We start from the raw sequence: 115,343 nt of genomic DNA, 5'->3' as shown, positions 1-115,343 counted from the left end.
TATCAATGCCATCCTGACCCATCCACGGCTGAAACTCCTGCTGGCCCTTTCCCGTACGCCCCACGGCATCATCGACATCGCCACCCCGGCCCTGGCCGCCCTGTTGTGCCTGGGGCATTTCCCGTCCCTATCTGTCCTCTTGCTCGGGCTGTTGACGGTTTTTTCCGGATATACGGCTGTCTATGCCCTCAACGACATCGTGGACTACCGCACGGACAAAGAGAAAGTCCGTTATGGCGGCTACAGCGATGGGGAGGACTTTCTCGACGGGGTGCTGGTGCGTCATCCTCTGGCCAAGGGTGTGCTCGGGCTCACCGACGGTATCCTGTGGGCAGTCGGATGGGCGCTGGTGACCATGCTGGGGGCATGGTTGCTCAACCCGGTCTGTTTGTTTATTTTTCTGGCCGGCGGCATTTTGGAAGTGATCTATTGCCGATTGTGGCGGGTCACCCCGGCAAGGGCCCTGATCAACGGCATTGTCAAATCCCTGGGGGCCGTGGCGGCGGTTTTCGCCGTGGATCCGCAGCCGTCCGCTGTTTTTTTGATCGTTTTGTTGGGGCTGATTTTTTTCTGGGAAATTGGCGGGCAGAATATTCCCAACGACTGGACGGACATCGAGGAAGACCGACGCTTCAAAGCCAAGACCATTCCGGTAAAGTTGGGATTGGTCCGGGCCGGTCTGCTTTCCATTGCCTGCCTGACGGTGGCCTACCTGTTGACCTTTATGCTGATGTGGGTATCACCGCTGAGGTTCAACCCCCTCTATTTGCTGGCCGTCGCCGGTCTGGGCGCCTGGCTGCTGTTGTTTCCGGCCCTGCGGCTGGTGGAGGAAAACGACCGCAGCCAGGCCATGGCGCTGTTCAACAAGGCCAGCCACTATCCCCTGAGCCTGCTGGCGGTGGTGCTGGTCAGGATAATCATCGGGTAGGATTACCCAAACGCCTATCTTTTACTCCCCACATGGGCCACGCTGATGCCGTTGGTCATGGCTTCCCAGTTCACGTTGCGCAGGCCGAGGTCGGTCAGCATGGCGGCCAGCTCACCTGGCAGGGGAAACATGCGGATGGTTTCGGGAAGGCAGGCATAGGATTCGGCTGATCCGGCCAACAACTGCCCCAGGGCCGGCATGATGTTGAACGAGTAAAAATCGTAAAGGCTGCGAAACACCGGGTTGAGCGGCCGTGAGAACTCCAGGCAGAGCAGTCTGCCGCCCGGTTTGAGGACCCGGATCATTTCGGAGAAACCGGTTTTCAGGTGGGTGACGTTGCGGATGCCGAATCCCACCATGGCACAGTCGAAAGTGTTGTCGGGAAACGTGATCGCCTCGGCATTGCCCTGGACATAGCTGATATGCGACAGGTCGGGATAGGGATCGATTTTGTGGCGGCCGGCCTGGATCATGGCGAGGTTGATGTCGAAGATCACCACCTGGCCCGCCGGACCGGAACGCCGGGCCGCCAGGATGGCAAGATCCCCGGTGCCGCCGCACACGTCCAGCACCCGATCTCCGGGCTTCACCCCGAGCATGCGCACGGCAGCGCGTTTCCAGGCATGCTGGATGCCGAAGCTGAGCAGCGAATTCATAAAATCGTACTTGGGTGCCACCCGGTCAAAGTGGATCCGCACGGCCTCGGCCTTGTTTTCCTCGGCAAATTCGCGGATGCCGAAACGGGCCTTGCCGGTGGCACGGATGTAATCGTCGAGTTGCTCCTGTCGTTTATTACCGTCGAACCAGCGGGGATTCTGCCAGAGGGCCATGGGGTTCCTTTCCACTCTTTTCGTTAGATTTCATCGGCATCACCGCCGGAAGTGCATCATATAGTTCATTGCCGTGCTGCGGCAAAGGGCGGCATACCCGCCAAGGGGGATGTAACGCAGACCGGACAGGTCGATGCATGACAGCCCGGCCTCGGTGCCCCATTTTTTCAGCTCGTCCGGTTTCACCAGCTTATCGAAGGTATGGGTGCCTTTGCGCACGATCCCCAGCAGGTATTCGGAGGCGCCGATGACCAGCAGATGCGCCAGCCAGGTGCGGTTGACGGTTGCGAAAAAAACGTCGCCGCCGGGTTTCACCAGCCGCCCGCAGGCGTTCAGGATCGAGGCCGGACGGGGCACATGTTCCAAAAGTTCCATGCAGACCACCACATCAAAGGTTGCCGGCGCCGCATCGGCCATGGTTTCGGCCGTGGTCTGGCGGTAGTCGATGGCAAATCCGCTTTCGCGCATGTGAGCGCGGGCCACCCCCAAGGAGGCCTCGGCCATGTCGATGCCCGTCACCCGGGCGCCGCGCGATGCCATGGCCTCGCTGAGCAGGCCGCCCCCGCAGCCCACGTCCAGTACGCGTTTGCCGGCAATGACGGCCCGGTCGTCAACGTAGTTGAGCCGCACGGGATTGATGTCGTGCAGGGCCTTGAGTTCCCCCTTTGGATCCCACCAGATGGCGGCCATGGTGGAAAAACGGGAAATTTCGCCGATGTCGATGTTGTCGTCTGGATTCATTGGCCGTTGCTGGTGCGGGTTGATGGGAAGTGCTGGTCGGTTCCGGCCGGAGAAATAGCAGATGGCGGCGGCAGGATCAAGGGTGATGGGAGGCGGGGTGGTTGCATTTGAAATCCGATTGTTTTACCTGTTGGTGATTCTTTTTACCCCATGGGCACACTTTAATGCATATACCGCAAATAAGGGGTGCAATATTTGGAATTTCGCCGAATACGTCACGCACTTGATGTACGCATTTTTGGAGGTTAATAGCCTCTGACCTGCTTGAATAATGGCTGTTGGTATTGACGCCAAGGATTGCGTTAGCTGGGCAATGGTCTTTGCATTGTTGACATTTTCCGCATCTGTTTTTTATAGGTGAATCCGGCAAGAGATCAGCGTCAGTAAGAACTGTTGCAAGCCTAATTCTAGGGCCAAAATCAGGATTTACAACCAACAGACTTTTACCCTGCCAGCCTATACCCGCAGCTATTGCAACTGCTTTGTGTGATATATACGATGTCCATTTTTTTGAATCGAGTATTTGGCTAGCAGGGATAGGAACTGCTTGAGCTCCGTTTGATTGTAAGAGATTTGTTGCTTTTATGGCAAGGTCGTCCAGTAGCGCATTTACTCGACTGTAATGAGATGAATATAGAGGAGTGGGCTGTTTGTCAATCATGTCTATTGCTGGATCAGAAAGACGTACTGCAATACTCACTGCTCTGGAAAACCCATTTAAAAGGTCATTTGGTTCTGTATCGATTCCAGATAGTTTGGCAATATCCGCCACTCGGACAATGCTTGCTCCACAACTCTCTAATTTTTCAATAAACGCTGTTTTATCAATTAATGATTTCATCGAGCTTTTCCCTCATGGATAGCCGTAATAGCCAAATCATAATTGTCACGGACATTGGAAATCAGATATGGCAGTTTTTGTGTAATCAGTTGATTCTTGAATGAACCTCATTTTCCATTATATCCACTTAGGATATACCCACAATGGAAAGCAAGCCCAAGTTCATGCCGGATCCGAACTTGAAGCTGATCGATCAGATTCGCCAAAACACAGACCACGACCTCCCGTTGTCATGTCCCAGGAAGAAACTCAGGACGCTTTGAGCCAAATGAAGCGGTTCTGAAACAAGGAGCCCTAATTTTTATATTCGATTTTCCCCCCAGTCACCACCAGTTCTGGCGAAAGCAGGCCCGACAGATAACAGAGATCGGACGGAGCCTCCATATCCCAGAGGGTGATGTCCGCGTCCTTGCCCGGCTCAAGACTGCCCTTGGTTCCATTGATGCCCAGGGCCCGGGCACCGTGCAGGGTGGCGCCGGCAATAGCCTCTTCGCAGGTCATGCCGAAGAGAATACAGGCGAGGTTGAGAACCAGGGTCATGTTGAACACCGGGCTGGTGCCGGGATTGAGGTCCGTGGCCAGGGCCATGGGCATGTCAAGGGACCGGAACAGCTCCATGGGCGGGATCTTGATCTCTTTGAGATAATGAAAGGCGCCGGGAAGAAGTACGGGGATTACGCCGTTTTCCGCCATGGCCTTGGCACCAGTAGGGGAGAGATATTCCAGGTGATCGCAGGATAGGGCCTTGAAGTCCGCAGCAAGCGCCGCACCGTCACAGTCGGAGAGCTGTTCGGCGTGCAGTTTGAGACCAAATCCCATATCGGTGGCGGTCTTGAATATCCTGCGGGTCTCTTCTCTGGAAAAGGCGATTTTCTCGCAGAAAACGTCTACGGCCGAGGCGACGCCCTGGGCCTTCACCGCCGGTAGCATCTCTTCAACCACCAGATCCGTGTAGGCGCCTTGGCGGCCTTTGTATTCCGGGGGCAGGGCATGGGCGCCCAAAAAAGTAGCATGGATATCCTGAGGACAGGTTCGATCCATTTCTCTAACCACGGAAAGCATTTTCAGCTCTGAATCCATGTCCAGGCCGTAGCCGGATTTTACTTCAAAACAGGTGATGCCCTGGGTCAGAAAATGATGCGCTCGTTTGAGGCCGATGGCCAGGAGCGCTTCGGCCGATGCCGCGCGGGTGGCGCTGACCGTTGAGGCGATCCCACCGCCCTGGGCCGCGATCTCCCCATAGGAGGCGCCCTTGAGGCGCATCTCGAACTCATTGGAACGGGAACCGCCCCAAACCATGTGGGTGTGGCAGTCCACGAATCCGGGCAGTAGCCATTTCCCTTCGCAGTCGATGACCGTCTTGGCCAGGCTGGCCGCCTCTTCGGGTAGGTTCGCCATGGCGCCGATCCAGGCAATGGTTTTTCCCGATACGGCCAGGGCCGCATCTTTCTTAATATGGTACTTGCCCGCGGCCATGGTGGCCAGGTTGGCATGGGTAAAGAGCAGGTCACAAAGGGAGGGGAAGCGGTCGGGCATTTTCTTCTCCTAAAATTCGGCTGCATGGTGTGTTGGTATTATGTTGTTGACAATTCTACCCCTACTTGTATATACAAGTATAGAGGTGAAGTCAAGATCAATCATTGCCTGTATTCTAATTAAGGAAACACGATGGAAAACGGTGGCGCGCCCTATGCCCTCTATCAGAAAATAAAACAGAGCATCATCCGCGACATTGACTCCGGAACCCTGAAGCCCGATGACAGGGTTCCGTCCGAAACCCAACTGGCCAAGTCTTTTAGCTCCTCGCGAATGACGGCCAACCGTGCGCTGAAGGAGCTGACCGAGGAAAAACGAATCGTTCGGATTCAGGGTGTGGGCACCTTCGTGGCCCGGCCCAAGCCTGAAGCGGCCCTGCTTGAGATCAAGAGCATCGCAGAGGAAATCCGGGCCTGGGGCGGGGAGCACATTTCGGATGTCATTTGCATGAAAGCCGAGGTTTCCCCTTCCGATGTCAGTTTGAAGCTGGAATTGCCTTTGGGATCGGAAGTGTTCCACACCGTGATGGTGCATCGGGACAGAAAGGTGCCGGTGCAATATTCCGAACGATGGGTCAACCCGGCCGTGGCGCCCGAATTTCTTGAACAAGATTATTCCGTGACCACCCCCAGCGATTATCTGCTGGAAGTGGCCCCGCTGCAGGAGGCGGAGCACGAGATCGAGGCCATTCTTCCGGACCGGACCGTGGCCTCGTTTTTGGCCATCGATCCCGGCACGCCCTGTCTGCGGTTGACCCGTAGAACCTGGGCACTGGATCAGGTGGCCACCTTCAGCCATATTATTTCTCCGGGAGACCGTTATACGCTCAAGGGACGCTTTCAACGGCAGTAAAGGAAAAAAACCATGGGCAAAACAAAGAGGCTCGCACCCCTGATTCTGGAATCCTGCGAGGGGTTGGCCCCGATCCTTAACGGCACCCAGTTCATGTAGAGTTTTAAGGAAAAGAGATATGAAGAAAATAATCGAATGCGTTCCCAATTTCAGCGAGGGACGGGACGAGAAAGTGATAGGCGCCATTGCCGAGGCCATCCGGAACACCCAAGGGGTGACCCTTGTGGACGTGGATCCCGGCAAATCCACCAATCGGACTGTTTACACCTTTGTCGGGGATGAAACGGCCATTGTGGAAGGGGCGTTAGCCGGGGCCAGGGTGGCCAGGGAGATGATCGATATGCGCCATCACAAGGGAGAACACCCAAGGTTCGGCGCCATGGATGTCTGCCCGTTCGTTCCCGTGGCGGGCGTTACCATGCAGGAGTGCGCCGAGATTGCCAAGGCCTTTGCCAAAAGAGCGGCGGATGAACTTAAGGTGCCATTCTTCCTGTACGAAGAGGCCTCGGACCGCGATTACCGCAAAAAACTGCCCGACGTGAGAAGGGGAGAATACGAGGGGCTAGATGAGAAGCTCAAGGATCCCAAATGGGCACCGGACTTCGGACCTGCGGAATTCGTTCCCGCCTGGGGCGCGACCGCCACCGGCGCCAGGATGTTTCTCATTGCCTACAACGTCAACCTTCTGGCCACTTCCAACCAGGCCCACCGCATCGCCCTGGATCTTCGGGAGGCGGGCAGGGGACCCCGCCAGCCCGGCAAGCTCAAGGATGTCAAAGGCATGGGATGGTACATGGACGAATACAATCTGGCCCAGGTCACGGTGAATCTCAACAACTACAAGGTCACCCCCCTCCATGTGCTTTTCGAGGAGGTTAAAGAAAAAGCCCGGGAACTCAACATTGCCGTGGCCGGTTCCGAAGTTGTGGGCGTGGTGCCCCTGGCGTCCCTGCTCATGGCCGCGGATTACTACATCGAAAAGGAAGGGCTGTTCATCTACCAGGAGGAGCAGAAGATTCGGCTGGCCGTGGAGCGTTTGGGGCTTAACTCGGTTGCCCCGTTCAATCCCAAGGAGAAGATCATCGAATACATCGTGGCCGAGGCGCCTGACGAGCCTCTGGCCAGCCTGAGCGTGCGGGAATTCATCCAGGAGGTGGCGGCACGCACTTCCGCGCCCGGCGGCGGGTCGGCATCGGCCCTCATGGCGGCCATGGGCGCAGGGCTTGGTGCCATGGTGGCCAAGCTCACCCAGGGGGTCAGGAAATTCGAGGATCGCGAAGCCCACATGCAGGCCGCCATTCCGGTTCTTCACGATCTGACCCAGTCCCTGATTCCCATGATCGACAAGGACACCCATGCCTTCAACGAGTACATGGATGGCTTGCGGATGCCCAAGTCCACGGAAAAGGAAAAAACGGCCCGCAAGGCCAAGATGCAGGCCGGCCTGAAAACGGCGGTCCAGGTGCCCCTGAACACCATGCGCCTGGGGGAGAAGGCCTGGAATGCCCTGTGCGAGACAGCGAAATACGGCAATCCCGCCTCCAAGTCCGATGTGCAGGTCGGGGCAAGGGCCCTTGAAACCGGCATCTGGGGCGCCTTTCAAAACGTGTTGATCAATATCGCGGGCATCGAGGACGAGGTATTCAAGGAAAAAACCATGGCCGAAGCAAAGGCCATCGAAACCCGGTCCAGGGAAAAATGCGCCGAGGTGTTGGCGATTTTGGAAAAAAATTAGAGGGATAGATATGAATTCAAATCAACAAGAATCGATGAGCATTTGTCTGCCTGACGAACTGCCCCCAAAAAAAGTGTTTAAACCCGGGATCAGGCGCGCGCCATCGCGGGGGTATTGTCTCACGTCCTCCCAGACCGCGGTGGCCCTGAAAAACGCCTTGCGGTATATCCCCGCCTCTCTACACGAGACCCTGGCCCCCGAATTTCTTGAGGAGTTGAAAACCCGGGGACGCATTTACGGCTACCGGTTTCGCCCGGAGGGGGCCATCAAGGCCAAACCGATTGACGAGTACAAGGGAAAGTGCCTGGCCGGTAAGGCCATCCAGGCCATGATCGACAACAACCTGGACTTTGATGTGGCCCTCTATCCCTATGAACTGGTGACCTACGGGGAGACCGGCGCGGTATGCCAGAACTGGATGCAGTACCTTCTCATCAAAAAATATCTCGAAAACCTCACCGAGAGCCAGACCCTGGTCATGCAGTCGGGGCATCCCCTGGGGCTTTTCAAATCCTTTCCGGACAACCCCCGGGTGATCATTACCAACGGCCTTCTGGTTGGCCTTTACGACAATCCCGAGGATTGGGAAGTGGCCGTTCAGATGGGCGTGAGCTCGTATGGTCAGATGACCGCCGGCGGCTGGATGTATATCGGCCCCCAGGGGATTGTCCACGGCACTTACAACACCTTGCTCAACGCGGGACGGAAGATGTGCGGGGTGCCGGCGGACAGCGACCTCAAAGGTCTTCTTTTTGTTTCCTCGGGTCTGGGCGGCATGAGCGGGGCGCAGCCCAGGGCAGCCAAGATCGCCGGCGCCGTCTCCGTCATTGCCGAGGTGGATTATTCCAGGATCGAGACCCGGCTCTCCCAGGGGTGGGTGGATGTGGCCTCGGATGATCTTGAAAAGGTTTGCCAAAAGGCCGTGGCTGCGGCAAAGGCGGGAGAAAACACCTCCATTGCCTATCACGGCAACGTGGTGGATCTCATTGAATATCTCATCGACAAGGACATCAAGGTGGATCTCATGTCCGATCAGACCTCCTGCCACGTGGTCTATGACGGTGGATACTGTCCGGTGGGCGTCAGCTTCGAGGAGCGGACCCGGCTTTTGTCCGAGGACAGGAAAAAGTTCAAATCCTTAGTTAACCAAAGTCTCAAGAAACATTATCAGCTGATCAAAACCATCACCGCCAAAGGTACCTATTTCTTCGATTACGGCAATGCCTTCCTCAAGGCCGTGTTTGACGCCGGGGTTACGGAAATCGCCAAGAACGGCCACGACGCCAAGGACGGATTTATCTTCCCCTCCTATTTCGAAGACATCATGGGCCCCATTTTCGATTACGGCTACGGTCCCTTCAGATGGGTTTGTCTCAGCCAGAAACCCGATGACCTGGACAAGACCGATGCGGCGGCCATGGCCTGCATCGATCCGGACAGACGGCCCTATGATCGGGACAACTACGTCTGGATCCGGGATGCCAAGAAGAACAAAATGGTGGTGGGCTCCCAGGCGAGAATTCTCTATCAGGATGCCAAGGGCCGGGTGGATATTGCGCTCAGGTTCAATGAAATGGTGCGCAATGGCGAGGTGTCGGCTCCGATCATGCTCGGCCGGGATCACCATGACCCCGGTGGCACGGATTCTCCTTTCCGGGAAACCGCCAACATCTATGACGGTTCCAACGTCTGCGCCGACATGGCCACCCATTGCTTTGCCGGCAACGCCGCAAGGGGCATGAGCATGGTGGCCCTGCACAACGGCGGCGGCACCGGCATCGGAAAGGCCATCAACGGCGGGTTTGGCCTGGTGCTTGACGGCAGCGCGCTGGTGGACGACATCATCCGCTCTGCCATGCTCTGGGATGTCATGGGCGGCGTTGCCCGCCGCAACTGGGCCGGCAACCCCAACGCCCGCGAAGTGGCCATGGCCTACAACCGGGAGAACCCCAACGGCGATCAGATTACGGTTCCCCATCTGGCCGATGACGCCCTGATCGAGAAGGTTCTTAAATCTTGGCTTGAGATCCATACTTGTATAGATAAATAAAGAAAACCAGTTATGGAAAACAAAGGAGGAAGTCATGAAAAGAGCATTGTTGATTTTGGTCACTGTCGCCGTCGCCATGTGCTGGAACACAGGTTGGGCGTCGGATTCCATCAAAATCGGGTTTAACGCACCGTTGACCGGTTTTGCCGCCTCGGACGGCGAATCCGCCAAATTCGGGGCCGAACTGGCCGTCAAGCAGATCAACGACACCGGCGGTGTGCTTGGCAAAAAACTGGAATTGGTGGTCTACGATGACCAGGCCAATGCGGCCCAGGTCATCCCCATCGCCAACAAGCTCATCGGCCAGGACAAGGTTACCGTTTGCGTGTCGGGCAGTTACTCGGCCCCCACGCGGTCTGCCGCCGGTATTTTCCAGGAAGCGAAAATTCCCTTTATCTCTGCCTACGGCATTCATCCCGACATCACCAGGGCTGGGGATTATGTCTTCCGGACCTCTTTTCTCGGAGAAGTTCAGGGCCGGGCCGGCGCCAAACTGGTCGGAGAACTTCTCGGCAGGAAAAAGGTGGTGATGATCACCCTGAAAAACGATTTCGGTAAATCCCTGGCCGCCGGGTTCAAGGAAAAAGCCGCCGATTTCGGTATCACCATTGTCAATGAATACGAATATGCCATCAAGGACCGCCAGTTCGGCGCCATTGTGGCCAAGGTCAAGGCGGACGCCCCGGATGCCATCTATGCTTCCGGTTACTTTTTCACCGCCGGTCCCCTGGTCACCCAGCTTCGTGCGGCGGGCGTGACCGTTCCGGTTATCGGGCAGGAGGGATACGACTCCCAGAAATTCATCGAGATCGCCGGCAAGGCTGCAGAGGGCGTTATTATCACGACTTCTCTGGACCGCGATTCGGACGTTCCCGAAACTCGCGACTTCATCAAGGCCTTTGAAGACCTGGCCGGCTATCCCGCCGACATGGTGGCGGCCTCCGCGCACACCGCCGTCCGGGCTGCTGCCCTGGCCATTCAAAGCGCCGGCAGCGCCGATCCCGCCAAGATCCGGGATGCCCTGGCCGCCATTCATATGAAGGCCTCCACCGGGACCATTCATTTCAACGCCCTGGGCGAGGTGATGAAGGCGGTCCAGAACCAGGTGGTTAAAGAGGGCAACTGGCATCGCCATTCCGTGATTGACGATCCCGTGCTGCTTGCCCCGCCGGAAAAATAGGAACAAGAAAACGATTGGCTGGCGAAAGCTAACAGTTAATTGTTCAACCCAGAAGGAGCTGTGACGTGCTGTTCCTTGAACTTGTCGTCCAGGGACTGATCCAGGGTTCGACCTACGCCATCATTGCCGTGGGTCTGACCCTGGTCTACGGGCTGCTGCGGGTTCTGCATGTGGCGCATGCCGGTTTGTTCACCCTCGGGGCCTATCTCGGGGTGCTGGTGACCAACCACACCGGCAGCCTCGGCATTGGCGTAACCGTGGCGGCCACGGGCGCGGCGCTGGCCGGAATTTTGATCTACCGCCTGGTGTACGAACCTATTTTGGACCGCCCGCCCTACGTGGCGCTGATTGCATCCATCGGGTTGTACATGGGTATGGAGGAGCTTTTTCGCCTGGTTTTCGGTCCTTTCGGTATGAGTTTCGTCACCCCGCCGCTTCAGGATGTGGTCCAGGTGGCCGGCATCTATTTAAGGACCTGCCAGATCGCCACGGTGGTCATCAATCTTGTGCTGCTGGGCATCCTTGCCTGGGTGGCCCAGGGCACGAAGGTGGGCACGGGATGGCGGGCCACGGTGGACGATCCCAAGATGGCCGCCTGTTTCGGTATCGATCCCATCCGGGTGCGCTATCTGGTGTTCGGCATGGGATCGGCGTTGGCTGCCGTGGCCGGGGTTTTGGTGGCGCTCTTAAGCAACCTGGTGGAACCCACCATGGGGGCGGTGCCTTCGTACAAATCCCTTGCCATTATTGTTCTAGGAGGGCTCGGCAATGTGGGCGGTACCCTCATCGCCTCCCTTGTCCTCGGCGTGGTGGAGGCTTTCGGGACCATCTACCTTGGCAGTCTTCTCGACCGGGATGCCATTGCCTTCGCATTCCTGATCATAGTTCTCATGATCCGGCCCACCGGGCTTTTTACATCGAGGTGAAACGATGGGGCTTTATGAAATCAGCCTGGCGATGAACGTTGGCATCTATATTATCCTGGCCGTGGGACTGAACCTGATCACGGGTTACTGCGGCCAGATCTCCTTGGGACATGCCGCCTTTTTCGGCATCGGGGCCTACTGCGCCGCCTTGCTCGCCAAGGCCGGGTTCCCATTGTTTGCCACCCTTGGCGCCGGATGCATCCTGGCCGGTATCGTGGGGGCGGTGATCGGGCTCACCAGTCTGCGGGTCCGTGAGGATTTTCTTGCCATCGTCACCATGGGCGTTGCCTTTTTATTTGTGGGTATTGTCCGCCAGCAGGAGGTGTTGGGCGGCGAGATGGGTATTTCCGGTATTCCTTCCCACGGCCTTGGCCAATGGGGTTTCCTGGGCCTGATCTGGGGCTCGGCCATCTTCTGTGTCCTTTTTGCCTGGCATGTGAAGCGCTCCTGGATGGGCTTTGCCTTCGAGGCCGTGGCCAATGACGAGGAAACCGCCAAAGTTCTCGGCCTGGATGTAAAATCCTACAAGATTGCCGCTTTTGCCATGGGAACGGCCATGGCCGGCATTGCCGGCGGGCTTTACACCTACTACACCCGCTTCATCATTCCGGACACCTTCGGGTTCATTCAGTCGGTGACCATTCTCTCCATAGTAGCGGTGGGGGGCATCGGCTCCATTGCCGGCTGCGTTGTTTCGGCCGTGATCCTGGTGCTCATGCCCGAGTTTTTCCGATTTATCAACGACTATAAACTACTGCTTTACGGAGTGCTGTTGTTCTCGGTGATGCGCTTTGCTCCTGAGGGCCTTGCCGGTGTTTTCAGGATGATTTTCGGTGGGAAGGAGGCGAAAAGCGCATGACAAGCATACTCTCCGTCTCCTCGGTAACCGTTAAATTCGGCGGCCTGCTGGCCTTGGACGACGTAACGCTGGAAGTCGAAAAAGGCGAACTGCTCAGCCTGATCGGCCCCAACGGGGCAGGCAAGACCACACTTCTCAAGGTGATCATCGGCACGGTGACGCCGGTTTCGGCCCGCCTGACCCTGGGGGACGCAGACATCACGGCACTGCCCACCCACAAACGGGCCCGGCTGGGCCTTGCCTTGACCCATCAGATCGTGCGTCCTTTTTCAAACATGAACGTTCTTGAGAACGTCATGTTTGCCGCTGGCCATGAGAAGGTGAGCAGGACCCTGAAGGCTCTGGTCACCCTGGACCGCAAACCGGAAAGGACCCTGGCCATGGCCTGCCTTGAACGGGTGGGTATCGAGTCTTTTGCCGGCCAGGAGGTTTCGAGCCAGCCGCTGGGCGTGATCAAGCGCATGGAAGTGGCAAGGGCGCTTTCCCAGTCTCCCCGGGTATTGCTTTTGGACGAACCCTTGGCGGGTCTCAACAGCCGGGAGGCAGCCATGTTGGCCGATACCATCCGGGAGATCGCCAACCAGGGCATTACCATTGTCATGATCGAACACAATCTGAGCGAGGTGCTGCGCATCAGCGACCGGCTGCACGTACTGGACAACGGTCGCAATCTTGCCCAGGGGGCGCCCATGGAGGTCATGAAACAGCCCGATGTGCGGGCTGCCTACCTTGGAGGCTAAAGGATGTTATTAACGCTGGAACAGGTGTGCTGCGCTTACGGCAACATGCAGGTGGTCAACCAGATGGACCTGTCGGTGGAAAAAGGTTCCGTTACCGCCTTGCTGGGGGCCAACGGCGCGGGAAAATCCTCCTTGATCATGGCCTTGGCCGGGCATGTCACGGTAACCTCGGGCCGGGTTCTCTACGACGATCAAAATATCACTCACCTTTCTCCCATGGAACGCGTCAAGCGGGGTATCGCCCTTTGCCCGGAAGGTCGCAGACTATTCAAGGATTTGAGCGTCAAGGAAAACCTGGTGACGGGCGGCTATACCCGGTCCAAGGAGCAATGCGAAAAAAACATGACCCGGGTGATCGAGATGTTTCCCCGGTTGGGAGAACGACTGCGCCAGAAGGCCGGTTCCCTCTCCGGCGGCGAACAGCAGATGCTGGCCATTGGCCGGGCGCTGATGGCCGATCCCCGACTTCTCATGGTGGACGAACTCTCCCTGGGACTCATGCCCAAGGCCATCGATATTTGCTACGCCGCCATTCGCGAACTGAACCGCGAAGGCATGACCATTCTTCTCGTGGAGCAAAGTACCCAGCGCGCCCTGGAAGCGGCCGACGCCGTGCTGGTTTTGGAGTCCGGCAATACCGTTTGGCAGGGTAGCGCAGAAGAGGCGGCCCAGTCTTCGGAGATGATCGATTCTATTTTGGGCCTTCATGGTGATGAAAAAAAGTGAGGTGGTCCATGGCCGGCTCGGTTTATTACGATGAAAAACTATCCGGCAAGAGGCTGGAACGGTGCTATCGAATCGCATCCCCGCGCGTCGAGCAGTACTTGAAAGCGGAAATCCGCCATGTGCTGGATCGTATTCGGCCCACCGATGCCGTGCTTGAACTCGGCTGTGGGTACGGCCGGGTCACGACCCGGCTGGCCAAGGCCGCCAGACGGACCGTCGGCATAGACAGCGCCGCCGGGAACATCGCCTATGCCCGCAGCCTCGACAGCGAAGAATCGTGCGAATTTCTGATCATGGACGCACTGGCGCTCGGCTTCCCGGACAAGGCCTTCGATGTCGTGGTCTGCATCCAGAACGGCATCTGTGCCTTCAACGTCGACCGACAGGCCCTTGTTCTCGAAGCACTGCGGGTGGCTCGCAGGGGCGGCATCGTGTTGTTCTCATCCTACTCGGACCGTTTCTGGCCGCACCGCCTGGCCTGGTTCGAAGCCCAGTCTGCCGAGGGCCTTGTGGGCCCAATCGATTATGCGGCCAGCAAGAACGGGTCCATCGTCTGTACGGATGGGTTTCGCGCAGGAAGAATGACGCCCGGAGATTTCAGCGAACTGTGCGCGGCGCTCGGAGTCAGGTTCACGACCTGTGAAATAGATGATTCCGCCGTTTTTTGTGAGATTGCCAATTAATTCCGGGTGCATTTTTCGTCTCGCCAATATATCGGATACCGAGTACTCAACCTAACTTATAAGCCTTCCTCACCGCAGCCACCGTTCGATTCGGTCAAAGGCTTCATCGATCACCTTTTCCTCACCACCAAACGACAAGCGCAGGTGCCCCTCGCCGCCTAATCCAAAAGCGCCGCCGGGGATGGTGATCACTTTGGCCTCCTCCAGTAGACGGATGGCCACCTCCTTGGAATTGTCATCGGTAAAGCGGTATTTGGACATGACATAGAAAGCCCCCCTGGGCGGCACGTAGGAGAAATAGTCGCTCAGGCGGTCAAGGCGCTTGCAGCAAAGCGCCCTTCGTTTGGTCAGCTCGATGCACATATCCCGCACGCATTGCTGATCGCCTTCCATGGCCGCCAGGGCCGCGATCTGGGAAGGGGTAGGCGCGCAGATGGTTGCTGCGTCGTGAACCTTCATGATCTGTTCCATCCACCGGGCCGCAGCGATCACCCAGCCCACACGCCATCCGGTAAGGGCGTATTTCTTAGAGAGCGAAGAGATGGAGATGACGTTGTCGCGAAACCGTTCAACCGAGAGGGGGTTGACCGGCATGCCACCGCCATAGACCATGTAGTCGTACGCTTCGTCGATGATGACCACAAAACCGTGGGCGACTGCCAGTTCGCAGATTGCCAGGACCTGCTCGTCGGAAAAAACCGTTCCTGTTGGATTGCCCGGGTTGCAAAGCATCAGGGCCTTTGTTCTCGGGGTAATGGCTTCTGTAATGGCCTTAAGACCCAGTTCCCACTTGTCGGTCAGCGGAACATACACGGGCGTGCCGCCGGCGAGCACAACCTGTTCGGTGTAGGAGGCGTAGGTGGGAGAGGGAAGAATAACTTGGTTGCCCTCATCCACCACGGTCATGACCGTGGCCAACAGCGCCTCCATGCCGCCAACTGTCACGCAGATTTCGCTTTCGGGGTCGACGCTTACTTTTTTCTCCTCAAGAAAACGGCGAGCAATGCACTGGCGCAGAGCCGTCATCCCGGTTTGCAGGGAGTATTGCCCGCTACCCACATCGTTTTTCAAGGCATGGGTAACCGCCTCGATGATGTGCGGTGGGGTGATGAATGAAGGAACACCCTGGCCGAGAGAGACGCAGCCTCCGACGCGTGCGGCGATGATCGCCATCTGTTTGGTGGCCGAAGGCGAGATGGCTCGCACCCGGCGGCTGGAGGAAAGCAGGTTCTGTGGTGTAAGGTGTTCTTGCATGAGGCGTTCTCGTTGTTTCACGGAAAGATTTTCCCTGGGTTGAGCACCTGGTTGGGATCGAACGATGTTTTTAAGTTCTTCGGTGATGGGAGTGTAAGTTGCCATGGCAGTTGGATTACAGGTTGAAGGGTGTTTTTAGTGATGGCCGAAGCCGGGAATATAAAGCCATTCTTCAATTTTTTTCAGGATCAGCATAGCCAGGGAGACCAGCACGAGATAGTAAATCCCGATGATGGTGAATACTTCTGTAAAGCGAAAATACTCGGTGGCGATGGTTTTGCCTTCGCCGGTCAACTCGATGCAGGTGACAATGAACGCCAGGGATGAGTATTTGATCAGATAGATGATCTCGTTGCCGCACCCGTGAATGGCCCGTCGTATGGCCTGGGGGACGATGATCCAGAAGATGGTTTGAAAAGTGGTGAACCCCAGAGCCTGGGCACCGAAATACTGGCCGTTTTTAATGGAGAGCAGTGCTCCGCGGATATATTCCGACTGATAGGCGCCGCTGCATAGGGTAAAGCCGGTGACCGCGGCGGCATAGGGCGTGAAGTAGATGCCCAGGTTGGGCAGACCGAAATAGATGACGAACAGTTGTACGACCAACGGAGTGCCGCGAAAAACGGCGGCATAGCCATCGCCGATGGCCCTGCCGATTCTGCTGCCGAAGGTGCGCACGGTGCCGGCGAGGATGCCGATCAACACACCACCCACCGCCGAGGGCACGATCAGCGCCACCGACATGATCACGCCCCGGTTGAGGCTGGTGAAAAGTTCCTGATAAAAAGGCGACAGTTCCATGGCTACCCCTCCACGGCGGCCAGATCATTCAGTTTGTCGCAAAACCCCTGGGACCTGCTTTCATTGCCCTTGCCAAGGAGTACGGACGGCGCGCCCTGTTCCACGATGCGCCCCTTTTCCATGAACAGAATTTCGTCGGCGATGTTGTTGATCAGGCTGATTTGATGGGTGGCCATGATCATGGTCATCCCCTTGTCCGCCAGCCCCTTGATGACCGAGATCACCTCTCCGATAAGCGTGGGGTCCAGGGCGGAGGTCGGCTCGTCAAGCAGCAGAATCTTGGGATCCATGGCCAGTGCCCGGGCAATGGCCACCCGTTGTTTTTGTCCGCCGGATAACTGGGCCGGGTAGAGGGTCGCCTTGTCGGCCAGCCCCACCTGTTCCAGCTCGATCTGCGCCCGTTTTCTGGCTGCCGGTTTGTCCAGTTTCTTGACCTTGCACAGAGCGATGGTGATGTTTTCCAGCGCCGTGAGATGATCGAATAAATTGAAATCCTGAAAAATCATGCCGACCTGTTGTCGCAGACGGTATAGGTCCGGTTTGCGAGTCAGATGGATGGGGTGGTCTTCGATAACGATTTTTCCGGAATCCGGAATTACCAAACAATTGATGCACTGCAAGAGCGTGCTTTTCCCGCCTCCGGAAGGGCCGATGAGCACTTTGATCTCGCCTTTGGTCAGCTCTACGCTGACATTGCTTAAAATGAGTTGATCGTCATACGATTTGGAGATGTTCGTGCACTTCAAAATAGAATGTTTATCGTTCATCGGCTTCCGTTATATGAATAGCCTGGTATGCGTACATGCTGCTCAAGCTTTCTTAGCGCCATCACGCCGGCCCAGGTGAGAAAAAAGTAAATGACTCCGGCCGTGATGTACATGGCCAGGTGCTGGTAGGTGCGGGAAGCCACGAACTGGGTCCGGGCCATGATTTCCGGCGCGCCGATCACAAAGGCCAGGGCTGAATCCTTGAGGATGATCGAAAACTCGTTGGACCAGGCCGGGATGGAAATGCGCAAAATTTGCGGCAGGATGATGCAGCGTATGGCCTGGCTGTCGGTCATGCCCAGGCCGCTGGCCGCCTTGAATTGGCCCTGGGGCAGCGAGAGGATGGCGCCCCTGAAAATATTGGCCTGATAAGCGCCGGTGGTCATTCCCAGGACGATGGTCACGGCAGTGAAGGCGCTGAACGGTAAGCCGAAAAAATTAAAAATTCCGAAGTAGAACAAAAAGAGCAGTACGACCACCGGCACCCCTCTGAAAATCCACAGATAGAGCGTCAGCAGATAGCGGACGACCTTGTTGCCGTAAACCAGCCCGACGGCCATGAAGGTTCCGATGACCAGACCGAGCAGCATGGCAGCGACCACAATGCTTGCCGTCAGAAGGGAGCCTTGCAGTAGATAAGGTAGGGCGTCGATGACGACTGATAGTGCGGTTGGCATTGGCAATAATTAGGGTCCCGAAACGGTGCGTCGCGGAACCCGTTCAGTCGAGAAATTACTTATTCAACTCATACTTCTCAATCAAGGCAGTCCATTCGGGGGTGCCCATCAGCTTCTCAAGCGCGGCGTTGACTTTTTTCAGAAGCTCCGTGTCTTCCTTGCGGACCGCATAGCCGAACTCTTCGTCGTGCATGCCGAAGGTGCCGACGATCTTGACGGCCTTCTTACCCATGGCATCCTTTGCCGGGGCGTCGTCCATGGCGGCCGCGTCGATCCTGCCATTGAGCACGTCTTCAACGGCCAGCGGGGCGGAGCTGTAGTAATGCAGTTTCAGGTTCCAACCTTTTTTGGCGGCCTCTTGCTTGATCCATTTGGCTTCCGAGGTACCCTGCTGAACACCAACAGCCTTCTTGCCGTTGAGAATGTCATCGATGGTAAGAGATGAATCTTTCTTGGCGACCATGACCTGCTTGATGACCCAGTAGGGAATGGAAAAATTGACTTTCTTGGCCCGTTCTTCGGTTATACTCATGCCGGAGGCGATGATATCGATTTTCTTGGTCAGCAGGCTGGTGATGATGCCGTCCCACTCGATGGGCTGGTGGGAAACCTCCATGCCGATCTCTTTTGCCACCCAGTCCATGGCCTCGACATCGAAGCCGCTTGGCTGGCCGGTCTTGTCGATGAAGGCGAACGGCGGAAAGTTGGCGTCAATACCGTTGACCAGTTTGCCGGCGCCAAAGGCCTGGCCACAAAATACCAGCATCAGGATACCGCAGATAATAAGTAATTTTTTTCTCAGCATATTTTTCCCCTTTCTCCTTGGTTTGAAAACCGATTTCAGCATCCAGGCTTGTATAGTATATTTATCCAAGATTGGGCAAGGTATTTAGCAAGAGGAGGCAGGGCAATCGCATGTAGATTTCCGGGTTGCTTTTCTTCCCAAAATTAGAGCGTCCATGAATGTCAAAGACCAAATGAAAAATTCCAAATGGTGGTATTTTATCTATTTTAAAATCGATTTCATCCTTCACCTGAAGGCGCGCTTTTCCTGGCTGCCACACTTGCTTGACGTTTATTCCAAGCAACTCGGCAACTCGCAGGGCCAAATGGTCTACATCGATTCCTCGGGCCTTGAGTGCGTGTTGAGATTCAAAGCGTTCCTTGGGTACCGCACCAGCTCAAGAAAGCAGGGATCTTCCTGGCACAAGATCGATTTATAGCGGTTCTGAAACAAGTGACCAGAACGACGGTGGCGTTTGTTAAAGCCTACGGCATGGCCGGTCAGAAGACGGCGCATCACAGTAGCGATTGGCGCCTGGCCGGTACGCAGCAAAAGATGAGGATGGTTTGGGATGAGCGCCCATGCGTAACACATGGTTCCCGTATGCTCAACGATGTGCCCCAGCCGTTCGATAAAGCTGTTTCGATCCTGGTCATCAAGGAATATTTTCCGCCGTTCAATTCCCCGCACAATTATATGGTGAAGGGCGCCGGGGGCATCTATTTGGGATTGTCTGGGCATATGAATTTCATATCAATTCGGTTTAGAAAAAGTAATTTTATATGTTAAGGGCGTCCCTATCCCACACTCTTGTTGAACTCACGCCCCTTAAGGTCGGTGTAAAAGAGCCGTATGAGGCCCTTGTGGATGAAATAGATCCGGGACCATTTTTCACCGGCATGGACCAATATCTCTTTCCGGGAGCAGCGCTTTTGGACAAACATACGCGATAGTTCGGCCAGCGCATCGCCTGGGTTGGGGCTGTTTTGGAAGACTTTTTCCCTCAAGATCCTGCTGAGGAATTCTGTTGGTGCAGGTCTCAACGCGTTCGCTCCTGTGTCAGAATTTAGGAACTTGCACGGTCCGGCGGGTGAGCGGATCCCCGTTTTGCAGATGCTGGGTAAAATTAAGTCTCGCTTCCATGTTGTGGATCACGGATACAAATCCCCATGGAATGTTCAGGGGGGCACGGACGGATGGCAGTCTTGTTCTTCTCTAATTCTGAATTCATCGAGCGGCACTTCGCTCTCCCATTGCGGCAAGCGGGCGGCGGGCCCTTCAATCCGCACGCGCGGGGGCAGACGGTCCGCAAGACCGTTGATCTTGGCCCACAGGGTCGTATCTCCCCAAAATTGCGGGGGCGTATCGGCGGCAGCCACCGACGCAAAAATTTTCCCCGGTGTTTCGCAACCGGCACGGATCGCGGCAAGGATGAGGGTTTCGAGCCGGCCCAGACCGGTTTTCGGATCGGGCTGTTCCTGCAGCCATCGGGTTATTGCCGCCGGCACCCATGGCAGCGGCGCCCCGGCTCTTTTCGACAATTCGCTGAAAAGGGCCGTGTCCTGCGTGGCGAAGGCGTTGTCCACGACGGCGGCGAAACTGAATTGTTCGTCGGTGACGGCATGTCGGTCAGGATAGAGGACGGAAAATTGTTCCGGCCGCAGTTGTCCGAGCCCGTGGAAGGGCTCGATTCCGGGAAATGCATCCACACAAAGAAGCTCCACGTTTCGGATCTTTTTGAGGGATAGGCACGAGAGAACATGGACAAGCATGGACTGGTCAAAAAGACAGGCATCGAACCACAGAACGATCCGTTCAACGGTAGCGGCGTCAACCAGTTTGTCATACTGATGATACAGGGTTTTCAGAATACGATTCCGCGTCAAACCGCCTGTGGTGAAAGTCTCCAGAAACAGCGCACGATCGTTGAGCGTCTTCTCCGTGGGCCAACCTGGCTGCCGGGGGCCGTCATAGAGAATATCATGCCAGACAAACACGTCCCCGGGAAGACCTGCCTTTTTCAAACTTCCGCCAGCGATGTCACCGCTGGTGATGTGTAACACCTTGCCCATCTGTTTTCTCCTGCCGACGGATCGGAATCCGTTACCGATCATAAGCGGATGGGGTCAATGGACGGCAAGCCAACCCTTCGAGCCGGCAACAATCCGGGTTCGCCGCCCATCATTCCGTAAAGCCCCGTTTCGCCATGGCATCTTTGTTCAGGAAAGAAGCCATACCTGTTTTCATCCTTCTGAAACCGTATTTTTCGTAAAATCCTTCCTTGCCGGGACTCGCATAAAGAATAACATGACAATTCGATACGCGTGATAAAATCTCTTGAATGATTCGCTTTCCAAAGCCATGCCCCTGATACTTTTCAAGGATAGCAACATCATACACAACGGCTTGATAGGCGCCATCCGATATGGCCCTGCCAAAACCAATCAAATCTTCACCATCGTACAGAAAGATGGTGCAACAACTGGCTTCGAACGCTTGTCGATGCTTCTCAGGGCTGTAGTGCGCCATTCCAACCGATTTTAAAATTTCTGGAACCGTTCCCCAATCGATGTCTGTGCATTCTGTTTTTATTTGGATATTCATTTGAACGCTCTTTTTTTGCTGTTTTAAAGCCAAATCAGAAGCTACCCAACTCTGAAATCAGATTTGCACATTCTTGTTGGGTTTGTTTCGTATGCGTAATACTATGATATCCAAATACCCATACCGTATTTCATCAGCTCATGCCAACCAACAGATTTTTTTAAGGCTGGCGGAAAGAAATCGGCAGTCAACCGGAGCTTGATGCCAGGCCTTTAATTGGTCATCTATTTTTCGATTGGAGATAATAAAAAATATGGAAGATTACCTTAAACACACCTATTCAGATCTGATCGTCGAGATGGACAGCCCGCTGCTGTGGGTGACACTGAACCGGCCCCAGTACTCCAATTCGTTTTCGGATCAGATGATTATGGACCTTTGCCGTTTGCTCCGGGAAGCGGACTGGGATGACGACGTGCGCGTCATCATCCTGACGGGTGCGGGCAAGAATTTCTGTGCCGGCGGCGACGTGAAGGCCATGGAAGAAAAAACAGGCATGTTTGCCGGCGACCCGGAGGAACTCAGGCGCAGGTACACAAAGGGTATCCAGCAGATTCCAATAACGATCGAGTCCCTTCACACCCCGATTATCGCAATGGTCAACGGGGCTGCGATCGGGGCCGGGTGCGACCTCGCCTGCATGTGTGACATTCGGATCGGGTGCCGGCATTCCAGGTTTGGCGAAACCTTTGCCAAGCTGGCCCTGGTGCCCGGGGACGGGGGCGCTTTTTTCCTCCAGAGAGTGGTCGGATTCGCCAAGGCCATGGAGCTTTCCCTTACCGGACGGATTGTAACGGCAGAAGAGGCCCTTGCCCTCGGCCTCCTGAATACCCTTGTCGAAGAAGCATCTCTGAAAGAAGAAACCGAAAAAATCGCCCAAATGATTTCCGGCAACAGCCCTGTCGCTGTTTCGATGATTAAAAAAGCCATCCGTCAGGCCCGGACTGCGGAAATCAGCGGGCATCTGGATCTGGTCGCCGCCTTCCAGGGAATCACCCAGCGAACGGCCGATCACTTCGAAGGGGTCAGGGCGCTTAAGGAAAAAAGGACGCCTCACTTCAAGGGCCAGTAGACCGGTATTTTCCGGGGGCTTGGTTCTAACTTCGCCCACCTGGATTTAGGAACGATTAAAACGGGCTGATCCCATATTACCCCCTCGTTCCCACGCTCTGCGTGGGAACGAGGGGGTAAGTGGACGAAGTTAGAACCAAGCCCTTTTCCGGTAAGGATCATCATATGGTCGAAAAAAAATTTTGACATCTATCGGGTAAAGTCAGTAAAATTCGGTTAAGGGTGCCGGCAAAAAATACTTCCACCAGATGGCGTCGGATTTGTGTTCGTCTACAAGGCCCATCCGCCGGTGCATATTCGTTATATGTGCCGGTGGATGGAACGCCGTAGACGGGCACAAGGACAAGCAAGATGGAGGAATTATTTTTTGCCGGCGCCCTCAGGATTTGCGTTAATCCATGCTCACTTCCGGCGATAAGATGATACACTCTCAGATGCCTTTTCCTCCAAGCGAAAAGCTTTCGACATCCCAGCGAAGCGTATAAGCGGTAGCGATTTGCTCGGCAGTTAACTCATAAATATTTCTTACAATTGGTTTAATGCATGTATAGAGAACTATTGGTCTGTATTAAGAACGTCTTCATTTCTTTTACAACAAGAAAGGAGAAAATCGATGCACATGCACCATAGTTCAACCAAAGAAAAGCCCAAAATGGATCCGAATGCGACCCTGATCAAGCTTGATCTATTCCACAAAAATGCAGATGGCTCATGGTCTAGTATAAAAAATGCCGATATTCGGAATGCCTTTGGGACTTATCGGATCAAGCCAGGAATGACGTTTAGAAAAAATCACTCCTACTGGGGGATCGATGTCGTTTCGTTGCTAGAGAATGCGGAAATTGTCGACTCAAGGTCCTATCCACTTTTTGATCGGCGGGATAGGAATAAATCACGTGATTAGGACATAAACGGCAAGGCCTTTCAGGTAAGGATCCTCTTGGCGCAATACGGATTTATATCGGTTTTGGGGCCGCGGCTAATACTAGTGCTTGTTCTTGGTTCCCTCTGCGGCGTTCCATTGAAGGCCACATATTTCGATATGCAGCCTCCAATGCGCTTTGCTGATAAGCCAGATAATCGCTCCAGGCGCCATTTATTGGAACCTTGGCATCGGCCTGGACAAGGGGGATATCAATTCCGATGAGGAAGCACTGGAGAACTTAGAGCCTGTTTGATAAATCCGTCTAAAGCCCGCTAACGGCGTTGGAAAGTGTCTCAAAATGCTCACATATCACATATATGCTCCGCTTTCGAGCCACTTTCCACCTTGTTGTCGGGCCTGATCCAGACTTCTCAAACAGGCTCTCAGGGAAGATCAATCTGTCAACGGTAACCGTTCGATCATGCAGGGCAATCGCAAGTAAAATCAAAAACCGGCCGTTCCTGAACACGCACCATTCCCGAAAGTGGGAAAATGTCAAATGCCAACGCCCAAATGTCAAATGAAGGATGAAATCGATTTAAAATAGATAGAATACCACCATTTGGCATTTTTCATTTGGTCTTTGACATTCATGGACGCTCTAATTTGGGGAAGAAAAGTAACCCGGAAATCTACATGCGATTGCCCTGTTCGATCATGGCTTGGGCGACCTTTTTCCCGGAAAGAAGCATACCGCCGAACACCGGTCCCATTCGATAGCCACCGCACACCGCATTGGCAGCCATACCGCTGACAAAAAGACCGGGATGGACCTCTTTTGAATTGTTGACCGTATCCATTTCAGCGGTTTCGGCGTCCATGGATTTCTCACCCACCATGCCGCCGGTTGCCGTGTCCAAGGTGACGCCCATTTTCCGAACCAGCACCTCGGTGACATTGGCCGGGTGTCCTGTGGCATCCAGCACGAAGGAGGCGTGCAGGGTCAGGGGATCCACATGCCATTTCAAGGTTTCAATGGCGCCCCAATTGATCACCAGTCCGGCCACACGTTTGTTCTTGATTACGACATCTTCCATGCTCACGAGATTGAATATTTTCAATCCAGAACAAACCGCCTTATGCACCAGGCCCGAGGCCAGGTATACGGAGTCAAGGGTGTAGTACCCCGGCTCAAACGGTTGGCACTGAAACCCCAATTCATCCAATACCGTTTTTCCCTCCTCCTGGACCACGACTTCATTGAACATCATACCGCCCCCCCATACGCCACCACCGATGGATAATCGCCGGTCGAACAAGGCGACGTTTTTCCCGGCCATGGCAAGATAGGTTCCGGCGACGAGGCCGGAGGGACCGCCACCCACGATGGCGACATCCAGTTCGAGCGAGTTGCTCAGTTTCTGCAAATAAGCTTGGATAATCCCCCTGCTGATGGTGACTTCGTTCAACATGCAAACCTCCTTCTTAGTAAATCGGTTGACCCATCTTTGTCACTTTTTTCCGGAAAATTGCTGAAAAACCGCGTTTTTTACTACATATGAAATTATTTTATTTATAATTACAATATGTTGAAATTTTACCGGCCAAAGTAGTGCCATAAAATTCACCGAAGTATTGACAATCGGTGTTTTTTCTGTAATTCAAGATGGCATGTATATCCGACGAACAACAATTAAGAGCAAAAAAGATGGCGAAACATATTTCACTCATCGCCTTGTTGAATCAGTTAGAGTTGGAAATAAGGTGAAGCAGCGCACTATTATAAATCTCGGTAAAAATTTTCCTTTTCCACGAGAACAATGGCCAGATATTGCTTGTCGTGTTGAGGGAATTATTAATGGTCAATCAAGTTTGTTTAAATTGCCGGAAAAAATTGAGCAAGCCGCACAGCATTATGCTGCACAAATCATACAAACCCGGTCGAGTCAAAACAACAATACAGACAAAAACGATAGTATAGATGCCCCCGATTACCGTTTGATTGATATCGATAGTCTTGAACTTATAAGACCGCGTAGCGTTAGTATTGAACATGTATCACATGAAACATTTCTCAAATTACAATTGGATAAAATATTTGAAGGTCTTGGATATAATAATCATCAAATAGCAGCTGCAATCGGAAGTATAGTTGGTCGAATGGCGGTTCCCGGCAGTGAGTTATCAACGCATTACTGGCTGCAAAATCGAAGCGGTTTAGGCGAATTAATCGGCTATGACTATGAAAGTATGTCGCTAAAACGAATCTATGAAATATCTGACCGTATTTACAAAGACAAAGAAGCGATTGAAAGGCATTTATACAACCGAGAACGTTTTTTGTTTGGTTTTGAAGAAATAATTACACTTTATGATTTGACAAACACATTTTTTGAGGGAAGCTGTAAGTATAATGAACTTGGCAAGCATGGAAAATCAAAAGAAAAACGCTCAGACTGTCCCTTGGTAACTTTGGCTTTAGTTTTGGACAGTAGCGGCTTTCCAAGAAGAAGTAAAATATTTTCCGGAAACGTTAGTGAGCCATCAACACTGGAAGAAATGATTTCAAGCTTGAATAAACCATCAGAAAGTTCATTAGAAGACGATAAGCAGATGAGTGTTTTTGATAAAAAGAAACCAGTTGTCGTAATGGATGCCGGGATAGCAACAAACGATAATGTACAATGGTTGCAGGCGAATCATTACCGATACCTTGTTGTCAGCAGGAAAAGATATAGAGAATTTGATCATGATAAAGCTGTTGAAGTAAAAAGAGATAAGGATTACATTGTTAAAGCGTACAAAAAATATGTCAAGGAAACAGAAGAGACTGAAATTTATTGTCATTCAAGTGAGCGAGAAAAAAAGGATCAGAGCATTCAAAATCGATTTTCAGAAAGATTTGAAGCAGACTTAAAATCATTGAACGATGGTTTAAATCAAAAAGGTCGGCTAAAGATTTATGAGAAGGTTGTTGAAAAAGTAGGACGGCTGAAACAAAAATATACCAAAGCTGCTAAAAATTATGAGATTACCATCCATAAAGATAAAGGATCAAAGAAGGCGACAAAGATTACCTGGAAGATAAAAAAAAATTCTGACTCTTCAGATTCAAATCCAGGCGTTTATTGTTTGAGAACAAACTTGAACGATCTGGATGAAACTATTCTTTGGCGTACATATACGATGTTGACTGATCTTGAAGCTGTATTTCGAAGTTTAAAATCGGAGTTGGGTTTACGGCCGGTGTTTCATCAAATAACGAGGAGAGTAAAAGGACATCTCTTTATCACATTATTAGCTTATCACCACGTTCATACAATCAGGTTTAGACTTAAAGAAAATGGGATTCATACAAGTTGGTCCGATTTGAGAAAAGAATTAGACGGCCAAAATCGAACAACAGCAGTAATGAGAAGTAAAAATGGCGAGACAATACATGTTAGAAAAAGCACAAAAGCAGAGTCTCGTCAACTAAAAATTTATGATGCACTGGGTGTGCCTCATAGTCCAGGAAAAGTGGTAAAATATGAGGTATAAAAAATAAGTAGTGCCATAAACGCCTTAGCGTATGACTCAACTATTAGAAATTACAGTAAATATTAAATTCAAGCGGAAAAGATGGGTTGAGAAAAAAGAGTGGGTATCCATCCCGACATCCATCCCCGTCCGAAAACAGGCAAACCGGGCCGACATCATGGCCGTTGGAAAACGGTAGCCGCTCTCAAGGACAAGTACGGGTCGGGAACTGGCGAAAGCGCCAAATGCAGGGGAGGGAAAATGGTGACAAACAAGAAACGTCGATTCCAGCAGGAATCGACGTCGAGACGAACATCATTCGTTTGAGCTCCCTACGCCGGTGTTATCCGGTTCAGGTTCAAAGGGTATTATCTCAGGCCAATCTGACCACCCCTGCTTGGTAGAAGTATTTAGTTGCCAAGGATTGCTTTGTCAAGGACAAAAATTATCCTTAGAGCCTGTTTCCCCAAATCGTTGTTCGGAAAAGTTCTCGCTGGTGGAAATTAGCTTTCCCGCGACGTTTTGAGCCACTTTTGAACCGTGTTAATCAAAGAGTCCAGACTGAACGGCTTGGTGATATAATCATCCATTCCTGCGGCAAAACACTTTTGGGAATCCCCCTTCATCGCGTGCCCCGTCAGCGCAATGATCGGCAGCCTGCGGAAGCGCTTTTCCTCCCTGAGCTTGCGGGCCACGGCATAACCGTCCATGACCGGCATCTGGCAATCCATTAGAACGAGGTCAAAGTTCATCCTTTCAAGCTTCTCCAACGCAACGGCCCCGTTTTCAGCAATATCCACCTGATACCCCTGGGTGAGAAGCATTTCCTGCGCCAGCTCCTGATTTAATTCATTGTCCTCAACCAGCAGTATTCGTTCTGTGTCGTGTTCGACAACGTGCTCCGGCACCTTCTGGTGAATCTGGTCGTCGCTCTCTTTCAACGGCAGGGAGGCCGGTTGCCGCTCCAGAGGGGCCGTCAAGCGGAAGGTGCTGCCAACACCGACTTCACTCTCCACCTCGATTCTGCCACCGATAAGGTGTGCAATTTCCTGTGAAATGATCAACCCCAATCCCGTGCCGCCGTACCTCCGGGTGGTAGAACCGTCGGCCTGGCTGAAGGCGCGGAACAGTCTGTCGAGTTGCTCTCCGGAGATGCCAATCCCGGTATCTCGAATGGCAAATTCGACGACCGCTTCGACATCTGTCTTCTCTATTAGGGAGACCTGAACGGAAACCCGATCACCCTGGTCCGAAAATTTCACCGCATTACTCGTCAAATTGATCAGCATCTGCCCAAGGCGCAACGGATCACCGACCAGGGCCTGTGGGACATCGGGATCGACGTCGATCGAAAATGCGATCCCATTTTCCTCGGCTTTGATCCGGATCAGATCGTCCAGATGAGCAATGACTTCCTCGAGGCTGAAGTTGACATGCTCGATCTCGAGCTTGCCTGCATCGATCTTTGAGAAATCGAGGATATCGTTCAAGAGTCCCAGCAGCCGCTCGGCGGATTTGTGCGCTTTGCTGATATAGTTATGCTGCCGTTCATCCAGGTCGGTCATCAACGCCAGGGAAATCATGCCGAGAACGCCGTTCATCGGGGTACGGATCTCATGGCTCATGTTGGCCAGAAACTCACTTTTCGCGCGGTTGGCCATTTCGGCGGATTCCTTCGCGAGGGTCAACTCCATGGTGCGTTCCTGCACCTGCCGTTCAAGATCCTGCCGATGCCTCTCCAGCTCCATTTGGGCCTGCCGACGTTCCTGGACTTCGACCTGCAAACGATCGTTCAGGGCCTCGGCGGCGGCCTTCTGGTGATCCAGGTCATGGGCCAGGGTTTCATTGACGAAACGCGTCTGCAAGCTGTCGATCATCAGACGATAGAAGTTGCCGACCGCACGAAAGATCAGTAGGATAAACACCCCAAATGCCAGACCGAGCAGCATGTGCTTGATCCCGCCACGCGAAATCTGGACAAGCAACGCCACGATCAGGGCGGGCAGGATATAGCTGAACAAGATCCGCGGATATGGAATCATTACCGGGACCGCGAGCGCTACCATGCTGACCACGAGCAACAATACGACCATCCTCAGCCACACATCGTCAACCCGGGAGATAAGAAATATCAGCGCCCAGCCAACGCCGAGCAGAGCGGTCGCCAAAAAATAACGGCGTGCCCAGCCGGAAGCGTCGGTTGCTCCTGGATCGCGCTGCCGCCAGAAAAACAGCGACAGCCGGATGGCCGCGCCGATGCACATATAGGTCAGCCAGCCAAACAGATGCCACGCCGGGATTGAGCCATAGAGAATCCCGCTGAATATGAAGCTTGCGATCAGAACCGTCAGGTTGGAAGCAAGGGCATTCCGGTAAAGCAAATTCGTCCGTTCGGCGATAACGTTTTCATCGATGTCGAGCAGCAGCATACATATCTCCTGAAGCAACATCCGGCGTCACTGACGTGGTCCAGCAAAAAAAACGCCACTTCCCCATACTGTATACCATCTCTATGTAATCAACAATACGATGGGTAGATCCTTACAGGGTAACCGCATTTGGACGGTTTCCTGTTTTTCGCGGCCAAGGACCGCTCCTACACGTTCTTACGATATGGCTGTTTAATGGGTTGCGTTGTAAGAGCTGGCCATGCCTGCGACAACGGTTTTCCATAGAGGTTGCCAATAGGGGCAATGGGGGACATTCCTCGGTTTATCGGATTTTCAGATTAAAAGGATGTGATGCAACGCTCCAGGAGCGTCTATGCAGGCTTTTCGTGGCATAATAACTTTTTAGTCGACTGATCTAAAATTGATGAACTCGTAAAAAGTCGCCGGACCGTCATGCCGGACTTGATCCGGCATCCAGAAAGAATTGAAATTACGGGATTCCGGCCTACGCCGGAATGACGCCAGACTGTAATTTTTTACTTTTTACGAGAGCATCAAAATTGTAAGCCGGAAATCCGACGAACGTCCCCAATCCCCCCACAAGGAATGTCCCCGACGATCCCAGGAGATCGCAGGCAACATTGAGGAGGCCTACCGGGGCATTCAAGAGATGAACCACAACGTGTCGCAAAGTTCGGCCGTCTCCACCGATATCGCCAAGGGCAGTACGGACGTGCTGAAAAATGCCGACAGTCTCGCAAAAATGGCCGAGCAACTCAATCACCTGGTGGGCCGTTTCAAGATGTAGCATCCGCTAAGGAAGATGGCTTTCCGCTATAGTCGGCTATGCGGGAAGCCATCTGACGCCGCAGATGGGGTGAGATCGGTATTCTCTCGTTTGTTTGCCAATACTTTTAATTCTTCATTCGATGATTCCGGGATTATCCGCGTTACGCACAATCCCGATCTTCCAGCAATCCGGCATAGGCCATACCCGGTCCGACACACGTCCAGCCGTTCTGTTTCAATTGCGTGCCTGTTTCCTTGAAATCGATTCCCGTAATCCGCTCCACCACGTGAACCGTGTTATTTTCATCCAGCCAGAAGGAAACGGCAATGCCGGCCTTGTGCAGCAGGACTCGACGACCCTCGCGATCCTGAAACAGTCGTTGGTTGGCGGGTGAAATGTCAAGGCAATGCTTCATTTTACCAAGTTCCTAACGCTTATCGCGGGTTTTGAACCGGTGCCATCAATCCCGAGAAATATTGACCTAACCTGAGCGATTGATGATCAGAGTAGAGTCTGTATGGTTCTCGGGATGTTTTTATGCATCCCATTGAACATCCAGCGGGTCGATCAAATCCTAATTGCTATTGATACGATCCTTATGCAACCCGAAAATTGTCTGGGCCAGGGTGCGGTAGGGTTTCAGGATGGGAACCGGCTTACCGTTTTTTGTAATGGTGATCTCTTTGCCGGCAAGGTTCGCCTCGTCCATCAAATAAAGGTATTTTTCCTTAAATTCTTATACCTTGAAAGTAAACCCGTATGCAAACAATAAGAAAGATGTATCATTTGTTGAATGTGAACAAATCTTTTTCAATAAACCGATAATCGTGAAACGCGACAAGGAACATTCTTCAACTGAAAATCATTATTATGCCCTCGGCCGTACCAACATGAGCCGATTGCTTTTTGCCGTTTTTACCGTTCGCGTTGATAAAATCAGGATTATTTCAGCAAGAGACATGACGGACGCAGAAACGCAGAGGTACCTTAAATGAAAAAAAAGAAAGTTCCAAAATTTAACGATGAAGCTGAGGAACGCCTTTTTTGGCAAAATAACGACTCTTCTGAATTCATTGACTGGTCCGATGCCGAAGAAGCTGTATTTTCGCGTTTAAAACCTTCGACACGGACAATTTCGATTCGCTTACCGGAATCAATGATCGAAGAATTAAAATTATTGGCAAATAAAAGAGATGTTCCCTATCAGTCGCTATTGAAGATTTTTTTAGCTGAACGTATCGATTCTGAATTGAGGCATTAAAGGCGAAGCATCACCTCAAACTATGAACGCATAATTTGATGCCCGTTCCCGCTGCCCTCCGACAAAGTCGCTGTCTCCAGGGATTCGTCGTCGCCCTTTATCCTGTCCTGGCAGTGCGGTGTCCCATTGTTGCCCATGAACTTGAATTTTGCCTTGATGAAAATAGTAGTCAATAATCGAATGGACGTCCCCAACGCTCTCCGGTCAGAAGACGTCGCATTACGGTAGCGATTGGCGCATGTTAAGGGCGCCTGGACTCATTTTCCATTGTTATAAAAAAGGCAGCCAATAATCGAATGAACGTCCCCGACTCCCCTTTTCTATAAGTAGTATTTATAAAAGACATATATTCTTATTGCAATTCTCATCATTTCATAGTATCGGAAGTAAATATCGGCGTTTCTTTATTCACTTTCCCTTTAGCAGTCTTTCCAATTGCGCCTAACTTAAAACCTTACCGCGCGGTTCGTGGCCATCAGTTGCCGCCAGGGCTTCCACTGAGTGGCCAGGTATTTGATTATGAACAATCAGGAACTGACTTTCCAAACCCCACCGGCCCTTGCGGTCTACTGGATGGCATGGTTGGCGCATTGGCCTTTCCTCTGAAAAGCATTCAAAGTAAACAATGAACCGATCGAGTGGTTAACTCAACCCTAACGAATGCGACGCAATTATCCCCCTCGGCACATGATTTATGGTTCGAGCCGTGTGCCTTTTACCGGATGGAAGGAGTTTCCTGAAAAACCTCAATAGACGGGCGATGGCAGACATTCGAACATATTCTCAGATGTTCCGGACCGGTCAGGCGAGAACAGCAATGAACGATAAGTCGACTCTCCCCGCTCAATGAGTTTTTTCCGGAAACTTGAAGGCTCGGCTAGTGCCCACACAACTCCAGAAAATCCTGCATGGCCTGCTCTTCCAGGATTTTTAACTCTCCTTCTTGCTCCATGCGATTCAAGACCGCTTCCAACTTTACGGCCAGGTCCGCATGACGTACGTGAAGATAATGATACAGGACAAGCTGATCAAGTGGCGGCTCTAAAATCCGAATGCCTGACATGTTGAGGTCTTTGAGCACGCACTGCGTACTTCTGCTATCCACGACGACATCACTTCGACCGGCATTGAGCATGAGAAATGCCTGTTTGGGAGTAAAGACCGCCTCTACGTGCATTCCCTCAGTCTTTGCTTCAACCAGTTGAAATCCTCTTACGAAGCCGATGGAGTACGGCGCAAGACTGTGCCACCCCTCGACCGCGAATTCCATCTCTTTGGTGTAGACCACAATATCCACATGGCCTATTGCAACAGAAATCATGATGAGATTGGGATATGTCTGCTCAAGTCCGGCAAGACGTTGAAATTCTCCATCAGTGCCGCCGTTATTGGCCGTGGCCAGGGCGCGAAGGCTGGGCAGTTCTCGAAATTCAAAATCGGTGTCCAGTCTCGTATAAGCTTCCTTCAGGATACGCTCTCCCATTAACATCGCCACTCCTCCCGACCGGTCTCCCGGCCGGGAAAACAACAGATGGTCCTGCGCCTCACAGGGAAGCGTGGCGAAGACCATTACTATCATCACATACCAGACGGTATACGGCGTTTTCATCGATTGTTTCTCATGCTTTTTCTTACGTTATTTTACGAGATGGTATGTTCATCTCAGCAACACGGCATATTTGACGAGATATCAGCAACGCATCCAGAGCTCTTCCTCGTTGAAAACTTAACCCTGCGATACGTCCACTCTTTCCAGACCTTCGTCCCTTGCTCGCCAACGCTGAAATCAGGGGCGCGGCTCTTTGCGTCCCCTGCATTTTTTTTGTTGTGTGCCGGGCACGGCACACATCTTAAAAGTGAGCCAAGCATATCAGTCTGTTGGATCGCTTGGCAAGTCTTAGACCCAGCCCGATGGAGGCGAAGGGTGTAGCGACATGGCAACTGGGTATCCGGCAACGGTGCCTGGGGAGGAAGCCGCCCTGCTGCGGCAGGGCCGTCGCGAAGGTACGGGGTGACGAACAGAAATCGAGTCAGGCGCGCATCTGTGGGACCAGCCTGCAACACAAGGTTAAGTCCTCTATCCATCTCAGGCAGTGCTCGTATACTCGGCGCTTACGTACCGAAAGATGTGTGTTTACCCCGGGAGGCCCGCTGCATCTCGGGACTTGTCGTGTGAAATTGCCGGTAGGGGGGATTCCGGCCACCAAAACCCCCGGCATCGTCGGAAGACCGGCTCCTGACCGGCGATGAGCCAAACTCCGCTATGGAGAGGGACACGAAACCAAAGGATCCGGCGGCGGCAGATGATCCGAGTGAGCAAACCGCAAGGTGCGCCCACCGTGCAGCGGGAGTCAGCAGAGGGCATAATGTAACCGGAGGAAACGAGATGCGCGAGCTACCCGCGGGTCAAGCGTAACAGGAGGCTCACCCCGGTGAAAGGCCCGAACGGTGCCCGGCCCGAATGGTACGGGTAAATGAAAATGACCATTAGGAGACGTGTACTTATGAACATAAAGCCACAGCAGATGGAAATGTTTGTAGCGTCGCGGCTTGCCGAAAGTCTGGGAGGCAGAGAGCAGTTGTTGGAGTTGATTCTCGAACGACGTAATGTGCTCAGAGCAATGAACCAGGTCGTTGCCAATAAAGGCGCCCCGGGTGTGGACGGCATGAAAACCAACCACTTGAAAGGGTACCTGAAAAGGCACTGGCCGAAGATCAAGCAGGACCTGCTAAATGGGGATTATCGTCCCTTACCGGTCAGAAGGAAGGAGATCGACAAACCGGATGGCGGTGTCCGCCTGCTTGGTATCCCCACGGTATTGGACCGCCTTATCCAACAGACGATAGCTCAGGTATTGGAGCAGATCTGGGACCCGACCTTTTCTGAGTACAGCTACGGATTCAGACCAGGACGATCAGCCCATGACGCTGTCCTACAAGCCAAAGGCTATCTGCTGGACGGGTACACCCACGTGGTTGACATGGATTTGTCCAAGTTTTTTGACCGAGTTAACCACGACCGGCTTTTAAGCCGGCTGGCCACCAGGGTCCGGGACAAACGGGTCTTGAAATTGATCCGCCGGTACCTTACGGCCGGAACGATGATCGGGGGGCTTGTCAGTCCCAGCATAGAAGGAACGCCCCAGGGTGGTCCTCTGTCGCCGTTGCTCTCCAACATCGTACTCGATGAACTGGATAAGGAATTGGAGAAGCGGGGTCACCAATTCGTCAGGTATGCTGACGACTTCAGGATCTACTGCAAAAGCCGGAAAGCCGCCGAGCGTGTGAACAAGAGCATCACGAAGTTCATCACCGCGAAGCTCAAGCTCAAGGTGAACGAGGAGAAAAGCGCAGTGAGCCGACCATGGCTCCGCAAATTCCTGGGATTTACCTTTATCAGTATGTGTGGACAGACCAAGATCCGGATCCACCGGAAAACAATTTCACGTTTCAAGGAGCGAGTCCGGGAACTGACGAACCGTAATCAAGGGAGAAGTCTGAGCCAGATTATCAAAGATCTGAATCAGTACCTGATTGGCTGGTGGAACTATTATCGCCTGACAGAAGCCAGGCACCTGTTCAAGTCACTCAATGGCTGGATCATCCGCCGGCTGCGGTGCGTTGTCTGGAAACAATGGAAAAACCCCAGGACCAAGGTCCGAAACCTCAAAAAGCTTGGCATTGCGCATAAGGACGCCATGCTTTGCGGTAACGCCCGCAAAAAGTACTGGCGCATGAGCAAGGTCAAGTGGGTGATATTTGCTCTACCAAACCGTTACTTCTTCGAACGAGGACTATTCCTGCCTGCTCAATAACCTTCCTGATCAGCCGAACCGCCTTGGTACGCGATCCGTATGCCGGGTGGTGTGGGAGGGGGTGGCCGCGAGGCTACTCCCTATCCCGATGGGCGCTAACTCCACCAAATCAAATCAGATGTTGAGTATTCTGCCCCCATTTCTTTACTTGGTGTATATGCCTGCAGGCACTCAAGTAGAGTCTTTGAAACACCATTGCCATTTGGGTTTGATATAAAAGCGGCTCATCGCGGATTAGTGTGATTTTTCCCTATGATCAAAGTCATAGATATTTTTACCCAATGATTTTACAATAAAAATAAAAACCATATGTTTGGTTTTCACACTAATCCGCGATGAGCCATAAAAGCTTTGGGAGGATATTCTCCATCCCGCCCATAATCTAAGGGGTGGCGGCACGAATCTACAAACGGCTTGTCACCAGCCGCCCTCATTAGTTGATGCAAATGTCTAATTAACACAACCCCATCTACATTTGGAAATGTGTTTTTATCTGGGTCAAAGGAGTTTTGTGTAAAAAGGCCACTCTTCTCGTGGAGTAAAGCAGAAATGGGTTCGTAAATAAAATCATCCCAGACAACGACAAGGACGCCACTGAACTCGGGATTTTCTTCTTTGAAAGGCCTAAACTTACTCTCTGCACTTATAAGAAAATCCTTCAAAGGATTATCGCGTGGGTAAGTAATTCCTTTTTCGGTATCGGGCAACTGCTCAATTTCATCATTTGTGAAATTTCGAGCAGAAAGCTGAGTCGGGTTGCTTTGTCGAATTTTGATATGCGAAAGCAAGGAAGGTGCTTTAACTTCAATACCAAATGTTTTGCTTCCTCCTTTAATGTTCAACTCTGGGTTCTTTTTGCTTTTTTGGGTTGTTGGTTCCCATTGAAAAACTGCTTCAAATGGCCACTCGTATGTTAATAACTTATGGATAACATGAAGCTCTGAAATTCTTTGCAATAACTGTTCATAGTGTGGCTCATATTTTTCTCGTCCAGAAATGGATGCTATTGCATCAATAAATTCCTTTGCAAAATCGGGTAGTTTTTTATCACAGTCTATACATGCATTGACAATTGATTGTGCAAATGGATGATCAGAACCCCTAAGTCGATAATTAAAATGATATGCATAGTAGTGCCAATTCGAAAAAATTTTTGAATCGAATATGTGTTGATACAAATCATCTTCGGTAAGGCTGTATTTCATTGCTTGGTCCATAAATTTATGTTTAAAACGCCCAACGACCGGCCTTAGCGGGAGCGACTGCTTTTTGGCCGCGATCCGTTACAGGCCGAGGTTGGGCTGTGAATGTGGCAAAGAGCATTTAATAATACACAGCGTAGTTAACTGGAAATATTTTATTAATTCCTGCATATATTTCAGGTGGAATTGCCAAACCTTCGCTATCTTTTTCTTCATATGGATCTACAAAATATCCATCACGTATTGCTAATTTCCATTGGTTATCAATATGACGAAAATAAAATGAAACCAATGCTGGCAGCACTAGTTCGGTGCCTTGATATCGATGAGTTCCGGTAATGGATACTGTTCCGGATATAGAATTTACTTTTTTCTTTTTTATAATTGCAATAACTTGCTTGCCTAACCAATCAGGTTCAACAGAGTTTTTTGGAGTGGCCCACTCGGTGTCAAACTTATAACCGTTTGATAAAAATAGCTCTTTCAAATTCTCTCTATGCTGCTCTATAAATGCAACAAAGTCTTGTCCAATATCGGAATTTGTAATGTTTCTAAATTCAGCACGGTTAGATTCATTTTTTTTCTCACAGTAAATGACCCCAGCTATTACCGCAACTATAATTACCAAAGTAGATATGACGTTTTTGTTCATAATCTTAAAAATGTTCCTCTATTAAATGCCCAACCATGATCAGCAGTTGACAGGGCAATGCGACATTTCAGGCTGGCACGCGCCTCCCGCCCTGGCAATCTACTGTATTAATTTGTTGTGTGTTTTTTGATGATTTTCAAAAATCAATTCCAGTACATGATGCTCTCAAAAGTAGTGACACAAGATAATCAATAGCCTTTTGTTCCTTTTTAAAGTTTTTCTCATTAAATTTGATATTTCGTTCTTGATAATAAACAGACCATTTTTTGTCGTCAGAAACAAGATAATAGCCGTCTTTCAATGAGGGAGACTTTTTATAACATTCATTTGGGATACCATTTATTTTGATATATTCATCTATGTCTTTTCTTTTGAAATCGTAGATATCACTATATGAATATGCTGTGGCATTTTGAGCCTGCAATTTATTCAACAGATCACCTGCGTGACCTGTTAATAATGCGAATATTTTATCTTCAGTCGAATACATTTTTTACACACAACGGCCTACTTCACAGGCGAGAAGGGAAGAAGGCCCTTGAAGAAGATAGTTTCCGTAAAACTTAGCATAAGGCTAAGCGCGCCAACCCTGCGAGTCCAGTGAAAGTAGTGGTTAGTGGACGCAATTCATTTTAAAATAACTTGACCGCACTTTCCGCACTTAAAATCTTTAAGCACCGATTCACTGCGATGCCGATCAAGCAAGTGGTTGCAATATGGACAGACGAGGCCAATTTTGTGCATGTGCTGAAACATTGGAACTATCGTAAACCCTGTGATAATGAACAACAAAGCCAAAAATATTGAGCCAAATATGAGTCTATGATCTGAAATAAAGCTGATTCTCTTTTCAGCCAGTATTGAGGCTCCGATGAATAGCAATAGTGATCAATAGTGATATCGATCCGAATCGTCCTCTTTTTGCGGCATACTCCTTCTGTTTGGTCAATAATGATTGAAACTCTGATTTAGTAAAGTGGTTCATTTTTTCCCACTAACCCACCGGCACAGAGGGTGGAGTGGAGCGCAGCGGAACGGAACCCTTTGTGTCCGAGTGCAGCGCCGGGTTAGCATGACATTTGTTTTTTTAGCATGTTTAGAGCTTTTACGGCGGTTAATCCCTTTTTATTACATCGCACATAAATGCCCGGACTGAAGGCGTACTTGCAACTGAATCTCTTTCTGCATCATCAGTCAGGGAGTTTATATTGAAGCGCAGGTCATGCTCACCCCATCCCCAGGGAACACGGACGGTTCCGCACCGCACCGAGTCGCTGAGTCTGACCTTCATGAAAATCTCACCGTTAGGGGATATGATTCTTACTGAATCATTATCTTTGATCCCCCGCAGTTCCGCATCATCCGGATGCAGGTCAATAAAAGGCTCCGGCTCCTTTTCAATTATCCAGGAGATGTTCCGGTAGCGGGAATGAACAAACCAGCCTGATTTCTCACCGCTGATGCCGGCCAGAGGATATTTTTCCTTTGCATAGTCAAAGGTGATCCTTCCTGCCCGGGAAAGTTCAAAAGAGGGGATCGGTTCATACCCGTATTCAGATAAGGTTTCCGAATAAAACTCGACCTTGCCGGAAGGTGTATTGAAACCGTGCTGTCTGTATTTTTCAAATTCCGGTTTTTGCAGGGTAAGGCCATCCGGATGCTCACGCATCTGCCTGACTGTTATACCGGAAGGTTCAAGCTGGAAATCAATGGCTTCTTCCACAGTCTGAAAGGGAAACGCTTCGTCCAGCTTCAGCGCTCCGGCAAGATCAAAAATAATCTGCCAGCCGGGCCTGCTGTCTCCCAGAGGTTCAATCACTTTTTCCTGTAAAAGCATTCTATTTGCGTTCAGACCTGCTATATTCAGTTGCGTGGTTTCAAAAGTTGTTGTTGCCGGCAGAAAAATATCTGCCTGTCCGGCTGTCCGTGTCATAAACAGGTCAATCACCACAAGGAATTCCACCTGTTTCAGGGCTTCCGCAACCCGTAGTGAGTTTGCCGCTGTGACCAGGGGGTTGGATGCCTGAATAATAAGAGCCCTGATTGGATACGGTTTTTTATCCAGAATTGCATCGGGGATAACTGTGCTCACAGGAGATCCCCCGCCTTTGTTGAAACTGCTGAACAAAGGGTATCCGGCTGTGACCGGCTTCACTTTCGGATTCAGTGCGTCTTTCAGACTCATGTCTCTGACCGGTACCTTCTGCGGAAAAACATCACCTCCCTTAATATCGAGGTTTCCGCACAATGCCCGTAACATGCAGACAGCCCGCACATTCCGGGTGACATCGGCATTCATGTCAAGCCCGTTGCCGTCTGCTATACAGGCCGGTTTCGATCCGGCATACAGACGGGCGGCCTGCCGTATCTCCTTAGGGGTCAGCCATATGGAAGAGGCCACATACTCAGGTGCATAATTCCGTACCTCCTCTGTGAGCCGGTCAAAACCGGTCGTCCATTCAGCAACAAAATGTGAGTCATATAAATTTTCGGCAATAATGACCTGCATCATGGACATGGCCAGAATGCCGTCACAGCCCGGTTTTATCTGCAGCCACAGGTCTGAGGAGTCGGCAATGTCTGTTTTTACCGGATCAATGACAATCAGTTTCGCACCATGCCTTATTCCTTCCATCAGCAGGTTATAGTCAGGCGGACTGGAGGTTTTATCATTTTTTCCCCACACTATTATACATTCAGCATTGAGGGTGTCCGGCCTGGTTCCGGTTCCGTATGTGATAAAAGCGGGCAGAGCTCTTGTTGCATGGCACAATGAGCCGTTTCCGATGACATTCGGAGACCCGAATGCATGCATAAATCTCTGAGTATACTGCCAGACCGGCCCCCAGTCCTCACCGGTTCCCTTCAGCCAGGCCACAGATTCCGGACCATATTTGTTTTTATAGAATAAAAGTCTATCTGCCATGTCTGAAAGCACCGTATTCCAAGATACTTTCTGAAAATTCTGATTTCTGTCTGCATTGTTTCTGACGAGCGGTGATGTAATCCGGTCAGGAGCATAGACAATATGGGGAGCCGCGGCATTTTTCGGACAGAAGCGGCGCACGGTAACTCCGGGAACAGGTTTTCTTTTTACCGAAATCAGCCTCCCGTCTTTTACAACCGCATCGACAGGACATGTGTTCAGGCAGAAACGGCACATTGTTGAAACAGTTTTCATACATCCTCTTGAAAAAATAAAATTGAGGAGTTTGGGGGACGTTCCTCGGTTTATCGGATTTTCAGATTAAAATGATGTGATGCAACGCTCCAGGGGCGTCTATGCGGGCTTTCCGTGCCATACTAACCGCTTAGTAGACAGATCTAAAATTGTAACCGGAAATCCGACGAACGTCCCCAATCCCCCCCCAATCCCCCCCGACAGGTTCCGGTCCGCCGACTTGTTGCCCCTGGGCAGCCGTATCGGACCACGGTTATTGCTCGAACCGCTTTCTCCCGAGCAACTCCAGGATTATTTGTATTTCGCTCTCGAGACGGCCGGGAACCGTCAACTGATGACCGACGAATTGATTCTTACATTGTCCGCTCACGCGGCCAACAATCTGCGGGTGCTCAACCAAATGGCCGCGGAATTGCTCGCCACGGCGGCCCAAGAGAATCTGCCTCGTCTCGATGAGGCTTTGTTTTTTAAGTTGTTCTCACCGCCAATGACGAAATCCCAACATAGGAGAAGAAAATGATCATCGGTTTTTCATAACGGTGAAATACCAGTTGCCCGGTGAAACGGAGGCAGGCTCTGCTGGGGAGCAACCTGTCGAGGGATAGCCGGGTGCAGGAGGCATTGAATGATGCCACTGAGGGGAGCAGCAGACCACACTTGCTGTTCCCCTCGCTTTTTGGGCTTTATTCAAGCCTTTCTGCCCATGCCTTAAAAAACCCAATCAAATCAGATGGCGCGTAGCGCATCCATATCGAACCATATCATATCGAATGATGTCACCATTTGGAGTGGCCGCGTTTCCATCAGTTACCGAGTCCACGCTCACTTGATCCGGCATCCAGCATGCGCTGAAATTATAGGATAGCGCTAAAGCTTCACTTCGTGCCCGGCCTACGCCGGAATGACGCAAAACATGGATTTTTGATTTTTTACGAATCCGGCAACTTTTAATGTAAGAACAAAAAATACCATCTTTTCCCATATATTTTCGGAATCATCAAAGTATCATCTTTATTTTCCATATCGGTCTAATGATTCCTTATATCGGTGAGACTCTGCTGGGAGATGTAATGGTTTCAATGATTCTACTTAAACTTTTATCGTATTGATCGTTTCTGATATCAAGTGTGAGCGTCTCCTTTAAACGCAGTAATATTTCCCCCAGATTGTTTCGCAACTGGTGCAGTCTGGATTTCTCATTGTTCAAATCGATGGTATCGAGTTTATTTTCTATGTATTCTGGTATTAATTCGTCTATTTCTTGTATTTTAGCATCAATTTTTTGGGTGGCTTCCAATCTGAATCGCGGCTTGAAAAAATCGTCGTCTAAATAACAGGCAGTCAATTTTTTATCGCGCTTGAATTTTTCAAGGTAAAAGGTATTGATGGTTTCCATGGCCACCCAAGCCGACAGGAGGCTGTTGTTTGAAACAATGCTCAGGGTGATGGTGGTCTCCTCAATCGACCTTTCGATGAAGCTTTTGATATCCTCACCCGCTTTCATGGCCTCGCTGTCGATGCGTACCGCAATGCCGTTTTGTTCAAGTGTTTTTTTTAACTTTTGAGCGACATCGCTATCGCCATGGTTGTAGGAAATAAAAACGGTTGGTTGGTTTTCAGCGGGAAGTGCTGGTACTGGAGGAGACCCTATTTGCTCAAGTTCTGAGAGCAGATCCAACACCGCATATCTGATTCGTGTGCGCGTTTTGTTTTCCTCTTCAGGACCGATGAGACCCTTTCGGCTGTCCTTTTTATTTTTACCCAAAGCCGCCTGATGAGAAATTAACTGGTCGCCATAGTCGGTATTCAAATCAGGAGCAACTTTCCGAAGCTCTTCAATGGCCTTTTCCAATTTGTCGACAGCAATCAAATTTCTAATTTTATCAATTAATTTTTTCATTTTAATGCTCAAAATCTTCATCGGATCTTAACTTCCAGATTCTATCACACTTTTTTGTAGTGCCTCCACACACTTTCCGAGCGCCGCATCAAGAGCGCCATAGCGCGTTAAGCTTGTTGTGTCTTTCGTATGTGGCGCTGTTTTTTCTTTTTCTTCTTTCTTTTTCTTCTTTTAAATTTCATCAATAAACTTTAACCTGAAACGATTTCATGGATAATATAGATGGGCGAAAGAAGAGAGAAAACTAAAATAGGAATTCCGATAACAGCAGCGATCATGTTGTCCCAATCCCTTTTGCGAATCTCTTTAAACCATTTCTGGACTTGTTTCTCATCAAAAAGCGATTGTGCGATGGATTCCAAAAAACCTCCCTTGCTCGAAAGGTCAAAAGAAATAAGCAACAAGAAGATAGGAATAACAACAATGATGAGAAACCTGATGATTTTTTTTCGTCTTTTCCCTTGGCGTTCCTCGAATTGGCGTTGTTCTCTCTGCTTTAGGATGGGGGCAACCAGTGTATCATGACTCAGTTCATACATATAGCCACCGCTGCTGTGCGGCTCGGCCCTGATAAGGTGGGTATCGACAAGCTTTCCAAGTAAATCGTCATTGATATCGAAATCTCGATAAATTTGCCCTTCATACATACTGATGCGCCGTTGTTCCTCATCGAAAATCAGTCCTTCTTCGATAAAGATCTTGGCAAGTTTCTGTTCTTCCTTGGAACCTAATTTGTTAATGCTGAATCCATAATAATTTCTATAGATTTCGGCTAAGTCACCAACTTCACTTAATTTAACCAATGCATTATTGTTTTTAATAACGACATTTTCTTCAATGTATTGGCAGAGGATCTGTAGCTGAAAAGATTCAATGGGTCTTTGATCTTTCTGGGTCAGAAAATTCAAGATGGCTTCCAACGTTCCTGGGTCATAGTCGAATGACGCAGAGTTAAATACTCCCTGTTTTTTGGCTGGTTCAATGATCGCCATTTCGGCTTGTTTTCGCGTTAGGGGTTTTAATTCGTAACAATATCTAAAAATATTGGGTATCTGCGTTGAAAGTCCATCCAACAGGCTCATTTTGTCGGAACGAATTGAAAACACCAATTTTAAATTCAGCGGCTTTTGAATGAATTCCCACTGTTCATCCGTCAACAGGTCAGGGCTTTTTCGTTGCTTCAGGCGTAGCATTCTTTGAAAACTTTTTGGTATGCGGTTATAGAGCAATTCCGCTAACGATTCGGCAACCTCACCCACACCTTGGGGATAAGTAAAAAGTTCCTCGAATTGATCAAATACTAATAAAATATTTTGTTTATAGTCAATTGCATTGTGCATGCACTTAATTTGCTGCCAAAGGGACCTATTTTCAGATTCGATCTTATCTAAAAAACAATTCGTATTAGAAAAATGCGATATTTTGTCTTCCAGAATATCAAGTGGATATTGAAGCGTATCCTTGTTGTAGTTATTGAAACGTACTGGAATAATTATTGTATTCTCATTTTTCTTCAGCTTCGGTATAACACCGGCATTCAGTAAAGAGGATTTCCCTAATCCGGATTTGCCGTGTAGCACACAGAGTTTCTCAACACTGATAAGTGTGGTTAGACAATATGGTTGAACGTTAGCCACCGCGGCAATAAAAAGGCCTGCCAAACCTTGAAAACGTGGGTTATAGTAAGCGTTCGTTAACAACCCTAACTACAGAGCCAAAATCAAGGAGGCAGGCCGTGAAAAAGATTGTAAAGTATGTTGGTTTGGATGTCCACAAAGATTCGATTACCATTGCTATCGCCGATGAAGGACGTGACGGAAACGTTCGAGTGTATGGAAAAATCAGCAACGACCTGGGGCAGATTGATAACGTCATGCGAAAACTGATTTCACAAAACGCCGAATTGCATTGTGTTTATGAAGCAGGTCCATGCGGATATCCAATCTACAGGCATTTAACAAGCAAGGGAATCGATTGCGTTGTCGTTGCTCCGGCGCTGATCCCCAAAAAAACCGGTGATCGGGTTAAAAACGATCGCCGAGATGCAACCCACCTGGCGACGCTCCACCGTTCCGGAGAACTGACGCCGGTGTATGTCCCCGATCAGGCCGATGAAGCACTTCGTGACCTGGTACGTGCACGAAAAGACATCCAAATATCGCTCCGCAAAGTCAAACAACAGATCAATGCCTTTTTATTGCGACAAGGGATCAATTATCCAGGTAAAAGCAAATGGAGTAAAGCGCATTTAAATTGGCTGGCGGATCTGAAGATGCCGCATCCGGCCCAGCACATTGCCCTTACCGAATACCTGGACGCCATGGGAGACCATGAGGCCCGCGTTAAGCGCATCGAAAAAGCGATTGAGCAATGTTGCCAAACCAGTCGATTGCTTCCGGTTATCGAGGCTCTGCAAGCGCTCAGGGGGATTTCTTTGCTCAGCGCGGTGACCGTCGTCGCTGAACTGGGGGATCTGAGCCGTTTCGATACGCCGGCACAGCTGATGGCCTATTTGGGTCTGATCCCATCGGAGCATTCAAGCGGTGGCACCATCAAAAAAGGCCCCATTACCAAAACCGGCAATACCCATGCCCGCAGGACGTTGATCGAATCGGCTCAGGCCTATCGTATGCCGGCCCGGAAAAGTAAGGCGATCCGTAAACGCCAGGAAGGCTTGCCGGACGATGTTTTGGATATTGCCTGGAATGCACAGCTACGACTATGCCACCGCTACCGCAGGTTGATTGCAAAGGGCAAAAACCATAACGTGGTCATCACCGCGATTGCACGCGAGTTGGCCGGTTTCATCTGGGCCATTGCCCGGGCTGTTCCAATCGTGGCCGCTGAAAGATGATTTGTTATAGCGTGGAAACCCAGGCCTATCAAGGCCAAGCCCTAAAGGGTGCTCCCTAAGGTCGCAGCCTTGACAGCCCTGACTTTCCACGCTGGGTGGGAATTAGCGACGGCGAGAGAAGCGCGACTGTTGCTCCGGCTCAAGAAGCTGGATAAGTACTTCTCTATAATCGATGATGCAAATAGAAAAAGAACTTATTGATTTTAAAAATGCTCAAGAAAGGATCGGCTTTATCAAAGAACAAATATAGCCATCGAGCTTTTGGATAGGGGCGCGGTCGCGGTTTGGAGAACCCTCGAAAAAGCTATCGGAATAGGCCTTCAGGCCGAAACTCCCGTCTTTAGACCGAGGCAGCTCCACGACGAAGCCTAGTCAGGCGGTATCCAACCCGCGAATATCAGAGTGCTCTACCGTCGTTATTGCAGACCCCGCCTCTATCCAAACGCTCGATGAAAATTATTGGCCCAAGTTTTTTGGGTATGGATAGGTTTTTCTCTTGACAAGTGTTCAACCATATCAGCTTTTCAATGTCTTTTTCTCTACCGAAAAACATCCCTTCGTGAGCAAGGGTAAAAGGCATCGATCCTGGGTATCGGTTCATTTTTAGCATATCATTGCTCCACCTTTCAAAAAAGAAGGTATCAGTGGAAAGATAAGCTCAGATCGGTGAATAATATGATTAAAAGCTTATTTCATCGACAATATCCTTTAAGGCCTCAACTAGTTTGTTTCTTGTAGTTTCGACATCATCCTTTGAAAGTGTGTTTTTTCTTGAAGACCGTTCCAGACGGTGATAACGGGCGGAGAGACCTATGATTTCATCGAGCATGTCCTTTTGGTCGCTGTCGAGTGCATCCTTTTTTTCTCTGCTTTCCAATTCTTCAAGAATAATATCGATGGACTCCTTTATCTTATCCTGCTTCATTAGATCTTTTGCAACTTCTTTAATAGAGATTTGTGTGATCTCTTTTTTCTCCCGAAGATAGTATAATTCCCTTGATTTTTCATATAGGTCATTGACAAACTTTTCGATATCTGTTTCGATAATTTTGACACCATAATGGATATCGTATGTTCTAATGAGTTTGTCATCATCAATAAGAAGATACTCGGCAGCCATGGAAAATTTATCAGTGGTCAGATTCAACAATTTAAGCAACAGCTTCAAATACCATTTATTGAAATTGAATCCTAAAAATACAAAATAATTAGCGACATCAAAAGATCGCCTAAGATTTATAGGAAGTTCGTATTCTTTTATTATTGAGAAGAGAAATTGCAAGAGATCGTCTAGGTTGCAGACAAGTGAATTTTGATCTTCAATGCTTCCGAACAAATTATATAAAAGGGGTTTTTCTTTAGTAGGTACGTCAACCTCTTTTCCTGGTTTATTTTTAACATAATATCTGAAAGCATGATCAATCCCGCAATCCTCAAAAGCTTGCTTCATTAACGAGTCTGGTGTTATCGAAACAATCAGGTGGCATGGAATCAATGCCAGTTGTTCGTATATTTTGCTGGTTTGGGTATTGGACTGAAAGTATTCTTCAATAAAACTGTACATTCTATTTTTTGTTTTATTGTCGCATATAAAGAGATTGTCACGGCCAAGATCGATATCTTTGTCGAAGTTTTGTTCCCTTAGATATTTCAGTAAATTGTTCAATAATGTATCGCCGTTCTTGTTTATGACAATATCAGGGCCGAGCAAAATAATAACCTTGTCATGCTTGAAACTCTTAACTATCTCTTCAATTGATATCGGTATTTGCATATCGATTCGATCCTTATAAGGTATACAAGAACGACAAACATCAGCACGAATTGGTGAAGGGCCATCTGGTATGGGAAAGTTGCAATTATAAATCAAATATGCCAACCTTACGGATGCGTGTCAAACATTTAAAAAAAATGATAATCAACCTGAAAAAAGAGCCAATACGGCTTTAGTCCAACACGGTTTGCCTAGGGTGTAAACCCAAATTGGGGCAAATTCACTATCAGCCGTAATTGTATAGATTTTCTCGCTCTTTGAAAAAGAAAGCTGAACTCGAAACGCGGTTTTTATAAAGTGTCGCCCATGAGTGAGAGCATGACCATTCAAGGACTTCGAGGGACATTCCTCGGTTTATCGGATTTTCAGATTAAAATGATGTGATGCAACACTCCAGGGGCGTCTATGCAGGCTTTTCGTGGCATAATAACTTTTTAGTCGACTGATCTAAAATTGTAATTCGGAAATCCGAGGAACGTCCTCTATAGCTCCCTATAGCTCCCCGGCCGTTGCCCTCGAAGGCGGTGACGCTGACACCCACCTCCACGGTCAATCCGTGGCGCACCAGCGCGTCCAGAATAATCTGCCCGGCCACCGGATCCACCTGCATGCTGAGCGGATAGCCTGACGTGATCAGCAAGGTCACTGCAAGACCGCGCCGAAGCAAGCCGTAGGCGGCCTTGAAGCCCGCCGGACCCCCTCCAGGGCGGCCACCTGCTGGCGGGCGTGTTCCTGGGTACGCATGTAAAAAATATTTTTCAGCTCCATTCCCTCGGCATCCAACGGGCGAGGATCGGAACCGGCGGCGATGAGCAGCCGATCGAAACCGGCCCGGACACCGTCCGGCAACAGCACGTGCCTGTCATCCACATCAATGCCGGTGGCCAGCCGGCCGAGCAGCGCCTGGATGTTCAAATCGTCGTAAAAGCGCTCCGATCGGATGGGCAGTTTCGCGTGGGGCTGGGATCCTTCCAGTACATGGCTGATCATGGAGCGGCTGTATGTATGGGGGAAACGTTTCGTCACCGATGATGGTGATGTTGGCCGTTTCATCGATCACCCGGATGGCCTCGGCCGCACACACACCGGCAATGCCATTGCCGATAATCGCGTGTTTCATAACACAACTCCCGCAGTTGCCCTGCCAGGTCGAGCAAGGACTTTGGAAAAATAGTTGCCACCGGTGAAAAGGAATAATTGCGCACCATCGGGTCGCGGTGACTGTCCGGCACCCGCCGAAAGGGTGCCGTGGACCGGGAAAAGAAAGGGTTGATACGAGAAGTATAATATCGGCTGGGGCACATTATCGTCAAACGCTATTGTGCCCCGTATTCCCGGTCACTGGCGGCGCGTTACTGGCGCCACGTCGCCAATTACCGTTGCTTCCAGTAAGGCCTGACGATGAGGAAATGGAGTAACGCGAAATAACCGATACCGGTAAAATCGGGCAAATCCCCGCAAGCCGTTCAAATAGAAAAAATGCCCATTATTTTCGGATCTTTACACATTCCGCATTTTGTCTTAATATAAACAAATCGTGCTATATTTGGCATTGTTCACTTAACAAGGAGGCAATCATGGCTGGACAAATTTTTTATCGTGAACGACAAAAGGTTAAAGATGGTTCCAAAACCCCGCGCTTCAGGGTCGCCGCGGTCTCCGGCGTGGATCTGAAGGTGTATGCCGGACATCTGCGGAAAAATGAACTCGATCAGCTGGCCAGCGCTGTGGGGGCCCAGCTTGTGGAACTGAAGGGCGGCGGCCATAAGGGGGCACACAAGTAATTTATTCGCCCGGCGTTCACCCCCCCAGCAAAAGGAGAAACCATGCCATTAGTCAGGGATAAGGACGGCAAGCGTCTGCATGTGAAAAGCCGGCTCATGGGCGAAAGCCTGGTGAGCAAGGAGTTTATCGACAACCTGGATGTGGCTCCCCAGGAGCGGCTGCACCCGGACGTGGCGGTCATGAAAATCGGCGGCCAGTCCATCTGCGACCGGGGAGCCAAAGCTCTGCCGGCCATCCTCAAAGAGATCGTCCAGATCCGCAAGCAGCAAAAGCTGGTGATCACCACCGGAGGGGGAACCCGTAGCCGGCACATCTACACCATCGGCCTCGAGATGGGCATGCCCACGGGCATCATCGCCAAATTCGGCAGCATGATCTCCGAGCAGAACGCCCTCATGGTCGCCACTTTGCTTTCACCCTGGGGGGGCATCCAAATGTCCCACTCCGATATCATCAAACTGCCGACCTACTTCGCCGAGGGCATCATTCCGGTCATGCACGGCATGCCGCCCTACGACTACTTTGCCATCAAACCCAAAAAAGGCCGCATACCGATCCACCGCACCGATGTGGGACTGGTCATCCTCGCCGACCTGCTGGGATCGAGAACCATCCTCTTCATCAAGGACGAGGACGGCCTCTACACCGCCGACCCCAAAAAGGTGCCGGACGCCGAATTCATTCCCGAAATCGGTGCCAGGGATCTGCTGGAAAGGGACCTGGACGACCTTGTCATCGAACGGCCGTGCCTGGAAATCATCCAGAACAGCGAGGTCATCGACCGGGTGCAGGTCATCAACGGCATGATCCCGGGCAACATCACCCGGGCCATGAACGGCGAACATGTGGGCACGGTTATCTACCGCCAGTAGTTATAGCATTCAAGATAATGTTTTTGGGCTGCGTTATCGGTCGTCGCGGTATGGGTTATACAGCTTCCTCCCTTTGGCCTTGCCAAAAACATTATCTTAAAAATATCATCCCTAAAAATGTCCGGTCCGCCCCGGCAGGTTGCCGGGGCGGACCGGACATTTTTTTCTGAGCCCCAATGTTGCATAAAGCAGTATCAAACAATCCATTTTTAGTTCATTCGAAGAGCAATGTTAAATGAAATGTGTCAAAATGACAGCTGTGAACGATAATGAACCACAAACAACATTTATCAAATCTTAATTCTTAATGAACCTTCCGCAGTATTGTCGGCCGCCCCATACAAAAACACAGTGACGATGGAATCTTGTGATCTTCATTTTCATATGATAGTTTTTTGCCAGATTTCAACACCGGTAGCAGGGCTTAGACGGACTTTTCAAACAGCCTCTTAAACTTTTTTGTACGGTTAGGCATAACCAATGACCAACCGCAAACCAACCCATCCCCCGGCCGTGCCCCTTTGCTACTCCAGTGAGCAGGCCCGCACCGTGCTGGATTCCCTCTCCGCCCACATCGCTATTGTGGATGAAAAGGGCATCATCCTGGACACCAACCGGGCCTGGCGTCAGTTCGCCATAAAAAACGGCATGTCCGAAGGTTATGACGCCATTGGCGACAACTATCTGGCAATCTGTGAGTCAACCCGTGGCGATGAAGGGGAAAAGGCCCAGGCGGTGGCTACCGGCATCCGCAACGTCATAGGCGGCCAGGTGGATGAGTTTCTTTTTGACTACCCCTGCCACGGCCCCGACGGTCCCCACTGGTATTACATGCGCGCGATCCGCATGTCCGGCGAAGGATCCGTACGCGTGGTCGTCAGCCACGAGGAAATCACGGCACTAAAGCTCACCGAAGAAGCCTTGAGAAAAAGCGAGGCCCAGTTGACCCGGCAGAAAGTGGAACTGGAAGAAGCCAACATCGCCCTCAAAGTCCTGCTCAAACAACGGGAAGATGACAAATCCGACCTCGAACAGAAGGTGATCACCAATGTCAAGGATTTGGTCCTGCCATACCTGGAAAAACTCAAACGGGTCAATCTGCAAGCCAAGGATAAAAATCTGGTGGAGATCATCGATGCCCACCTGCAGGACATTATCTCACCGATGATGCAGAAGCTGGCCAATGCCAGCATCATTCTCACTCCCCAGGAAATTCAGGTGGCCTCCCTGGTCAAGGACGGAAAGGCAAGCAAAGAAATTGCCGACATCCTCAACATCTCGCAAACCACGGTCCATTTTCATCGCAAAAACCTGCGCAAAAAATTCGGCCTGAGCAACAGTCGGACCAACCTGAGAAGTTATCTGCTTTCCATTGCCTGAGAGGCCGATTTCCGTTGTGGTAGGTTTTCCCTCTTAGTCACCTGCTAACCCGCTCATATGGCGTCCATCCCCATCGATTGTTACCTTCAGCGTGAAAAACGCTTTGGAGGATGACATGAATAAAATCGATATGGACAGCATCGCTGATATTGTCTTTCAGCTGAAATGGGACAGCACCGGCGCCACGCACACGGAGTGCTATGCCGCAAGGAGCGTCAACCTGTGGCGGGACTGGCTGCCGGACAACGTCCGAGATGCCCTGATGGGCCGGCCGGAAAGGGAGAATATTACGGTGGACTTTTCCGTCGGGGAACTTTTCGGTTCGAAATCCGCGCCCCTGTGTATCGATCGCCAGCGCTTCTGCATGCCCCCCATGGTCGGCCGCTTCTACCCCAGGGGTCGCATCCGCGGCTTGCCCGGAGTCTTTCCCCAGAACATGCAGCCATTCCGCTGCGTGGGGATCAACAATGGCCACATGCAGGTGGATCTGGGCCATCCCCTGGCGGACTATCCCCTGACCCTCTCCATGACCGTGGGGCAAATCGAAGCGAAAACCACCGAACGGGGCGGCAGCAGTGTGGACTGGATCGGCATGCTTACCGAGGGGCCGGGCATGCAGGCACGCTGGAAGAACCGGCCCACCGACTTTTTCAGCTCCGGAGCCTTTGAACGAAAGGATCAGGAAAGTGACGACCGCTTTTACGCCCATCCCCGGCTGGTCCACCATCTGGACCAAACCGCCCGGGAGATGGTCGCCAACGTTTACAAACGCTTCGTCAGGGACGGCATGCGGGTACTGGATCTGATGAGCAGTTGGGTTTCCCACCTGCCCCACACGGTGAATCTGGAAGCCGTTCACGGACTGGGGATGAACCGTACCGAACTTGAACAGAACCCCGTATTGGCGGGCATAGACGTTCAAGACCTGAACACCTCGCCGGTCCTTCCCTATCCCGACGCCGCATTCGATATGGTGGTCAACACGGTTTCTGTCGAATACCTTATCCATCCGCTGGAAGTATTCGCCGAAGTAGGAAGGGTGCTCAAGCCGGGCGGCACCTTCGTGGTCACATTTTCCAACCGCTGGTTTCCAACCAAGGCGGTCCGCATCTGGGATCAGCTCCACGAATTCGAACGCATGGGGCTGGTGATGGAGTACTTCCTGACCAGCGGTTGTTTCCACCGCTTCGGCACCTACAGCATGCGGGGACTGCCACGCCCCAGGGACGACCGGTATGCCGGGGAACGGCTCCATTCCGACCCGGTTTACGCGGTGTGGGGAACGAAAAAAGAATCATCAAATAGGAGGCACACATGAAACTGAAAAACTATTTTGAAACGACCAAGGGGATGGGCGTCCTGTCCACCGCCGACGACCGGGGAAAGGTCAACACTGCCATCTATGCCCGCCCCCATGTGATGGACGACGGTTCGCTGGCCTTTATCATGCGCGATCGCCTGACCCACCACAACCTTCAATCCAATCCTCACGCGGCCTACCTCTTCCGCGAGGAGGGCGACGGTTACCTCGGCCTGCGCCTGCACCTGACCAAGATAAACGAAGAGCAGGACACGCCTCTGGTGAAGGAGATTTGCCGTCGCTGCCGCATCGACGACAAACCGGATGCGGTACGCTTCCTGGTGATCTTTGAAACCGATGCAAAGTTTCCGCTTCTCGGTGACGGGGAAACGTCTGAATGAGCCGGGTGACCGCATTTGGATTGATTTTTGTTTTTCGCGGGCATGGCCCGCTCCTACGCGTGCCAATTGTTTGGTTCCACACCGTTTTCTGTAAGAGCTGGCCATGCCTGCGACCAGATTTTTCTAATCCGGGCTCTGAATGCGGTTACCCTGTCTGAATGAGCCGGCAGGGTTTCCTGAGCCCGTTGGACGTGTTATGCTCGAACATCCAATGCCCATGGGGAAAAAATGGCAGATTTGATTAAAATCGGCGTCAGCACCTGCTCCAAAGAAGAGGAAGGGCGTCTTCACGACCCGGTGTTGCGCGAGACATTCATCGAGCAGGTATTTACCCTCAAGCGCTGGCGTGATGCCCTCAAAAACCGGCACACCATCGGCAACCTGGTGATGTTCCATACCCGCGAGAAATTGTTGCTGATGGCCCACAGCCCGAAGCACTACCGCAGCATGGGAAAACTGGTGGCCGAAGGCAAGTCAATGCCGCCGGAAGCCCTCTACACGAAATACGAATCGCAGCTCATGGAGGCACTCCATCTGAAAGCCACGGCAGCAAAACAGACCAACGTGCTGATGCACATCCTGGGCTACTTCAAAAAAGCACTTTCGGCCGATGAAAAACAGGAAGTGCTCGAGATGATCGAAAACTATCGCCAGGGAGCTGTTCCGCTGATCGTTCCGGTAACGCTGCTGAACCATTTCGTACGCAAATACCGCCAGCCCTATCTTGCCCAGCAGACCTACCTGACCCCCCACCCGCTGGACCTGCAACTGCGCAACCACGCCTGACCGCCGTTTGCCGGGGGGGGGGCATGCAGACGACAGTTGGTGTATTCCGGCAGACATCTGAACATCGCATTCAGGCTTTTTATTGATAATTATTTTCTTTTAGTTATATTTCCTTTTAATCATGCCCGGCGCCATCGGAAGCCTTCCTGACACAAAAACGCCATGACAAAGGCGTAGTTGATGGAATGCATTTGAAATAACCGTTGACCATAAATAGATACAAATGTTATTTAATAATAATTATTATTTAACCACGCACTTCCGAACCACATCAACTTGATTCTGTTATTATGGATATAAAAAGGAGGAGATTATGAATGACGATAGCAAGTGCCCGGTAACGGGCAGGACAAGCAAACCCATTGCCGGCGGTGGCACGTCCAACCGGGACTGGTGGCCGAACCAGTTGAACCTTAAGCTTCTTCATCAGCATTCGAATCTTGGCAATCCCATGGGCGAGGCGTTCAACTACGCTGAGGAATTCAAAAAATTAGACCTCGATGCCCTGAAGAAAGATCTCTATGCCCTGATGACCGACTCGAAGGACTGGTGGCCGGCCGATTACGGCCACTACGGGGGGCTCTTCATCCGGATGGCGTGGCACAGCGCCGGCACCTATCGCATGGGCGACGGCCGCGGTGGTGCGGGATCCGGCAACCAGCGCTTTGCACCGCTGAACAGCTGGCCGGACAACGTGAACCTAGACAAGGCGCGCCGTCTGCTCTGGCCGGTCAAGCAGAAATACGGCCGCAAAATCTCCTGGGCCGACCTGATGATCCTGGCCGGCAACTGTGCTCTCGAGTCGATGGGGGTCAAGACCTTCGGCTTCGCCGGCGGCCGCGAGGACATCTGGGAACCCGAAGAAGACATCTACTGGGGTGCCGAAGAGGAATGGCTGGCCACGAGCGACCAGCCAAAAAGCCGCTACTCCGGTGACCGCGATCTGGAAAATCCCCTGGCGGCCGTGCAGATGGGCCTGATCTACGTGAACCCGGAAGGCCCGGACGGTAATCCGGACCCGGTTGCCTCCGGCCGTGACGTTCGCGAGACCTTCGCGCGCATGGCCATGAACGACGAAGAGACCGTTGCGCTCGTCGCCGGCGGACACACCTTTGGCAAGTGCCATGGCGCCGGCGATGCGGCGCTGGTCGGCCCGGAACCCGAAGCCGCACCCATCGAGGAGATGGGACTCGGCTGGAAAAGCAGCCACGGCAGCGGCAAGGGCGGCGATACCATCGGCAGCGGTATCGAGGGCGCCTGGAAGCCGAACCCGACGAAGTGGGACATGGGCTACCTGAAAGTGCTGTTCAAATACGAGTGGGAGCTGGTCAAGAGCCCGGCCGGCGCGAACCAGTGGCTGGCCAAGGACGTGGAAGAAGCGGATATGGTGGTTGACGCCCACGACCCGTCGAAAAAGCACCGGCCGATGATGACCACGGCGGACCTCTCTCTTCGTTACGATCCGATCTACGAACCGATCGCGCGGCGCTACCAGCAGAACCCCGAGGAGTTTGCCGATGCCTTCGCCCGGGCCTGGTTTAAGCTGACCCACCGCGACATGGGCCCCCGCTCGCGCTATCTTGGCCCGGAGGTCCCGGCGGAGGAACTGATCTGGCAGGACCCGGTGCCTGCCGTCGATCACGAACTGATCGACGCCCAGAACATCGCCGACCTCAAGCAAAAAATCCTTGCCTCGGGACTATCGATCTCCCAACTGGTCTCGACCGCCTGGGCGTCGGCCGCCACCTTCCGCGGCTCAGATAAGCGCGGCGGGGCCAACGGGGCACGCATCCGTCTCGCGCCGCAGAAGGACTGGGACGTCAACCAGCCGGAGCAGCTGAAAGCCGTGCTGCAAACCCTTGAGGGCATCCAGAAGGCGTTCAACAGCGCCCAGTCCGGCGGGAAGCGGGTCTCGCTGGCCGATGTGATTGTTTTGGGTGGCTGCGCGGGTGTCGAGCAGGCGGCCAGGAATGCCGGTCATGATGTGACCGTTCCATTCACGCCGGGACGCACGGATGCCTCACCGGAGCAGACCGACGCGGTATCGTTCAATGTACTGGAACCGAAGGCAGACGGATTCCGTAATTATCTGAAAACCAAATTCAGCGTATCGGCAGAGGAACTGCTGGTCGACCGGGCGCAACTGCTGACCCTGACCGCTCCTGAAATGACGGTTCTCGTCGGCGGATTGCGCGTTTTGAATGCCAACTTCGGACTGTCCCCGCACGGCGTCTTCACCAAACGGCCGGAGGCGCTCACCAATGACTTCTTCGTGAATCTGCTCGACATGCGCACGGCGTGGAAGGCAACCGCGGACGACAACGTGTTCGAGGGCCATGATCGCGAAAGCGGCGAACACCGATGGACCGGCACCCGTGTCGACCTGATCTTCGGTTCGAACTCCCAACTGCGGGCCCTGGCGGAAGTTTACGGATGTGCGGACGCCCAGGAAAAGTTCCTGAACGACTTTGTCGCGGCGTGGAACAAGGTGATGAACCTGGATCGCTTTGACCTTGCCTGATCGTTACAAAACGGTCTTCACGGGCGTCTGAAAGCCCGTTTGATAAATCCGTCTAAAGCCCGCTAACGGCGTTGGAAAGTGTTTCAAAATGCTCACATATTACATATATGCTCCGCTTTTGAGCCACTTTCCGCCTTGTTATCGGGCCTGATCCAGACTTCTCAAACGGGCTCTGAGAGGCACGAATCGGATAATTTGGAGAAGAATGCGATGGGTGTGGTGACTGTCGCATCCCTCTCCGGTGTCATCTCAACCAAGCGCCAACCATCGTAAGAGCGGATCCGCCGGTCAGCGCCATTGACCGGCATCGCCGTCCCCCGGATCGATCAGTTCGAATCCCATATCGCGAAGCTTTTCTTTGAGGTGGGAGATGTTCATGGCCAGCAGATAGGGGAACACGGCCCACTTTCCGGGACGCCAATTCCGGTAAACCAGAATGGAACCGAAGGGAACCTTCTCGCTGATCATAACATTGACGATCTTTCCCATGGCTTCGATTTTTTCGTCCATCACGATGCCCAAAAGGGCACCGGGCTCCTTGATCCCCAGCACCTGGACAAAGGCATTGAGCAGATCGCGGTCCGAAATAATGCCGATCACCGTCCGGCCGTCATCAACCACCGGAAAGGCGCCCACCCGCGATTTTTCCATCAGCAGCAGGGCATCCTGGATGGTCGATACGGCTGAAAGGCGGATGGGGTCCCTGGTCATCACGTCCCGCACCCGCACCGCGGTTTTGACAGCCGCGCCGTTGTCGGCAGTGTCGAATTCATGAAAATAGGTCGACCCCAGGGCACTGCGAAGATCGCGGTCGCTGACCATCCCGAGAAGAACATTGTCGGGCCCCGTCACCGGAAGGTGGCGGCACCGGTGATGGATCATCAGGCTCCTGGCCCTGGCAACGTCCGCCTGGGGATCGATGGTGACCACCGGGGTGGTCATGAATTGACTGATAAACATGAGGCACCTCCCTAATTAATGACCGGTTGGTCCGATGGCAGGTGAGAGAATATGGGAACGGTCAGCATATTGAGTGCTTACTGGAAGCATAGCACACGCCGTTTTGGCGTCAAGCGGATTGTCGGTGAAAACCACGCGGCAGCACGATCTCGAACCGGCTGCCTTTGCCCGGCTCGCTGTGGACCGAAAGGGTTCCGTTGTGCTTCTGGATAATCTTGCGGGTCACATAAAGACCGATTCCGGTTCCCCCGCGACCCTTGGTGGAGTAGAAAAGATCGAAGATCGAATCGACTTTTTTGGCACTCATTCCCCCGCCGGTGTCCTCGATCGTAAAACCGACGCTGCTCCGGTCCACCCACAATTCGAAGTCGATTCGACTCTCTTTGTCCGCCGGGTTTTCAATACAGGTTTCGACCGCGTTGTCGATGAGATTGAGCAACGCGGTCCGCATCAGGTCCGCATCGATCTCCATTTCCACTGTTTTTTCCGGGAATTTCGGGTTGAACCGGATGTTGGCCCCGCGAACCTTCAGCTCCACATTGGCGACCACATCACCGGCAAACTGAACGATATTGACCATTGCCGGATTGAGCGGCCGCTCTTTGGCGTAGTAAAGGATGTCCATAATCAGCTTGCGGATGCGCTCGACCATCAGCTTGGTCGCATCCAGCCCCTCCTCGATACGGCCGGGCCGGTTGCGGTAAAACCCCGAATCGATCAGGTACATCCCGGCGTCCAGTCCGGTCAGGCAGCCTTTCATATCGTGTGACAGGGTGCTGACCATCAGCCCCAGGTTGGCCAGATTGGCCTGCAGCTTGCGGACCTGGGTGACGTCGGCAAAAATCACCAGCACCTGGACCAGCTTGCCGGAAACGGTTTTGATGGGGGCGGTCCAGGCCATCATGTTGACCTTGAGGCCGTCGTTGTTGGTCAGCAGCATTTCGCCCTGCTGGGCCTCGCCGGTCCGTATCGTGCGGGTGATGGGGTCACGGTATGCCGGAAAAATGCCGGGACGGAAAACATCGAAAAATAGCCGTCCGCTGCACTCGCCGAAATTCTCCCGGAAGCGCCGGTTAATGGCATTGATCCGAAAACGCCGGTCCAGAACCACGATGCTCGACGGCACGGCGTTGAACAGCTGTTCGTAACGCTGCTGGGTATGCCGGCTCTCTTCGGCCAGCCGGTCGATCTCCTTGGTTCCGGCAAAAATTTCGATGACCAGTTCGATGTTACCGTCATTGTCGTAGATGGGCGCCGTGTGCACGTTGACCGGCACCCGTACCCCGCTGGCATAGCGTACCAGGGCACTGGTATTGAGAACGCTTTCCTTTCTCAGGGTGCGACCCACGGGGCATCCGTTCCGCGTCCCCCGCCGTCCGACGTAAATACCCCAGCTGTCCTGATTGAGGCGGTTGCCCAGATGGCGCAGGTAGATGCTGTTGGCGGCCAGCAGCGTACAGTCCCGGTTGTGAATGGAAACGAAATAGGGCAGCTGATTGAAATAGCGCATGCCGCCCTGGGCGCTGCGCGCCACCTGGCCGATGAAAATCGACATCTTTTCAACAATCTGCCGCACGGCCAGAAATCGTTCGGTATCGATGACCTCGCGCACACTACCCCTGGCCCGGGACTCCAGATTCTCGGAAAAGGAACGGATACGACGGTGCAGGCGCACGGTCTGTTCCATGCGCTGGAGCACCACCTCAAGCACCAGGGGTGCTGCCGGCAGCGACAGGAATTCGTCAGCCCGCCCCCGGTATTCGGCCATGACGGTCTCCACCGGGCCAGTTGTGGTCATCAGGATCTGGACGGTCGCGTCGCGCAGCCGGATGCTGTCCATCATATCCGAAACACCGGCTGTGGCGGCATTGACAATCACCCACGGTGGCCGCATGGTGTCGAACTCACGGAGCCCGTCACCGCTGCTGCGCGCGGAAACCACACGGTACCCCAGGTCCACCAGTGTCGGAGCCAGGGTTTCCACATGGGGGGCATGATCAATGATCAGAATCGGTTGTTTAAGCATGGCGCGTCGTTATATCAAACGGTGTCGTATGGGTGATCCAGCGACAGGTGGCCTCGGAAAACAGGTCGGCCACCTCCCCCAGAAAAAGCACGCCGGCCATCTCAACGTCCCGGATGGTCGTGTCGGCGGCCAGTTGCCGGAACAGCACCTGGGGCGTGGCAGCATTGCCCGATGCGTAAATCCGGCTTCCCGGTGGCGGCAGGGTGGCGTTAACAATATCTTCAACGCGTTGGACGATTTTCATGGATTCCCCCTGATTGGTGATCACGCCGGTCCGGGCAGCGCCCCAAGGCCGTTCTGCAGCCCTCCTATTTCTAATCCGAAGTCACTTGAAGCACAACGATAAGTTGCAAACCAGGGGCATGGGCGAATCCGGGCGTGGATCAATGGCTGGGAGCAGCGTCAGGTCTAAGGCGGAATGGGAAAAGCGGGACTGAAGGCCGGCAGCGGATACCGACCCTCAGTCCCTGGAATGGTTTAGCGGTTGGCCTTGCGATAGCCCAGCTGATCCTGTCCGATAATTGACTTGCAGATATTGGCCGAGCCTTCCACCATGTAGTAGGTGGGGGCATCCCGGTAAATGCGGGCGATCGGATACTCGGTGGAGTAACCGTAGGCACCCAAAATGCGCATGGCATAGTTGGAACACTTGTTGACCGTTTCACCGACGAAGTATTTGGCTTTGGCCACATCCAGGCCGTTGTTGATCTTGCCGTTGTCTTTCTCCACGGCGGCACGGTAAACCAGATACCGGGCGCAGTCGATCTCCGTGGCCATCTGGGCGACCATGTCCTGGTTCATCTGGAACGTTCCAATGGGCTTGCCGAACTGCTTGCGATCGTTGCAGTATTTGGTAACCTCATCCAGGCAGGCCTGGGCCACGCCAACGCCACCGGCGGCGGCCGACAGGCGGGTCTGGTTCAGGGAGCCGAAGACGATCTTGGCGCCGTCGCCGGGTTTGCCCAGAATGTTCTCCTTGGGCACCTTGGTGCCGTCCAGGAACACCTCGCCTGTGGGTGAGCTCCAGGAGCCCAGTTTGTCCAGCGCGGTGGTTTTGACGCCGTTGTGGTTCTTGGGCTCGATGACAAAGGCCGACAGCCCCTTGGAACCGGCATCGGGATCGGTATAGGCGTAGTAGATCAACACGTCGGCCACCTGGGCGTTGGAGATCCAGGTCTTGTTGCCGTTGAGCAGCCAGTGGTCGCCCTTGTCTTCCGCCGTGCTGGACATGGCCATGACGTCCGAACCGGCATCCGGTTCGGTGATGCCGAACCCGCCGATCAACTCACCCGAGCACAGCCCCTCGATGTATTTCTTCTTCACTTCCTCGGTGCCGTACCGGAAGATGGTGAAGGCGCACCCCAATACCTGCATGTTCACCTGCACGCGCAGCGAGCTGCACACCCGGGCGAGTTCTTCGGTGACGATCATGGCGGCCAGAAAGCCCATGTCCTCTCCGCCGTACTCTTCGGGAATCACGGTGCCCCAGAATCCCAACTCGCCCATGGGCTTCATGACTTCTTCGTAAGGGAAGTAATGGTTCTTGTCCCACTCTTCCACATTGGGGGCGATTTGCTTCTTACAGAAATCGCGGACGGCCTTTTGCAGCATCTGATGTTCTTTACTCAGCTTAAAATCCATAAATCCTCCTTTGTTGGGTTGATGACTTTATTCGCTGACACGGTCGACCAAGTCCAGAGCCGTTTCCAGAATCGCTTTCTTGAAGCGGATTTCCAGAGCAGCCTTGAGCATCTCCATCGAAATGACCCGCTTTCGCTTGGCCACCAGCGCCAGGCTGGCCAGGGCCCAGTCCTGGGTCTTGATCTTCTTGGCCTTGAAATCGATCTCCTGTACGGTTGCCGAGGTTTCGGGCAGGTTGACGCCGGCGGCCTTGAGGATCAGGGTCTCTGCCCCCAGGCCGGCCAGCAGTTGCCTGCGCCGGCCGACGCCCTCATCGGCCAGGGCGATCACCACGGCGGGCCGATCGATACCGGTGTAATCCACCGGCTCTGACGCGAGCACCATTTCACTGACGCTGTGGCCGCGCAGCACGGTGATGGGGTAGTCGTTTTTCAGGGTGGCGTGCATGCCGCCGGTCATGCCGGCCAGGCAGACAATCTCACCGGCGGTGACGATGCGCTGGCCGGCGCTGCCGAGGATGAGCACCTCCTGGCGACCGCTGCCCGGCGGTGTGAAGCGGGCCGCGACCCCGGCCGGCCCGGCGCATGGGGCCATCTGTTCGGTGATCTCGCGATAGGCGCGGCTGTACTCCGGACGCTGGTTGGCCGCCACCGGCCCGCAAAACGGCACCAATCCTTTCAGCCCGGCGTCGATCGCCTTGGGGGTCAGCTTGTTGCGTTTGGTATAACGGCCCGGACACATTCCCCACATGTCAATCAGAGAAAAGCCTTCATAGCGAATCGCCGCGGCCATCTCATCCACCAGGTCCGGCGCATAGGAAGACGTACGGGTCACATAGGGAGCGCCGGCGGCAGCAGCCACTTGGCAGATGTCCACCGGCCTTTCCAGGCGGTTGAGGAACCCGGAACCCACCACGGCATTCTGGGGGGTGGTGGACGAGCACTGCCCGCCGGTCATGCCGTAGTTGAAGTTGTTGAGCACCAGCAAGGTCAGATCGATATTGCGGCGGCAGGTGGAGAGCACATGGGCACCGCCGATGCCCAGTCCGCCGTCTCCCATGGTGACGATCACCGTCAGGTCCGGACGGGCCATCTTCAGACCCGTGGCATAGGTCAGGGCCCGGCCGTGCAGACCGTGAAAGGCATGGGTGTTGAAAAAGGTGTCGAAGAGCCCCGAGCACCCGATGTCGCTGACAATGGCCACCTGGTTGCCGTCAAGACCGATCTGCTGCAGGGCCTTGTCCAGGGCGCCGGTAATCCGCTCGTGGCTGCATCCGGGACAGAACACCGGGGGGCGGCCGGTGTTGATCAGGCTGCGCATTCAGATTACCTCCCTGATCTGTTCCGGTTTGATCAGGTTACCGTTCATCTGGCCGAAAAAGTCGATTGTTTTGCCGGGCAAAAGGCGCTGGATTTCGCGTACGTACTGGCCGGTATTCATTTCAACAACCACGATTCGCCGGTAAGGAGCGGCCGTGTCGACAATCAACCGCTCGGGCACCGGCCACAGGGTTTTCGGCGTCAGCAGGGAGACCGGCTTGCCGGCCGCCCGGGATGTGGTCACCGCCACCCGGGAAGCCCGGGCGGTCACCCCGTAGGCCACCAGCAGGGTGTCGGCCCGGGTGTCGAGGTCCTGTTCGAAAAAGGTGAATTCGTCCACATGCGCCGTCAGTTTCTTCTGCAGGCGCACCTGAAAGGCGTTGATTTCATCGGGATCCACGGTGATGTAGCCATTGGCCCCGTGGGTGGAAGAGGTCTGCCGCACCAGAACCTCGTCACCAATGGGCAGAAAATCCGGCGCGCTGTCGTCGCCGGTGGTGGCAAAGGGTAAAAACGGCTTGCTGCGGTCGGCCGTCTTGCGGTCGACAATCTTTGGCAGATCGACGGCGTCCAGGTCCACGCTTTCCCGGGTCATGGCGATCTCCTTGTTGGAGGCCACGAACACCGGGCAACGGTACTGCTCGGCCAAGTTGAAGGCGTGCACGGTCAAGCGGTAGCAGTCCGCCGCGTCCACCGGCGCCAGCACAATGACCGGCAAGCCGGAACTGGAGCCCCAGCGCATGAACTGGACATCGCCGTCGGCCCCTTTGGTGGCCGATCCCGTGGATGGGCCCAGCCGCTGGACATTGACAATCACCAAGGGAATCTCGCTGCCGATGGCAAAGGAAATCTGTTCGCTGTAAAGGCTGATTCCCGGCCCCGACGTGGCGGTCAGGACCTTGTTGCCTGCCATGGATGCGCCCAGGCAATAGCCGATGGACGCGATTTCGTCCTCACCCTGCAGGCAAACGCCGCCCTCCGGTGGCAGGTACTTGAGCATGGCGTTGTATATGGTGGTGGCCGGCGTGATGGGATAACCGGCAAAAAAGCGGCAACCAGCGGCCATGGCACCCAAAGCAACCGCATCGTTGCCTTCGATGAAACTCAACGGCATGGGGACCCCTCCATGATTATATAATCACAAATTTGATCAAATTTACGATCAAACAAAGCACCCATAGCGAACCCCCATGGCAGTGTCAATGCTTTTTCGCAGGTGGTTATCCATCGGCAGGCCGATGAAGCCAGTTCAATGGAGAGAGTAGCGGAAGGGCCGATTCTCGAAATTGCGCAGAATCCAGTGGTCGGCATGTTGAGCGACGACGTATTCCGGCGTCAAGGGCACTTTTCCACCGCCACCGGGCAGATCGATCATGTAGTGGGGCACGCCCATCCCGGAAATCCGGCCGCGCAGGTGCTGTATGATGGCAAGCCCCTTCTCCAACGGTACCCGGAAATGGGCGGTTCCGCACACGCGGTCCAGCTGGTGCAGGTAGTAAGGCCGCACACGCAGGGTCAGGAGTGTCTCCATCAGTTGATGCATAACGGCGGCATCGTCGTTGACCCCCTTGAGCAGCACGGTCTGGCTGCCCAGCGGAATGCCGGCATCGGCCAGGCGGGCGCAGGCATCACGGGAGCGGTCGGTGATCTCGAGCGGATGGTTGAAGTGAATGTTGAAATAGAGCGGCTGAACGTCACGCAGCAGGCGAACCAGGTCATCGGTGACCCGTTGGGGTAAGGTGCAGGGCATGCGCGAATGGATGCGCAGCAGGCGCACATGGCCGATGGCGCGCAGTTGTTCCAGCAACCGGGCCAGATCCGTATCGGCCAGCATCAGCGGGTCACCGCCGGAAAGCACCACTTCATGGACCGCCGGCGTGCGGCGAATGTAATCGATGGCGGCAGCCCGGCGGTCTTTTGCGGCCATCGTCCCCACCCGGCGTTTGCGCATGCAAAAGCGGCAGAACATGGCGCACTGCTCGCTGGCCAGCAGCACCACCCGGTCAGGGTAGCGGTGAATCAGACCCGGCACCGGGGAACACGCCTCTTCGCAGAGGGGATCGGCACTGCCGACCGCATCGGCCAGCTCGGCGGCATCGGGAACGGCCTGGCGCCAGATGGGATCGCCGGGCTCACGAATCAGGGAGAGATAGTAGGGGTTGATCCGCATGGGAAAAGTGCGGATCACCGCTGCCAGCGGCTCGGGCGATAAATCGAAACGCCCGGCCAGTGCTTCGGCGGTGGTGACGCTTTCGGCCAACAAGGCTTTCCAGCGGGGTGTCGACGAGGATTGTGATTCGGTCATGGATCGCTCGGAAATCCCGGGCGATGCGGTCAAAAGGTCGAGATCAAGGCTTGCGCCTCCGTGAGGAGTGAGGCGTACATCAGTACGCCGCAGCGACGATCGGGGGCGCGTAACGCGGATGTCGGCCTTTTGACCGCATCGTCACACGTTAAAGCGGAAGTTGATGATATCACCGTCCACCACTTTGTAAGTCTTGCCCTCCAGGCGCACGGTACCCTTCTTGCGCGCCTCGGCATAGCTGCCCGCATCCATGAGATCGTCGTAGGCCAGCACTTCGGCGCGGATGAACCCCTTTTTGATATCCGAGTGGATCACCTCGGCGGCGTCCACGGCATCGGTGTCGCGGGCGATGGTCCAGGCCCGCACCTCGTCCTCGCCCACGGTGAAAAACGAGATCAACCCCATCAGCTCATAGGATTGCCGAACCACCCGGTCGGTAGCCGAAGCGGTGATGTTGAATTCGGCCAGGAACTCTTTGGCCTCTTCCTCGGACATCTGGGCCAGTTCCTGCTCCAGCTTGGCACGGATCACCATGCACTCCTCCCCTTCGGGCAGCGCGTCGGCACCGGGCAGGGCATCGTCCTCGTCATCGTTGTTAAGCAGGATCAGCATGGGTTTGGCCGAGAGGAAGGCAAACCCGCGCAACAGCTTGGCCGCGACGATATCGGGAAACCGGCGCAGGGGGACTTCCTGGTCCAGGGCCTCCTTGCAACGGCCAAGCAGGGCGATTTCCTCGGGACTGGGCTTCTTTCCGCGGCGCTCGTCCAGGGCCAGGCGCTCGAGACGTTTTTCCACCACCACCAGGTCGGAGATGATCAGTTCCTGATCTATGGCAATCACATCGTCCCTGGGCGCGGGGGCCGACAGGCCGTAACCACTGAAGTTGCGCACCGTATGGATCAGAGCGTCGCAGTCACGCACCTGGGTCCAGATGCTCTGGTCCTTCTTGGCCGCGCCGTGATCCGCCTTGCCGGGCAGAAAATACTCAACCTGGGTAAAAATGGTTTTGCGCGGCTTGTACATGTCGCTCAACAGGTCGACCCGTGGGTCCGGCACGGTGATGGTGCCGATGCGGCTCTCCTGGCGGTTGCCGTCACCGCCCACGCTATGGGTCAGGGCCTCGAAAACGGTGGCTTTGCCCGACTGGGGAAGCCCGATGATGCCGAGTCTCATGTTGGTTCGATCCTTTTATTATCGGTAATGGTAGGGGCGAAAAATTTTGCGAATCCGTTAAATTTTGATCTGGCCTTTGCACATCCGCCCCGATCCGTCAAGGTCTCTGTTTCATCCCAGCCAGGGCAATCGCATTTGGATTGATTTTTGTTTTTTCGCGGGCATGGCCCGCTCCTATGCGTGCCAATAGTTTGGTTCTACATCGTTTTCTGTAGGAGCTGGCCATGCCTGCGACCAGATTTTTCTAATCCGGGCTCTAAATGCGATCACCCTGTTCATCCCACCCAGGCCAGCCACTGCGGATCCACCTTTTCGGCCAGCCAAAACAGCAGCATCCCCACGACGACCGTCCCGCCCAATGACCGCGTCCACCAGGCAAAGGCAAACGTCGGCAGGGCCACCCACAACTCCGGCCGCAGAAGATCAAGCCTCCCCGTATCCCCGCCGATGATCAGAGCCGGCAGCAGCAACGCGCTGAGAATGGCTGCCGGTATCAGTTCCAGCCACTGAACGAACCATTCCGGCAGAGATTGCCGGGAAAGATAGTGCAGCGGGAGCCAGCGGGGCAGATAGGTCACCAGGCCCATGCCAACAAGCAGCAGCAGATAGTCAGCCATTTTTCGGATTGCTCCCCGGTCTGCTGCGCTGGATGATAACCCCGGTGGTGGCGGCGATGATGGAAGCGATGACGATATAGCTGTTTCCCGGAATCACCAGGGCCAGCCCCACGGCACTCAAGCCGGCAATCAAGGCCGTCAACAGGTGAATCCGCTTTCTGAGCTGGAAGACCAGAAGGCAGATGAACATGGCGATCAGGGCGTAATCGATGCCCAGCGCCCCTTCCGGAATGAAGCGGCCGCCGATACCGCCGGTCACGGTGCTGAAAAACCAGACCAGGTTGGCCGCATGGTTGACGACCATGGCCCGGGGCAGGTTCCAGGTATGGGCATGGAACCGCGGCAAGTTGACGGCAAAACTCTCGTCCGTCACCCCATAGGCAAAAAGCGCAAGCACGCCCCGGTGGGCGGCCCGCAAATAGACGGCCAAGGCGGAGCTCATCAACACATGCCGCAAATTGACCACAAAGGTCGTGGTAATGATCGCCGGCGCCGAAGCCCCGGCGGCCAGCATGGCAACGGCGATGAACTGTGCGCTGCCGGCAAAGACGAGAATGGACATCAGACCGATCTGGATGGCGCTGAGCCCCGCCTTCTGGGCCAGGACCCCGAAGGCCATGCCGATGGGCAGGTACCCCAGACAGATGGGCCAGCCGGCGTTCAGGCCGTCTTTAATTACCGTTGACCGCGAGGCGGATGAAATGGACGTCATGCTTCAATTCCCGTATCGTCAAATTGGCCGTTTATGGATGGCCGCGAACCTGCTATTACCTACTCTCATGGACGCCCCTTTTTCCGCCATCCCCTGGAACACCCCGTCCCTGTGGCAGGACGCCAACACCGGCCTGGCGATCACGATCCAGCGCCACCCGACGGCCATGACCGAGCTTTGCCTGCTGGCCAGCCGCATGCACCAGCGGCTGGAATCCCTCTTTCCCATGATGGACGCCTTGTGCTGCCGGACCTGTCCGACATGCACGGACAGCTGCTGCCAGCGCGCCTGGGTATGGGCCGATTTCAGGGACCTGCTCTTTTATCACCTGGCCGATATCACGCCTCCCGAACAGCAACTGCTGGGCCGTCGGGGCGAGCGCTGCCGCTATGGAACCCCCCACGGCTGCCGGTTGGATCGCATCCGGCGGCCCTTTGTGTGTACATGGTACGTCTGTCCGGCCCAGACCGCCATCCTGCGTACGCATCCGGCCGAAGCACGGCGGTTGAAAAAGGCCCTGCAACAGATCCAACAGGCCCGCCGCCAGTTGGAAAACCGGTTTGTCGAAACGGTTTTCGGTTCACCTCACGCCAGAACGGGCGCCGGCCCGCCGGTCAGGGGGTGATCTCTTCCTTGAGCATGCAGCAGGCAATTTTATAGGCCGGCACGCCATTTCCGGACGCAGCCAGGTTACGGGGCTGGACGATGCGGTTCATCACGCACCCTTCGGGGATGGTCAGGGGGAAAAGATCGGTCTCGTTGATCCGCGGGGTGGCCACCAGCCGGTCCTCGCGAATCTCGAAGCTGTGCAGGGGATAATCCTCGCACAGCGGGCAGCGATAAACCCGGCCATTGGGGAAAATAAAATAGTTGTCGGCCACCTGCCCCGCGCACTCGAACGTCTCGCCGGCATCGAGAAATACCTTGGGAAAAGTGGTCGGGATTCCCCGGCGGGCGGCATCCTCGGCCACCCGAGGCACCACCTGCAGCCAGGTCTTCCGGTCCACCTGGGCCAGGGTTTCCCGACGGGCGGCATCTTCGGTCCACTGGCCGCGAACGCCGATCACCTGGATGAAAAAACGATCCACGCCCCATTTTTCCAGCAGCGCCGGCATCCGGTGAAGATGGTCGACGTTGGCCTGGCTGACCGTATAAATCAGGCTGACCGAAAACCCGCGTGCCTTGGCTTCCGGAATACCGGCCGTGCAGGCGACGAAGCAGCCGTCACCGCGCAACGGGTCGTTGACCGCCGGCGTGGGGCCGTCCAAACTGAAACTGAAAAAGTCCACCTCATGCGGCGTCACCCGATCCAGGATATCATGAAACAGGTAGCCGTTGGTGTCGATGGTCACCGAGCCGTATCCTAGGCGTACCGCCCGTTTGACCGCCGTGGCCAGATCGGGATGCAGGGTGGGTTCGCCGCCCAGCAGGATCAGGTTGGCGGCCGGATGTCGCCGGGCAAAGATCTCCAGCCAGCAATCGATGGTATCGATGCCCAGGGTTTCGGTGCCGTGCTGATCGGGATTGATGTAACAGTGGCGGCAGCGCAGATTACAGCGGGTGAGGAGGTGAAAAAAGACATTGGCCGAATCCCGCGAAAAGGAAACCGTTCGTCGCATCAGACCATTTTCATGAGGTTATCGATATCCGCGTCAAGGTTGGCTTCCGATCCGGACGCATCCCCGCCCAAACGACGGATCTCTTTTTTGGCCCGGATCAGTTCCTCATTGGTCAGGCGCAGCCGGTTGGTCATGTATTCGGCAAAAATTCGATAGAGCAGCAAAAGGAAGTCCAGGCGCTCGTCTTTGTGATCCGATGACGTCAGCCGGCTACCCGCCGACGTGTCCACGGCCAGACAGATGGTTTTTCCCACGGCGACCACCGTGGCGCTGCGGCTCTGATCGTCGATGACGCGCATCTCACCGAAAATTTCCCCCTTTTTGCCAATCACGCCGATATCTTCGCCTTCCTTGGTGATGCGGATCTTTCCGGAAAGCAAAAAGTAGAGCCAGGGATCCATGTCGCCCTCCTGGATGATCGTCTCCCCATCCTCGTACTGGCGGATTTTGCTCAGCCGCAGCAACTTGCCCAGATTGCGCGTCTCAAAGTGCTTCAGGGCCGAGATGGACATCAGGCGCTGGATATTCTCAATATTTTCCTTCAGATATTTGGACTCGATCATACAATCCCCCAGGGCAGTATCAATGACCGGACAGCGTGGTGTTGTGGACGTATTTTAGTGCGCCGGGCCGGTAAAGGCAAGTCTGATTGTGGTTAGGCGATTTCTGTCCGCCAATCGCCTTATCGGACCTCCATGCAATGCTTGGAAAGATTTTCGTCAAAGTGAACCGGATAGCAGCCGTCGAAACAGGCCTTACAGAAATGGTCGGCCGGATTGTCGATACCGGTGGATTCGAGCAGGCCGTCCAGGCTCAAGTAGGCCAGGGAGTCCAGTCCCAGGTAACGCCCCAGTTCTTCCACGCTCATTTTTGCCGCAATCAGCTCTCCCTTAGTGGAAAAATCGATGCCGTAATGGCAGGGGAAACGGTGGGGCGGGCCGCTCACCCGCAGATGAACCCGTTTAACGCCCAGCTCACGCAGGGCCTTGACGCGGGTTTTGGCCGTGGTGCCCCGGATGATCGAATCCTCGATAATGATGATGTCCTTGCCCTTGAGCAGTTCCTTTATGGGGTTGAGCTTCACCCGCACCCCGAAATCACGCATGCTCTGGGTTGGCTGGATAAAGGTGCGGCCCACGTAGTGGTTGCGGATCATGCCGGTTTCAAAGGGGATCCCGGACGCCTCGGAGTACCCCAGGCCCGCATAAACACCGGAATCGGGAAAGGGCATCACCAGGTCCGCGCCCACCGGGGCCTCCTCGGCCAGGCGCCGGCCATGGGCCTTGCGGGTCAGGTAGACGTTGTGCCCGAAAAAGGTACTGTCCGGACGGGCAAAATAGATGAACTCGAAAATACAGAACGAACGCTGTTTGGGAGTACTGGTGCGAATGCTCTTCACCCCGTCCTTGCTGATGATGACAATCTCGCCGGGCTCCAGTTCGCGCACGAATTCCGCCTGCACCAGATCCAGGGCGCAGGTCTCCGAGGCCAGAATCCAGGAGCCGTTGAGTTTGCCCAGGCAGAGGGGGCGGAACCCATGGGGATCCTTGATGCCGATCATTTCACCGCGGCTGGTGAGCACGACCATGGAAAAGGCCCCCTTCATACGCGCCACCGTGGCCTTCAGGGCCTCTTCGAACCCCAGGCTGAGGCTACGCACGAAAAGGTGCAGAAACACCTCGCTGTCCATGGTGGTCTGGAAGATCGACCCCGCCTCTTCCAGCTCCGCCTTGATGGTGTGGGCATTGACCAGGTTGCCGTTGTGGGCCACGGCATAGGCCCGGTTGCGGTGGCGCACCACCAGCGGCTGGGCGTTGGCCACAATGGAACTGCCGGTGGTGGAGTAGCGCACATGCCCGATGGCCGTCGGACCGTTCAGGCCGTCCAGGACATCCATGTCGAAGACATCGGGAACCAGGCCCATGCCCTTGTACTCATCAATGGCTCCGTTGTCGGTAACGGCAATCCCGGCGCTCTCCTGGCCACGGTGCTGGAGGGCGTAAATGCCGAAATAGCAGAGCTTGGCCGCATCCGGATGGCCAAAGGCGCCAAAAAGCCCGCAGGCCTCGCGGGGCTTGTCCTCGTCCATGGGTTGCGGGTCGATCACTCCTGTTGGTTTCATGGTCATCTGCCTTGAAAGTAATGGTTGAGCCGGGACATTTCGTCCCTTACGCATGGTAATCCTGAACCGGTTTGACCGAAAAGGGTTTTTCCCGCAGTGCCGCTACGCCGTGGCACATGGCCATGGCGCCGGCCGTGGTGGTGGCATAGGGCACCTTGAATTTGAGTGCCGCCCGGCGGATCGTGTACCCGTCCTTGCGCGAGTCGTTGCCGGTGCCGGTGTTGATGATCAGCTGGATCCGGCCGTTCTTGATGGCATCGGCGACATGGGGCTGCCCCTGGGAGACCTTATTGATCCGTTCGGCCGGGATGCCGCTGGACGAAAGGTGTGACCAGGTGCCGTCGGTGGCCAGGATGGCAAAACCCATGTCGGCGAACTGCCGGGCCACGGGCAGTGCGGCCGCTTTGTCCTCATCGCCCACACTGATGAAGACCGTCCCCTCCAGCGGCAGGCGCTGGCCGGCCCCCAGCTGGGCCTTGGCGTAAGCCAGGCCGAAATCGGTGCCGATACCCATCACCTCGCCGGTGGATTTCATTTCCGGGCCCAAAAGGGTGTCCACATCCGGGAACCGGTCGAAGGGCAACACCGCCTCCTTGACGGACAGATGCCCGGGAACGACCTCCTCGGTCAGCCCGAGTTCGGCCAGGGTCTTGCCCAGCATGATCTTGGTGGCCAGTTTGGCCAGGGGCACGCCGGTGGCCTTGCTCACAAAGGGCACCGTCCGCGAGGCGCGCGGATTGACTTCGATCACGTAAAGCTGGTCGTCCTTAATGGCGTACTGGACGTTCATCAGGCCCACGACCTTGAGTTCCGCTGCCATGGCCTTGGTGGCGGCACTGATCTGCTCGATCATCGGACGCTCGATGCTGTACGGGGGTAAAACGCAGGCCGAGTCACCGCTGTGCACACCGGCCGCCTCGATGTGCTGCATGATGCCGCCGATGATGGTCACGGTCCCGTCGCTGATGGCATCCACATCCACCTCGATGGCCGCTTCCAAAAATTTGTCGATGAGCACCGGGTGTCCCGGGGAGGCCAGGATGGCCAGCCGCGTAAAATTCTCCATGTCCTTGGGGTCGTAAACGATTTTCATGGCCCGGCCCCCGAGCACGAAGGAGGGGCGCACGATCACCGGATAGCCGATGGTGTCGGCAATGGCCAATGCCTCGTCAATGGAGAGCGCCGTGCCGTTGGCCGGCTGCTTGAGATCGAGTTTCTGAAGCATGGCCTGGAACAGTTCCCGGTCCTCGGCCCGGTCGATGCTTTCCGGCTGGGTGCCCAGGATGGGGACGCCTTCCTGGAACAGGGGGGTGGAGAGGTTCAGGGGCGTCTGTCCGCCGAACTGAACGATGACGCCGTGGGGCTTCTCTTTTTCGACGATGTGCAGCACGTCCTCGCGGGTCAGCGGCTCGAAATAGAGCTTGTCCGAGGTATCATAGTCGGTGCTCACCGTTTCCGGGTTGCTGTTGACCATGATGCTCTCTACCCCCTCTTCCCTGAGAGCGAAGGAGGCGTGCACGCAACAATAGTCGAACTCGATGCCCTGGCCGATGCGGTTGGGTCCGCCCCCCAGGATCATCACCTTCTTGCGCTCGGAGACCCGCGCCTCGCACTCGGTCTCGTAGGTGGAATAGTAGTAGGGCGTGGCCGCGCGGAACTCGGCCGCACAGGTATCCACCAGTTTGTAGACCGGCCGGATGCCCATGGCCTTGCGCGCCTGTTCGACCGTCTTTTCTGTGCTGCCGGTCAGATGGGCCAGCTGGACATCGGAAAAGCCATATTCCTTGGCCCGTCGCAACTCGTCGGCGGAGAGCGCTGTGAAGGGGCCGCCCGGTGTGCACGGGTCCGCCGTGGCGCCGGCCCGGGCCAGGGTCTGCTCCATCTGAAAAATCTGGTTCAGCTGAAAAAGGAACCAGGGATCGATGGCGGTAATCTGATAGATCTCTTCGATGGCCATGCCCGCTTCGAGAGCATGGCGCAGGTAGAAGATACGCTGGGAATTGGGGATGGCCAGTTTCTGCTCGATCTCGTCCAGGGTCGGCGAGACCCCGTCCTCCTCCAGGCGGTCCTTGCCGTCGGCACCGAAACCGGAGCGGCCGATCTCCAGCGAGCGCAGCCCCTTCTGCAGAGCCTCCTTGAAAGTGCGGCCGATGGCCATGGTTTCGCCCACCGATTTCATCGACGTGGTGAGCAAATCCTGGGTTTCGGGAAATTTTTCAAAGGTCCAGCGCGGAATCTTGACCACGCAGTAGTCCAGGGTGGGTTCGAAGGAGGCCAGGGTTTCGCCGGTGATATCGTTGGCGATTTCGTCCAGGGTGTAGCCCACGGCCAGTTTGGCGGCGATTTTGGCGATGGGAAAACCGGTGGCCTTGGAGGCCAGGGCGCTGCTGCGGGAAACCCGCGGGTTCATCTCCACGACGATCAGGTCACCGTTTTTCGGATTGACGGCGAACTGCACATTGGATCCGCCGGTGTCCACGCCGATCTCGCGCATGATCGCCAGGGATGCGTCGCGCATCACCTGATATTCCCGGTCGGTCAGGGTCTGGGCCGGCGCCACGGTGATGGAGTCACCGGTATGCACCCCCATGGCATCGAAGTTTTCGATGGAGCAGATGATCACCACGTTGTCGGCGTGGTCGCGCATCACTTCCAGCTCGTACTCTTTCCAGCCCAGCACCGACTGTTCCAGCATGACCTGGTGGGTGAGGCTGGCGTCCAGACCCGATTTGGCGATGTTCTCCAAATCCTCCGGGTTGTAGGCCACGCCACCGCCGGTGCCCCCCAGGGTGTAACTGGGCCGGATGATCAGCGGAAATCCGATGGCCTCGGCAATGCGGCGGGCCTCTTCCATGGAGTTGGCGATGCCGCTTTCGGGAATCTTCAGGCCGATGCGATGCATGGCCTCCCGGAAACGATCCCGGGATTCGGCCTTTTCGATGGCATCCAGGGAGGCCCCGATCAGCTCGACGCCGAACTGTTCCAGCACGCCCTGCCGCGCCACCTCAACGGCCGTATTCAGTCCGGTCTGCCCGCCCAGGGTGGGCAACAGGGCGTCGGGACGCTCTTTTTCGATGATCTTGGCCACCGCCTCGGGGGTCACCGGTTCGATGTAGGTGCGGTCGGCGGTTTCCGGGTCGGTCATGATGGTGGCCGGGTTGGAATTGACCAGGACGACTTCAAAGCCCTCTTCTTTGAGGGCCTTGCACGCCTGGGTCCCGGAATAGTCAAACTCGCAGGCCTGTCCGATGATGATGGGGCCTGCGCCGATGATCAGGATTTTATGGATGTCCGTGCGTTTGGGCATGTCTCGATTATCAGCGTCGTCATGCGCAGCCAGTGGCGCGCGCTATGGGTTACCGGGCATAAATCCGGATCAGGCGATTTTCATCATGGCTCTAAACTGATCGAACAGGTAGGCCGCATCGTGCGGTCCCGGCGATGCTTCCGGATGGTACTGGACGGCAAACGCCGGCAGCCGGCGGTGCCGGATACCTTCCACGGTGTTGTCGTTCAGGTTGATGTGGGTGACCGCCACGATATCGTTCCCCAGGCTCTCCATATCCACGGCAAAACCATGATTCTGGGAAGTGATCTCCACCCGGCCGGTATCCAGGTTTTTCACCGGCTGGTTGGCACCACGATGGCCGAACTTGAGCTTGTACGTACGTCCGCCCAAAGCCAAGCCCAGAATCTGGTTACCCAGGCAGATACCGAAAATCGGCAGCCGGCCGAGCAGCTCCCGCGTGGTCTCGATTCCGTAGGTCACCGGCTCCGGATCGCCGGGACCGTTGGAGAGAAACAGACCGTCGGGCGCCATGGCCATGATGGATGCGGCATCGGTGGTGGCCGGCACCACCAGCACCTCGAACCCGGCCCGTTCCAGGCAACGGCCGATATTGTATTTGAGACCGAAATCGATGGCCACGACCGACGGACGAGCACCCCGGTGCCGCCAGACGCTGGCATCCAGCCGGGCGTCATCGTTCAGGGCCTCGGGCCTGCCGTCGGCCCAGCGGTAAGCCCGGCGGGTGCTGACATCCTTGGCCAGATCCATGCCCTCCATGCTGGGGATTTGATTGGCCCGGCGTTTCAGGGATTCGGGATCGAGATCCTGCGTGGAAATAATGGCCCGCATGGCCCCGCCGTTGCGGATATGACGGGTCAGGGCCCGGGTATCCAACCCTTCGACCCCCAGGATGCCTTGCCCTTTCAGGTAATCGGCCAGGCTTTGGGTGGATCTGAAATTGCTGGGAAACGGCTGATATTCCTTGACCAGAAACGCCGCCACCTGAATCCGGGCGGACTCCACATCGTCGGGATTGACGCCGTAGTTGCCCACCAGCGGATAGGTCATGGTCACCATCTGTCCGCTGTAGGAGGGATCGGTGAGCACCTCCTGGTAGCCGGTCATGCTGGTGTTGAAGACCACCTCTCCGCTGGCCTCTCCCGGTCCGGTAAAAGAGCGGCAGGGAAACGTGCGACCATCCTCGAGTGTTAATCGTGCTTCCATGGCTAACCGTCTTGTTGCGCCCGGCAGGTATGCCAAACGCTGAAAAAGTTCTGAGGTCAATTACCACATCTGCCCGTCAAATCAACCCCTTTAAAATTGCCGGCATGGGCCTGCCGTTTGTCGATCCGCAGGTGGCCGCCACTGCCGAAATACCGCATGGCTGCTCCGCCAAGTCAGAAATTGAGGCGCCGGTCGGTTGATGTCAAATTTAAAAATCCAAATATTCAACCGACGTTGCCGCAAAAAGGGCAGGCCCGTGGGCCTGCCCTTGACTTGAACGTTTGTTGATGCGCTGGTGGCCGATATCATCCCATGGGGGTGTTCTCCACCAGGTCCCAGATGCCGCAGGGGCAGGCACCGGCACAAAACCCGCACCCGATGCAGCGCTCGGGATTGACCACATATTCGAACTCAACCCCTTCGCCGGCCTTGCGGCTGATGGCCGCTTCCGGGCAGGTGGCCACGCAGATGCCGCAATCCCGGCAGGTACCGCAGCTGGAGCACTGGGAGCCACACTGGGCCATGTCTTCATACTCGATGATCCGCGGATCCAGGTATTCCAAGGAAATGCGCTTGATATCGATCACCGTCTTGCGGTCGGCACCGGGTCGTTTGCCGGCCAGGATCTCGGTGATGGTCTCGGCCGCCCGCCGGCCGGCGCCGATGGCATCGGTGAGCAGACCGGGCCGTACCACGTCGCCAATGGCGTATACCTTGGGGTTGGAAGTCTGATAGTCGTCATTGACCATCACATAGCCGCGCTCAGTGGCCACATCGTCAGGCAGAAAATCCAGATCCGGAGCATCACCGATGGAAATGATCACCGTATCGGCGGGAATCAGCTCGCCGCTCTCCAGTTCGACGCCCGCGTCGGTGATCTGGCGGGTAAACACCGGCCAGCGGAAGATGGCGCCGGCAGCCTCGGCATCCTCGCGCTCCTTGCCGAAACTGGCCGGTTCCTGGACGTCCAGCAGGGTGATCTCTTTGGCCCCCAGCCGGGATGCCTCGGTGGCCACGTCGCAGCCCACGTTACCGGCACCGATGATCACCACCCGCACGCCGGGTTTGGCCTGGTCCTGCTTGGCCTGCAGAAGGAAATCCGTGGCCGTGACCATGCGTTCCTTGCCGGGAATGGGCAGGGTCCGGGGTTTCTGGGCACCGGCGGCGACAACCACAAAGTCGTAATCGGCGACCAGCTGGGCGGTATCGGCCTGGGCCAGACGCTGTTGCAGGTGAACGTGGGGGATCACTTCAGCGGCCCGATCCAGTTCCTTCTGCACCACCTCGGCGGGAATCCGGGTATTGGGAATTACCGAGGCGATCTTGCCGCCAAGGGTCCCGGCGGTATCGAAAACCACCGCTTCATGGCCCTTGCGGCGCAGTTGCCAGGCCGTGGAAATACCGGCCGGTCCCCCGCCGATCACGGCGATGCGCTTACCGGAAAGCGGCGGCAGGTCCGGAACCTTGGCCTGGATGCTGGCGCGTCCCAGCTGGGAGACATCCACCGGGGTCATGAAGGCCGATCCCTTGGTACAGGCGGTCATGCAGGGATGGGGGCACAGGTAGCCGCACACGGATGCCGGAAAGGGAGTGAAGGCCAGGGCCAGGTCGACGGCCTCGTCCACACGGCCCTCACGGACCAGGCGCCAGCGCTCCTGAACGGGAATGCCCGACGGGCAGGTCGCCTCGCAGGGGGCCTTGAACTTGCGGTTTTCCCAGACCGGCACGAAACGGCGCAGCTCGCCGTGGGTGATCAGGGGGATCGGGCTGCGGTCGAGATCGGTCAGGTCACCGACCAGCCCACCCTTACCCAGGTGTTTGTCCCAGACGTTCTGGTGGAAATCGGCCATGGAGCGCCGCGGCGCCCCGATCTTCTCCTGGGGGGACCGCGCCCGGATCAGCTGCCACTCCTCACGCATGGTAAGGGTCTCGAGAAGTTCCACGCGGTCAATGGCGGTCAGGTAATCACGCAGGCCGTCGCTCAACCAGCGCCAGGTCTCATCATCAATGGGCACCATCTTGGCGTCGGCCTGGCTGAAGCCTTTGTGGGGGCCGCGGAAAAAGACCCGGCCGCCCACCATGCCCACCATGGGGCGGTAGCCGAGCACGTTTTCCGGATTCTGGGGCGCATGCCCGCAGATGACGGCCACGCCGCCGGCCATGAATTCGGCGAAATAGTCGCCGGCCGAACCCAGTATCCAAAGCTGGGGCGGATCGAAGCGGGGATTGAATTTGGTCATGGTCATGCCGCGGGCACCGATGCTGCCGGCGACATGCACCTTGCCCTGGGCCATGCCGTTGGCCACGCCGTTGGAGGCGTGACCGTGAACGGTAATCACCGCTCCGGCATTGAGCCAGCCCACATCATCCGATACGGGGCCAAGGACATCGATAAACGTTCCCGGATACCCGATGGAGCCGGTACGCTGACCGGCATGGCCGTCAATCCGGATATGGACCGTTTCGCCATTGGTTTTCCAAAGGCGACCGCCGATGCCGTGCTGACCGAAGGCCTGGATGGTCAGCTGGCGATGGCCGGCGTCTATGGCCCGTTGAATCTCTTCTTCGACAACCCGTGAGGACAAACGCTCGCCATCACGCATTCCCGTTATGGTATAAGGCAGTTTCTTTTCCGTCATCGCATCTTCTCCGGTGCTTAAACCACATACTTGATACCGAGCCGCTGAGCGGCTTGGTAGTCTCCGATGCCCAGGGCATCGGACATGCCGATGGGCAACGCCGTGGAGCGGCCCAGGGGAGCCATGATCTTTTTCAGTTCCGTATCAAAGGAGAGGAACAGATCGACGACCCGCTCGGCTACCTTCTCCACGTCCAAACGGCGGTAAAGACGCGGATCCTGGGAGGTAATCCCCCGCGGACAGCGGCCGATGTTACAGATGTTGCAGCGGTCGCTCTCCGATCCCAGGCAGCCGGCGGCCGCTTGCATGATGTATTTGCCCGTCTGCACCCCGCTGGCTCCCAGCATGATCAGGGCCGCGGCATTGGCGGCCAGGTTGCCGCTCTTGCCCACCCCGCCACCGGCGAAAATGGGAATCTCATTTTGCATGCCCACTTCCACCAGGTTAAAGTATCCGTCGCGGATGTTGGTGGCGATGGGATGGCCCATGTGGTCCATGGAGACGTTGTAGGCCGCGCCGGTACCACCATCCTCGCCATCGATGGCCAGGCCGGCGGCATAGGGGTTGCGGGTCAGGTTGTTGAGCACCGCCATGGCCGTGGATGTCGCTGAAATCTTAGGATAAACAGGCACCCTGAATCCCCAGGCCATACACATGGACTGGATCATCTTGGCCACCGACTCCTCAATAGAATACTGGGTCTGATGGGTCGGCGGGCTGGGCAGGCTTACTCCCGGCGGTACACCGCGGATGGCGGCAATGAGCTTGTTGACCTTATGCCACATGAGCAGGCCACCATCGCCGGGCTTGGCGCCCTGGCCGTACTTGATCTCGATGGCGCAGGGGTCCACGACCATCTCGGGAATGGCATGGATAATCTCGTCCCAACCGAAGTAACCGCTGGCGATCTGCAGGATCACGTTTTTAAGGAACGGGCTGCGCAGCAGGCGCGGCGGACAGCCGCCTTCACCGGTGCACATGCGCACCGGCATGCCCATCTCTTCGTTGAGGTAAGCCACCCCCATCTGCAGGCCTTCCCACATGTTGGGCGAAAGGGCGCCGAAACTCATGCCGCCGATGATCAGCGGATAAATTTCGCGGACCGGCGGAATCCATCCGTTTTCTTTTAAAAATTTCAGGTTTTGCTCCGGCGGCAGGACCCGGCCCAGAAGGGTGCGCAGCTCAAACTCGTGCCGGCCGGCGTCCAGGGCCGGGTCGGTGAGCATGGAGATACGGATAAACTTGATCTGGTCCAGGAGTCCGCCGGGCATGTTGCGCCGGCCGCCGCGGCTGCGGGGCTGGCCGCCGCGGTTGATGTGGAAGCGCAGTTTGTCGGCCTCGTCACTGTGCACGGGAATAATGGCATCGTTGGGACAGACCAGGTTACAGGTGGCGCAACCCACGCAGGCATACGCCGGGTCGGTTTTCTGGCGGATGCCATGGTAGACGTCGAAACTGCTGGACGGGTTGCCCTGGGGCTCCAGGGAAACACTGATGCGCCGCTTGCGGAAAACACCCAGTTCGATGGCGTTGACCGGGCAGACGGCCGTGCAGCGACCGCACAAGGTGCACTTGTCCTTTTGCCAGAGAATCTGCCAGGGCAGGTCCTTGACGCTTAGTGTAGAAGGGGTAATGGCTGCATTTGGTTGCATAGGGAAACCTCCTGGCGATCGGGCCCGACAATGACCGTATCCAGATGCATGGGTTGAAAATCTTTGCTCTTGTCCCGATCCGGGACCGCATAATCCAGGCCGCAAATTTCAGAGGAGAAGGCGTACCTTCCCGGCCGGCCGCCGACCACACCAGGACGCAGCTTCTTGCGATCCTGGACCATAAAAAGGCTGTGGTCCGGCAGGCAGCCGATGATACAGTTCGGACCGTCGATGATCAACCGGCGGCAGGAATGCTTGAGTTGCTTGAGAAACGCGGCATTGGGATGGTTGTTGATATCGCTGTCCTGCAAGGGGGTGATAATGTGCTTGTAAGCGGACACATCCAGCCCCAAACGGGTCCGGGTGTAGTGCAGGATATGGGTAAACACCTCGGAATCGCTCTGATACCCGGTGTATCCGGGGAAATTGCGCGACAGCAGAAATTCCCGGATGGGCGTAAAGGCGGTGCACTCCCCGTTGGTCATGGAGGCATATCCCTGGATGAAAAACGGGTGGCAGGCGTACAAATTGATGGCGTAATTGGTGTTCTGGCGTCCCTGGGCCATGATCACCCGGGCATGCAGTTCCTTGCGGTCCAGTTTCAGATACCGGGCGACCGTCAGCGGATCGCCGATCTCCTTAAGCATGATCACATTGGGCCAGAAGGAAAAGACGATCATGTCCTGGTGGGCCTCGCCCATGGCCCGTAACTGGAGCCGGGTTTTCAAGAGCTCACTCTCCAGCTCAGCCTGGGAATAGCTGTCCCACTCCTCGGGATACTCGTAGGCCCGGATCAGGTAGATGTCGCGTTTGGGAACCCCCGGAGGGGGGGTCTTGGGCACCTTGATGGTGATCTTGTACTTGGTCATGAACCCGACTTCCATCATGAAGGTGTCCAGCCGCCGCAATCCCTCTTCACTGAAAATACCGGAGAGGATGGGCGCGTCCTTCATTTCTTCGAACGGACCGGCCAGGTCCCGCAGAAACAGACCCACACCGGACCCATCGTGGCCTTCCCGCATGACGTCCATGGCTTCCAGGGCAATCATGGGGGAGACGGGGGTCTCACTGGTCATGGCAAACAGTCGGCACATGGTTCACACACTCCTTTGGCTGCCGATGGTAAAAAAGGCCGGCATTGACGGGTCAATGCCGGACCTCGAAGAAACACACACGGATTCGATCCGTGGATTCAGAAAAGCAATTTGTATGCCAGCGCCGAAAAAATACTGCAATCCAATTATTATGGGGCACTGTGGCTGCAGGACCCGTTTCTATAAAACAATTCATTACATTATTGCAATAATTTTTTTGTAATAGCTACATTTTTGTCGTATTCATTGATTTCAGCCGATAATCGACATAACTCATCGAAAAAATACTGATCTTGGCAAACTCAGCCCGATCTGATAGATTTTATCCTCTACCCAACGGCATCCATCACGTTAACAAAGGACAATCGCATCCCCATGACAGGCGCCCTCAACCAGCAACTGGAACAGCAGCAACGGGAACGCTGGACCACCTTTTGCAAAGCCGTCGAAAACGCCGACTTGACCCTTTCCCCCGACACCGATGCGGCCCGCGCACTGGCCGGCGCCTTCGGTTTCAGCGAATTCGTCTCCTCCAGTTGCATCCGGTACCCGCAGATGGCCATCGATCTGATCGACAGCCAAGATCTCACTTGCCCCTATGGAAAGGGACAAATGGTCCGCCGGGTGACGCCCCTGCTGCAGGCGGCCGTGGAGGCCGCCCCGGATGGTTCCCCGGAACAGCTACTGGTCCCCATGAAAGCGGCTCTGCGAACCTTTCGCCGGCGGGAAATGGTTCGCATCGCCGTGCGTGACCTGTCGGGGATCAGCCGGCTGGACGAAACCACCGGAGATCTCTCCACCCTGGCCGCCGCAGCCATCGACGGCGCCCTGGAGGTCCTGTATGCACGCATGTGTGAACAGAACGGCATTCCCCAATCCACCGATGGCCGGCGCCAGCACCTGGTGGTTCTGGGCATGGGCAAACTGGGTGCCGGAGAACTTAATTTTTCCTCGGATGTGGACCTCATCTTTGCATTCCCGTCCGGCGGAGAGAGCCGCGGCGGTCCCCGCCCCATGGCCAACGCGGAGTTCTTCACCCGGCTCTGCCGGCTGCTGATCCAGGCCATCGGCGAAACCACCGCCGATGGGTTCGTTTTCCGGGTCGATACGCGCCTGAGGCCTTACGGCGATGGCGGGCCCCTGGTCATGCCCTTTGATCACATGGAGGATTATTACCAGTCCCAGGGCCGTGAATGGGAACGCTACGCCCTGATCAAGGCCGATGTGATCGCCGGTGACCGCCAGGCCGGCCGGGACCTGCTCTTGCGGCTGCGCCCCTTTGTCTTTCGTCGCTATCTCGATTTCGGCGTTTTTGAATCGCTGCGCGAAATGAAGCGCAAAATCACTGCCGAGGTCCGGCGCAAAAAACTTCACGGCAACATCAAACTGGGCAGCGGCGGTATCCGCGAGGTCGAATTTTTTGGCCAGATGTTCCAGCTGATTCGGGGCGGCGTGCTGCCCACGCTTCAGCAACCGGCCATTCAGACCGTACTGGACGTGCTGGCCGGTGAAGGCTTCGTACCGCCAGAGGTCTGCCATGAGCTGATCGCCGCCTACCGTTTCCTGCGCAACACCGAAAACCGCATCCAGGAAGCCAATGACCAGCAGACCCACGCCCTGCCCACCGCCCCTCTGGCCCGCCTGGCACTGGCCCGGGCCATGAACTTTTCGACCTGGGAGGATTTTCGGCAGGCCCTGGACCACCACCGCAGCCGGGTGCGGACCCATTTCGACGGGCTGCTGGCCACCGAGGCCGAACAAGAGACCGGAAAGGCCGCCGATTCGGCAGCCATCGCCGGCCTGACCGATGCCTGGACCGCCTCCCTGTCCACCGCAGAACGCCGCCGGATTCTGAAAGAGGCTGGGTTTTCGGATAGTGACACCGCAGCCACCTTGCTGGAGCATTTCAAGGCCGAACCCGGCACCCGGGCACTGAGCGGTGCCGGCAGACGCCGCATGGACCGCCTGCTTCCACGCGTGTTGGAGGCCGCCGCCCTGTGTGATGATCCCGAGACGGTACTGGAGCGGGTCCTGCACCTGCTCAAACAGATTCAGCAGCGCATCAGCTACCTCTCCCTGCTGCTCGAATACCCGACGGCCCTGACCCACCTGATCCGGCTGGTGGGGGCCAGCCCCTGGATCGCCGCTTTTCTCAGCCGCCATCCGGTTTTGCTGGATGAACTGCTCGATCCGCGTAGCCTCTACGCCCCCCCCAAGGCCGAATCGCTACGCGCCGGACTGGCCCGCCAGCTGGCCGCTGTGCCCGATGATGATCCCGAGTATCAGATGGAGGTCCTACGCATCTTCCGCCAGATCAATACGCTGCGCGTGGCCGCCTCGGACATCACCAACGTGCTGCCGTTGATGAAGGTCAGCGATCACCTCACCTGGATCGCCGAGACGATTCTGGAAGCGGTGGTCGACACCTGCTGGACCCATCTGGTGGCCAAACACGGCCGCCCCACCTGCACATTGGACGGCAAGCCCTGCGAAAAAGGGTTTGCCGTCATCGGTTACGGCAAGCTGGGAGGCCTCGAGCTGGGATACGGCTCGGACCTCGATCTCGTTTTTCTGCACGCCGCCGACAGTGGTGCCACCGTTGGCGGCCGGCAGCCCATCGACAACACCCACTTTTTTGCTCGATTGGGCCAACGGGTGGTTCATATGCTCTCCGCGCACACCGCCGCCGGAAAGCTTTACGAAACCGACATGCGGCTGCGGCCCAACGGTTCGTCAGGTCTTCTGGTCAGCCATGTCAACGGATTCGACAGCTACCAGATGGAAAACGCCTGGACCTGGGAGCATCAGGCGCTGATCCGGGCACGTCCCATCACCGGTGATGCCGCCCTGCTGGACGCCTTTACGGCCATCCGCCGCAAGGTGCTCTGTCTCCGGCGCGAACCGGGACCGCTGATCACAGCGGTGCGCGACATGCGCGAGCGCATGCGCAAAAGCCGGCTGTCGGCCAAACCGGACCGGTTCGATATCAAAGAGGACACCGGGGCCATGATCGACATCGAATTCATCGTTCAGTATTTGGTGCTGCAGCATGCCAGTGACCATCCGCAGCTGGTTCGCTGGACGGATAATGTCCGCCTGCTGCAAAGCCTTTCCGAAACGGGGATCGTGGACAGCGTGACCGCCCATCGTCTTCGCCAGACCTATCTGATCTACCGGGCGGCGGTCCACCGGCTCAACCTCGGCGAGCGTTCCACCCTGGTGGATGGCCGCCGCTTCCAACACATGCGGACCTTCGTACAGCGATTCTGGCAGCAAACCATGAAGACGTCCTAAAAGCGGCCCCCCGACTTTCAGGAAAATATCCATATTCAAAAAGTCGCCCTCATTTTTGGGACGACTTTTAGAAAGCTGCCGGCCGTTTAGAAACCATTCAACTTCAGCGGTGACCGGACGATATCAAAGGGTAAGGCCTCAACCGCAGCCCGCTGCTGTTTTTCTCTCCCTTTGCGCCCGTTGAATGGCGCGACCGACATGGCAGGCAATGCCGTTGTTCCTGAAACGGACACCACGGCGGCGGTAAAGCCAATTACTGCCGATGGATTACGGAAAAAGCGTCCACCCGGCTGGCGGTTGGTTGGTCAACACGGTAAGGTAACGTTTAAATGGAACGTGATTTTCCGGCAACCAGATATCCGTTACGGCTGAAAAAACTCTCCGGCCGGGGGTTGACCTGGGCCGTGATGCTCATCCTGCTCGGTCTGGGGATCCTTCCCGCGGCAGCCATCGGATTCATCGCTTACCATACCGCCCACGCCCACTTGGAACAAGAAATCCCCAATACCGTTCGCGTCATTGCCGAACTGAAACGCCGTGAACTGCAATCTTTTTTCGAGGATCGAATGATCGATGCAGGCCTTCTGGGCCGTGAGCGCAGCACCATCGCCTTCTTCGAGGCCCTGAAACGACGGCAGGCAGAAACCGGCGCACCCCTGGCCGCATTTGTCGACAGTATCCCTTGGACCACGGCGGTTTCCTCCTACGGCCACCCCCTTGCCCTGCATGCCGAACTGCACCGCCACAATGACATTTTGCTGATCGACAAGGCTGGCAATGTGATCTTTTCCACGGCCCGGGGGCGCGAGTTGGCCACCAATCTCAATGAACCGGCCCTGGCCAACACGCCCCTGGCTGTCGCCGTCCGCAAAACCCTGGCCACCGGCACCGAAACGTTTTCCGGCTTCGCTCCCGACCCGTCGGATGGCAATCGGCAAACCGCATTTATCACTGCGGCCATCGGCACCCACGCGGAGCGACCGGCGGGAGCGATCGCCTGTAAAATTCCCGCCGCTCTCATCGATGGAATGCTTGACGGGGCCGGAGATCTGGCCAAGGGGCTGCAAGTTTTCCTGGTGGACGCCGACCTGAAACTGCTGGCCGGCAATGCGGCCTCGCAACAATCCGGCCGCATCCGGGCTATGGACACGGCCGTCACCCGGCAATGGCTGAATCGTCAATTACCCAATGCGCCCATCGCGCCCCTTGGCGATCCACTGACCTACGTCGATGCCAAACGCCGCCCGCATACAGGCGTCTACGCCGAGATGATCGTCTCCGGAAAACCCCACGCCCTGATAGCAGAAATTGACCGCAAAACGGCACTGGCCGGTATTCATCGGCTCCGCTTCATCATTCTGGCGATGACCATCTTCACCGGCCTGGCGGTGCTGCTGGTGGCGGTTCTCATGGAACAGACCATCACCGGCCCGTTCCGGGAGCTCTCCCGAAACGTGTTTTCCCTGGCGCAAGCGGCGATCCGGCTGCCTGCCCGGCAAACCACCGGAAACGTGATCGGCCGTCTGGCAGACGCCTTTGCGGACGTCATGGACCATTTGGGCAAACTCCAGCGGGAAAACAGCACCCAACTTCGGCTCATGTCCGACCAGGCCCGCCTGCACCGCCTGCTCGGCGGTGAGTTCGCGCTCAAGACGCTGTACTGCCGCGCACTGGACTTTCTTGCCGACATCCTGAACCTTCATCGGGCAACATTCTATGTATCCCGCGATGACGGCGGACTGGATTGCACCTGCCGGTTCCCCGAGGGTTCCGGTATCGATGACGAACAGCGGGTTTATCCGGGAGAGGGGCGTATCGGTCAAGTCGCCTTGGAAATGACCATCCTGATGTTTCGGCGAAATGAGTCCCAGGGAACCATCGCACCGGTTACCGCCATTGATCAGGCCAACCTGGTGGCAGTGCCACTGATGCTGCGCCAATCGATCAAGGGGGCTCTGGAGTTGGAAAAAAATACCGTTTTCAGCCATTCCGACGGCCAGTTCATCCAGTCAGCGGCCGAAATGGTCGCCGTGGCCCTCCATGCGGCACTGGTTCGCCAACAGGAGGAGCGCTTGATGGCGGACAACCGCGAACAGGCCAAACAGCTCAAAATCAGAGAAGCCGCCCTGGAGTACAGCAGCCAGGAACTGGTGGCCCAGAACCAGGCGCTCAAGGTGTCGGAAAACCAACTTCAGTTCAAGCAGCTGGAGTTGGAAGCGGCCAACGCCCAGATGACCAAAAACGCGGCCGACCTGGAAGCCCACATGGCTATCCTGGAGCAGCAGAAACACGATATTGAGAAACAGAATGTCGAACTGGAAAGTGCCCACCGGCTCCTGGAAGAAAAGGCCCGCCAGTTGGAACGCTCCAGTCAGTACAAAACCGAATTCATGGCCAATATCTCCCATGAACTGCGCACCCCCCTGAACAGCATTCTGTTGCTCAGCCGGCTGCTTCTGGAAAACAAGGACGAGACCCTCACTGGCCGGCAGATCGAGTTTGCCCGGACCATTGCTTCCGCCGGTGGGGACCTGATCAACCTGATCAATGAGATTCTGGACCTGGCCAAGGTGGAATCGGGAAAAATCAGCGTTGATTTTCAGCCCGTATCGATCCAGGCCATTGCCGATGCCATGCAGGCGAATTTCACCCCCCTGGCGGAAAAAAACCGGATCTCTTTTTCCATCAACATGGCCCCCGACCTGCCGGAACAGATCATCACAGACGGCAAACGGCTCAACCAGGTCATAAAAAATTTCCTGTCCAATGCGTTTAAGTTCACGTCCCGGGGAAGCGTCCGGCTGGAGTTCGGCCTCACTCCGGCAGCGCACGGCAACGAAAATGCCCAGGCCCCTGCCGCAACTAACGACCTGTCCATCAGTGTGGTCGATACCGGCATCGGCATCCCGGCAGACAAGCACGAAACCATTTTCGAGGCGTTCCAGCAGGTAGACGGCTCCACCCGCCGAAACTACGGCGGCACAGGGCTGGGGCTCTCCATCTCCCGGGAATTCACCCGGTTGCTGGGCGGCACGCTCACCCTGCAAAGCCGCGAGGGGCACGGCAGCCGCTTTACCATCCATCTGCCCATCGCCCCGCCAACGGATCGCGGCGGGGAGAATACCTCCGCTCCGGCCGCCGTCAAGGACACCACAGCCCATCCGCCACGCTTGCCAGGGAATGAGGATGCACCAATAGAAAACAGTGCGGCCGATCCGGACGATCTGGTTCCCGGAGAACGGACGGTTCTGGTTCTCGGCGCGGATGGCGACACCCGTAAGATGATCCGGCAACATGCCCGGCAGCATGGGTTCAAGGTACTGATGGCCAACCGCCTGATGACCGGGCTTCATTTTGTCGACTATTATCTTCCCGCAGCCATCTTCAGTGACCCCGCGGTTGCCGGTGGCGATGGTGCCGACATCATGGACCACATGAAACGGCTTTCCGGAATCCGGCATGTTCCGGTCTTCATCCTATCGCCCCCGGAGAACGATGACGCCATGCTTCCCCTCGGTGCTGCGGGCCTTCTGCCCATACCGGCAAGCGACGGCCCTGTTGAAGCGGCCTTCAAGCGAATTGCAAAATGGCGGGATAGCCACGAACGAACCGTTCTGGCCCCGGACGCCCTTGAGGAAAACCTCAAAGGCCGTAAAATCCTGCTGGCCGACGACGACATGCGAACCGTATTTGCCGTTTCGAGCGCCCTGGAAGAAAAAGGTGTTGAGATTGTCACCGGTAAAACAGGTAAGGAAAGCCTTGACAAACTTGAGCGGTTCCCGGACATTGATCTTATCCTCATGGATGTTATGATTGCCGGTATGGACGGTTATCAGGCCATTCGTCAAATTCGTGACCAAACACGCTACAACACCGTTCCCATTTTTGCGTTGACGGCAAAAGCCATGCAGGGGGATCGGACAAAATGTCTCGACGCGGGTGCCGACGGCTACCTGGCCAAACCGGTCAATCTGGACAGACTGGTCTCCATGCTGAAAATCTGGCTCGACCCGCAAATGGGGATTTCGAATCCCACCGGTCGGTACCCTTCCCTTGAACCTTCCACCGGAAGCAATTGATGCCTATGGAAGAAAAAATCAAGATCCTGGTGGTGGATGACCGGCCGGAGAATCTCCTGTCCATCGGTGCGGTGCTTGAACGTCCGGGCCTGACCATTATCACTGCCGCATCGGGCAACGAGGCCCTGGGCCTGGTGCTGGAACACAACTTCGCCCTGATTCTGCTGGATGTCCAAATGCCCGGCATGGACGGTTTCGAAGTCGCGGAACTGCTGCGGAGCAACGAGAAAACCCGTCATCTTCCGATTATTTTTGTCACCGCGATCAATAAGGAACGGCCCCACGTTTTTACCGGTTATGAAAAGGGGGCCGTCGATTATCTCTTCAAGCCTCTGGATCCGCTGATCCTGCGCAGCAAGGTCAATGTATTCGTTGAATTGTTTCAACAGCGCCAGAAGCTTCAGAAGAGCAATGCTGAGTTGAGTCTGATGGTGGACAAGCTGGAAGCCGTCAACCAGCAGATCCGCGAACAGCAAAAATCGGTGATCGAGGAGGAGCGTCTGAAAGTATTGCTCCAGATGGCCGGCGCGACCGCCCATGAACTCAATCAGCCGCTGATGGTGCTGATGGGCAACATCCAGCTGCTGGAGATGGACGGCAATATCCCGGATCATTTGGGCGAGCGGATCAAAAAAATCAACGCCGCCGCGGCCCGCATCGCCGATACGGTCAAGAAGATTCAGACGTTGCGCCACGATCAGCCCAAAACCTATGCTGGCGGCAAAACCATTCTTAACCTGGACCAACGGGTATCGATCCTCTGCCTGGAAGACAATGACGACGACTTTGCACAAATCCAACGGATTCTGCACACTCACAAGCAACTCAGCCTGACCCGGGAAAAAACCATCCAGGCCGCCCTGACCCATCTGGAGAAGGGCGGAGTCGATCTCATTTTCACCGAGTACCGGCTTGCCGACGGCAGCGGCCTGGAATTCCTCGAAGCCATCAACCGGGAAGGGATCGAAACGCCGGTGGTGGTGATTACCGGCCTGGGGGATGAAGTGATCGCCTCCCGTCTCATTCAGGTTGGCGCCAGCGACTATCTTCCCAAAACCAAACTCAGTGAAAAAGTGTTGCTGCGCATCATTTCCAACGCGCTGGAAAAAGCCGGGCTGCGGCGGGAGATGCGCATCGCCCAGGAAAAGCTGGCCGAAATGTCCGTTCGCGACGAATTGACCGGCATGTTCAACCGGCGCTACTTTCAGGAGGCCCTGGACCGTGAAATCTTCGGCGTCCAGCGGTATGGCCATGGAATAGCCCTGTGCATGTTTGATCTGGACCATTTTAAAAGCATCAACGATACTTACGGGCACCTGTGCGGAGACGCCATCCTCCAGGCGTTCAGCCATATTCTGGATAAAGGCATCCGCAAATACGATGTGGCCTGCCGTTATGGTGGAGAGGAGTTTGCCGTCATTCTCCCCGATACTTCTCTGGAGAAAGCGGTCAACCTGTGCGAGCGGTTCAGGGAACAGGTGGACCAGCACGAATTTACCTACGAAAACCAGACCATTCACATAACGACCAGTGTCGGGGTCACCGCCCTGTCCCCTGGAGCGGGAACGGCCATCGGCAAGGATCTGGTGGAACGGGCCGACAAGGCGTTGTATCGGGCCAAGGAGAGTGGGCGGAACAAGGTGATGGTGATGTAGATCGTATCCAACCGGAAATGCATGCATGACAAACGCCGGGCTTCCTGCTGCGGGAGGCCCGGCGTTTTTTGTTTTCAATACCGGTTATTCGGGACGGGTGGGCTAGGCCTTGCGGGCACCGGCATATCCGATGTCCTTGAGGGCATCTTCCATTTCTCCCAAAATGGCCGGATCGTCAATGGTGGCGGGCACCTTGTATTCCCTGTTGTCGGCGATCTTCTGGATGGTGCCGCGCAGGATCTTGCCGGAGCGGGTCTTGGGCAGCCGCTTGACCACCGTGGCCGTTTTGAAGGCGGCCACCGGCCCGATGCGCTCGCGTACCATCCGGACGACTTCCTTAACAACCTCGTCCTTGGGTTTGGTGACACCGGCCTTGAGCACCACAAAGCCCACCGGTACCTGCCCCTTAAGATCGTCATCCACACCGAGGACCGCACACTCGGCAACATCCGGATGATCCGAGAGCACCTCCTCCATGGCCCCGGTGGAGAGCCGGTGACCGGCCACGTTGATGATGTCATCCGTACGGCTCATGACAAAGGCGTACCCGTCGGCATCGATGTATCCCGCATCGGCGGTTTTGTAATAACCGGGAAACTCTTCCAGGTAAGACTCCACGTAGCGGTCGTCGTTCTGCCACAGGGTGGGCAGGGCTCCCGGCGGCAGGGGCAGCTTCACCACCAGGGCGCCGATTTCACCCGGCGCGACCGGCTGGTTGCTGGTGTCGACCACCTGCAGGTTCCAGCCGGGCGCCGGCTTGGTGGGCGACCCCTCCTTGACGGAAAATTCGTGCAACCCCAGGCAGTTGGCACAGATGGCCCAGCCCGTCTCGGTCTGCCACCAGTGGTCCACCACCGGCACCTTCAAGGCGTCCTCGGCCCAGTGCAGGGTGTTGGGATCCGTGCGCTCGCCGGCCAGGAAAAGCGCCTTGAAATTGGACAGGTCGTACTTTTTCATCAACTCGGCGTTGGGATCCTCGCGTTTGATGGCGCGAAACGCCGTGGGGGCGGTAAACATGCTCTTGACCTTGTGTTCGGCAATCACCCGCCAGAAGACCCCGGCATCGGGCGTGCCAACAGGCTTGCCTTCGAAAAGGATCGTGGTGCAACCCTTGAAAAGCGGACCGTAGACAATGTAACTGTGGCCGACCACCCAACCCACGTCCGAGGCGGCCCAGTAAACATCGCCGGCGTCCACGCCGTAGATGTTCTTCATGGTCCATTTAAGGGCCACCACATGCCCGCCGTTGTCCCGAACCACCCCTTTGGGTTGCCCCGTGGTACCGGAGGTGTAGAGGATGTAAAGGGGGGCGGTGGCCGCCACCGGCACGCAGTCGGCCGGCTGTGCCTTGGCCATGGCATCGTTCCAGTCCACATCCCGGCCGGCAATCATGGCGGCCGATTCCATGGGGCGCTGAAAGACGATGCACGAGGCCGGCTTGGATTCGCTAATGTCGATGGCCGCGTCCAGCAGCGGTTTGTAGGCGATGACCTTCTTCACCTCAATGCCGCAGGAGGCCGAGACGATCACCTTGGGTTTGGCGTCGTCGATGCGGGTGGCCAGTTCCTTGGCCGCGAACCCGCCGAAGACCACCGAATGCACGGCACCAATGCGCGCACAAGCCAGCATGGCCATGGCCGCCTCGGGAATCATGGGCATGTAAATCAGCACCCGATCGCCTTTTTCCACGTTTTGGGACTTGAGCACACCGGCAAACCGGGCCACTTCGTCACGCAACTGGGTGTAGGTGTATTTCTTGATGGTATCGGTCACCGGGCTGTCGTAAATCAGGGCCAGCTGATCGCCGCGGCCCTGGTCGACATGGAAATCCAGGGCATTGTAGCAGGTATTGATCTCGCCGCCGGTAAACCATCGGTAAAACGGTTTATTGCTGTCGTCCAACACCTTGTCCCAGCGTTTGTACCAATGGCAGTCTTCTGCCGCCTTGCCCCAGAATCCATCGGGATCGTTGATCGATTGTTCAAAGGCAACTTCGTATGCATTGCTCATGAGGCCTCCTTCTAAATGATGGGAAACGGTGGGTGGTGGTTGTTGCGCTGTCATGCGTGTGGATTCTTGCTAACCTACCAGAAAAACAATAGGTATAAATATATAATTATGTCAACAATAAAAAATGAATCGCATATAGATTGTGAAGATTAAATCGATTACAGGGCCTCGAGCGGAAAGACGAGACCCTATAACTCAAAACTGGAAATAATGCACGGAAATGGGGATCGGATCAAAACCCTCTATCCGGACCTGTTGGATATGGATCCCATAGGCACTCACCAGTGCCTGCGCAACTCGAAAAAGAAAAGTTCATTCGTTCGTTCCGGTCAGCCGCGCCTCTTGCTCGATAAGGGTCTGGATGGTGGTCTGATCATAGATCGTGTCCATGGCCTGCAGGGCCCGGTCCCACAAATCCATAAACACACACCCACCCAAAAAGGGACAGTTCCCCTTTGATGCGCAGGCCATGCATGCGTCGACGTTGTCTTCACGGTCCAAAATGCGGAAGATATCCCCGACGCGGATCTGATCCGGCGACCGGGTAAGGGTGTAGCCCCCGAAAAAGCCCCGTTTGGAATCCACCAGCCCCGCTCGCTTCAACTGTCCCATGATCACTTCCAGAAAACGCAACGGAATCGACTGCGCCTCCGCGATGGTCGAGGTCTTGACCGGCTCCTCCCCCTGCTGCTTGGCCAACTCGAAAATGGCGCGCAGGGCATACTGTTTTTTCTGGGTTACCAACATGATTTCTCTGGTTCCTTGTTCTGTCCTGTCAAATGAAGGCCTGCTGGCTGTTGTGGTGACTTAAAAGCTGAGCACACGTGGCGTATGAGAGCCTTCGGAGTCACGTTTCAACACCGATAGCGGGGCTTGAGCGGACTTTTCAAACTGCCTTTCAGACAAAAATTTGCGTTGGCGGTGTTTCGTTGAGGGTGGTCACCCGCCCGCGGATCATGGCATCAAGCTTGTCCAGGGGCTTCCCGGAAACAATGGCATCCTCGGGGCATTCGCGCACGCAGTTGAAACAGCCGAAACAGGCCTGGCCGAAGACGGGTGTGGGATCCAGGCTGACGGCACCCACGGGGCAGACGGAAACACAGGCCTCGCAGGCGGTGCACTTATCGACGTCAACCGTTTTGGGGATAGTGGCCCAGGGCTGATCCAGCTTCTTCTTCACTTCGGCACTGACCGACTCGGGCTGGTAATCAAGAGCCGACAGGGCCAGGGAAGCGTCGCCGTTGCCCGCCACGCGCCCGATCAAATCCGCCACCAAGCGGTCATCGTCGGCATCTGGATGGCCTTTGCCCACCGGATCGCTGCTTGGCCACATCAGCGAATGCACCCCCAGCACCTTAGCCGCACCGGCCAGGGGGTATCCCTTGTCCGCCAGGGCCTTGCCCATCTGCCACAGGGCGATGCCGCTGCAGGCACCGCCCCAGGTGACAAAGGGAACGGCCTTGCAGCCGGCAGCGGCCGGCAGCGCGTCGATAAATGCCATCACCGGGGGTACGGCCATGTTGCTGTAAACCGGTGAGCCGACGAACAGGCAGTCGGTCTCTTTGGCTGCGGCGAGTTGCCGGAGCAACGGCGCCGAATCCCCATTTCCTCCCAGATCCAGCATTGTCACGGTAACAGACTGGTTTTTCAATTCATTTGCGATCACCTGGGCCACATGGCCGGTGGAACCGGCCGGCGAACAATAGACGACATAAGCGTTTTTCATATCTTCTTTTCCTCCTATAGTGAAGTGTAATGGCCCTTGCCGGACCGCACGCCGCAACGCAAGCGGATATCGGTCACGGATGGGGCATGAGCCGTTGCATGGCGGTCAACCTCCTGCTTATAGCCATTGGCTCCGGCGAGTTTCGCTCATTTGCTCACGACTGTCAATGCGTTCTCCATCGTTACCATACCTTGCACATGCGCTGCACATGTGCTACTTTTTGCAAAACAAGGAACCCAAGGAGGTTTGCCATGAGCGCGCCGGCATTGAACGAAACCATGCGCAGGAAACCGATTCTCATGCCGCCCAAAATGATCGCCAAGATCGACAAGATCGCCCGCGACCGCAAGATCTCCTTTGCCGAAGTGGTCAGGGAGGCGGTCAATGCCTTCAACGACGACGATTCGGCCGAGGACGACGCCCTGCTGGAAGCCCTGGCCGAAACGATGATCGAGACCACGCAAGGGGTGGTCGAGCGCATGGACGCGGTGGAAAAACGACTCGACGAGACCCACGCCCTCTTGGAGGAGTCATAGGCCATGGGCGTCAGCGAAAAAGTCATGGACGCCCTGCGTGCAGGCATTTTGTTGAACGAACGGGTCAGCACCCTCATCGACCGGGTCGAACGCATGGACCGGGATCTGCGCCGGGTCAACGAGCGCCTGGTCCGCCTGGAAACCATGCTCGAAATCGCCACCCTGCGGCAGGGGTTGACGCCGAAGATCGAATAGTCACAGTAATAACGGATTATTTTTTTGTCCTGGCGCAACGAAAACCCACGGCACCGCTTCGGTTGACCGGGCTGTAGTCGTCGCGAGCCGCGCAGCGCGCAAGCTTAGCCGTGTTGAACCACGAGCTGCCTTTGATAACATAGGCATCCTTTGAGTTATCAAGAAAAGTGCTCGTCCATTCCAACACATTGCCCGCCATGTCGTAACACCCGTCCGGGCTCAGCCCGTCGGCATAACGGTCGATTCTTGTTGTCTTGCCGATGCCGGATTCTTCGGTGTTGCAGCGCGCGGAATCGAATTCGTCCCCCCAGGGATAAATGCGTCCATCCGTACCGCGGGCAGCCCGTTCCCACTGTTTTTCATCGGGTAGGTGATAGATGTAGTCATCCTTTGGGGAGGCACCAAGCCAATTGCAGAAGGCATTTGCCTCATACCAGCTGACGCCCACCACCTGATGGTCGTCCGCATTCCACTTCGTGTCCTCCCAGTAAAGGGGTCTAAAAATACGCTCTTTTTCTCGCCAGTTCCAGCCCTCAGGCAGCCACCACGCCTCGATTTCGTACCCACCGGCTTCAATGAACTCCTTGAATCGGGCATTGGTGACCAGATAGAGATCGATCCAGAAGGGATCGTCGATCTGGGCATCCACCGGTTTCTCGCCGAATTTGAACGGCCCGGCGGGAATCTCCACCATCGATTCGGTCTGTCTCTCCAACCGGTTCGGTGCATCAATAATTTTGACGGTTTCATCCGACTCCACACTGGCCGAAAAGGTCAGCATAGCTGAGAAATCCGCTGCTGCGCATCAACCCATAACGGAGATTGAGGTTATTGACGAAACGCTTCAACTGGCGGGGATTGTACCCCATGGCCGGCATGATCAGCCGCAGATGGTTGGCGATCTCCGCCGGGATATCTCCCAAATCATCCAGGAAGGGCTCGAACATCGCATCGGTCACCTTGGGCAGGTTGAAGGTCACCTGGACGATCTTTTCCATGAAGCGATGGGCATCTTCCTGGCCATAATCCTCTGCCAGGGCCTTGACGATGCGCGGTTTGGGACAGCGATCCAGATCGTCGATGAAGATCACCAGTGCGCCATGGCGGTCATCTGTCCTCTCGGCCTGTGAAAGCTTGAACCGCCAGGTGAGGTAGGTATGGCTTCTGACCAGGTTCGAGCCTGTATCGGAGGACATAACGACTCCATTCAATCGGATGGGTCAACGAGCAACATGGAACGGATATTTTCAAGGTGGTACTGGCAAAAGAAGTAAACGGGATGTAAGCCAATGGTCAAGTGATATTCTATCCATTTTAGATCGATTCCATCCTTCATTTGACATTTGGATGTTGGCATTTGGCCTTTTTCCCAATGAGACAACCGTTGCCTTCGTCATATTACCACCTTTCTATACCTACATACGATCCCCCCGCTCACCCCTGGTCTCCTCATACATAAACTGCATAAACGCCTTGACCCGCGCGGTGTGGCGCAGGTCCGGATGGGTGAGAATCCAGATGTCATGATAGCAGTTCTCGGGCAAATCCATTACCGCCACCAGGCGATCATCGGTATCGCCCACATGGTGGGATAGACATGGTCGCACGCGATTCGGGGATGGGCGTTGGCCCGCTCCCTGAAAACAGAGAACCCTCGCCGGGCATGGACCGGAGAGGGTTTATTTTATCACGAAGCGCAGGAAACGGAAATCTGTCCGCGGCTGTTCAGCCGAACAGGTAGCGAAGCTGCTCCATCTGTTGGGGGATTTCGAGAATTGCCTGCTCCCGCATCGACTCGTCGATCTCCAGCGCGTCCATGGGTTCAGCAAGCGACTGTCCATCGACGGGCTCCAGACCGAACCCGGCAAGTTTGGCAAGCCAGTTGGCCTGCTGAAGGATCTTGAGCGAACGGGAATACTTTTTCCCCGCCGCATTCGCGTCATGGTGACGCTGGATCAGTTTGGCATACATGTCTGGAGCCTCCATCTTCTCCAGCAACGTGTTGCCAAAACGCACATGGTGTTCATTCATCAACCCGACCAACTCCTCCACGCTGACGGGTGGCTGGTGCGAAGCGTGGCGGCGCTGCTCCACTTCGGCAGCCGCCTGGAGCAAAAGCAGTTTGCCGATATCATGGATCAGTCCGATGGAAAAAAGGTCTTCATCGGGCTTTTCATCAGGATTCAGAAACGGCATCTGGGTGGTGTGCGCACAGGCCAGCGAATGCCACCAGAGTCGCTCAACAATGCCTTGGTAGGGAGGATGGGTGGTGGCAAAAAAGCCACGGCAGCAGATCGACATGACCACTTCACTGGCCCGGGAAAGCCCCAACCGGCTGATGGCCTGGTCGACGGTCGTGCTTTTTTCAACCCCTCGATAGAACGCGGAATTGGATGTTTTGATCAGCCGGGTGGAAATCGCTGTGTCCTGACGAAGCAAATTGGCCACATCGGCGATCTCGGCGCCACAATCGATCAACTGCCGGATGCGCATGGCAATTTTCATGGCCGGGGGAAGAACCGGATCTCCCTTCGCCATTTTCCTGGACATTTGCTTGAGCAGGTCGTCGGCATCCAGGACGTTAGCCGGCCCGGACGATGCCGAAGCCCCTCCGGCCAAAAGGCCCCGCGCATGCAACTTACCGACGAGCTTGGTTTTATCCAGTGGTTTGGTAAAAAAATCATCCCCCCCACCCAACAGGCAATCGGTAATCATCTGGCGCCCGCACGAAGCGGCCGTTACCAGGATATAAGCCTGCTGGGCCTCCGCCAGATGGGATTGCGTTTCAATGTCCCTGAATGCCACAACAATCGGTTCCCCGTCGGCATCCGTGGCGTTGATGTCCACAAGCACCAGCTGATAAGGGGTCCCCCCGTCAATGGCGTCCTTGAAACGGGCCAGGGCGGTATCCCGGTCACTCGCCTCCTCACAATCCCCGAAAGGTTGCAGGCAGGAGATGGTCGTCGCCATACTGCATGCATCATTGTCAACAATCAAAATTCGCATCATGGCTCCCACAGTTTACTGCACGTCTTTTATATCGCACCGACTTCGATATTGATTAGTAGATTTCAGGGCGCCGATATCGGGCTTCTCACGAATCCGTCAATCTTTATTCAGGTCGTAAACCAGCCTCAGCCCCTTCAAAGTCAGTTGATGGTCGACGACCGTGATTTCATCGGTTTCCGGAGCGATCACGTCGGCCAGGCCGCCCGTGGCCACCACCTGAACCGGTTTCGACGACGAGGTGGCGAGTTCTGCTTTCAGCCGCTGGACCAGACGTTCCACCAGTCCGGTATACCCGAATATCATGCCCGACTGGATGGCATGCATCGAGTTTTTAGCGATGGCCAGGGGCGGTCTGATCAGCTCCACCTTGAAGAGTTGGGCGGCCCGCTCGGTGAGCGACTCCAGCGCACCGATCATCCCCGGGGCGATGGCCCCGCCCAGATAGGTTCCGTCTTCGGAAATGCAATCGAACACGGTGGCTGTGCCAAAGGCGATGGCGATCGCCGGGCCGCCATATAACGCATAGGTGGCCGACGCATTGGTGATGCGATCCCCGCCCACCTCCGATGGGTAATCCAGATCCACACGGATAGCTATTTTTGCATCCGGTCCGACCAGAAATGGCGTAACCTTCAGGTAACGGATGCATAACTGGCGAAACACCGATCGCAGCTGGGGCACAACGCAAGAGATGGACACCCCGGTTATCGCCTTCGGCTTGATATTCGAGGAACGGAACAGGTTCAAGAACAGCATGGCATAATCATCGACGGCCTTGCGGCGTTCGGTGGCAATCTGCCAGAACGCGACCAGCTGGTCGCCATCGAACACACCGGCCTTGATGGTGGAATTGCTCACATCGATCGTTAACAGCATATCTTCTCCTTACCTTTCCGGATTTTTAGCTATTTTGCCGGCGAAGGGTATGCTCAGACAACCCCTTTCAGGATCAGGCGAACAGAAACAAACACCAGGAAAAGACCCAGCGCCCGGCGAAACCAGCTTTCCGATATGCGGTGGAAGGTGTGATTCCCCAGATAGACGCCCAGGATCATCGTGGGAATCACCAGCAGGCCCCAAACCAGCATGCGTTTTTCAAAAAGCCCGTTAACCACAAATGTCGCCGTCTGGGCAATCGCGGCGGGTATAAAAATCAGCACCAGCAGTCTTCGCATGGTGCGTTTGTCCAGGTAACGGCTGAAATGGAGCACCAGCGGCGGCGCATTGATGCCGATGAAACCACCGCAGAACCCGGCCAGGGTACCGATGCCCAGATCCATGGGACGTGCGCTGGCCGGCGGCCCCGAATCGTTACGCGATGGTGGCGCCCGAAACAGGAACCACAACGCCGTCAGCAGAAACGCGGCACCCAGCACCAGCTGGAACTGTTGATTGGGCACATATTTGAGGGTCACGGCGCCCAGGATCGAGCCGACCACCATTAACAGCGATATGGGCATCCAGTACCGGCCGGCCAGGGGGACCGGATCGACCCGCACCATACTCAACCCTCCGAAAATGTTGATGAATGACGCGAGCACAACAGTCAGTTTGGGTTCGATGATCAGCGAACCCAGCGCCACGATCACCGTCGTGGTGCCGGTACCGGTCACTCCTTTGAGGAAAAAAGCGACGAGGCCGACCAGGGGAATCAGCAGGGTTTCTATGGGTCACCTCCAATCATGCATGCGTGGACAAACGAGGGGTTCTATACAATCAGCCAATCGATAATTGCAAGCACCTGCCGCGGGTTGACCCGGGGCGATCGTAAGTAATCTTGGTATGTGATGTGCCTTACAAGGCGATCGCATACGGATCGTTACCATGATCGAAATCGGAATCGCTATCGAAATCGAAAAGAAATGGGAAATAGACATGCAGACTGGATGTTTGGCGACTCGCGGTCAATGGTCATCGGCGCCATGGGAACCTGGAATACCGGAAACCGTCTATCGTCCTTTTGTCAACCCGTGATTCCGATATACATCGTCGATTTCGATCCCGATTTCGATTTCGATAAACCTGAGTTCAATGCGATTGCCCTGTCCGGCCCGTGTAACGCTCGCACCAACGGGTCAGAAACCGACGGCGTTCCCTACCGCCGGTTCGCGTTACCATTTGTTACATTTTTCCATACCACCGATCCTTGATAAAGCGATTTATTGCACATATAACCATCTTACACCCTAACCCGTCTATAAGCAGGAGGAAACCAATGAAAAAGTGGCATATTGTCGTGACCGGACTGTTCATCATGGTTTGCCTGACCGTATCACCGGCATTTGCCGGAAAATACAATCAGCAGACCCATCAGGCGCAGAGCCAACTGAAGGCCCTGGGCTATCAACCCGGGCCTGCGGATGGAATGATGGGACAAAAAACCCGGAATGCGGTCAAACAGTTCCAGGGTGACCACGGATTGCCCAAAACCGGAACCATCGATGATCGCACCATGCAGAAGATGCAGACCGCATCACAGAAAAAAGGCATGTCATCCACAATGGAGCAGCAAGGCCACCAAGCTGCATCGGCGACCGGCGGTGCGGCCAAATCCAGCCCGAACGCCTACAAGGCACAAAAACGGCTGAAGGCGCTGGGCTATCAGCCTGGACCGGCGGATGGAAAAATGGGACAGAAGACCAAAAAGGCGGTCAAGCGTTTCCAGCGCGACCACGGCCTGCCCGAAACCGGAAACCTGGATGACCGCACCATGCAGAAGATGCAGACCGCACCGCAGAAAAAGGGCCAGACCGGCGCAAATTCACCCCAAGGTGATGAGCGCCAGCAGCCCCGGCGTCCAAAGGGTTAATGAAATAAAATTCGTTTCATGAGCACTTAGCGTCATATTTGGATGGACCTGATAGTATCATTTGATACTATCAGGTCCATGAAACACATGATCATTCCTTTTCAGTTGAACACTCAAGTCCCCAAGCGCCTATGCAAATACGGTGCTGGTTGATGGCGCCCAAATCGGCGGGAGAGCCTATGTGGAGCGATCGGAAGCTCAGGACGCGTTTGGATTCGACATCCGCGGCGCCGGCATGCTGCCTGTGCAAGTGGTCATTGACAATCAAGGCTCCTCAGCATTGGAGATCAACCCGGGTCAGACGTTTCTGGAGGACGCTGAAGGTAATTTGTGGCCGATTTTAACAGACACCTTTGCCTATGAACGCGCCACAAAATATGCCCAGACCAATAAGATATTCAAAGAGGGAGCCTACGGCGGCGTTTTAGGCGCAGCCGCCGGTGCGGTCGTCGGTGCCGCCGTGGGCATTGTCACGGGTGATAATGTGGGCGAGGCCATCGGCAAAGGTGCTGCCGTGGGTGCTGCGGCCGGCTCGGTTATTGGGGGCACCAAGGGTGCCGCTTCCTCCAGCGACGCCCGGCGAGCGATTATCAATGATTTACGCGATAAATCGCTGGAAAACAGAAGCATTTTACCCGGCAACCTGGCCCATGGCATCATCTTCTTTCCCGGTGAGGCCACTTCCGCCAAGCAACTGCGCCTTCAGCTCAGAGAGACCGATAATGGCAGGCTTCATACGGTGTTTTTAAGCTTCTAAAAGCTATCAAAAAGGGCATAGGCTACCTGGCCTTGCTCTTCGTGCGCCTTCCGCGCTTTCGCCAGATTTTCATTCAAGAGCGAATTAAGCGCCCTTTCGGGCCTCTTCGCAAACAAAAGGATTCCGCATATCTGCCAACCAGCATTTCGTTAAGGCAATTGGCGGAAAAGAATATACCAGGATGCGTCGGATTTTCATTCGTATTCAAGGCGGGCTTTTTTACGCATAGTGGGGCTATGTGTGGAAACGCCCAACGTAGAAGACGGATGAAAAGACAAGCAGGCGGGTATATTCTTTGACAGAAATCGCCTAACAACGTTACGTCTTCTACGATACGTTGGCAACGTAATAGACAAATCCAGAAAAGACAAAATTGTTGTATAGATCGACAAAAGCGAAAGTTGCCGCCCGCCGATCTGCCATTTCGTCAAGCCCCGAAGGCTGAGGGACCTTCGAAATTGCCTTTAAACTTGGCATCTAACCGTTGACGGATTCGTAAAAAAGTTAAAAATCCATGTTTTGCGTCATTCCGGCGTAGGCCGGAATCCAGTAATTTCAGTGCATTCTGGATGCCGGATCAAGTCCGGCATGACGATCCGGCGACTTTTTACGAGACCATCAACCGTTAAAGCAGTCCGTTCAGAAACCATGGCAATTCATTTGCAAGGGTTTCCGACGGGCTGTGAAAAACAGTCATGAATAAAACGCAACGATCAAGAGGAAAAAGAAAGGAAACGGAATGAAGGGATTTAACGGAGCGGTAAAAGAATTCGCGGCGATGGCGCTGCTTCTTATCGTGGCGATGACAATCGGTATCATGCCGGCGATGGCAGCCGCCGAACCGCTGAAAGTGGCGGCGGTGTTCGAGACCCCCATCGAAGAGCCCTGGGTCAACCAGATCCACGTGGCCCTGGTCAAGGCCAAAAGCGATCTGGGCATCGTCTACGACTATTCGGAAAGCGTCAAATCCGCTGATTTCGCCCGCGTCATGCGGGAATACGCCGAGAAGGGGTATAAACTGATCACCGGCGACGCCTTCGGTGCCGAGCGCATCGCCCGCCGGGTGGCCCGCGATTATCCGGATGTGGCCTTTGTCTTCGGCTCGGGCATCGGGCCGGCCGAGCCCAACTTCGGCGTTTTCGACAACTGGATTCACGAGCCGGCCTACCTGTCGGGCATGATCGCCGGCAAGATGACCAAAAGCAACATCATCGGCGTGGTCGCGGCCATGCCCATCCCCGAGGTCAACCGTCTGGCCAACGCTTTCTATGCCGGCGCCAAGGAGGTCAATAAGGATGTGAAGTGCAAGTTCTCCTTTATCGGTTCCTTTTTCGATCCGCCCAAGGCCAAGGAAGCGGCTCTGGCCCAGATCGAGGCCGGCGTGGACGTGATCTATGCCGAGCGCTTCGGCGTGGTCGAGGCAGCCGTTGAAAAGGGGGCCCTGGCCATTTCCAACATGTCCGATCAATCCAGCCTGGGACCGGACACGGTGGTCACCGGACCGGTCTGGGACATGTGGCCCACAGTGAAGCAGGCCATCAGCCTGGTCAAGGCCGGCGTTTACACGGCCCAGGATTTCGGCGGCTTTTCCTACATGTCCAAGGGCGGTTCCTACCTGGCGCCCTACCACAAGTTCGACGCCAAACTGCCGGCCGAGGTCAAAGAACTGGTCGAAAAACGCAGGCAGGAGATCCTGGACGGCACCTTTCGGGTGGATATTGATGAATCGATTCCAAAATCGGAATAACCCATGTCCGATTCTCCGCCGCTATTGGAAATGCGCGGCATCACCAAGCACTTCGGCAGTGTCACGGCCAACGCCGGCATCGACCTGATCCTGGCCGCCGGCGAAATCGTCGGCCTGCTGGGGGAAAACGGGGCCGGCAAGACCACCCTGATGAACATTCTTTTCGGGGCCTACGATGCCGATGCCGGAACGATCCGTATCGACGGCCGGCCGGCCGCCATCCACAGTTCGGCCGACGCCCTGGCCCTGGGGGTGGGCATGGTGCACCAGCACTACCACCTGGTCCCCTCGCACACCGTGCTGGAAAATCTCATGGTCGGCCAGCACGGCAGCGGATGGCGGCTCAACCAACGCCGAATTCTTCGGCGCATGGAAGAAATTCGTTATGGCTACGGGCTTTATCTCGACCCGTCCGTACTGGCCGGGGAACTCACCGTGGGCCAGCAGCAGCGCCTGGAGATCATCAAGGCCCTGGTGCGCGGGGCACGCATCCTGATCCTCGACGAACCCACGGCGGCCCTCACCCCCCAGGAGGCCGACGGCCTGTTCCAGGCCATGGCGGCCATGGCGGAAAACGGCATGGGGGTAATTTTCATCAGCCACAAACTCAACGAGGTACGCAGGATCACCACCCGGGTGGTGATCCTGCGCCAGGGACAGGTGGCGGCGACCGTGGCCAACGACGCTGGCACCAGCCGACGCCAACTGGCCGAGCTGATGTGCGGCCGCACCGTCACTCCGCCGGAAAAACGGCCGGCTCGATTGGGCAAGGTGCTGCTGACTCTGGAAAACATCCACACGGCCAACGGCACCCGCCAGGGGCTTAAGGGTATCGACCTCAGCGTGCATGCCGGCGAAATTGTCGGTGTGGCCGGTGTCTCGGGAAACGGTCAGAAAGAACTGGCCGACGTGGTGGCCGGGGTGTTGATGCCTTCCGGCGGCCGGATGGTCGTGGCCAGCAAGGTCGTCGCCGAGCCCTCCCCGAAGACCATGCAGGGGCTCGGCATCGGCCGCATTCCCGAGGATCGCATGGGCACCGGACTGATCACCACGTTGCCGCTGGCCAGTAATCTCGTCCTGCCCAGAATCCGCGAACGGCGCTTCAGCCGTTTCGGTTTTCTCAAACTAGGCGCCATCCGGCAATTCGCCCAAAATCGTATCGCCCAGTTCGGCATCAAGACGGCGGGCAGCGCCGTTCGCGCTGGCACCCTCTCCGGCGGCAACCTGCAGAAGGCGCTGCTGGCCCGGGAACTGGCCTGGAACCCACGGGTTCTGCTGGCCGCCCAGCCCACCCGCGGCCTGGACGTCTCGGCCGCCGGTTTCGTCCACGAGCAATTCCTCAACCTGCGACAGCAGGGCAGTGGGGTACTGGTGATCAGCGAAGACCTGGAAGAACTCTTTCTGCTCAGCGACCGCATCGCGGTAATGTTCGAAGGCCGCATCATGGCGACGCTGCCCATCGAGGAGGCCAGCGTCGAACGGATCGGATTGCTGATGGCCGGCGTACGGGAGGCCGCATGATCCGACTGACCCTGGAAAACCGCAGCCACACGCCCATATGGCTAAACCTCTGCCTGCCGCTGATGGCCGTGGCGGCCACGTTGGTGCTGTGCAGCGGACTGATATTACTGGCCGGAGCCAATGTCATCACCGCCTACGAGAAGCTTTTTCTCAGCGCCCTCTCCACCCGCTTCAACCTGGTGGAAACCCTGGTCAAGGCCACCCCCATGATCTTCACCGGACTAGCCGTGACCGTGGCCTTCCGGGCGCGCTTCTGGAATATCGGGGCCGAGGGACAACTGCTCGCCGGCGCCATGGCCGCCGCCTTTGTGGGCGCCTGCGAAGCCCTGCCGGCCTGGAGCCTGTGCCCGACCATGATCCTGGCCGGGGCAGTTGCCGGCGCCCTGTGGGCCATGATTCCGGCGGTGCTCAAATCGCGCTTCAAGGTGGACGACGTGGTCGCCTCCCTGCTGCTCAACTTCATCATCTTTTACGGCATGATGGCCCTCCTGGACGGCCCCTGGAAGGACCCTTTGAGCGGCTACCCCGACTCGCCGGACATCCGCATGGACGCCGAGTTTCCCATCCTGCTGCACGCCACCCGGCTGCACCTGGGCGTGCTGCTGGCCGGGATCGCATCCTTCGGCACCTGGCTGCTCATGCGCCGCACCACGCTGGGGTTCGGCATCCAGGCCGTGGGTGAGAATTCCGTTGCCGCCCGCTACGCCGGCTTCAGCGTAACCGGCATCCTCCTGACGGCGGCAGCCGTCTCCGGGGCCCTGGCCGGACTGGCCGGCGTGGGCGAGGTGGCCGGGCTGCACTTTCAGGTCATGGCCGGAATCTCACCGGGATACGGTTATACCGGCATCGTCATTGCCATGCTGGCCCGGCTCAATCCCCTGGGGGTGATTCCGGCCGCAGTTTTCTTTGCCATCATCATCACCGGGGCCGAAGCCATGTCGCGGGCCACCGGCGTGCCGGTGTTCCTGGCCGACGTGATCCAGGGCACGGCCCTGATCGCCATGCTGGTGGCCCTGCTCTTCACCCGCTACCGCATCCGCATAAGGCGATTTTCGCATGCATGAACTCCTTGACCAACTTCTCCAGGCGGGCTTTTTCGCGGCCCTGATCCGCATCGCCACGCCACTCGTTTTCGCCACCCTGGGCGAGCTGTTCGCCGAGCGGGCCGGCATCCTCAACCTAGGCATCGAAGGCATCATGATGCTGGCCGCCATGACCGGATTCTCCACGGCTTACTTCTCGGGCAGTCTCTGGCTGGGCGTGGCCGCAGCCATGGCCACCGGCGTGCTTGCCGGCCTGCTCATGGGCCTGCTCACCGTCAGCCTGGGACTCAGCCAGCATGTCTCGGGTATCGGGGTGACCCTGCTCTGCTCGGGCCTCTCCTTCTACTTCTACCGGTTGATTTTCGGCCAGCCCTCATCGATTCCCAAGATCACCGCCTTCACGCCGCTGCCCATACCGGGGCTATCGGCCATCCCGATCCTGGGACCGATTCTCTTCGATCACTTTGCCCTGGTCTACCTGGCCTTCTTTCTGGTACCGGCGGTCGCCTGGGTACTCGGCACCACACCATGGGGCCTCAACCTGCGCACCGTGGGTGAAAACCCCCATGCGGCGTTTACTGCCGGGGTGAGCGTCATCCGCATCCGCTACCAGGCCCTGATGCTCTCCGGCGCCCTCATGGGGCTGGCCGGGGCCTTTCTCTCCATGGCCCAGTACAACGCCTACACCTTCGGGGTGATTTCCGGACGTGGCTGGGTCTGTATCGCCCTGGTGGTCTTCGGCCAGTGGAACCCATGGAAGAGCGCCGCCGGAGCGTTGCTCTTCGCCTTCATCGACGCCCTGCAGCTGCGGCTGCAGGCCAGCAGCTTCAACCTGCCCTACGAGGTGTTCCTGATGATGCCCTTCGTGCTGACCATCGTGGGCATGGCCCTGGTGTCGCGCAATGCCAGGGCACCGGCGGCCCTGCTGACCCCCTTTCGAAAGGAGGAGCGCTGATGTTCGACCTGATCGTCAAAAACGCCAATCTGCCGGACGGGCGCACAGGGATGGACATTGCCGTGCGTGACGGACGGATCGAAGCGGTGGATCGCGCCATTGCCGGCGAGGCGGGCAACACCATCGACGCCGCCGGTCGGTTGGTCTGCCCGCCCTTCGTGGACAGCCATTTTCACATGGACGCCACCCTGAGCTACGGCCTGCCGCGGGTCAACCAGAGCGGCACCCTGCTGGAAGGGATCCAGTTGTGGGGGGAGCTGAAACCGAGCCTCACCGTGGACGCCATCCGCGGGCGTGCGGAAAAACTCTGCCACTGGGCCATCGCCCGGGGCACGCTGGTCATCCGCAGCCACGTGGACGTGTGCGACAGCCGCCTGCTGGCCGTGGAGGCGCTCCTGGACATCCGCGAGCAGTTCAAGGATTACATCGACCTGCAACTGGTGGCCTTTCCCCAGGACGGGGCGCTGCGCAGCGACGGCGCCATGGAAAATTTGACACGCGCCCTGGACCTGGGCGTAGACGTTATCGGCGGCATTCCCCATTTCGAGCGCACCATGGACCAGGGGGCCGAATCGATCCGCCAGCTGTGCGAACTGGCCGCCGAGCGGGGCCTGATGGTGGACATGCACTGCGACGAAAGCGACGATCCCTGGTCGCGGCACATCGAGACCCTGGCCTTTCACACCCAGCGCCTGGGTCTTCACGGGCGGGTCACCGGCTCGCATCTCACCAGCATGCATTCCATGGACAACTACTACGTCTCCAAACTGCTGGCCCTGATGGCCGAAGCCCGGGTCCACGCCGTGGCCAACCCGCTGATCAACATCACCCTGCAGGGCCGCCACGACACCTATCCCAAACGCCGTGGCCTGACCCGGGTGCGGGAGATGCTGGCCGCCGGCATCAACGTGGCTTTCGGCCACGACTGCGTCATGGACCCCTGGTACAGCTTCGGCTCCCACGACATGCTCGAGGTGGCCCACATGGGGCTGCATGTGGCCCAGATGACCGGCACGGAAGAGATCCGACAGATGTTCGAGGCCGTGACGGTCAACGGTGCCCGGGCGCTGGGGCTGGAAGGCTATGGACTCGAACCGGGCTGCCGGGCCGACATGGTCGTGCTGCAGGCGGGGGACATCCACGAGGCGATCCGCCTGCGCCCGGCACGGCTGTTTGTCATCCGCCGGGGTAGGGTGGTAGCCAGCACGCCACGGGTGGTAAGTCGGGTGGAGCTGGGTGGCAATGGTGTTGAAGTGGATTTCCGGCACCGAACGTGAAAAAACGATGCCAAATGTCAATTGAAGGATCCTATCGATTATAAAAGGACAAAATACCACCATTTGGCATTTTTCATTGGATATTTGACATTTGTGACTCATCGCTATCGGGTAGAAAGATTGAAAGATAGTTACATGCGATTGCCCTGGGGCGACCGGCCCTGCCCCTTGTTTCCCGTGGCGCCCTTGTGCGATAGTGACTGTAATCTCGCACCCGGATCACAACCCCTTTTCATATAGGATAAGATCATGCAACGCATCGCCAACATATTGAGATCGCTGTTCGGTCGCCTGACCTATACCGCGCCCCCCTGGATCGCCGGCATCAACGGTTTTCGCCGGCAGCGTCCGGCGATGTTCTGGACGCTCTCAGGTCTCGTTCTCCTGTCGGCCATCGGTATCGGCTACCTGATGACCCTGCCCTCGCCACTGCAGGTGACCGCCCAGATCACACCGCCCGGGCCGCCGGCCGATGTTGAAGATCCGCTTCCCGACCCGCTGGTCGTGCGCTTCGACTATGACCGGGAAAATGACAGACCGGACCGCCCCATTCCCGAAACCGCGCCCAGCGTGGCACGCATCGATCTGATCGGCAAAATCGTGGACGGCATCGGGCTGAATCCCGCCCTGGCCGGCCACTGGCAATGGACGGACGACCGGACCCTGGAATTCATTCCCGAAACGGCCTGGCCCGCCGGCACCCGTTTCACCATCGACTTTCCGCCGTCGATTTTCACCCCCGAGACCCGGCTCAAAAAAGCGGCCGCCCAATTCAGCACGCCATCCTTCCAGGCGACTATCGAGAACCTTGAATTTTATCAGGATCCCGTTCAAGCCGACCAACGCAAGGTCGTCGCCACGATTCTTTTTTCCCATCCCGTGGATGGGTCGGGCCTGGCACCGCACATCACCATGGCCATGCGGCCGTCGGGCGAAGGCATGGATACGCCGCCCCGACCGGTGGATGTAACCGTCACCACCGACAAAACCAGCCGCCGGGCCTACCTCGCCTCCGCGCCGCTGGAACTGCCGGCCCAGGCCAACACCATGCGCCTGACCATCACGCCCGGCATCATGCCGGCCACGGGGGGTACCCCCACCACCGAAAGCCTCTCCGATACGGTGTTGGTGCCCGATCGCTACAGTTTCCTGAAGGTCAGTGAGGCCGATACCCGCATCGTGACCAACGACCAGGGCGATCCCCAGCAGGTGATCAGCCTCGCCTTTACCGATGCCATCGCCCAAAAGGAACTGATGGACAAGCTTTCGGTCCATCTGCTGCCCGAGGTCAACCGGCGGCGCAACAGCCGGCACTGGAACAGTCCCCGGGACGTGGGCGATCAGGAACTGGCCGCCGCCCAGCACCTGACCGTAAAGGCCATTCCCAATCCACGGGATGCCTCGACAAGCTACCATTTTGTGATCGATGCACCGGAAAAGCGCAGCCTGTACCTGCGCATCGATCCCGGCCTGGAATCGGCCAACGGTTTCGTCCAGGCCGGTTTTTTCGATACGGTCCTCTCCGTGCCGGCATATCCGCGCCAGGTCCGGCTGGCCGGCGAAGGCTCCCTGGTCACCGCAGCCGGTCAGCAGCGCCTGGGCATCATGGCCCGGGGTCTGACCGCCCTCAGAACCACGGTCGGCCGCCTGCTGCCCGGTCAACTCACCCACCTGATCACCCAGACCGACGGGGACATCCGCGACCCCGATTTCACCCAGGCCGAGTTTTCGGAAGAAAATATCACCGATATTTCGCGCACCATTCTGACGCTCAAACCCCTTCATCCCAGCCGGGCCAATTATACCGCCCTGGATCTGTCCACCTACCTGGCCGATGGAAACCGGGGATACGGCCTCTTTTTCGTCTCCGTGGAAGGCTGGGATCCGGTGAACAAGCGGCCGGTGGGCGGAACCGCGGACCGCCGCCTGATCCTGATCACCGACCTGGGACTGGTGGTCAAGGACAATGCCGATAACAGCCACGATGTTTTCGTCCAGCGCCTGAGCAGCGGGAAGCCGGTCGAAGGTGCCATGGTCCAACTGCTGGGCAAGAACGGACTGCCCCTCTTCCGCCAGGCCACGGACACCAACGGCCACGCCGCCATGCCCACCACCCGGGATTTCAGAAACGAGCGCCAGCCCAGTGTCTATCTGGTGACCACCGAGGCGGATACCGCCTTCATCCCCTTTGAGGGCCACGCCCGGCAGGTGGACTACTCCCGCTATGACGTGGGCGGGGAATGGGATGACGCGGGCCGGGATGGCCGGTTGAACGCCTTTCTCTTTTCCGATCGGGGAATCTACCGTCCCGGTGAGACCGTTCATCTGGGGATGATCGTCAAGACGGTCCCCCTCGACAACGTGACGGACATCCCCCTGGAGGCAGTCATCCAGGGACCGCGCCACAACACGGTCAAAACCGAACGGGTGACCTTGCCGGCAAAGGGGTTCTTCGAGATCGCCTACCCCACCGACACCACCGCCGACACCGGACGATACCAGGTCTCGCTCTATCTGGTGCGCGACAACCGCCAGCGGGGACGCCTGCTGGGATCGACCGCATTCACGGTGGAGGAGTTCGTGCCCGACACCATGAAAATCAAAAGCACCCTGATGGATGTCCCGCCGCGCGGCTGGACCACAGCGCCCTCACTCACCGCCCGGGTGGTGCTGACCAACCTGTTCGGCACCCCGGCCCAGGATCGCCGGGTGCAGGCCCACATGCGCATCCGGCCGGCGCAGTTCCGCTTCGCCGAATTTGCCGACTACCACTTCTCCGATCCACTGGACGATGCCAGCCGCTCCCCGCTGCACCTGAATGAGGCCCTGGCACCGGCCACCACCGATGCCGACGGCAAGGTGGTCTTCCAGATCCCCCTGGACCGCTTTCGCGAAGGCACCTACCAGCTGAGTTTCTCGGCGGAAGGATTCGATCCGGCCGGCGGGCGCAGTGTGTCGGCCCAAAACGGCACCCTGATCTCCCCGCTGCCCCATCTGGTGGGCTTCAAAACCGACGGCGATCTGGGATTCATCCATGCCGGCAGCGACCGCCAGGTGGCGTGGATCGCCATCGCCCCCGACCTGAAACGGCTAACACTGAGCGGACTGACCCTCACCCGCCTGGAGATCCAGCACCTCTCCACCCTGGTCAAACAACCCAACGGGACCTTCGCCTACCAGACCGTGGACCGCGAGCGCGTTGTCGATCAGAGCCCCTTCACCATTGACGCATCCGGTAGTACAACCCGCCTGCCCACGGCGGATTCCGGCGACTGGGCCATGGAGGTGCACGATCTGGACGGCACCCGGCTGGCCCGGCTGACCTACACCGTGGTGGGCCACGGCAACCTTACCGGACGGCTGGAAAAGGAAGCCGCCCTGCAGGTGCGCCTGGACAAAAGCGACTACCAGGCCGGAGAAACCATCGGGCTGAGCATTACCGCCCCTTACGTGGGCGCCGGTCTGATCACCATCGAAAGCGACCGGGTGCACGCGTTCAAATGGTTCCGCACCACGACCCTGAGCACCCTTGAAACCATACGCCTGCCCGACGATCTGGAGGGCAACGCCTACCTCAACGTGGTCTTTGTGCGCGACACTGCCTCCCGGGAGATCTTCACCAGCCCCTTGAGCACGGCCGTGGTGCCCGTCACCATCGACCGCATCCGCCGCCGGCTGGACGTCGGCCTGCGTGTGGACGAACATGTGCGGCCGGGCCAGGCCATGACCATCGGCTACCAATGCTCACAGAGCGCCCGGGTGGCCGTTTTTGCCGTGGACGAGGGCATTTTGCAGGTGGCCGGCTACCGCCTCCCCCAGCCCCTGGACCATTTCATGAAAAAGCGCGCCCTGCGGGTCACCACCCGGCAAATGCTGGACCTGATCCTGCCCGAGTATGAACTGCTGCGCGAGGCCATGGCCAGCGGCGGCGGGCTCATGCGCAAAGCCCTGGCCGCCAACCTCAATCCCTTTGCGCGCCGGACCGACAAGCCGGCGGTCTTCTGGTCCGGCATCGTCGACGGGGGGCCGGAGGAGCGGACCGTCGATTTTACGGTGCCCGATACCTTTTCCGGCAACCTGGTGGTCATGGCCGTGGCCGTGGCGGAAAACGCCGTGGGCAGCGCCAGCACCGGAACCCTGGTGCGCGGCCCCTTCGTGCTTTCGCCCAGCCTGCCCCTGCAGGCCGCACCCGGAGACGAATTCACTGCAACGGTGGGCGTCTCCAATCTGGTGCAAGGCAGCGGCCCGGAGGCCGTTGTCGAGGTCAGCGTCAGCGCGTCGGACGGTCTGACGATCGTCGGTGAACGCACCCTGCGTCTGACTGTCGGTCAAGGCAGCGAAACGCCGGTGCATTTCACGGTCAGGGCCGGTGATGCGCCTGGCGCGGCCAGCCTGGCCGTCACGGCCCGCCTGGGCGATGAATCCGCTCGCCGCACAGCGGGTCTGAGCATCCGGCCGGCCATGCCCTACCGCACCACCTTTGCCAGCGGGTACGCCGAAAACGGCACCGTTCAGATCCCCCTCTCCCGGCGTCTTTTTCCCCAGCTGGCCGAGCAGCACGCCGCCGCATCGGCCAGCCCCCTGGTGCTGGTGGATGCCCTGAGCGCGTACCTGGCCCATTTCCCCCATGGCTGCACCGAGCAGGTGGTGAGCCAGGTCTTTCCCCTGGTGGGGCTATCCACCCTTCCGGCCTATGCCTCCCGGCGGGCCGAGGTCGAGGCCCACTTTGGCGCGCTGATCGACCGGCTGCGCGAACGCCAGCAGGCAAATGGCGGGTTCAGTTTCTGGCCCGGCAACGCCACGGCGGCGGATTTTCCCAGCGTTTATGCCATGCACTTTCTCATCGATGCCCGCGAGGCCGGTTTTGCCGTGCCCGGCGACATGCTCGGCCGGGGAACGGACTACCTGCGCCAGGTGGCTACCCGGGATACGGAAGAATTGAGCGATGCCCGGGTGCGCGCCCAGGCCATCTACCTCTTGACCCGGCTCGGCGAGACCACCACCAACAGCCTGGTTCGCCTTCAGGAACAGTTGGAACAGACCCACAAGGATCGCTGGCGATCGGATCTGACGGCAATGAGCATGGCCGCCACCTACACGCTGCTCAAGATGGACGACGACGCCCAGCGGCTGGTGGACGGGTACCCCATGGGCAAGGGCCATGACGGGCCGGCGGGCGATTTCGACCGGCCGCTGACCCGTGATGCCCAGGCGCTCTACCTGCTCAGCCGGCATTTTGCCGCCCGGGCCAAAGCCCTGGATGGGGAAACCCTCCTGCGACTGGTCGATCCCATCTTCAGGGGAAAAACCAATACCATCGGGGCCAGCTATACCATCCTGGCCCTGGCCGCCTACAGCCGGCTGAACCTGCCGGCCGGTAGCACAGAGACGATTCGTTTTGATCTGGAAACCGCCGGTGGTGCGAAGCAACCCCTGGAACCCCGGATGAACCCCTTCCCCGTCGCCGTCTACACCGGCGATGCCGGCCGCATGGATATCAGCAGTCCGGGATCGATCTTCTACCTGAACGTTCAGTCGGGGTTTGACCGCAACCTGCCGGATCAACCGCTGAGGTCCGGGCTGGAGATTCACCGCGATTTCGTCAATACGGCCGGCGACGTGGTCGACACCTTCACCCAGGGCGAGGAGGTCACCGTACGCCTACGCATCCGTTCACTGGAGGCCGGGCATGTCAGCAACGTGGCCATCATCGACCTGTTGCCCGGCGGGTTCGAGGTGGTGCGCCGCTCGGTACCGCGAACCGTACAGGGCTGGCGGGCGGATTACGTGGACGTGCGCGAGGACCGGGTGGTCTTTTACGGCAGCGTGGAAAAAAGCGTGCGCGAGCTGACCTACCGGGCCAAGGTGACCGCCCCGGGACGCTTCGCCCGGCCGCCGGCCTTTGCCGAAGCCATGTACGATCCAAACCTCCAGGCGGCCACCGCCGCAGGAACGGTAACGGTCGCCCCGGCCCCATGAAACGCGGGATTGCCGTTGCAGCGGCACTGCTGGCCCTGGCTGCCGCCGCATGGTTGCTTTGCTCCCGACCCGCCCTGGAGGAATACTACCCCCATTCGCGGGCCTACGTCGATACCCATGGCCGCCTGCTGCGCCTGACCCTGGCCGCGGACCAGCGTTACCGGCTGTTCTGTCCTTTGGAGCAGATCGCGCCGAACCTGATCGACGCCACCTTATTGTACGAAGACAAGGATTTCTACCACCATCCGGGGGTGGACATCTTGGCCCTGGCGCGGGCCTTCTGGACCACCTACATCACCCGGTCCCGCCGCGTGGGCGCATCCACCATTGCCATGCAGGTGGCCCGGCTGCGCTGGCGGATCCGCACCAATACCATCGCCGGTAAGCTGCGGCAGATTCTGCGTGCCCTGCAGTTGACCCGCCACTACCCCAAAGCGCGTATTCTGGAAGCCTATCTGAACCTGGCCCCGTACGGCGGCAACATCGAAGGCATCCAGGCGGCCAGCCTGGTCTATTTCAACAAATCCGCCGACCGGCTGACCGTCCCCGAAGCCCTCAGCCTGGCCGTGGTGCCCCAGAATCCGGTTCAGCGCAACCCGGCCCGCCCCAAGGGATTCGACCATCTGCAGGCCGCCAGGAAGCACCTGTTCGCCCGCTGGATTGAAACCCATCCCCGGGATCGGCAGCTGACGGCATTTTTCGACCGCCCCCTGGCCGTGCGCCCGCCCGCCGGGTTGCCCTTTGCTGCCCCCCATCTAATCGACTATCTCGAAGCCACCCCCCCCGGGTCAACCAATGGCCGCGTTCCCACCACCCTGGATCTTAACCGCCAGTTGACCATGCAAGCGGTCATCCGCAATCATGTGGCCCGGCGCGCCGCAGAGGGTATCACCAACGCCGCCGCCCTGGCCCTGGACACCCGCAGCATGACGCTGACGGCGCTGGCGGGATCGGCGGATTTCTTCAACCCGCGCATCCAGGGTCAGGTCAACGGCGCCACGGCCCGGCGCTCGCCCGGATCGGCCTTGAAGCCCTTCGTTTACGCCCTGGCCATGGACCAGGGGCTGATTCACCCCATGAGCCTGATGAAGGATTCCCCCCGGCGTTACGGCGGGTTCACTCCGGAAAATTTCGATCAGCGCTTCCTGGGTCCGGTGTCCGCCCACGACGCCCTGATCCTGAGTCGCAACCTGCCGGCCGCCAACCTGCAGGCCCGGCTGGGGGAACCCGGATTTTACGGGCTGCTCCAACGGGCCGGCATCGGTGAATTGCGGCCGGCAGCGCATTACGGCCTGGCCCTCTGCCTGGGCGGGGTGGAGGTGACCATGCTGGAACTTGCCGGACTGTATGCGGCCCTGGCCAACGGCGGCCGGCTGCAGCCGATCCGCATGGTCAAGGGTGAAATGGCGGCACCCTCGGGAATCCGGATTCTGAGCCCGGAGGCCAGTTTCCTGACCCTGGACATACTCAAGGACAACCCGCCGCCCAGCAGTCACCGACAGCCTCTGGCTACCATCCAGGGCAACGAGGTGGCCTGGAAAACCGGTACCTCCCACGGATTTCGGGATGCCTGGGCCATCGGGGTGAGTAGGGATATGGTGATCGCCGTTTGGGTGGGCAACTTCAACGGGAAGGGCAACCGTGCGTTTGTGGGCCGGTCGGCCGCCGGACCGCTGCTGTTCGATCTCCTGGCGGCCCTGGTGCCCGAACGGGGCTGGCGGGTGGCCGACACAATGAATTTCTCACAACTGAATCTGAAACAGATCGAGGTGTGCGCGACCACCGGTGAACTTCCCGGCCACCACTGCCTGCACACCAAAAAGAGCTGGTTCATCCCCGGCATCTCGCCCATCCGGGTCTGCACGGTTCACCGGGCCGTGCCCATCGACCGGGCCACCGGCCTGCGGGCCTGCCGTTACGAACCGGGCCATACGCCCCTGGCGGTCTTCGACTTCTGGCCCTCGGATCTTCTGGCTGTTTTCCGCATGGCCGGGGTCTCGCTGAAAACGCCCCCGCCCTTTGGCAAGGCCTGTGATCTCGACCGGCGCGCCGGCGCCGGCCAGCCGCCGGTGGTCACCTCTCCCCAGGCCGAACTGGTCTATGCCCTGCAAAGCGACCGGGCCACCCACCGGCAGATCCCTTTTACAGCGGTTGCCGATGGGGATGTGAGGCGGCTCTATTGGTTCGTGGATAACAGCTACGTCGGCAACAGTGCGTCCCAGCAGCCGCTCATGTGGACCGCCCGAAGCGGAAAATTTGACGTTCGTGTGGTGGACGATCACGGCCGGGCGGGCCATACTACCGTCAGCGTGCAGATGGTCCGGTAAGCGTGTGCCCGCCGGGCCGATGAAGGGTGGGATATCAGGGCAAGCGGACCATGCGGCATCCGATCACCCGGCCGCGGTAGTTCTCAATCTTGGCCATCAAATGGTCCGTTCCAGGTTGATCGTCTTTGAAGGGCTGAATTCCATTGATCCGAAGAAGCGGACCAGTTTGGCATCATCCCAGTTGACCAGGGTATTGATT

At 56.1% G+C, this 115,343-nt stretch carries 100 protein-coding genes, 1 pseudogene and 1 riboswitch (2 of these 102 running past the window's edge); of the genes and pseudogenes, 44 read left to right on the top strand and 57 right to left on the bottom strand.

Going from position 1 to position 115,343, the window contains the following annotated elements:
* Nucleotides 1-928, top strand: partial view of a UbiA family prenyltransferase gene (locus tag GN112_RS18120; protein WP_155311509.1) — the 3' portion only. 5 nt of this gene lie to the left of the window's left edge; 928 of the gene's 933 nt are visible here — the last part of the coding sequence; its start codon lies off the left edge, out of view; the stop codon is at nt 926-928.
* Nucleotides 929-942: 14 nt separating this feature from the next.
* Here GN112_RS18120 and ubiE read toward each other — a convergent pair whose 3' ends face one another.
* The 4 genes from ubiE to hutI form a co-directional block, all read right to left on the bottom strand.
* Nucleotides 943-1,758: a bifunctional demethylmenaquinone methyltransferase/2-methoxy-6-polyprenyl-1,4-benzoquinol methylase UbiE gene (gene ubiE / locus GN112_RS18115; RefSeq protein ID WP_155311508.1), complete on the bottom strand. Its 816-nt coding sequence runs from the start codon at nt 1,756-1,758 to the stop codon at nt 943-945.
* A 39-nt stretch (nt 1,759-1,797) separates the two neighbouring features.
* Nucleotides 1,798-2,499 carry a bifunctional 2-polyprenyl-6-hydroxyphenol methylase/3-demethylubiquinol 3-O-methyltransferase UbiG gene (gene ubiG, locus GN112_RS18110; protein WP_155311507.1) on the bottom strand — a complete coding sequence of 234 codons (702 nt, stop codon included), beginning with the start codon at nt 2,497-2,499 and terminating at the stop codon, nt 1,798-1,800.
* A 76-nt stretch (nt 2,500-2,575) separates the two neighbouring features.
* Nucleotides 2,576-3,340, bottom strand: a complete 765-nt coding sequence (locus GN112_RS18105; RefSeq protein WP_155311506.1) for a 4Fe-4S double cluster binding domain-containing protein — start codon at nt 3,338-3,340, stop codon at nt 2,576-2,578.
* Nucleotides 3,341-3,634: 294 nt separating this feature from the next.
* Entirely contained in the window at nt 3,635-4,876 is a 1,242-nt protein-coding gene (hutI, locus tag GN112_RS18100) for an imidazolonepropionase (protein WP_155311505.1), read from the bottom strand.
* Nucleotides 4,877-5,008: 132 nt separating this feature from the next.
* On the opposite strand from hutI, the gene hutC reads away from it, so the two are divergent.
* The 9 genes from hutC to GN112_RS18055 all read left to right on the top strand — a co-directional run bounded on the left by hutC (nt 5,009) and on the right by GN112_RS18055 (nt 14,627).
* The gene (gene hutC / locus GN112_RS18095; protein WP_155311504.1) at nt 5,009-5,728 is read left to right on the top strand and encodes a histidine utilization transcriptional repressor HutC; all 720 of its coding nucleotides are present in this window, start codon (nt 5,009-5,011) and stop codon (nt 5,726-5,728) included.
* A gap of 118 nt (nt 5,729-5,846) precedes the next feature.
* Complete coding sequence (gene ftcD / locus GN112_RS18090) at nt 5,847-7,463, top strand: glutamate formimidoyltransferase (RefSeq protein WP_155311503.1); 1,617 nt, start codon at nt 5,847-5,849, stop codon at nt 7,461-7,463.
* Between the two features lie 10 nt (nt 7,464-7,473).
* Nucleotides 7,474-9,513 carry a urocanate hydratase gene (locus tag GN112_RS18085; protein ID WP_155311502.1) on the top strand — a complete coding sequence of 680 codons (2,040 nt, stop codon included), beginning with the start codon at nt 7,474-7,476 and terminating at the stop codon, nt 9,511-9,513.
* Between the two features lie 34 nt (nt 9,514-9,547).
* Nucleotides 9,548-10,693 carry an ABC transporter substrate-binding protein gene (locus tag GN112_RS18080; protein ID WP_155311501.1) on the top strand — a complete coding sequence of 382 codons (1,146 nt, stop codon included), beginning with the start codon at nt 9,548-9,550 and terminating at the stop codon, nt 10,691-10,693.
* 65 nt (nt 10,694-10,758) lie between these two features.
* The gene (locus GN112_RS18075; RefSeq protein ID WP_155311500.1) at nt 10,759-11,619 is read left to right on the top strand and encodes a branched-chain amino acid ABC transporter permease; all 861 of its coding nucleotides are present in this window, start codon (nt 10,759-10,761) and stop codon (nt 11,617-11,619) included.
* A 4-nt stretch (nt 11,620-11,623) separates the two neighbouring features.
* Nucleotides 11,624-12,478: a branched-chain amino acid ABC transporter permease gene (locus tag GN112_RS18070; RefSeq protein ID WP_155311499.1), complete on the top strand. Its 855-nt coding sequence runs from the start codon at nt 11,624-11,626 to the stop codon at nt 12,476-12,478.
* The gene (locus GN112_RS18065; protein WP_155311498.1) at nt 12,475-13,218 is read left to right on the top strand and encodes an ABC transporter ATP-binding protein; all 744 of its coding nucleotides are present in this window, start codon (nt 12,475-12,477) and stop codon (nt 13,216-13,218) included. The genes GN112_RS18070 and GN112_RS18065 overlap by 4 nt, the downstream gene beginning before the upstream one ends.
* A gap of 3 nt (nt 13,219-13,221) precedes the next feature.
* Entirely contained in the window at nt 13,222-13,944 is a 723-nt protein-coding gene (locus tag GN112_RS18060) for an ABC transporter ATP-binding protein (RefSeq protein WP_155311497.1), read from the top strand.
* 8 nt (nt 13,945-13,952) lie between these two features.
* A complete protein-coding gene (locus GN112_RS18055; RefSeq protein WP_155311496.1) occupies nt 13,953-14,627 on the top strand; it encodes a class I SAM-dependent methyltransferase in 675 nt (224 codons plus the stop codon).
* Between the two features lie 69 nt (nt 14,628-14,696).
* Here GN112_RS18055 and GN112_RS18050 read toward each other — a convergent pair whose 3' ends face one another.
* From GN112_RS18050 to GN112_RS18005, 10 genes are all read right to left on the bottom strand, one after another.
* Complete coding sequence (locus GN112_RS18050) at nt 14,697-15,881, bottom strand: pyridoxal phosphate-dependent aminotransferase (RefSeq protein ID WP_155311495.1); 1,185 nt, start codon at nt 15,879-15,881, stop codon at nt 14,697-14,699.
* 135 nt (nt 15,882-16,016) lie between these two features.
* Complete coding sequence (locus GN112_RS18045) at nt 16,017-16,682, bottom strand: amino acid ABC transporter permease (protein WP_155311494.1); 666 nt, start codon at nt 16,680-16,682, stop codon at nt 16,017-16,019.
* 2 nt (nt 16,683-16,684) lie between these two features.
* Nucleotides 16,685-17,449, bottom strand: coding sequence for an amino acid ABC transporter ATP-binding protein (locus GN112_RS18040; RefSeq protein WP_155311493.1), 765 nt, complete (start codon nt 17,447-17,449; stop codon nt 16,685-16,687).
* On the bottom strand, nt 17,446-18,126 hold the full coding sequence (locus GN112_RS18035) for an amino acid ABC transporter permease (RefSeq protein WP_155311492.1): 681 nt from the start codon (nt 18,124-18,126) through the stop codon (nt 17,446-17,448). Before GN112_RS18035 ends, GN112_RS18040 begins: the two co-directional genes overlap by 4 nt.
* A 55-nt stretch (nt 18,127-18,181) precedes the next feature.
* Nucleotides 18,182-18,931, bottom strand: a complete 750-nt coding sequence (locus tag GN112_RS18030; RefSeq protein WP_155311491.1) for an ABC transporter substrate-binding protein — start codon at nt 18,929-18,931, stop codon at nt 18,182-18,184.
* A 61-nt stretch (nt 18,932-18,992) separates the two neighbouring features.
* Nucleotides 18,993-19,235: a hypothetical protein gene (locus GN112_RS18025; RefSeq protein WP_155311490.1), complete on the bottom strand. Its 243-nt coding sequence runs from the start codon at nt 19,233-19,235 to the stop codon at nt 18,993-18,995.
* 5 nt (nt 19,236-19,240) lie between these two features.
* Entirely contained in the window at nt 19,241-19,651 is a 411-nt protein-coding gene (locus GN112_RS18020) for a transposase (protein ID WP_231717054.1), read from the bottom strand.
* Between the two features lie 56 nt (nt 19,652-19,707).
* Entirely contained in the window at nt 19,708-19,953 is a 246-nt protein-coding gene (locus GN112_RS18015; RefSeq protein WP_155311489.1) for a cyclic nucleotide-binding domain-containing protein, read from the bottom strand.
* 135 nt (nt 19,954-20,088) lie between these two features.
* Entirely contained in the window at nt 20,089-20,982 is an 894-nt protein-coding gene (locus GN112_RS18010; protein WP_155311488.1) for a DUF1835 domain-containing protein, read from the bottom strand.
* Between the two features lie 109 nt (nt 20,983-21,091).
* Nucleotides 21,092-21,547 (bottom strand): GNAT family N-acetyltransferase, encoded by a 456-nt coding sequence (locus GN112_RS18005; protein WP_231717053.1) that lies wholly within the window; start codon nt 21,545-21,547, stop codon nt 21,092-21,094.
* 220 nt (nt 21,548-21,767) lie between these two features.
* On the opposite strand from GN112_RS18005, the gene GN112_RS18000 reads away from it, so the two are divergent.
* Nucleotides 21,768-22,586: an enoyl-CoA hydratase-related protein gene (locus tag GN112_RS18000; RefSeq protein WP_155311486.1), complete on the top strand. Its 819-nt coding sequence runs from the start codon at nt 21,768-21,770 to the stop codon at nt 22,584-22,586.
* Nucleotides 22,587-22,965: 379 nt separating this feature from the next.
* Here the strand turns inward: GN112_RS18000 and GN112_RS34455 are convergent.
* Nucleotides 22,966-23,108: pseudogene (locus GN112_RS34455) on the bottom strand (transposase); the annotation flags it as partial.
* 90 nt (nt 23,109-23,198) lie between these two features.
* Here GN112_RS34455 and GN112_RS17995 point away from each other — a divergent pair.
* A complete protein-coding gene (locus tag GN112_RS17995) occupies nt 23,199-23,489 on the top strand; it encodes a hypothetical protein (RefSeq protein ID WP_155311485.1) in 291 nt (96 codons plus the stop codon).
* A 653-nt stretch (nt 23,490-24,142) separates the two neighbouring features.
* Here the strand turns inward: GN112_RS17995 and GN112_RS17990 are convergent.
* Entirely contained in the window at nt 24,143-24,922 is a 780-nt protein-coding gene (locus GN112_RS17990) for a sulfide-dependent adenosine diphosphate thiazole synthase (RefSeq protein WP_155311484.1), read from the bottom strand.
* A 163-nt stretch (nt 24,923-25,085) separates the two neighbouring features.
* Between GN112_RS17990 and GN112_RS34450 the strand changes: the two genes are divergently transcribed.
* Complete coding sequence (locus GN112_RS34450) at nt 25,086-26,990, top strand: IS1634 family transposase (protein ID WP_155309797.1); 1,905 nt, start codon at nt 25,086-25,088, stop codon at nt 26,988-26,990.
* Nucleotides 26,991-27,281: 291 nt separating this feature from the next.
* Nucleotides 27,282-27,374: riboswitch (TPP riboswitch) on the bottom strand.
* 98 nt (nt 27,375-27,472) lie between these two features.
* Here the strand turns inward: GN112_RS34450 and GN112_RS17980 are convergent.
* Entirely contained in the window at nt 27,473-29,398 is a 1,926-nt protein-coding gene (locus GN112_RS17980) for a response regulator (protein WP_162458990.1), read from the bottom strand.
* 631 nt (nt 29,399-30,029) lie between these two features.
* Here GN112_RS17980 and GN112_RS17975 point away from each other — a divergent pair.
* The gene (locus GN112_RS17975; RefSeq protein WP_155311482.1) at nt 30,030-30,167 is read left to right on the top strand and encodes a hypothetical protein; all 138 of its coding nucleotides are present in this window, start codon (nt 30,030-30,032) and stop codon (nt 30,165-30,167) included.
* Between the two features lie 142 nt (nt 30,168-30,309).
* Here GN112_RS17975 and GN112_RS17970 read toward each other — a convergent pair whose 3' ends face one another.
* Together GN112_RS17970 and GN112_RS34890 are read right to left on the bottom strand one after the other, a co-directional pair.
* Complete coding sequence (locus tag GN112_RS17970; RefSeq protein ID WP_155311481.1) at nt 30,310-30,564, bottom strand: hypothetical protein; 255 nt, start codon at nt 30,562-30,564, stop codon at nt 30,310-30,312.
* 159 nt (nt 30,565-30,723) lie between these two features.
* A complete protein-coding gene (locus GN112_RS34890) occupies nt 30,724-30,858 on the bottom strand; it encodes a hypothetical protein (RefSeq protein ID WP_269434926.1) in 135 nt (44 codons plus the stop codon).
* A gap of 34 nt (nt 30,859-30,892) precedes the next feature.
* Between GN112_RS34890 and GN112_RS35315 the strand changes: the two genes are divergently transcribed.
* Together GN112_RS35315 and GN112_RS17960 are read left to right on the top strand one after the other, a co-directional pair.
* Nucleotides 30,893-31,144, top strand: a complete 252-nt coding sequence (locus GN112_RS35315) for a BrnT family toxin (RefSeq protein WP_155311480.1) — start codon at nt 30,893-30,895, stop codon at nt 31,142-31,144.
* Nucleotides 31,141-31,410 (top strand): BrnA antitoxin family protein, encoded by a 270-nt coding sequence (locus GN112_RS17960; protein ID WP_155311479.1) that lies wholly within the window; start codon nt 31,141-31,143, stop codon nt 31,408-31,410. The genes GN112_RS35315 and GN112_RS17960 overlap by 4 nt, the downstream gene beginning before the upstream one ends.
* 877 nt (nt 31,411-32,287) lie before the next feature.
* Here GN112_RS17960 and GN112_RS17955 read toward each other — a convergent pair.
* The gene (locus GN112_RS17955) at nt 32,288-33,019 is read right to left on the bottom strand and encodes a substrate-binding periplasmic protein (RefSeq protein ID WP_155311478.1); all 732 of its coding nucleotides are present in this window, start codon (nt 33,017-33,019) and stop codon (nt 32,288-32,290) included.
* 895 nt (nt 33,020-33,914) lie between these two features.
* Here GN112_RS17955 and ltrA point away from each other — a divergent pair.
* Nucleotides 33,915-35,225 (top strand): group II intron reverse transcriptase/maturase, encoded by a 1,311-nt coding sequence (ltrA, locus tag GN112_RS17950; protein WP_231716902.1) that lies wholly within the window; start codon nt 33,915-33,917, stop codon nt 35,223-35,225.
* A 320-nt stretch (nt 35,226-35,545) separates the two neighbouring features.
* Here ltrA and GN112_RS17945 read toward each other — a convergent pair whose 3' ends face one another.
* The 4 genes from GN112_RS17945 to GN112_RS17930 form a co-directional block, all read right to left on the bottom strand.
* Complete coding sequence (locus GN112_RS17945; RefSeq protein WP_155311477.1) at nt 35,546-36,430, bottom strand: hypothetical protein; 885 nt, start codon at nt 36,428-36,430, stop codon at nt 35,546-35,548.
* A 118-nt stretch (nt 36,431-36,548) separates the two neighbouring features.
* A complete protein-coding gene (locus tag GN112_RS17940) occupies nt 36,549-37,079 on the bottom strand; it encodes a hypothetical protein (RefSeq protein WP_155311476.1) in 531 nt (176 codons plus the stop codon).
* A gap of 136 nt (nt 37,080-37,215) precedes the next feature.
* On the bottom strand, nt 37,216-37,512 hold the full coding sequence (locus GN112_RS17935; RefSeq protein ID WP_155311475.1) for a hypothetical protein: 297 nt from the start codon (nt 37,510-37,512) through the stop codon (nt 37,216-37,218).
* Nucleotides 37,513-38,193: 681 nt separating this feature from the next.
* Nucleotides 38,194-40,260, bottom strand: coding sequence for a molybdopterin-containing oxidoreductase family protein (locus GN112_RS17930; protein ID WP_155311474.1), 2,067 nt, complete (start codon nt 40,258-40,260; stop codon nt 38,194-38,196).
* A gap of 256 nt (nt 40,261-40,516) precedes the next feature.
* On the opposite strand from GN112_RS17930, the gene GN112_RS17925 reads away from it, so the two are divergent.
* Nucleotides 40,517-40,780: a hypothetical protein gene (locus tag GN112_RS17925; protein ID WP_176603544.1), complete on the top strand. Its 264-nt coding sequence runs from the start codon at nt 40,517-40,519 to the stop codon at nt 40,778-40,780.
* A 519-nt stretch (nt 40,781-41,299) separates the two neighbouring features.
* On the opposite strand, the gene GN112_RS17920 is transcribed toward GN112_RS17925, so the two are convergent.
* On the bottom strand, nt 41,300-42,160 hold the full coding sequence (locus GN112_RS17920) for a TIR domain-containing protein (RefSeq protein WP_162458989.1): 861 nt from the start codon (nt 42,158-42,160) through the stop codon (nt 41,300-41,302).
* A gap of 191 nt (nt 42,161-42,351) precedes the next feature.
* Nucleotides 42,352-43,797, bottom strand: coding sequence for an nSTAND1 domain-containing NTPase (locus GN112_RS17915; RefSeq protein ID WP_331457567.1), 1,446 nt, complete (start codon nt 43,795-43,797; stop codon nt 42,352-42,354).
* A gap of 98 nt (nt 43,798-43,895) precedes the next feature.
* Between GN112_RS17915 and GN112_RS17910 the strand changes: the two genes are divergently transcribed.
* The gene (locus tag GN112_RS17910) at nt 43,896-45,014 is read left to right on the top strand and encodes an IS110 family RNA-guided transposase (RefSeq protein ID WP_155310575.1); all 1,119 of its coding nucleotides are present in this window, start codon (nt 43,896-43,898) and stop codon (nt 45,012-45,014) included.
* Between the two features lie 679 nt (nt 45,015-45,693).
* Here GN112_RS17910 and GN112_RS17905 read toward each other — a convergent pair.
* The 3 genes from GN112_RS17905 to GN112_RS34010 form a co-directional block, all read right to left on the bottom strand.
* On the bottom strand, nt 45,694-46,788 hold the full coding sequence (locus GN112_RS17905) for an SIR2 family protein (RefSeq protein ID WP_155311471.1): 1,095 nt from the start codon (nt 46,786-46,788) through the stop codon (nt 45,694-45,696).
* Between the two features lie 403 nt (nt 46,789-47,191).
* Nucleotides 47,192-47,434, bottom strand: coding sequence for a hypothetical protein (locus tag GN112_RS34015; RefSeq protein WP_231717052.1), 243 nt, complete (start codon nt 47,432-47,434; stop codon nt 47,192-47,194).
* Nucleotides 47,431-47,841 (bottom strand): FAD-dependent oxidoreductase, encoded by a 411-nt coding sequence (locus tag GN112_RS34010; protein WP_197743344.1) that lies wholly within the window; start codon nt 47,839-47,841, stop codon nt 47,431-47,433. Before GN112_RS34010 ends, GN112_RS34015 begins: the two co-directional genes overlap by 4 nt.
* A 524-nt stretch (nt 47,842-48,365) precedes the next feature.
* Here GN112_RS34010 and GN112_RS17895 point away from each other — a divergent pair.
* The 7 genes from GN112_RS17895 to katG all read left to right on the top strand — a co-directional run bounded on the left by GN112_RS17895 (nt 48,366) and on the right by katG (nt 55,833).
* Entirely contained in the window at nt 48,366-48,572 is a 207-nt protein-coding gene (locus GN112_RS17895) for a hypothetical protein (RefSeq protein ID WP_155311470.1), read from the top strand.
* A 42-nt stretch (nt 48,573-48,614) separates the two neighbouring features.
* Nucleotides 48,615-49,445 carry an amino acid kinase family protein gene (locus GN112_RS17890; RefSeq protein WP_155311469.1) on the top strand — a complete coding sequence of 277 codons (831 nt, stop codon included), beginning with the start codon at nt 48,615-48,617 and terminating at the stop codon, nt 49,443-49,445.
* 480 nt (nt 49,446-49,925) lie between these two features.
* Nucleotides 49,926-50,825, top strand: a complete 900-nt coding sequence (locus GN112_RS17885; RefSeq protein WP_155311468.1) for a LuxR C-terminal-related transcriptional regulator — start codon at nt 49,926-49,928, stop codon at nt 50,823-50,825.
* Nucleotides 50,826-50,940: 115 nt separating this feature from the next.
* Nucleotides 50,941-52,143: a class I SAM-dependent methyltransferase gene (locus tag GN112_RS17880; RefSeq protein WP_155311467.1), complete on the top strand. Its 1,203-nt coding sequence runs from the start codon at nt 50,941-50,943 to the stop codon at nt 52,141-52,143.
* The gene (locus tag GN112_RS17875; RefSeq protein ID WP_155311466.1) at nt 52,140-52,526 is read left to right on the top strand and encodes a pyridoxamine 5'-phosphate oxidase family protein; all 387 of its coding nucleotides are present in this window, start codon (nt 52,140-52,142) and stop codon (nt 52,524-52,526) included. Before GN112_RS17880 ends, GN112_RS17875 begins: the two co-directional genes overlap by 4 nt.
* A gap of 228 nt (nt 52,527-52,754) precedes the next feature.
* A complete protein-coding gene (locus GN112_RS17870) occupies nt 52,755-53,312 on the top strand; it encodes a YbgA family protein (RefSeq protein WP_155311465.1) in 558 nt (185 codons plus the stop codon).
* A 313-nt stretch (nt 53,313-53,625) separates the two neighbouring features.
* Entirely contained in the window at nt 53,626-55,833 is a 2,208-nt protein-coding gene (katG, locus tag GN112_RS17865; RefSeq protein WP_155311464.1) for a catalase/peroxidase HPI, read from the top strand.
* Between the two features lie 288 nt (nt 55,834-56,121).
* On the opposite strand, the gene GN112_RS17860 is transcribed toward katG, so the two are convergent.
* The 10 genes from GN112_RS17860 to GN112_RS17815 form a co-directional block, all read right to left on the bottom strand.
* Nucleotides 56,122-56,793: a CBS domain-containing protein gene (locus GN112_RS17860; protein WP_155311463.1), complete on the bottom strand. Its 672-nt coding sequence runs from the start codon at nt 56,791-56,793 to the stop codon at nt 56,122-56,124.
* Nucleotides 56,794-56,902: 109 nt separating this feature from the next.
* Nucleotides 56,903-58,819, bottom strand: a complete 1,917-nt coding sequence (locus GN112_RS17855; RefSeq protein WP_155311462.1) for a hybrid sensor histidine kinase/response regulator — start codon at nt 58,817-58,819, stop codon at nt 56,903-56,905.
* Nucleotides 58,812-59,063 (bottom strand): hypothetical protein, encoded by a 252-nt coding sequence (locus GN112_RS17850; protein WP_155311461.1) that lies wholly within the window; start codon nt 59,061-59,063, stop codon nt 58,812-58,814. Before GN112_RS17850 ends, GN112_RS17855 begins: the two co-directional genes overlap by 8 nt.
* Before the next feature lie 233 nt (nt 59,064-59,296).
* Nucleotides 59,297-60,460, bottom strand: a complete 1,164-nt coding sequence (gene acd, locus GN112_RS17845; RefSeq protein ID WP_155311460.1) for a glutaryl-CoA dehydrogenase Acd — start codon at nt 60,458-60,460, stop codon at nt 59,297-59,299.
* Between the two features lie 27 nt (nt 60,461-60,487).
* The gene (locus GN112_RS17840) at nt 60,488-61,780 is read right to left on the bottom strand and encodes a thiamine pyrophosphate-dependent enzyme (RefSeq protein ID WP_155311459.1); all 1,293 of its coding nucleotides are present in this window, start codon (nt 61,778-61,780) and stop codon (nt 60,488-60,490) included.
* Nucleotides 61,781-62,893, bottom strand: a complete 1,113-nt coding sequence (locus tag GN112_RS17835; protein WP_155311458.1) for a pyruvate flavodoxin/ferredoxin oxidoreductase — start codon at nt 62,891-62,893, stop codon at nt 61,781-61,783.
* A gap of 135 nt (nt 62,894-63,028) precedes the next feature.
* Entirely contained in the window at nt 63,029-64,084 is a 1,056-nt protein-coding gene (locus GN112_RS17830) for a KamA family radical SAM protein (protein WP_155311457.1), read from the bottom strand.
* Between the two features lie 141 nt (nt 64,085-64,225).
* A complete protein-coding gene (locus GN112_RS17825; protein WP_155311456.1) occupies nt 64,226-65,257 on the bottom strand; it encodes a DUF933 domain-containing protein in 1,032 nt (343 codons plus the stop codon).
* Nucleotides 65,258-65,532: 275 nt separating this feature from the next.
* Complete coding sequence (locus GN112_RS17820; protein WP_155311455.1) at nt 65,533-65,874, bottom strand: AzlD domain-containing protein; 342 nt, start codon at nt 65,872-65,874, stop codon at nt 65,533-65,535.
* A complete protein-coding gene (locus GN112_RS17815) occupies nt 65,867-66,586 on the bottom strand; it encodes an AzlC family ABC transporter permease (RefSeq protein WP_155311454.1) in 720 nt (239 codons plus the stop codon). Before GN112_RS17815 ends, GN112_RS17820 begins: the two co-directional genes overlap by 8 nt.
* On the opposite strand from GN112_RS17815, the gene GN112_RS17810 reads away from it, so the two are divergent.
* Entirely contained in the window at nt 66,576-67,211 is a 636-nt protein-coding gene (locus GN112_RS17810; protein WP_155311453.1) for a hypothetical protein, read from the top strand. The two genes, GN112_RS17815 and GN112_RS17810, sit on opposite strands and share 11 nt — an antisense overlap.
* Here the strand turns inward: GN112_RS17810 and GN112_RS17805 are convergent.
* The 5 genes from GN112_RS17805 to carA form a co-directional block, all read right to left on the bottom strand.
* A complete protein-coding gene (locus GN112_RS17805; RefSeq protein WP_155311452.1) occupies nt 67,201-68,205 on the bottom strand; it encodes a radical SAM protein in 1,005 nt (334 codons plus the stop codon). The genes GN112_RS17810 and GN112_RS17805 overlap by 11 nt on opposite strands.
* Nucleotides 68,205-68,768 (bottom strand): cyclic nucleotide-binding domain-containing protein, encoded by a 564-nt coding sequence (locus GN112_RS17800; protein ID WP_155311451.1) that lies wholly within the window; start codon nt 68,766-68,768, stop codon nt 68,205-68,207. The genes GN112_RS17805 and GN112_RS17800 overlap by 1 nt, the downstream gene beginning before the upstream one ends.
* Nucleotides 68,769-68,887: 119 nt before the next feature.
* Nucleotides 68,888-70,327 (bottom strand): amidophosphoribosyltransferase, encoded by a 1,440-nt coding sequence (gene purF / locus GN112_RS17795; RefSeq protein WP_231713887.1) that lies wholly within the window; start codon nt 70,325-70,327, stop codon nt 68,888-68,890.
* Nucleotides 70,328-70,373: 46 nt separating this feature from the next.
* A complete protein-coding gene (carB, locus tag GN112_RS17790; protein WP_155311450.1) occupies nt 70,374-73,634 on the bottom strand; it encodes a carbamoyl-phosphate synthase large subunit in 3,261 nt (1,086 codons plus the stop codon).
* A 69-nt stretch (nt 73,635-73,703) separates the two neighbouring features.
* Nucleotides 73,704-74,840, bottom strand: coding sequence for a glutamine-hydrolyzing carbamoyl-phosphate synthase small subunit (carA, locus tag GN112_RS17785; RefSeq protein WP_155311449.1), 1,137 nt, complete (start codon nt 74,838-74,840; stop codon nt 73,704-73,706).
* 29 nt (nt 74,841-74,869) lie between these two features.
* Here carA and GN112_RS17780 point away from each other — a divergent pair, with 29 nt between their 5' ends.
* The gene (locus tag GN112_RS17780; protein ID WP_155311448.1) at nt 74,870-75,040 is read left to right on the top strand and encodes a hypothetical protein; all 171 of its coding nucleotides are present in this window, start codon (nt 74,870-74,872) and stop codon (nt 75,038-75,040) included.
* 105 nt (nt 75,041-75,145) lie between these two features.
* Here GN112_RS17780 and GN112_RS17775 read toward each other — a convergent pair whose 3' ends face one another.
* From GN112_RS17775 to GN112_RS17765, 3 genes are read right to left on the bottom strand one after another with little or no spacing between them, the layout of a single operon-like run.
* Nucleotides 75,146-77,479 carry an FAD-dependent oxidoreductase gene (locus GN112_RS17775; protein WP_155311447.1) on the bottom strand — a complete coding sequence of 778 codons (2,334 nt, stop codon included), beginning with the start codon at nt 77,477-77,479 and terminating at the stop codon, nt 75,146-75,148.
* Between the two features lie 17 nt (nt 77,480-77,496).
* Complete coding sequence (locus GN112_RS17770; RefSeq protein WP_155311446.1) at nt 77,497-79,131, bottom strand: glutamate synthase-related protein; 1,635 nt, start codon at nt 79,129-79,131, stop codon at nt 77,497-77,499.
* Entirely contained in the window at nt 79,095-80,225 is a 1,131-nt protein-coding gene (locus GN112_RS17765) for a class II glutamine amidotransferase domain-containing protein (protein ID WP_155311445.1), read from the bottom strand. Before GN112_RS17765 ends, GN112_RS17770 begins: the two co-directional genes overlap by 37 nt.
* 375 nt (nt 80,226-80,600) lie before the next feature.
* Between GN112_RS17765 and glnE the strand changes: the two genes are divergently transcribed.
* From glnE to GN112_RS17750, 4 genes are all read left to right on the top strand, one after another.
* On the top strand, nt 80,601-83,519 hold the full coding sequence (glnE, locus tag GN112_RS17760; protein WP_155311444.1) for a bifunctional [glutamate--ammonia ligase]-adenylyl-L-tyrosine phosphorylase/[glutamate--ammonia-ligase] adenylyltransferase: 2,919 nt from the start codon (nt 80,601-80,603) through the stop codon (nt 83,517-83,519).
* A 198-nt stretch (nt 83,520-83,717) separates the two neighbouring features.
* Complete coding sequence (locus GN112_RS33630) at nt 83,718-83,891, top strand: hypothetical protein (RefSeq protein WP_162458988.1); 174 nt, start codon at nt 83,718-83,720, stop codon at nt 83,889-83,891.
* A complete protein-coding gene (locus tag GN112_RS17755; protein WP_155311443.1) occupies nt 83,849-87,598 on the top strand; it encodes an ATP-binding protein in 3,750 nt (1,249 codons plus the stop codon). Before GN112_RS33630 ends, GN112_RS17755 begins: the two co-directional genes overlap by 43 nt.
* On the top strand, nt 87,598-89,253 hold the full coding sequence (locus GN112_RS17750; protein WP_155311442.1) for a diguanylate cyclase: 1,656 nt from the start codon (nt 87,598-87,600) through the stop codon (nt 89,251-89,253). Before GN112_RS17755 ends, GN112_RS17750 begins: the two co-directional genes overlap by 1 nt.
* Nucleotides 89,254-89,355: 102 nt before the next feature.
* Here GN112_RS17750 and GN112_RS17745 read toward each other — a convergent pair whose 3' ends face one another.
* The 3 genes from GN112_RS17745 to GN112_RS17735 all read right to left on the bottom strand — a co-directional run bounded on the left by GN112_RS17745 (nt 89,356) and on the right by GN112_RS17735 (nt 92,989).
* Nucleotides 89,356-91,263, bottom strand: a complete 1,908-nt coding sequence (locus tag GN112_RS17745) for a propionyl-CoA synthetase (RefSeq protein ID WP_155311441.1) — start codon at nt 91,261-91,263, stop codon at nt 89,356-89,358.
* A gap of 312 nt (nt 91,264-91,575) precedes the next feature.
* Nucleotides 91,576-92,010: an RrF2 family transcriptional regulator gene (locus GN112_RS17740; protein ID WP_155311440.1), complete on the bottom strand. Its 435-nt coding sequence runs from the start codon at nt 92,008-92,010 to the stop codon at nt 91,576-91,578.
* A 151-nt stretch (nt 92,011-92,161) separates the two neighbouring features.
* Nucleotides 92,162-92,989: an EFR1 family ferrodoxin gene (locus GN112_RS17735; RefSeq protein ID WP_155311439.1), complete on the bottom strand. Its 828-nt coding sequence runs from the start codon at nt 92,987-92,989 to the stop codon at nt 92,162-92,164.
* A 251-nt stretch (nt 92,990-93,240) separates the two neighbouring features.
* Here GN112_RS17735 and GN112_RS33625 point away from each other — a divergent pair, with 251 nt between their 5' ends.
* Both GN112_RS33625 and GN112_RS17725 read left to right on the top strand, forming a co-directional pair.
* Nucleotides 93,241-93,525 carry a ribbon-helix-helix protein, CopG family gene (locus tag GN112_RS33625; protein ID WP_162458987.1) on the top strand — a complete coding sequence of 95 codons (285 nt, stop codon included), beginning with the start codon at nt 93,241-93,243 and terminating at the stop codon, nt 93,523-93,525.
* A 3-nt stretch (nt 93,526-93,528) separates the two neighbouring features.
* Complete coding sequence (locus tag GN112_RS17725; RefSeq protein ID WP_155311437.1) at nt 93,529-93,720, top strand: hypothetical protein; 192 nt, start codon at nt 93,529-93,531, stop codon at nt 93,718-93,720.
* A gap of 16 nt (nt 93,721-93,736) precedes the next feature.
* On the opposite strand, the gene GN112_RS17720 is transcribed toward GN112_RS17725, so the two are convergent.
* The 6 genes from GN112_RS17720 to GN112_RS17695 all read right to left on the bottom strand — a co-directional run bounded on the left by GN112_RS17720 (nt 93,737) and on the right by GN112_RS17695 (nt 98,375).
* Nucleotides 93,737-94,501 (bottom strand): formylglycine-generating enzyme family protein, encoded by a 765-nt coding sequence (locus GN112_RS17720; RefSeq protein ID WP_155311436.1) that lies wholly within the window; start codon nt 94,499-94,501, stop codon nt 93,737-93,739.
* A complete protein-coding gene (locus GN112_RS17715; protein ID WP_155311435.1) occupies nt 94,467-94,916 on the bottom strand; it encodes a P-loop NTPase fold protein in 450 nt (149 codons plus the stop codon). The genes GN112_RS17720 and GN112_RS17715 overlap by 35 nt, the downstream gene beginning before the upstream one ends.
* Nucleotides 94,917-95,135: 219 nt before the next feature.
* A complete protein-coding gene (locus tag GN112_RS17710) occupies nt 95,136-95,327 on the bottom strand; it encodes a hypothetical protein (RefSeq protein WP_155311434.1) in 192 nt (63 codons plus the stop codon).
* Nucleotides 95,328-95,445: 118 nt separating this feature from the next.
* On the bottom strand, nt 95,446-96,690 hold the full coding sequence (locus GN112_RS17705) for an HDOD domain-containing protein (protein WP_162458986.1): 1,245 nt from the start codon (nt 96,688-96,690) through the stop codon (nt 95,446-95,448).
* A 135-nt stretch (nt 96,691-96,825) separates the two neighbouring features.
* On the bottom strand, nt 96,826-97,605 hold the full coding sequence (locus tag GN112_RS17700; RefSeq protein ID WP_155311432.1) for a type III pantothenate kinase: 780 nt from the start codon (nt 97,603-97,605) through the stop codon (nt 96,826-96,828).
* A gap of 53 nt (nt 97,606-97,658) precedes the next feature.
* The gene (locus GN112_RS17695) at nt 97,659-98,375 is read right to left on the bottom strand and encodes a sulfite exporter TauE/SafE family protein (protein WP_269434981.1); all 717 of its coding nucleotides are present in this window, start codon (nt 98,373-98,375) and stop codon (nt 97,659-97,661) included.
* Between the two features lie 216 nt (nt 98,376-98,591).
* Here GN112_RS17695 and GN112_RS17690 point away from each other — a divergent pair, with 216 nt between their 5' ends.
* From GN112_RS17690 to pbpC, 10 genes are all read left to right on the top strand, one after another.
* Nucleotides 98,592-98,879, top strand: a complete 288-nt coding sequence (locus GN112_RS17690; protein WP_155311430.1) for a hypothetical protein — start codon at nt 98,592-98,594, stop codon at nt 98,877-98,879.
* Between the two features lie 65 nt (nt 98,880-98,944).
* Nucleotides 98,945-99,538, top strand: coding sequence for a peptidoglycan-binding domain-containing protein (locus GN112_RS17685; RefSeq protein WP_155311429.1), 594 nt, complete (start codon nt 98,945-98,947; stop codon nt 99,536-99,538).
* A 181-nt stretch (nt 99,539-99,719) separates the two neighbouring features.
* Nucleotides 99,720-100,295 carry a hypothetical protein gene (locus GN112_RS17680; protein WP_155311428.1) on the top strand — a complete coding sequence of 192 codons (576 nt, stop codon included), beginning with the start codon at nt 99,720-99,722 and terminating at the stop codon, nt 100,293-100,295.
* A 739-nt stretch (nt 100,296-101,034) separates the two neighbouring features.
* Nucleotides 101,035-102,042, top strand: a complete 1,008-nt coding sequence (locus tag GN112_RS17675) for a BMP family protein (RefSeq protein ID WP_155311427.1) — start codon at nt 101,035-101,037, stop codon at nt 102,040-102,042.
* A 3-nt stretch (nt 102,043-102,045) separates the two neighbouring features.
* Nucleotides 102,046-103,563 (top strand): ABC transporter ATP-binding protein, encoded by a 1,518-nt coding sequence (locus GN112_RS17670; RefSeq protein ID WP_197743343.1) that lies wholly within the window; start codon nt 102,046-102,048, stop codon nt 103,561-103,563.
* On the top strand, nt 103,560-104,627 hold the full coding sequence (locus tag GN112_RS17665) for an ABC transporter permease (RefSeq protein ID WP_155311426.1): 1,068 nt from the start codon (nt 103,560-103,562) through the stop codon (nt 104,625-104,627). The genes GN112_RS17670 and GN112_RS17665 overlap by 4 nt, the downstream gene beginning before the upstream one ends.
* Nucleotides 104,620-105,561 carry an ABC transporter permease gene (locus GN112_RS17660; protein WP_155311425.1) on the top strand — a complete coding sequence of 314 codons (942 nt, stop codon included), beginning with the start codon at nt 104,620-104,622 and terminating at the stop codon, nt 105,559-105,561. The genes GN112_RS17665 and GN112_RS17660 overlap by 8 nt, the downstream gene beginning before the upstream one ends.
* A complete protein-coding gene (locus tag GN112_RS17655; RefSeq protein WP_155311424.1) occupies nt 105,561-106,838 on the top strand; it encodes an amidohydrolase family protein in 1,278 nt (425 codons plus the stop codon). Before GN112_RS17660 ends, GN112_RS17655 begins: the two co-directional genes overlap by 1 nt.
* A gap of 249 nt (nt 106,839-107,087) precedes the next feature.
* Nucleotides 107,088-112,817: an alpha-2-macroglobulin gene (locus GN112_RS34885; RefSeq protein WP_155311423.1), complete on the top strand. Its 5,730-nt coding sequence runs from the start codon at nt 107,088-107,090 to the stop codon at nt 112,815-112,817.
* Nucleotides 112,814-115,144 (top strand): penicillin-binding protein 1C, encoded by a 2,331-nt coding sequence (pbpC, locus tag GN112_RS17645; RefSeq protein ID WP_155311422.1) that lies wholly within the window; start codon nt 112,814-112,816, stop codon nt 115,142-115,144. Before GN112_RS34885 ends, pbpC begins: the two co-directional genes overlap by 4 nt.
* A gap of 96 nt (nt 115,145-115,240) precedes the next feature.
* On the opposite strand, the gene GN112_RS17640 is transcribed toward pbpC, so the two are convergent.
* Nucleotides 115,241-115,343 carry the 3' portion of a GNAT family N-acetyltransferase gene (locus tag GN112_RS17640; RefSeq protein ID WP_155311421.1) on the bottom strand. It continues 350 nt past the right edge of the window, so 103 of the gene's 453 nt are visible here — the last part of the coding sequence; its start codon lies off the right edge, out of view; it ends in the stop codon at nt 115,241-115,243.

It is taken from the genome of Desulfosarcina ovata subsp. ovata (assembly GCF_009689005.1).
Classification (GTDB): domain Bacteria; phylum Desulfobacterota; class Desulfobacteria; order Desulfobacterales; family Desulfosarcinaceae; genus Desulfosarcina; species Desulfosarcina ovata.
Note: the sequence above shows the minus strand (reverse complement) of the source record. Positions and strands in the feature narration are given on the sequence as shown.

Excerpts from the sequence above, each read along its gene's own strand:
- ubiE (WP_155311508.1), bottom strand. The coding sequence starts at position 1,758 with ATGGCCCTCTGGCAGAATCCCCGCTGGTTCGACGGTAATAAACGACAG.
- ubiG (WP_155311507.1), bottom strand. The coding sequence starts at position 2,499 with ATGAATCCAGACGACAACATCGACATCGGCGAAATTTCCCGTTTTTCC.
- GN112_RS18105 (WP_155311506.1), bottom strand. The coding sequence starts at position 3,340 with ATGAAATCATTAATTGATAAAACAGCGTTTATTGAAAAATTAGAGAGT.
- hutI (WP_155311505.1), bottom strand. The coding sequence starts at position 4,876 with ATGCCCGACCGCTTCCCCTCCCTTTGTGACCTGCTCTTTACCCATGCC.
- hutC (WP_155311504.1), top strand. The coding sequence starts at position 5,009 with ATGGAAAACGGTGGCGCGCCCTATGCCCTCTATCAGAAAATAAAACAG.
- ftcD (WP_155311503.1), top strand. The coding sequence starts at position 5,847 with ATGAAGAAAATAATCGAATGCGTTCCCAATTTCAGCGAGGGACGGGAC.
- GN112_RS18085 (WP_155311502.1), top strand. The coding sequence starts at position 7,474 with ATGAATTCAAATCAACAAGAATCGATGAGCATTTGTCTGCCTGACGAA.
- GN112_RS18080 (WP_155311501.1), top strand. The coding sequence starts at position 9,548 with ATGAAAAGAGCATTGTTGATTTTGGTCACTGTCGCCGTCGCCATGTGC.
- GN112_RS18070 (WP_155311499.1), top strand. The coding sequence starts at position 11,624 with ATGGGGCTTTATGAAATCAGCCTGGCGATGAACGTTGGCATCTATATT.
- GN112_RS18065 (WP_155311498.1), top strand. The coding sequence starts at position 12,475 with ATGACAAGCATACTCTCCGTCTCCTCGGTAACCGTTAAATTCGGCGGC.
- GN112_RS18060 (WP_155311497.1), top strand. The coding sequence starts at position 13,222 with ATGTTATTAACGCTGGAACAGGTGTGCTGCGCTTACGGCAACATGCAG.
- GN112_RS18055 (WP_155311496.1), top strand. The coding sequence starts at position 13,953 with ATGGCCGGCTCGGTTTATTACGATGAAAAACTATCCGGCAAGAGGCTG.
- GN112_RS18050 (WP_155311495.1), bottom strand. The coding sequence starts at position 15,881 with ATGCAAGAACACCTTACACCACAGAACCTGCTTTCCTCCAGCCGCCGG.
- GN112_RS18045 (WP_155311494.1), bottom strand. The coding sequence starts at position 16,682 with ATGGAACTGTCGCCTTTTTATCAGGAACTTTTCACCAGCCTCAACCGG.
- GN112_RS18040 (WP_155311493.1), bottom strand. The coding sequence starts at position 17,449 with ATGAACGATAAACATTCTATTTTGAAGTGCACGAACATCTCCAAATCG.
- GN112_RS18035 (WP_155311492.1), bottom strand. The coding sequence starts at position 18,126 with ATGCCAACCGCACTATCAGTCGTCATCGACGCCCTACCTTATCTACTG.
- GN112_RS18030 (WP_155311491.1), bottom strand. The coding sequence starts at position 18,931 with ATGCTGAGAAAAAAATTACTTATTATCTGCGGTATCCTGATGCTGGTA.
- GN112_RS18020 (WP_231717054.1), bottom strand. The coding sequence starts at position 19,651 with ATGCCCAGACAATCCCAAATAGATGCCCCCGGCGCCCTTCACCATATA.
- GN112_RS18010 (WP_155311488.1), bottom strand. The coding sequence starts at position 20,982 with ATGGGCAAGGTGTTACACATCACCAGCGGTGACATCGCTGGCGGAAGT.
- GN112_RS18000 (WP_155311486.1), top strand. The coding sequence starts at position 21,768 with ATGGAAGATTACCTTAAACACACCTATTCAGATCTGATCGTCGAGATG.
- GN112_RS17995 (WP_155311485.1), top strand. The coding sequence starts at position 23,199 with ATGCACATGCACCATAGTTCAACCAAAGAAAAGCCCAAAATGGATCCG.
- GN112_RS17990 (WP_155311484.1), bottom strand. The coding sequence starts at position 24,922 with ATGTTGAACGAAGTCACCATCAGCAGGGGGATTATCCAAGCTTATTTG.
- GN112_RS17980 (WP_162458990.1), bottom strand. The coding sequence starts at position 29,398 with ATGCTGCTGCTCGACATCGATGAAAACGTTATCGCCGAACGGACGAAT.
- GN112_RS17975 (WP_155311482.1), top strand. The coding sequence starts at position 30,030 with ATGAACCACAACGTGTCGCAAAGTTCGGCCGTCTCCACCGATATCGCC.
- GN112_RS17970 (WP_155311481.1), bottom strand. The coding sequence starts at position 30,564 with ATGAAGCATTGCCTTGACATTTCACCCGCCAACCAACGACTGTTTCAG.
- GN112_RS34890 (WP_269434926.1), bottom strand. The coding sequence starts at position 30,858 with ATGGACGAGGCGAACCTTGCCGGCAAAGAGATCACCATTACAAAAAAC.
- GN112_RS17960 (WP_155311479.1), top strand. The coding sequence starts at position 31,141 with ATGAAAAAAAAGAAAGTTCCAAAATTTAACGATGAAGCTGAGGAACGC.
- GN112_RS17955 (WP_155311478.1), bottom strand. The coding sequence starts at position 33,019 with ATGAAAACGCCGTATACCGTCTGGTATGTGATGATAGTAATGGTCTTC.
- ltrA (WP_231716902.1), top strand. The coding sequence starts at position 33,915 with ATGAACATAAAGCCACAGCAGATGGAAATGTTTGTAGCGTCGCGGCTT.
- GN112_RS17945 (WP_155311477.1), bottom strand. The coding sequence starts at position 36,430 with ATGAAATACAGCCTTACCGAAGATGATTTGTATCAACACATATTCGAT.
- GN112_RS17940 (WP_155311476.1), bottom strand. The coding sequence starts at position 37,079 with ATGAACAAAAACGTCATATCTACTTTGGTAATTATAGTTGCGGTAATA.
- GN112_RS17930 (WP_155311474.1), bottom strand. The coding sequence starts at position 40,260 with ATGAAAACTGTTTCAACAATGTGCCGTTTCTGCCTGAACACATGTCCT.
- GN112_RS17920 (WP_162458989.1), bottom strand. The coding sequence starts at position 42,160 with ATGAAAAAATTAATTGATAAAATTAGAAATTTGATTGCTGTCGACAAA.
- GN112_RS17905 (WP_155311471.1), bottom strand. The coding sequence starts at position 46,788 with ATGCAAATACCGATATCAATTGAAGAGATAGTTAAGAGTTTCAAGCAT.
- GN112_RS34010 (WP_197743344.1), bottom strand. The coding sequence starts at position 47,841 with ATGAAACGGCCAACATCACCATCATCGGTGACGAAACGTTTCCCCCAT.
- GN112_RS17895 (WP_155311470.1), top strand. The coding sequence starts at position 48,366 with ATGGCTGGACAAATTTTTTATCGTGAACGACAAAAGGTTAAAGATGGT.
- GN112_RS17890 (WP_155311469.1), top strand. The coding sequence starts at position 48,615 with ATGCCATTAGTCAGGGATAAGGACGGCAAGCGTCTGCATGTGAAAAGC.
- GN112_RS17885 (WP_155311468.1), top strand. The coding sequence starts at position 49,926 with ATGACCAACCGCAAACCAACCCATCCCCCGGCCGTGCCCCTTTGCTAC.
- GN112_RS17880 (WP_155311467.1), top strand. The coding sequence starts at position 50,941 with ATGAATAAAATCGATATGGACAGCATCGCTGATATTGTCTTTCAGCTG.
- GN112_RS17875 (WP_155311466.1), top strand. The coding sequence starts at position 52,140 with ATGAAACTGAAAAACTATTTTGAAACGACCAAGGGGATGGGCGTCCTG.
- GN112_RS17870 (WP_155311465.1), top strand. The coding sequence starts at position 52,755 with ATGGCAGATTTGATTAAAATCGGCGTCAGCACCTGCTCCAAAGAAGAG.
- katG (WP_155311464.1), top strand. The coding sequence starts at position 53,626 with ATGAATGACGATAGCAAGTGCCCGGTAACGGGCAGGACAAGCAAACCC.
- GN112_RS17860 (WP_155311463.1), bottom strand. The coding sequence starts at position 56,793 with ATGTTTATCAGTCAATTCATGACCACCCCGGTGGTCACCATCGATCCC.
- GN112_RS17855 (WP_155311462.1), bottom strand. The coding sequence starts at position 58,819 with ATGCTTAAACAACCGATTCTGATCATTGATCATGCCCCCCATGTGGAA.
- GN112_RS17850 (WP_155311461.1), bottom strand. The coding sequence starts at position 59,063 with ATGAAAATCGTCCAACGCGTTGAAGATATTGTTAACGCCACCCTGCCG.
- acd (WP_155311460.1), bottom strand. The coding sequence starts at position 60,460 with ATGGATTTTAAGCTGAGTAAAGAACATCAGATGCTGCAAAAGGCCGTC.
- GN112_RS17840 (WP_155311459.1), bottom strand. The coding sequence starts at position 61,780 with ATGCGCAGCCTGATCAACACCGGCCGCCCCCCGGTGTTCTGTCCCGGA.
- GN112_RS17835 (WP_155311458.1), bottom strand. The coding sequence starts at position 62,893 with ATGCCGTTGAGTTTCATCGAAGGCAACGATGCGGTTGCTTTGGGTGCC.
- GN112_RS17830 (WP_155311457.1), bottom strand. The coding sequence starts at position 64,084 with ATGACCGAATCACAATCCTCGTCGACACCCCGCTGGAAAGCCTTGTTG.
- GN112_RS17825 (WP_155311456.1), bottom strand. The coding sequence starts at position 65,257 with ATGAGACTCGGCATCATCGGGCTTCCCCAGTCGGGCAAAGCCACCGTT.
- GN112_RS17820 (WP_155311455.1), bottom strand. The coding sequence starts at position 65,874 with ATGGCTGACTATCTGCTGCTGCTTGTTGGCATGGGCCTGGTGACCTAT.
- GN112_RS17810 (WP_155311453.1), top strand. The coding sequence starts at position 66,576 with ATGGACGTCATGCTTCAATTCCCGTATCGTCAAATTGGCCGTTTATGG.
- GN112_RS17815 (WP_155311454.1), bottom strand. The coding sequence starts at position 66,586 with ATGACGTCCATTTCATCCGCCTCGCGGTCAACGGTAATTAAAGACGGC.
- GN112_RS17805 (WP_155311452.1), bottom strand. The coding sequence starts at position 68,205 with ATGCGACGAACGGTTTCCTTTTCGCGGGATTCGGCCAATGTCTTTTTT.
- GN112_RS17800 (WP_155311451.1), bottom strand. The coding sequence starts at position 68,768 with ATGATCGAGTCCAAATATCTGAAGGAAAATATTGAGAATATCCAGCGC.
- purF (WP_231713887.1), bottom strand. The coding sequence starts at position 70,327 with ATGAAACCAACAGGAGTGATCGACCCGCAACCCATGGACGAGGACAAG.
- carB (WP_155311450.1), bottom strand. The coding sequence starts at position 73,634 with ATGCCCAAACGCACGGACATCCATAAAATCCTGATCATCGGCGCAGGC.
- carA (WP_155311449.1), bottom strand. The coding sequence starts at position 74,840 with ATGGAAGCACGATTAACACTCGAGGATGGTCGCACGTTTCCCTGCCGC.
- GN112_RS17780 (WP_155311448.1), top strand. The coding sequence starts at position 74,870 with ATGCCAAACGCTGAAAAAGTTCTGAGGTCAATTACCACATCTGCCCGT.
- GN112_RS17775 (WP_155311447.1), bottom strand. The coding sequence starts at position 77,479 with ATGACGGAAAAGAAACTGCCTTATACCATAACGGGAATGCGTGATGGC.
- GN112_RS17770 (WP_155311446.1), bottom strand. The coding sequence starts at position 79,131 with ATGCAACCAAATGCAGCCATTACCCCTTCTACACTAAGCGTCAAGGAC.
- GN112_RS17765 (WP_155311445.1), bottom strand. The coding sequence starts at position 80,225 with ATGTGCCGACTGTTTGCCATGACCAGTGAGACCCCCGTCTCCCCCATG.
- glnE (WP_155311444.1), top strand. The coding sequence starts at position 80,601 with ATGACAGGCGCCCTCAACCAGCAACTGGAACAGCAGCAACGGGAACGC.
- GN112_RS33630 (WP_162458988.1), top strand. The coding sequence starts at position 83,718 with ATGGCAGGCAATGCCGTTGTTCCTGAAACGGACACCACGGCGGCGGTA.
- GN112_RS17755 (WP_155311443.1), top strand. The coding sequence starts at position 83,849 with ATGGAACGTGATTTTCCGGCAACCAGATATCCGTTACGGCTGAAAAAA.
- GN112_RS17750 (WP_155311442.1), top strand. The coding sequence starts at position 87,598 with ATGCCTATGGAAGAAAAAATCAAGATCCTGGTGGTGGATGACCGGCCG.
- GN112_RS17745 (WP_155311441.1), bottom strand. The coding sequence starts at position 91,263 with ATGAGCAATGCATACGAAGTTGCCTTTGAACAATCGATCAACGATCCC.
- GN112_RS17740 (WP_155311440.1), bottom strand. The coding sequence starts at position 92,010 with ATGTTGGTAACCCAGAAAAAACAGTATGCCCTGCGCGCCATTTTCGAG.
- GN112_RS17735 (WP_155311439.1), bottom strand. The coding sequence starts at position 92,989 with ATGAAAAACGCTTATGTCGTCTATTGTTCGCCGGCCGGTTCCACCGGC.
- GN112_RS33625 (WP_162458987.1), top strand. The coding sequence starts at position 93,241 with ATGAGCGCGCCGGCATTGAACGAAACCATGCGCAGGAAACCGATTCTC.
- GN112_RS17725 (WP_155311437.1), top strand. The coding sequence starts at position 93,529 with ATGGGCGTCAGCGAAAAAGTCATGGACGCCCTGCGTGCAGGCATTTTG.
- GN112_RS17720 (WP_155311436.1), bottom strand. The coding sequence starts at position 94,501 with ATGCTGACCTTTTCGGCCAGTGTGGAGTCGGATGAAACCGTCAAAATT.
- GN112_RS17715 (WP_155311435.1), bottom strand. The coding sequence starts at position 94,916 with ATGTCCTCCGATACAGGCTCGAACCTGGTCAGAAGCCATACCTACCTC.
- GN112_RS17705 (WP_162458986.1), bottom strand. The coding sequence starts at position 96,690 with ATGGCGACGACCATCTCCTGCCTGCAACCTTTCGGGGATTGTGAGGAG.
- GN112_RS17700 (WP_155311432.1), bottom strand. The coding sequence starts at position 97,605 with ATGCTGTTAACGATCGATGTGAGCAATTCCACCATCAAGGCCGGTGTG.
- GN112_RS17690 (WP_155311430.1), top strand. The coding sequence starts at position 98,592 with ATGGGAAATAGACATGCAGACTGGATGTTTGGCGACTCGCGGTCAATG.
- GN112_RS17685 (WP_155311429.1), top strand. The coding sequence starts at position 98,945 with ATGAAAAAGTGGCATATTGTCGTGACCGGACTGTTCATCATGGTTTGC.
- GN112_RS17675 (WP_155311427.1), top strand. The coding sequence starts at position 101,035 with ATGAAGGGATTTAACGGAGCGGTAAAAGAATTCGCGGCGATGGCGCTG.
- GN112_RS17670 (WP_197743343.1), top strand. The coding sequence starts at position 102,046 with ATGTCCGATTCTCCGCCGCTATTGGAAATGCGCGGCATCACCAAGCAC.
- GN112_RS17665 (WP_155311426.1), top strand. The coding sequence starts at position 103,560 with ATGATCCGACTGACCCTGGAAAACCGCAGCCACACGCCCATATGGCTA.
- GN112_RS17660 (WP_155311425.1), top strand. The coding sequence starts at position 104,620 with ATGCATGAACTCCTTGACCAACTTCTCCAGGCGGGCTTTTTCGCGGCC.
- GN112_RS17655 (WP_155311424.1), top strand. The coding sequence starts at position 105,561 with ATGTTCGACCTGATCGTCAAAAACGCCAATCTGCCGGACGGGCGCACA.
- GN112_RS34885 (WP_155311423.1), top strand. The coding sequence starts at position 107,088 with ATGCAACGCATCGCCAACATATTGAGATCGCTGTTCGGTCGCCTGACC.
- pbpC (WP_155311422.1), top strand. The coding sequence starts at position 112,814 with ATGAAACGCGGGATTGCCGTTGCAGCGGCACTGCTGGCCCTGGCTGCC.